The sequence below is a fragment of the Variovorax sp. GW821-FHT09D04 genome, assembly GCF_059416405.1.
On record NZ_JBWKPA010000014.1, the window covers coordinates 1 to 112218 of the forward strand.

The window sequence follows — 112218 nt, forward strand, 5'->3', positions numbered from 1 at the left end:
GCGGATCAGGGCTCGCAGCTGTTTGAGCGAAGCGAGTTCTGCGAGACCCCGCGAAACGCGAGCACCGCAGGTTGCCCCGTAGCGAAGCGCAGGGGTCGCAGACAGTGGGGTCGCCTTTTCTTTGCTTACTTTCTTTTGGCGAAGCAAAAGAAAGTAAGTCCGCCGCCGGGCGGAACTCCCGGCCTCGGGAAGGAAAAGGAAGCACCGCCCTCATTCCCCACCCCCAAGAAACAAAGCCTCAAACTGCAAATCCCGAGGAAGCCCAGTAGCCAACATCCGAACCCCGCCTTCCAAACCAGGCGTCTCCATCCAAAGCGAGGTTCCAGCCAAAGGCAGCTCGAGCGATCGGCCCTCAACAGCGGCCTCATCGGCAGCAGAAGTCACAAACAACTGACTCAGCACCGCATCAAACCGCAGCGCATCCAAATCACCCTCAAGCCCTTCAAGCACAGCCTGCGTCCCCAACGCCCACCACCGAAGCGCAGCAACAAGCGCCTCTCCATGCAGCGCACCAGGTACGCCTTCATCCAATTCAACGGCGAGCGTGAACGGAAAGTACCGCCCCACCCCATCCACCGAAGGCATCAACACCCCCATCCACCCCCGCTCCCCCACCACCTGCGCCCCCAGCGCAAAGCACCACACAGGCGCCTCCAGGTAGTGCGAAGTCCAATCCGCATGCCGATCCCGCAGCCGTGCCAGCCCGCGTTGCAACCACGGGTCCCACACCGAGCGAAACGACTCCGGCAACCGCCGATGCGCAAAGTCCCCCATCCCCGGCAGCTTGCCAAACCACCCCGGCAACTCAGAGGAAACGAAGAGAGAAGAAGAGGCCAGACTCACAACCCCTCCGGACAAGAAAACTCCCGCAACTCCTTCAACCGAATCGGATGCTGCACGCTGTTCGTCGTCACCTCGAACCGCGTCTTCCGCGCCCCCACCTGGAACGTGATGAAGAACTTCTCCGGCGCATCCCCCGCTTCGAGTTGCCCGTCATCCAGAGTACGGAACAAAGCCCAAGGCCCATCCATCGCCGACCCCGAACTCCCCGTCGTCGACGGCGGACTCACCTGAACGCGCACCTGGTTGCTCCCCTTCGGCCCCGGCCACTGCACCGCCATCGGCACCACCGGCCCGTGCGCGTACTTCACGAGTTGCCCGTCCACGTCGAGGATGAACTGCGTGATGCCCGCGTCCATCTCCACCGGCTTGAAGTCCAGCCGCATCGACGGCCCACGCCCGCCGCCGCGGAAGAAGATGTCCTTGATGCGCGCCGCGCGCTCGAACTGCGCCAGCGCCTGCGTGGTGATCGCGCCGCGCTCGGCCACGGGCTTGTAGCGCCACGGCCGGGTGCTGGTGTCGACCAGCGCGGCCAGGCGCTTCTGGAAGAAGTCGTCCATCAGGCCGCCGGCACCGAACATCTGGCCGAAGTCTTCGGGCAGCACGTCGCGCTTGCTGCTTTGCACGAACGGGTAGCGACCCGCGATGGCGCGGTTGCAGAACTCGGTCACGGGGCGCAGGTCCTGGCTCAGGTTGCCGCGCTCGGCCACCTGCGCCTGCGCGGCGCCGGTCTGGCTCAGGTTCTCGATCATGCTGCGCACCGGCTCGGGCAGGCGGCCCGCATCCGACTTGAGCTTGCCGGCCACGTCGCCGGGCGGCGGCGAGGTGCGGCCCTTCACGGCCGTGTCGACGGCGTTGAGGTACACGTACACCTCGTTGAAGAGCTTGAGCGCGTCGTCGATCGGCGCCGGCTGGTTCGGGCCGCCCGCGGTGACCAGACGGCGTAACGATTCAAAGCGGTCGTCCACGATGCTCTCGATGCGCTTGCCCGGCGCCACCTGCTTGCCGGGGTCGCTGCCGAACAGGTCTTCCAGGCCCTTGCGCGTGTTGCGCACGGTCTCGGTGGCCTTGCTCACGACGTCCTTGTTGGCATCGGCCGCGGGAATCAGCGTGGTCTGCTTGACCACCGCACGCAGGAAGTTCGCGAGCGGCGAATCGACGCCCGAGAGAATGCGCGCGGTCTCGATGTTCTTCTCCAGGCCGCTGGCGCGGATCAGCCGCACGTCGGCCAGCAGCGCCTCCCACTGCTTGACGTATTCCTCGAGGTACAGGCGGCGCACGCGGTCGGTGAGCGCGCCGAGCGCCGCGGCGTCGCGCAGGCGCTCGCTGGCGTTGCGGTCCTGCCCCAGCACCCACGGGTCTTCGGCGGCGAGCAGGCCGGTGAGCACCACGACCTCGTTCTGGAAGCGCTTGTGGTACCCGTCGTAAGTGAACATGCCCGGCACGCCCTCGCTCAGCGGCTTGCCGCTGATGCGCTCGAACACGAGCGGGCCCGAGGGGCCGGTGGCCTGCGCCACGCTGAAGCCCGGGATGTCCTTGGTGGCGCGCTGGCGCTTGAGGCGGCTGAACACGCGCTGCTCCAGCGGGTAGCTCGCGAGCACGGCGCGCACGCTGCGCACGAGGTTCTCGTCCATCTTCAGCGGCGAGCGCGGCGGGCCTTGGGCGATGAGCACGTCGAGCTGGTCTTCGAGCGCCTTGCGCTGGTCTTCGGGAATGCCGCGGTCGAGGTTGCGCGCCCAGTCGAGCGTGATCCAGGCCTTCAGCGCCTCGGGGTCGAAGCGCTCGGGCTGGTAGAGCATCAGATAGCTCTTGAGGGCTTCATAAGTGAACTCGAGGTTGTCCTTCTGCGCGGTGCGCAGCTGGTCCTCGATGCGCTTGGCGATCTGCGGCAGGAAGGCGTCGTTGAGCGCGCGCTGGTGCGTGAGCATGGCGGCGGCGTCGAGCTTGTCGCCCTGGTACAGGCCCAGCGTCATCGACAGCGGCTCGTCGCCCTGGCGGTTGTCGGGCGTCTTCCAGATGTCGCGCAGGCCCTGCAGCACGGGCGCGACCTCGACCAGGTTCTGCACGCGCGTCGGCAGTGCGGCCAGGGTCTTCTGCGCGGGCTCGACGCGCGCCTCGACCGACTTCAGGTAGTTGTTGTTCTGCCAGGTGCTGTAGCCCCAGGCCGCGAGCAGGCCGACGGTGAGCAGCGTCATCGCGGCCACGCCCGCCAGGCGCAGCGTGTTGCGGCGGCGCTCCAGCTTCACGTCGGCGCCGGCCAGGCGCTGCTCGGGGAACACCACTTCGCGCAGCAGCGCGGTGAGGAAGTAGCTGCGTCCGCTCGACTTCTGCGGCGCGAGCATGGCGCGCTCGATGCCGAAGCTGCGCGCCAGGCTGCCCATCACGCGGTCGATGGGGCTGCCCTCCTGCGTGCCGCTGGTGAAGTACACGCCGCGCACCCACGGCGGCTGCGCAAAGCGCGAGCCGGTGAACACCTGTTCGAGCAGATCGGAGAGCAGCGGGCCGACCGAGCCGAACTGCGCCGGAAAACCGAAGATCGCCGCGCGGCGCGTGCCGTCGGTCTCGCGCTGCATGCGCGCGATGAGGCCGTCGTTGACGCGGTTGTGCAGCAGGCCGAACTCGCGGTTGAAGGCGGCCGACAGGCCCTTCTCTTCACCCTGCACGTTCTCGTCCGCCGGCAGCGTGAAGCCGAAGACCTGCGCGCGCTGTTCCTTGCCGAGGTCGTCGAAGTAATCGGTGAAGCCGTAGAGCAGGTCGCTCTTGGTGACGAGCACGTACACCGGCAGGCGCGTGGTGAGCTTGCTGTCGAGCTCGAGCAGCCGCGCACGGATCGACGCCGCGAGCTGCGTGCGCGCCTCGGGGCCCTGGCTCAGCAGGTCGCCCACGCTCACGGTGAGGAACACGCCGTTCAGCGGTCGGCGCGGACGCGCCTTCTTCAGCAGGCCGAGGAAGCCTTCCCAGGCGCTCTTGTCTTCCGACTGGTGGCTGTCCTGCGTGGTGTAGCGCCCGGCGGTGTCGATGAGCACAGCTTCGTCGGTGAACCACCAGTCGCAGTTGCGCGTGCCGCCCACGCCACGGATCGCGCCGGGGCCGAACTTCTCGGCCAGCGGGAACGAGAGGCCCGAGTTGACGAGCGCCGTGGTCTTGCCCGCGCCCGGTGCGCCAATGAAGACGTACCACGGCAGGTCGTACAGGTAGCTGCCGCCCGAGATCGACAGCCAGTCGCGCCAGCCCGGCTTCTTGCCGGCGGCATGCAGGCGCATCTGCTTGAGCGTGGCGACGGCTTCGCTGAAGCGCGTGTCGAGGATCTTCTGTTCGCCGTCGACCGGTGCACCGGTCTTGGCGGCCGGCGCCTTCATGAGGCCGTCGGTCAGGTGCTGGCTCGCACGGCGCGCACGCCAGCGGCGGTACAGCGCGCGCAGCACCACGACGAGCACGATGACGCCGATGACGATGGCGCGCGTCATCTCGCCTTCGAGCGGCGCGAGCGAACCGATCTTCACCAGCGGGCCGATCCACCAGATCAGCAGCGCGACGACGATCAGCGCGAGCAGCGTCAGCAGCAGCGGGCTGAACAGGAAGCCGAAGATTTTCTTGATCATTTCGTCGCTCCTGGAACGGGAGCAGCCGGTGCAGCAGCGAGGCGCTCGGGTTCGGTCAGCAGCACGATGTCGACGCGGCGGTTGCGCGCGCGGTTGGCCGGCGTGTCGTTGGCCACCACGGGCTCGGCGTCGGCCTTGCCGTCGGAGCGCATGCGCGCGGGCTCGACCAGCGTGGAGAGCGCGCCCTTCACCGCGTCGGCGCGCGCGGCCGACAGGTGCCAGTTCGACGGATAGCGCAGCGAGCGGATCGGCTGGTTGTCGGAGTGGCCGGTGATGAGCACCTCGCCCTTCACCTCGGACAGCGCCTGGCCGATGCGGCGCAGCACCGGCAGCGAGGCCGCCATCGGCTCGGCGCTGCCCGAACCGAAGAACGAATCGCCGCGCAGCCGCACCACGCTGCGGTCGGCCTCGTCGGTCACGGTGACCAGGCCCTGCTTGATCTCGGGCTCAAGAAAACGCGCGAGCCGCGGCGACTTGGCCGGCGCGGCGGGCGGTGCGATCTGGATGTTGGGCACGCGCAGGCTCGACACGGCCGCGTAGGTGGTGTCGGAGCGGTGGTTGAGCGTGAGCCGCAGGCCGAACCACGCCAGCGCCAGCAGCAGCGCGAAGCCGGCCGCGAAGACCCACAGCGGCAGCGACTCGCGCAGCCGCACCGTGCCCGCGCCCTGCCCGCGCCAGTGCGGCGACAGCTCGGGCTCGACGGCCGGGCGGTCTTTGGCGATCAGGTCGGCCAGGCGCTGGCGCACCGAGTCGAGCTGTGCGCGGCCGTTGTCGACCACGCGGTAGCGGCCCTCGAAGCCGAGCGCGAGCACGCTGTAGATCAGCTCGAGCAGCTGGCGGTGCGTGGGCACGTCCTGCGCGAGCTTGGCCAGCAGCTGGAACACCTTTTCGCCGCCCCAGGTCTCGTTGTGGAACTGCACCAGCAGGCTCTGCTTGTTCCAGCCAGCCTGCACGCCCCAGGGCGTATTGGCCACCGCCTCGTCGAGCGCGGTGCACAGCACATAGCGCGCGGCCAGCACCGACTCGTTGCCCACGCCCGCGCGCCGCGCCGCGGCGTCGAACTGGTTCACCGCATCGGCGGTGGACGCGCGCAGCGCCGGCACGTTGGGCGGCTGCGCGAGGTTGCGCAGCTTGCCGATCAGCACCAGCAGCTTGCCCGCGGCCGACACCAGCGGATTGAGCAGGCCGATCTCGCCCACCTCGGCCACGGGCGTCGGATCGGTGCCGCCGAAGAACGGCGCAGGCGCAGCGGCCGGCGGTGTGCCGCCCGGCGTGCGCGGCTTGGGCTTGATGACCGTGCGCTCGGACTCGAAGGCGGCAAAGGGGTCGGGAGGGGTGCTCATGAGAACTCCACGCGGGTGACGTCCCTTCGGGAGACACCGCGGAACCGGCTTTGCCGGGCCGCTGGTGTCGCCCCCGGTGAGGGGGTTGGCGAAGCGACACGAAGTGCGCGAAGCCTGGGGGTGGTCATGATCTGATGGCCCAGAACGCGAGGTCGAGGCCGGGGAAATCGCCCGCGATGTGCATCGCGATGCCGCCCGATTGCTCGAGCTGGCGCCACAGGTCGCTGTTGCGCGTTTCGAGTTCGAAGTAGTTGGCGCCCGTGTGGAAAGGAATCTGACGCGGCGCCACCGGCATCGGCGTCAGCGTGACGCCCGGCAGCGCGAGGTTCACGAGGTCGCGGATGCGCTCGACCGGTCCGATCTTCACCTGCGTGGGGAAGCGCGCGCGCAGCGCCTCGCTCGGCATGTTCGCGTTCACCGCGAGCACGAAGGTCGCCTTGCGCTGCAGTTCGACGTCGGTCACCACCGCCACGCGCACGCCGTGCTTGCGGTCGTGCAGGTCGATGCGGATCGCCGACTGCTCGAACACCATCGACAAGCTGCGGCGCAGGTCGTCCATCACCGGACGGAAGCTCAGCGCGAGGTCGTCATGGATGTAGGGCCCGAAGCGCGTCACGCGGCGCGTGTCGCGGAAGCTCGCGAGATCACCGGCCAGCCCGAGCGCGTGTTCGAAGAAATGCTGCGGGTGCAGCATCGCGCTCTTGGCCAGGTGCGCAAAGATGGCTTCGTTGCGGTTCACCGCCTGCAGCAGCATGAAGTCGGCGATCTCGGCCACGCCGCCGGTGCCCCCTTGCGTCATGCGCCCTGCCAGCGCCTCGCCGCGCTGGCGCAGCAGGCCCAGCAGCTCGTCGAGCCAGGCGCGGATCACCGCATGGCCGGCCACGTCGAGCAGCGGCGGCAGCATCGCGCGGTCGAGCTGCACCTGGTTGTCGACCCGGCGCTCGACCACGCGGGCCACACCCAGGGTCGCCCAGGCATCGGTGGCTTCGCTGGCGCGCATCAGGCGCGTGTGCAGCTGACCCAGTTGAAGCATCGCGGTGCGCTCGCCGGCCGTGTTGGAGTCGGGCACGTCCGACTCCAGCACGCGGTGGCGCACCAGCTCTTCGTATTCTTCAGCGTCGGCCTCGCGCGCTCCGGCGCGGCGCAACGGCAGCGCCAGCACCACGGCCTCGTCGCGCATGGACACAGGAATGTCGATGGGCTCGGGCAGCGGATCGACCGCCGGCATGTCGAACACCGTGCCGTCGCCGAAGATGCCCACCGCCCGCACCAGCGCCAGCTTGCCCAGCGTGAGCGCCGCCGCGTCGATCTCGACTTCGGCGAAACCCCAGGCGTAGGGCGTGGTGGTGCGCAACAACACATGCCGCGCATGATCGGCATGGCGCTCGCTCTGCTGCAGGTGCTGAGGCTGCAACAGCATCCCCTCGCTCCAGACCACTTTGGTTCGCCAACTCATCCGCACTCCGTCAACGGCAAGGGTGCCGGGAAGAAAGAAACACGAAGTTTCCGGCGCGGGGGGCGGGAGGCAAATCCGCCTTAAGGCCTAGCTAATGGCCTAGGTGGCGGGTGCGAGGTACGGCGAAGGGAGTAGATGGAAATTCGGCGAAAGCCAACCGGTTGGCCTTTCCCGCAGTCTGGTCAGCCGCGAAGCTCGCGGGCCAAAGGCATTCCGGCTCCGAGACCGCGCTCGTGGATCGACAGCGCAATCTCCGCATTCGAGGCCGCAACGGTATCGACGCATGCGTATCCCTCGCTGGCCTGCCGGTCCGCGCGCAGCAGATTGCCGACGCAACCGAGGGTGACGGCGTTCAGTACCCCGAAGAGGACGATCAACCCGCCCCCTGCGCTGTCTCCCATCCCACGTGCCACGATGCCGGCCAGAACGCCAGCCACGAGAACCCCGAGCGCCAACGACCACAGGCCATGACGCAACGCCCATATCCAGCCCAGGAAGAAGGCTGGCCAACTCCAGCCTTTCTTGATCACTCGCATGTCGCCGCTAGGGTGCTTGAATATCTTGTAGTTCTTCATTCTTTTCCAAGCGATGAGGTTCTACGCTGACGCTCACCATGCGTGGGATTTGTCATGCTGCAAGCCGGTTCTCAGCGCATCCCGGGCTTCGTTGCCGCGGCCGCATGCCCCTGAATCAACGCCATCTCCACGTTGGCGGCTTGCACCACCGCAATCTCCTCATAGCCCCTGCGAATCTGTTGTCCCACGCGCAAGGCGTTCCCGCCGATGCCGAACCCCACCGAGACGATGACAGAAAGCACGTTGAGCAATCCATCCGCGGCCGCCGTTCCGATGGCGTCTTCTCCAGCGACGATGAGCGCCGCCAAGCCCAGAAGACCCAGCCCCACCCACCACATGCGATGGAAAAGGGCCCAGAACGCCCCGAAGAAAAACCCCGGCCAGCTCCAGCCGTCCTTGATGGCCTGCACACTGCCGAGGGGGTCCTTGAATATCTTGTAGGTCTTCATTGCGTGACTGCCTTCCCGATAGAGATCGTTGTTGTCGGATGCGGGCTCTCGCCCCGTCCTCTCTCCGACGCGCAACGCACACCGCACAAAGCCGTTCGCAAGAACGCCTTCGACGACAACAGCCTTCACCCGGAAAGAGGTCGCGCAGTGTGGAAGCCACCACGCGTTTGCAATGACAACAATGGTCGCCCGCCGCGACGTGTCTTCAGATACCCGCGCAAAGCGAGTGATTTGTCATGGGCGCGGCCTGCGCGGGCCGTGCCTCAGCGGGAAGCGCTCGACGCCTTCAGCGCCTCCACCTGCGCCGCATACGCCTTCTCGATCCGCTGCAGCCGCTGCTCCCGCGCCGCATCGTTGACCCACGCCGCCGACAACGCGCGCTGGCGCCCCAGCTGGTATTCCAGCTTCGCTTCCGGCAGCAGCGCGCTGTCGTCCGCCGCGACGTAGCCGTACGCCGCGCGCAGGTTCTTCAGCACCTCGCGCTCGGCGTCGGCGCGTGGACCCTTGCCCTTGCCGTAGCCGACGAGGAAGGCCTGCAGCTTCGCCTGGAACTCGGGTGGGTAGTCGCGGCGCACCACCATCGGCGCGCCGGGCGGTGGTTCGGACTCCCAGATCACCTGCAGCCGCGCGGCCTCGACCGGGAACTGCTGGCGGAAGCGCTCGAAGTCGGTGGTGTTGTTGGTGGCCACGTCGGCGTCGCCGTTGGCCACGGCCAGCGCGGTGGCCTGGTGGGTGCCGACGAACTCGCTGCGAAAGCGGGTTTCCATCTCGATCTGGTTGGGCAGAAAGAGCTGGCTCTGCGGCACGATGAAGCCGGTGACCGAGCGGCTGTCGCCGCGCGCGAGCCGCCAGCGTTCGGGCTGGGCCAGCAGGCCTTCGAGCGTGTTGAGCGGCCCGGTCTTGCGCGCCAGCAGCACGGCGCGGTGCTCGGGCATGCCGTCGCGCCGTGCGATCTGGGCCACCACCTTCATGCGCCGTTGCATGACGGCGTCGAGCGCCATCTTGGCCGAGAGAAAGGCCATGTCGATCTCGTCGCGGCCGATGGCGCGGTCGAGCTCTTCGTACGACGGCACCGAGTACGCGCTGACGGGCAGGCCCAGCGCACGGCTCATGTCGGCCATGAGCGGCGTCCACAACGCACGCGACTCGACGGTGCCGCCCAGTGGCAGCACGCCGAAGCGCACCTCCTTGATCACCAGCGGGCCTTTGGCGGAGGGCACTGGCGCAGGCTGCGCGCCCGCCGGCCATGTCGCCATCAGCGACGACGACAGGGCCAGCGCAAGCAGGGTCCGGCGGTTCAAGGGCTCACGTCCTTCAACACGGCAAGCTGCTCGGCGTAGCCGCTCTCCAGGCGCTGCAGCCGCGCCTGGCGCGCCGCGTCGTTGACCCACTGCGCGGTCTTCGCGTTCTGCATGGCAAGCTGGTAGGCCAGCTTGGCGGCGGGCAGCAGCGAGCTGTTGTCGGCCGCCACGAAGCCCGCCAAGTCGTGCAGCGACTTGAGCACCACGCGCTCGGCGTCGCCGCGCGCTCCCTTGCCGCGGCCGTAGGCGACCAGGAAGGCCTGCACGCGCAGGCGCAGCTCGGGCGGGTACTCGCGGCGCACGACGATCTGCGCGTGCGGGATCAGCTCCGACTCCCACAGCACCTGCAGCCGCTGCGCCTCGGCCGGAAAGCGCAGCTTGAAGCGCTCGAAGTCGGCCGAGTTGTTGGTCGCCACGTCGGCCTCGTTGTTGGCCACGGCCAGCGCATTGGCCTGGTGCGTGCCGACCACCTCGCTCAGGAAACGCGTCTCCATGACGATGTGGTTCGGTAAAAAAAACTGCAGCTGCGGCACGATGAAGCCCGACACCGACTGCCGCTCGCCGCGCGCCAGTCGCCAGCGCTCGGGCTGGTCGACGAGGTCTTTCAGCGTGTTGAAGGGCGGCGCCTTGCGCGTGAGCAGCAGCCCGCGGTAGCCAGGCAGGCCGTCGTGCCGCACGACCTGGGCCACGACCTTCATGCGCTTCTGGCTCACGGCGTCGAGCGCCATCTTTCCCGACAGGAACGCCATGTCGACTTCGCCGCGCTGGATGGCCTGCTCCAGCGCCTCGTACGAATTGACCGAGAGCACGCTCACCGGCCGCTGGATGGCGCGGCTGAGTTCGGCCAGCAGCGGGTCCCAGTCGCTGCGCGATTCGAAGGCCCCGCCCAGCGGCAGGATGCCGAAGCGCACCGGCGCGTCCGCGGCGGGCGCCGCAGCCTGCGCCGCCGCCAGCAGCGGCAGCAGGAGCCCCATGGCCAGCGCCAGGGCCGCACGGCGGCCGGTGCCGGGAAAACTGCCGAAACGACGCAAGAAGGCGTGCATGGAAGGAGCGGAAGACACGGGGCCCGCGGCGAGCCGGCGGGGTCTAACATGGGCGACGCGGACGCCATTACATCCCAAATGCGAGTCTTTCTCGTGATGTTTTTCCGGTCTTCCCTGTTCGGGGCCGTGGCCCTAAGCTCGCGCCCCATGCGTTCAAGGCCCTCATGAACTGGAACTTCCGCCTCCTGCGCGGGCTGGCCCGCCTCACCTTCGCCCAGCAGCTGATCCTGCTGGCGCTGGTGCCGGCCACGGCGGCCACGCTGGTGGCCATCGCGGTGCTCACGCGCCAGCACCTGGGCAACCTCACCGAGCTGATGCGCGCCAACGCGCAGACGGTGGCGCTGCAGGTGGCCACGGTGGCGCAGGCGCCGCTGGCACGCATGGACCGGCGCGCGCTGGCGCGCACCGCGCAGACCGGCACCTACCAGCCGCACGTGCAGCAGGTGCAGATCTGGACCGAGGACGGCGAGATCGTCGCCAACTCCGAGACCGTCGACCGCCGCCGCGGCGAGGGCCTGCAGGTGGTGGTGCCGATCGTCAGCGACGACGGCCGCCACAACGGCAAGGTGATGGTCGAGATCGGGCTGGACGCGGTGCAGAGCGCGCGCCGCTCGGTCTGGCTCAACGTGGCGCTGGTGCTGGCCATGAGCCTGCTGGGCGTGGGGCTGGCGGGCTGGTGGGCGGCGCGCCGCATCAGCGAGCCGATCCGTGCGCTGGGCGAGGCGGTCGACCGGCTCGGCGCGGGCGAAGCCGCCAGCGTGGCGATCGAAGGCACCTCGGAGGTGCGCCACCTGCAGCACGGCTTCAACCAGGCAGCGCGCGCGCTCGCCGAAAGCCACCGGCTGCTGCAAAGCCGCATCAACGAGGCCACGGCCGAGCTGGCGCGCAAGAACCAGCTGCTCGAAGTGGCCAGCCAGGCCAAGACGCGGCTGCTGGCCGCCGCCAGCCACGACCTGCGCCAGCCGCTGCATGCGCTCACGCTGTTCTCCGACGGGCTGGCCAATGGCGAGACCGACCCGGTGAAGCTGCAACGCATCGGCCACATCCGCGAGTGCGTGGATTCGCTCGACCGGCTGTTCTCGGAACTGCTGAACCTGTCGCAGCTCGACGCCGGCGTGCTGCAGCCGCAGTGGGCCGACTTTCCGCTCGACCGGCTGTTCGACGAGATCAGTCGCAACTTCCGCCCCGTGGCCGAGCAGCAGGGCCTGCGGCTGGTGGTGCGCAAGACCGAGCTGTGGGTGCGCTGCGACTACGTGATGCTCTCGCGCATCCTCAACAACCTGGTGTCGAACTCGCTGCGCCACACGGTCGAGGGCGGCGTGCTGATCGGCGCGCGCGCGCGCGGCAAGGGCGTGCGCATCGACGTGGTCGACACCGGCGTGGGCATTGCTGCGCACCACCAGGCGCGGGTGTTCGAGGAGTTCTACCAGGTCGAGCCGGCCAGCCGCAGCAACGCGCCCGGCGGGGCGCGCGGCATGGGCCTGGGGCTGGCCACGGTGCAGCGGCTGGCCGAGCTGCTGAACACGCGCGTCGAGCTCAGCTCGCGCCTGAACAAGGGCACCTGCGTGCGCGTGCAGGTGCGCGCCGCGCCCGCCGCGCTGCCGGCACCGGTGGCACCGGCACCCGCGGCGGCCAGCGCCGACGACGAGAGCAACGGCGACAGCCTGGCCGAGCTGCGCATCCTCGTCATCGACGACGAACGCACGATCCTCGAAGGCCTGAGCGTGGTGCTGTCCAACTGGGGCGCCACGGTGCTGGCCGCGCAGACGCGCGCCGAGGCGCTGGCGCTGGCCGATGGCTGGGACACGCCGCCCGACGTGGTGGTGAGCGACCTGCTGCTGCAGGGCGGCGACAACGGCCTGGATGTGATCGCCGCGCTCGAGCGCCACCCCAACGGCATCGGCGCCGGCACCGCGCGCCTGCTGGTCACCGGCGAGACCAAGCCCGACCGTCTGCGCGAGGTGGCCGCCGCCGGCATCGCCGTGCTCTACAAGCCGGTGTCGCCGCGCGTGCTGCGCCAGGCGATCCAGGCGCAGCGCGCGGCCGCGCTGATGGTGGCCGCGGGCCTCTGACACGGTACCTTCCCTGTAGGCGCCGGGTAGTCCGTCGGACATAGACCAAGCAGCCGCCGCGGTGTGATCTTCCTCACACGCGCAGGCCCTCGCGCATGCGGGCATAAGCCCTCCGCCTTATCGCGGGAAACAGGGCGCGTCCTTACATTGGACCATTGCCTCTCGCTGCACAAAGCAGTCCATGTCCGTCGCTGTGACCCTCCCCATTCCGCTTTTCTCCGGAAGAGTGCACCGTGCTGTCCACGCGCTGCTGGCCTTCGGCCTCGTGCTGTGCCTGGCCGCCGCGCCGCGCGTGGCATCGGCGGCCACGCTGACGGTGCTCGTCGGCGACGACCAGGCCGCATCAACCGAGTTCGTGCAGCAGCTGCGCACGGGCCAACCGGCCTCCGGCAAGTTCGAACTCGTGCGCATCGGACCGGGCGCCCCGGCCGCGGAGCCGGCCAGCGCCGACACCGAGCCCGCTGCCAACACCGGCGTACGCACGCGCAGCCTGCGCACCGCGAGCGATGCGGGCCTCACCGTGGCCGTCGGCACCACCGCCGCGCGCGCCGCCCTCGAACGCCCCGGCGCGGAGCCGCTGGTGCTCGCGATGCTGAGCCGGCTCGACTACGAGACCCTCAAGGCTGCCAGCCCCGCCGCCCTGCGGCGCGGCGACCGGCGCGTGGGCGTGCTGCTGCGCGACCCGGCCATGGCCGACCAGCTCGCGCTGGTGAACGCCGTGCTGCCGCAGAAGCGCCGCCTGGGCGTCATCGCCACGCCCGAATCCGAACCGCTGGTGCGCGAACTGCAGCGCGCCGCGCAGAACGCCAACCCGGCCTGGGACCTGCAGGTCGAGATCGCGCCCGACGCGCGCTCGCTCGCCACCGCGCTGCGCGCCCTGGTGCCACGCAGCGACGCCCTCATGGTGCTGCCCGACCTCATCGGCGACAGCCAGGCCGCCACGCTCTCGGTGCTGCATGCCGGCGCCGGCGCGGGCCTGCCGGTGTTCGGCGCCAGCGAGGGGCTGGTGCGCTCGGGCGGCCTGGCGGCGGCGGTCTCCACGCCCGGCCAGCTCGCGCAACAGGCGCGCCAGCTCGGACAGAAAGTGGCCAGCGCAGGCAGCACCGGCAACAACAGCCCGCTGGTGGAGGCGGCCACGCCGGCCACCGTGCGGATCAACGCGACCGTGGCACGCGGGCTCGGCCTGCGTCCGCCGGAGGAACGGGAGCTCACCGAACGACTCGCAGCCCCGCGATGAGCACCACGCCGGTCCCCCCAGGCCCGCTGTCCCGCCCGACGGCGGCGGGAGCGGCCACGGCGACCGAATCGCCACCGCCCCCTCCACCACCGGCCGCCACTTCGCTGGTGGTGCGCGGCAACCTGCAGCGCGACCTGTTCCGTCTGGGCGTCGTGCCCTGCGCGGCGGTGGCGCTGGCGCTCACCGGCTGGTTCACCCACAACCGGCTGCAGACGCTGGAAGCCGCCTTCGACGCCGAAGGCCAGGCCGTCGCCAAGCAGGTGGCGGCCATGTCCGACCTGAGCCTGTACGCGGGCGACCTGCCGGCGCTGCAGAACGTGGCCTCGGCGGCGTTGCGCGGCGGACAGGTGACGCGCGTGGAGATCAGCAACAGCGCGGGCGTGTACGTCACGGCCGGGCCCAAGAACGAATCGCTCGCGCAGCTGCGCATGTTCAGCGCGCCAGTCACGCTGCGCGAAGCCTCGCGCGCCAGCGCCTTCGCGCCGGCTGGCTCCACCGCGGCGGGCGACACGCCCATCGGGCTGGTGCAGACCTTCCGCGACACCACCGCCTACACGCACGAGCGCAGCCGCTCGCTCATCGCCGGCATCGGCATCGCGCTGGTCGCGCTGCTCGCGGCATGGGCCTCGGTGCGCCACATGGCGCGCACGGTGGCGCGGCCGCTGCGGCGCGTGTCGCGCACCGTGGCGGCGCTGGAGGCCGGCCACTTCGAGGTGCGCTGCGACGTGGTCGAAGGCGGCACGCGCGGCACGCACGAGCTGGCCGTGCTCGCGCACGACATCGACCGCCTCGCCGAGCGCCTGCAATACAACCGCCAGGTGAGCGAGGAGCGCGTGCGCGAGGCCACCGCCGTCGCGCTGCAGCGCATGGCCGAGGCCGAGCAGGCCGCGCTGTCGCGCGCGCGCTTCCTGGCCGCTGCGAGCCACGACCTGCGCCAGCCGCTGCACGCCATGGGCCTGTTCATCGACGGCCTGCTGCCCAGCGCCACCGAGGCGCAGCGCCCGGCCGTGCTGCGGCTGCAGGAGAGCACCGGCTTCATGGGCGTGCTGCTGGACGACCTGCTGGAAATCTCGCGCCTGGACGCGCAGGTGCTCACGCCCGCCATCACGCGCGTCTCGCTGGCCGCGCTGTTCGACCAGCTCGACGCGCAGCACGCCCCCGCCGCCAGCGCGGCGCAGGTGCGACTGCATTGGCGCGACCGCGGCCTGGCGGTGCGCAGCGACGCGGCGATGGTGCAGCGCATCGTCGGCAACCTGGTGGCCAACGCGCTGCGCCACGCACCCGAGGGCGGCACCGTGCTGGTGGCCGCGCGGCGCAGCCGGGCCGGCGTGCGCATCGAGGTGCGCGACAACGGCGTGGGCATCGCGCCCATCCACCAGGGCCGCATCTTCGAAGAGTTCTACCAGGTGGCCAACACCGAGCGCGACCGCCGCCGCGGCTTCGGCCTGGGGCTGGCGATCTGCGCGCGCATCGCCACCCTGCTGGGCACCCGCATCACCGTGCGCTCGGCGCTGCAGGCCGGCAGCACCTTCGCCTTCACGCTGCCGCCCGCGCGCAAGGCCGACGTCGCGCCGCCCGAGCCCGCACCGGTGGCACCGGCGCCGCTGGCGGGCCTGCGCTGCCTCGTGGTGGACGACGACCCCGCCATCCTCGACGGCACGCACGCGCTGCTCACGCAGTGGGGCTGCGAGGTCGAATGCGTCACCACCGGCGCCGAGGCGCTGGCGCGGCTGGGCACCGGCGACATCGTCTACGACGCCGTGCTGTGCGACCTGCAACTGGCCGGCGACGCCGACGGCGTGGAAGTGATCGATGCCGCCCGCCGCCTGCAGCCCGGCGCGCTCGCCGTGCTGGTGTCGGGCGCCACCGGACCCGAGGTGCTGCAGCGGCTGCGCCACGGCGGCGTGACGCTGTTGACCAAACCGGTGGCGCCGGCCAAGCTGCGCGCATTGCTCACCACGCGGCGCCACGCGCCCGGCGCCTGACCCCGCATGCCCACCGCCATCGACCTGAAAGACGTCCGCCCCTTCGTCGCCACGCCCTGCCACGGCGGCGCGGTCGGCACCGAGTGCGCGCGCAGCCTGCTCGGCCTGGTCAACCTCGCGTGGACCCACGGCTTCGCGATGCAGACGCGCTTTCTCGACGGCGACAGCCTCGTCACGCGCGCGCGCAACCGGCTGGCCGCCGAGTTCCTGGCCGACACGCGCTGGACGCACCTGTTCTGGATCGACGCCGACATCGGCTTCGAGCCCGAGGCCGCGCTGCGGCTGCTGGGCGCGGGCCGCGACGTGGTGGCCGGCGTGTACCCGCACAAGAGCGACGGCTGGCCCGAAGGCGGCCTGCGCGCGCCGCTGCCGGCCGGCACCACGCGCGCCGACTTCGAGGCGCTGCATGCGGCGTTCCCGGTCAACGTGAACGACGCGAGGGCGCGCGTGGGCGCCGACGGTTTTCTCGAAGTGCTGGACGCACCCACCGGCTTCATGCTGATCGCGCGCCGCGTGCTCGAGCAGATGGCGCAGGCGCTGCCCGAGCTGCGCTACACGCCCGACCGCATGGACGACCCGATCGCCGCGGCGCGGCCGCACTACCGCTTCTTCGACGTGTTCGCCGAACCGAACAACGGGCGCTACCTCAGCGAGGACTACGGCTTCTGCCGCCGCTGGCAATCGATCGGCGGGCGCGTGCACGTCGACACGCGCTCGCGGCTGTCGCACCAGGGCCTGCGCACCTACCGCGGCGACTTCGCGAGGACGCTGGGGCTGAGCGACTGAACCGCTTGCAGGTCGGGCGGCAAGGTGCGGCGGTCGTAGTCGCGGTCGGGCTCGATGCGCCTCAGTTGCAGCCCCGGACCTTCTTGCGCGAGGTAGTCGTAGCCGATGGCCTGGAACTGCCGCGCCGGATCGAGCCGCGTGTACAGGTCGCGCCGCGCCACGCGGTCCGCGTGACGGATGCTCTTCAGGTGATAGAGCCGGTAGCGGCTGTAGAACATCAGGCCGTGGCGCTGCGCATCGTCGGGCAGCCACGGGCCGTGCAGGTCGGCGCTCAGTTCGAACGAGATCTGCTGCGGCAAACGGAACAGCCGCGCGCGCGACTTGCGCCCCCACGGGCCGTCGCTGCGCCAGGCGTCGGGCGAGTTCCAAAGCTCGCAGGACACGAGCGACAGGCTGGCGAGTTGGTTGTCCGGCAGCGAATCGACGGTGGCGTGCAGGTGGCGCAGGAACAGCGCTTCGTAGCGCTCGTCGGCATCGCACACCAGCACCCAACCCGCACCGTGGCGGCGCGCGGCTTCGAGCAGGCGGCGCTTGTTCTCGTTCTCGCGCCACACGTGCGCGCCGTCATCGCGCGGCGGGTTCGACAGCAGCTCCAGCAGCATCGGTTCGCGCCGCAGGATCTCGGCGGTGCCGTCGGTCGAGCCGTCGTCGAGCGCGACGATGCCGTCCACATGGCCGCGCAGGTGGTCGAGGCAGCCCGGCAGACAGCGCACCTCGTTGCGCAGCTGCAGCACGCAGACGATGCGCAGTCGCGACGTGAGACGCGGTGCGATCGGCGGGTGCGCGCACCGCGGGCAATGAAAGGCGCTGGGCTCGTGGTGCAGCAGGCGCGCGCAGACCTCGCACTGGCGGCGCGAGCCCATCGGCACCACGGGTGCGGCGATCAGCCAGGCCGGTGCTTCGGCGGGCCATGCGCTCGCGCTGTCGTTGCGTGCGATGCGCTTGAAATCTCGGCCCCATCCGGCATCGCCCGCGCGCGCCTCGTGCGGCGTGCATTTGATCCAGTCGACGTCGCGGTCGAACTGCTCGCCGCCCGTGCGCGTTTCGGCCGACAGGTGCAGCAAGTGCGCGTCCGGACAGGCCAGCAGCTGCCAGCCCGCCATCTCCAGGCGCACGCGCAGGTTGTCGTCGTCGCCGCCCCATTCTTCGAACGATTCGTCGTAGCCATGCACGGCATCGAAGGCCTCGCGCGCGCAGCACAGCGAGCCGTAGAAGGTCTGCAGCAGCAGCTCGGGCGGCACCTGGCGCGCGAAGACGGCGTCGAGGGTGTCCGTGAGCTCGTCGAAGCGCGCGAAGCCGACGCGACCGACCGCCACGCCGCGCGCGTGTCCCATCGCCGCCTGCAGCAGCAGCGCCGGCGCATCGCCGGCGTAGGCGGACTCGGGCGAATGGACCAGCACGAAGCGCCCCGCGCTGCCGCGCACGCCGGCGTTGATGGCCTTGCAGGGCGGGCGCCATGCATGTGCGACGTCGTTGACGAGCACCTTCCAGCGGATCTGCGGAAAGCGCGCGACCAGCGCCAGCACGCCGGCTTCCTCGCCGGGCTCGTCGAGCGCGATCACCACCTCGATGCCGGGCCGCGCCCAATACCCCGCATTCATCGGCAGCACGCGCTCGAACTCGGCCAGCTTGCGGTAGAAAGGCAGCACGACGCTGAGCCACGGACGGTTCGTGTCAGCCTCTCGACCTTCCGACGTCATGATGTTCACTGCATCGCTCCTTCAGCGATGACGCACTGGAGATGCCCATGCAAGGCTGCTACATCAACCTCGAGCGAAGCACCGAGCGCCGCGGCGCGATGGACGCGCAGTTGCAGCGGCTCGGGCTGACGGATGTGCGGCGACACGCAGCCATCGATGCGCAAACGCTTGCGCCCGGCAACACGGCGATCACGACCGGCGAGCGCGCCTGTTTTCTCTCGCACACCGAAGCCCTCACCCGCGCGAACCCCGGCGAGGCACTGCTGGTGCTCGAAGACGACGCACAGCTCAGCGAGGCCCTGCCGGCTGCGCTGCGCAGCGGCGCGCTCGCGCAACTGGAAGCGGAAGGCTGCGACATCGCGTTCCTCGAATGCCAGCCCGTGACCTCGACACAGCACCTGCTCGCGCTCTGGCACAGCCTGCAACGGCGCCTGCCGCCGCAAGGCAGTGGCGCGCCGCGTCACGCGCTGTCGGGCATCGACTTCCTCGACGCACGCACGCTCTACAACTGGGGCGCGGTCGCCTACGTCGTCACGCCGAAGGGCCTGCGCGTGCTGCCCGCGCTGCTGCAGGAAGCGATCACGCACGGGCCATTGCAACCCTACGACCTGACGCTGGGCAGCTTCCTGCGCGACGGCCGCCTGCAAGGCGTGGTGCTCTCGCCCTTCCTCGCCACGCCGGCATGGGGCAGCCATGCCGACAGCACCCTCGGCAGCCCGACGGAATCGGCGGCGCACGACGTGCTCGGCGGTGCGTTGCGGCGCCTGTTCTTCGCCGGACCGCTCGACGGCCTCGAAGCCCACGTTGCACCGTGGCGCCACGCGCCGCTCACCGACGACCCGCAACTGCGCCTGCTCGCGGACCTGATGGCGCAGCTCTTCGTGCTCACGGCCCGCGATCACGCGCCGCGTTGACACCTGCTCAAAAGTCCGAACAGCCGTTGCGCCGCTCGGTGTTCACGCAGCTCAGCAGGTTGGGCCGCGAGCGCACGCGCGACCATTCGCGCGCCAGCACGTCGGCGCCCTGCTGCGCGCGGTCGCCGTCCAGCGGCCCGGTGGCCAGGCAGATCGGCGCCTGGCCGATGTTCCGGTCGTACAGGTACGAGGTCAGCGGCTCGCGCACCACGTCCACCGAGGGCAGCAACGGCAGGCCGCTCACGCGCAGCTGGCCCGGCACCACGCGCACCGCGTAGCCCTCGGCCGAGGTGAAGCTGCCGTTGATCGGGTACAGGCCCGTCGGGCTGCCCGGCAGCGCCGGCGAGAACATCGAGCCGCTGAAGCCCGCCCCGGTGTCGCCCAGGATCAGCCCCGTGATGCTGTAGATGAAGAAGGGGTTGGGCGCGCCCACGGTGCGCGACGCGTCGGCGATCACGATGGTCGCGGTCGGTTGCTGCGCGTAGATGAAGTGGTTGTCGCCCGGCGTCACGGTCACGGTGCACAGGCCCAGGTAGGCGCAGTGATAGAAGTTGGGCAGCGGGCCCGAACCGGCCAGGCCGCCGCGCGTTTCGCCAACCCAGGTGTCGGCCCACACACGCCACAGCGCGCCCGAGATGCCGTAACCGCCCGGGTTCTGGAAGCGCGCCGCCGCCACGAGGTCGGTGCCGCTGGTGCTGCTGACCGGTGCGCCGAGCGTGAGGTCGCCACTCAGCGTGCGCACGAACACGGTGTTGGCGGCCATCGAATCGGCCGACGTGACCTGCGGCAGGTTGCCCGCCGCATCGAAGCCCGTGACCGACACCGGCCCGATGGTGACCGCGTTCGCGTCCACGTAGGCAAAGCCGCCGGCCGCGCCGCCGCCGACCGTGGCCACGTCGTTGCCCGGATTGCGCAGATCGACGCTGCCGTTGCGCGAGCGTGCGAGCAGCGTGCCCGCCGTGATCGTGCCCGCGACCGACTGGCTCACGTTGCCGCCCGACAGCAGCCCCAGCGTCGCGGCCGAGACCGGCGCGTTGAGCGCGATGCCGCCCCCACCGCCTTCGTTCTGCAGGGTGAGCGCGCCCGAGGTCGTGAGCGCGCCCGCCACCGTGATGGCGCCTGCGTGCGTGGTGCTGCCCGCGACGATGGTCGGCGCCGACAGCTGCGCGAACTCCGCGCCCGACACCGAGAAGCCGTTGACCGTCGGGCCGCCCAGCACGATGGGCGTGGCCGTGTCGTCCGATGCGACCATGTTGACGTCGACCCCGCCCGGGCGCAGGTCGATGGTGCCGGCCGCGACCACCGGCGCCTCGATCACGATCGAATCGCCGCTGCCGTCGTTGCTGGCGCGCAGCAGCACATTGCCGCTGCTGCGGATGCCCGGCAGCGCACCCGGCGCGGTCGGCGCACCGCCGGCCTGCAGCACGACGCCGCGCCCGCCGTTCTGCGAACGGCCCGTGACCTCGATGTTGCCGCCGCCCGTGGTGACGAGCTGCGCGCCGTTCTCCAGCCGCACGCCGCTGTCTTCGGTCACGCCCGGCGCCGAGGGGTCGTTGTTGAAGTTGTAGCCGCGCACCGCGATGTTGCCGCTGCCGGTGGTGATGGAGCTGCCGCCGTTGATGAGCACGCCGTGCGCCGCCGCGAAAGTGGACGAGGCCTGGCGCCGCGCCACGCCCTGCACCGTGACGTTGCCGCTGGTGGTGCTGATGGTGCTCGGGCCGAGCTGGCCGCTGGTGATGACCACGCCGCTGTCCCAGGTGGTCGAGGTGCCGCGGATGTCCACGTTGCCGGTGGCGCTGGCGATGCGCGCGCCCTGCAGCAGCACGTCGCCGCCTTCGATGCGCACGTTGCCGCCCGCGCCCGCGTCGCTCTGGCCGACACGCGTGTCGACCTGCACGTCCTGAGTGAGGATCACGGTGCCGGTGGGCGCGCCGGGCTGGCCGCTGAGCAGCGACACGTTGCCGCCGTCGGTGACGACCTGCCCGCCGTTCAGGCGGATGAAGCCGCTGCCGGGCGTGCCCGTGCCCACCGCGTTCATCGTCACGCTGCCGCCCTGCGTGAGGATGTTGCCCCCGAAGTCGATGAAGCCGCTGTTGCCCGAGGGCGTGCCGTCGGGGTTGACGCCCGCGTTCATCACCACGTTCAGGTCGTCGCCGCCGGTCGCGCGGATGGTGGTGCCGGGCGTGCGCGTCTGGATGCCGCTGGCGGCGTCCAGCTGCAGCGTGAGCGGGCCCTTGGAGCCGGTGTAGTTGATGTCGACGTCGGCATCGAGCGTGATGACGCCGCCACCGCCCGTGCCGGTGCCCGTCGTGATCTTCACGCTGGTGCCGCCGTTGAGCGCGGTGTTGATGTCGCCGTCCTGGATGGTCGAGTTGGCGACCGCGTCATAGGGGTTGGTCGGCAGCGTGCCCGCGGCCGTGCCGTGGGCGATGGTGAGGTCGAAGGGGTCGATGAACCACTGCCCCGCCGCGCCCACCGGTGCCGACGCGTCGACGCGCGCGCCGCGCAGGTCGAAGCGCCCGGCCGAGGTCTCGATGCGCCCGCCGTCGCCGCCGGCCGCGCCGCCGCGCGCCGAGAGCTGGCCGTGCGCGCGCAGCGACTCGGTCGCCACCACCTTGATGCTGCCGCCGTTGCCCGCGCCCGTGCCCGCGTTGGCTTCCAGGCGCGTGTTGCCGCCGACGGCGATGGCGTTGGTGGCCGCGATGTCGATGCTGCCGCCGCCGGTCGCGCCGCTGGCGTCCAGGCGCGCCACCGCGGGCGAGCCGTCGGAATTCGTGGCGCCGTCGATGAGCACGTTGCGCCCTTGCACCGAGATGCTGCCGCCCTTGCCGCTGTCGCTGGCCACCGAGGCCAGCGTGCCGACGCTGGTGCCCACGCCGGAGATGAAGGTGACCATGCGCATCGAGATGTCGGTGCCCTGGGCGTCGATGGCGATGGTGCCGCCGTCGGTGCGCAGCGCCGTCGGATGGTCGGCGTCGGCCGTGACGGCCACGCCGTAGGTGGGCGTGGTGGACGGTGTGATGATGATGTCGGGGCTGCCGAGCGTGGCGCTGAAGCCTTCGCTGCCCGCGTGGCCGATCACGTCGATGCGCCGCCCCGCGCCGGCCGAGACCGCGCCCCGGATGGCGACGCCGTTGCCGCCGCCGGCCGACATGTTCCCCGCCGCAAAGCCCGTGTCGGTGCGCAGGCCGTCGAGGTTCGCGCCCTGGCCTTCGATGCGCACGTCGCGCTCGCCGGCGACGGTGGCGTCGTCGATGACGACCGCCGTGCTGGCGCCCACCGCGGCCCCGCCGATGTTGGACGTCCAGGTCGGGCCCTGGCCCTTGATGCCGATGTCGCCCACCGACTTCAGCACCGCGCCGCTGCTGATGGCGACGCCGCTGCGCCCGTAGCCCGCGAGGCCGTCGAGCTGCAGGCCGCCGGCGCCGGCCTCGACCGTGCCGCCCGTGATCGACACGCCGTTGCTGCCGCGGAAGATGAAGTCGCTGTTGTTCTGGTCGTCGATCCAGGTGCGGCCCTGGCCGCGCATCGCGATGCGGCCTTCGCCGCTGGTGGTGACCTGGCTGCCGGCCAGCGTCACGCCGTCGCGCCACACGAAGTCGCCGGTGTCGCCGCCGAGCGGGACGATGCCGCCGATGGCGCGGCCGTTCTGCGCATCGCCCTGGCCGAAGAAGCGCACGTCGCCGCCGTTGGCCGCGATGGTCGCGCCGGTCAGCACGATGGCGCCGGCATAGTCGGTCTCCGCAGAAGGGTTGCCGCTGCTGTTGTTGATGTTCTTCGCGTTGGTGGCGACGCGCCCGGTCGCGTCGGCGTTGAAGTCGACGTGCAGCGCGCCTTGCTGAGATGTGATGGCCGAGCCCTCGTTCATCACGATGCTGCCGGCCGAATCGACGCGCAGCCGCGCCGTGCCGCCTTCGCTCTTGACGACCTGCACGCCGGGCGCGAAGGTCACGCCCGCGCCGAGGCCGGTGCGCCCGCTCGCCAGCGTCACGTCGGTGCCGCGGCCCAGCGTGTCGCCGACACTGCCGGCGCTCACCGAGCCGCCGGTGAAGGCCGGCAGTTTGCTGTCATACGCCGGCACGTTGCCGGCCTCGACGATGCCCAGGTCCGACTGCTTCGCGCTCACGCGCCAGCTGCCGTTGGCGCCGCCTTGCGCGCCACCGCCCGCATCGACGCGCACGGCCTGCACGCGCACTGAATCGGCCTCGTTCGAGATCGCACCGCCCTTGCCGGCGCCCGCGCCGCGCGCGGTCATCTCGCCGTAGGCCTGCAGCCGCGACTCGCGCTCGGGCGCCGGATCGGCCTCGCCCACCAGGGCCTGGCCCTGGGCACTGGCCGTGGTGACGGTGCCGCCGGCGCCGCCCGTGGTGGCGTCCGCGCGCAGCACCGAGGTGGACGACAGCGCCACGTCGTAGCCATGCACCGACACGCTGCCGCCGCCGGCCTGGCCGCTGGCGTCGATCACCGCGCGCTGGTCGCCACCGCCGGTGCCTTCGATACGCACCTGCCCCGCCGCGATGCGGATGGTGCCGCCGTGCTGCCCCGCGCCCATGCCGGTGGCGTCGAGCGTGCCGCCGTTCATCTCGATGCGGTTGTTGCTGCCGGCGCCAAGCACGATCTCGCCGTTGACGTTCTCCAGCGTGCGCGCGCGCACCGTGCCCGACTGGTTCACCACCAGTTCGCCCGCCGTGGTGGAACTGCCGATGAGCATCACGCGCCCGCCATCGGCCTGCAAGGTGGCGCCTGCGGCGTTGACCACCTTGGCGCTGGTGGCCATGGCGTCGGCTGCGACCACGAGGTTGGTGAGCCCGTCGTTGCCCAGGTCGAAGCTGATCCTGCGGCCCGAGGCCAGTGCGACGGTGCCGCGGTTGGCGGTGATGCTGCCGGTGTTGGTCACCTCGGCGCCCATCAGCACCACGGGGCCACCGGTGGCGGTGAGCACGCCGGCGTTGCTCACCACCTTGGCGTTGGCGTCGTCGCGCAGGAAATCGAGCTTGGTGCTGGCAGCAGTGAGGAAGTCGTTGTCGGTGGTGTTCAGTGCCAGCGTGGAGGCCACGAGACCGCCCACGTTGACCGTCGCGCCCTGGCTGAACACCACGCCGCTCGGGTTGATGAGGAACACGCGCCCGTTGGCCGTGAGCTGGCCGGCGATGGTCGAGAGCTCGCCGCCCGTCACGCGGTTGAGCAGGATGCTGGACGCGCCCATCGACTGACTGATGTTGACCGCGTCCTTGGCACCGATGGAGAAGCTGTTCCAGTTGATGATCGCGCGCAGCGACGACTGCGAGATGCCCAGCGCCTGTCCGCCCACACTGGTGGCCGACGTGGTGGTGCCCACGGTCACGCCGCCCTGCGTGGTGTAGCCGTTCGGGCCGAAGCTCGGCAGGATGGTTTGTGCCAGCGCCGGGGCCAGGCCCATGCAGGCGATCGAAAGCGCCAGCGGACGCAGCGGATGCCGGGGTTGGAAGTTGCGTGGCTTCATGGTCAGAACGCCTTCTGCAGCTGCACGTACAGCCGCGGGTTGCGCCCGCCGCCGTCGGTCTGCGCGGGCGGTGTGCCGGCGCGCCAGGCGAGCGTGGCGTTGATCGAGAAGTTGCCCGGGCGCGACCAGCTCAGGCCGATGCCGTAGCCGCGCAGGCTGTGGGTGTTCTCGCCGTCGAAGGGCGAGGGATGGCGCGCGATCTTTCCGCGTGCCGCGTCGTAGAACAGGTAGGGCGTGATCTCGTCGGTGGCGGCCCAGCGGTATTCGAAGGTGCCGATCAGGCCCTGGTCCACCAGCAGTTCGCCCGAGGGGTAGGCGCGCACAGCGCGCGCACCGCCGAGCGCGAGCTTTTCGGAGGCGTCGAGGTTCTTGCTGGCCCACTGCCCACCGACCGAGAAGTACAGCGAGTGGCGCGGCACGATGGCCTGCAGCCGCGACACCTGGAAGCTCAGCTTGGTGAAGCCGCCTTCGGTGTGGCGCCCGCCGAACTGCTGGTCGGACTGGAAGCTCTGCGCGTCGCGGATCGACAGGTCGCCGTGGTACAGCGTGCCCGAGCTGGCCCAGTAGCCGCCGCCCAGCACCTCGTCGCGCCGCTCCCAGGCCCAGCCGATGCCGAAGCCCTGCACGCGCTTCTTCGCGGTGAAGTCGACGCCGCGCAGCTCGTCGGTGAGGTCCTTCACGTCGGCCGTGAGGCGCAGGAACAGGTTCTGCTGGCGCTGGCGGATCAGCGGGTAGTTGAGCGACACGTCGAGCACGTCGGCGCGCCCGCGCGCGTCGAGGTCGACGAACTTTCCGCCCAGGTCGTAGCTCACGCGCGAGATGCCGATGCCCGCGCGCAGGCCGCTGGTGCCCAGCGGCGCCTCGTAGGCCACGCGGCCGTACTGCAGCGCGTTGCTATTGGACAGCAGCAGGCGCGCATCGAGGTTGTCGCCGATGCCGAAGGGGCTGAGCCAGCGCGCCGTGCCGCCCACGCGGTAGCGCCCCGCCTCCTTGGTGCCGTGGTTGTCGGCCTCGGCCGAGAAGGCCCAGCGCGCGCCGGCCTCGACCTCCACCGACAGGTCGGTGGTGCCCGCCTGCGCGCCTTCCTGCAGGCTGGACGACACCTTGAGGCCAGGCTGGTCCGACAGCAGCAGCATCGCGCGCTCGTAGGCCGGCGCGTTCACCGCCTCGCCCGGCTGCAGCGCCGACAGGAAGCCGCGCACGCGCGCCTCGCTGATCGGCGCCTCGGGCGCGACCAGCACCTCGACCTTGCCGAGCCGGCCTTCGATGATGCTGATCTCGACGATGCCGTCGCGCACGGTCTGCACCGGCACCACGGCCTGCGCAAGAAAGTAGCCGCGTTCCTTGTAGCGCGTGGTGATGGCCTGCGCGAGGCCTTCGAGGTCGCCGAGCGTGACGTCGCGGCCGATGTACGGCGCGGTGATCGTCTGCAGCTCTTCGTTGCTCAGCGCCTTCACGCCGTTCAGGCGCAGGTCGGTGAGCTTGAAGCTGCCCGAACCCGCCGCGGGCCGGGGCGGCGCGGGCAGGGTTTGCGGCGCGACGGCGCCGGTGGCCTGCGCCACGGGGCGGTCGCAGCTGCCGCACGGGTCCTTGGTGGGCAACAACGTGGTGGCTTCCTGCGCATGGGCGCGGGGCATGGCGACCCACAGCGTGGCGCCGACGAGCGCAGTCGCCGCAATGGCGATCGGCGTCGGCCGTGGACGAAGGCGGATCGCAGGGGCCATGGCAGTGCTTCTTTGCAGGAGGGAGCGTGGCGAAGACATGGTCAGCTCCCCACCGTGAGGCGCCAGTTGCCGATCAGGTTGAACGGCGCCCAGAAGAAGGGGTGGGACATCTTGGGGTCCTTCAGCACGGCCAGCTGGCCGGCCTGCATGGCCTTCTGGATGTCGCGCCCTTTGGCGAGCTCGCCGTAGAGCGTGCCCATGAGCACGGCGGTGGCGTCGTCCGACACGGGCCACAGCGAGGCGATGAGGCTGGAGCTGCCGGCCGAGAGGAACGAGCGCGTGAAGCCCAGCACCTCGTCGCCCTGCGCGATGCGCCCCAGGCCCGACTCGCAGGCCGACAGCGTGACCAGCGCCGTGCCGTCCATCGGCAGCGCGAGGATCTCGTGCGCCTCGAGAAAATTCTGCTTGCCGCCTTCGTTGGCCAGCAGGATGCGCGAATACAGCGGATCGACCTCGTCGGCCTCGGCGTGCGCCGCCACGTGCATCAGCGGCGAGCGCGAGGCCACGTCGCGGAACTGCGTCTTGGTGGCCGCGGCGCCCATGTACACCGTGTTGCGCGGGAACAGCTGCGCGAGCTGCTTCACCTCGGTCTCGGCGCCGGGCAGGTCGTACTTGTCCTCGATGCGTGGATTGCCGAAGGCCGTGAGCGACGCGTTCACGCGCGGCGTGCGCTGCGCCAGCTGCACCGCGATGCTGATCGACGGCGCCACCGACACCGGGTGCGTCTCGATGAGGTAGCGCCCGTCCAGGCGCAGCGCCTGGAACGGCAGGTAGTGCAGCGGCCCGTGCGGCACCACCACCACGCGCTGGCCCGGCGCCAGGCCCAGCGGGCCGAGCAGCGCGGCGCCGAGCTTGTCGGCGTTGGTGATGGCCGCGCGGCGGCCGCGCACGATCGAGTTGCGGAAGGTCTCGACGAGTTCAGTGAGCTCCTCGCGCTTCACCGCGATGCGCTTTTCGACAATGCTGTCCGGCCCCACGACCCAGACCATCAGGCGGTCGGGCAGCGCGTGGTACTGCACCACGCGCTCGTCGGCCGCCAGCGTGCGCTGCAGCGCGGCCACGCCGACCGTGCCGGCCGACGATTCGCTGAGCTTGGCGCGCCCGCGCACCGCGTCGAGCAGCGCACGCGAGCGGCTGTGCTCGCTCACCTCGAAGGCGCGCTGCGGATCGCCCGCTTCGCTGTACACCGCCACGCCGCGTTCGAACACCGACTGCAGGTCGGAGAACAGGCCCATCTTCACTTCTTCGCTGCGAAAGCGCGCGCGCACCTGGTCGACGTCGGCGAGCGCACGGCCCGCGGCCTCGGCGGCGGCCTGCTTCTGGCCCAGCGCGAGTTCGCTGCGCGCCACGCCGTCCCAGGCCCAGAGCCGGTAGTAGGCGGTGTCGGTGCCGACCTGGCGCGTGGTGAGCGCGCGGTACTTGTCGCGTGCCTCGGCCGGTTTGTTCTCGGCCAGCAGCAGGCGGGCGCGCGTGCGTTCGAGCTGTGCGGCCAGCGGCGCCTCGCGCGGCTCGGCCATGTCGCCGAGCACCTGGCGTGCGCGCACCGCGTCACCCGATTCGATGAGCGCGTTCACCAGCGAGGCCTGCACCAGCGGCGCATAGCGCGGCGAACTGTTGGCCAGTGCCTCGTCGTAGCTGAGCACCGCGCCGGCGAAGTCGCCGCGCCGCGTGCGCACGTCGCCGATCACCTTCTGCACCGGGCCGACCACCAGCTTGGGGTCGCGCGCGGTGTGGCGCAGCGCTTCGCGCGCGAACTCCTCGGCCTTCTCGAGCTGGCCCGAGTAGCTGTAGACGATCGCCAGGTCGCGGTTGGCCACGGCACGCAGGTTCGGGTCGCTGGTGGCGTTGGCCAGGTGCAGCGCCTTGCTCGCGGCGCGCACGCTCTGGCGGAACTCGCCCGCCTCGGCCAATGCGACCGCCTGGCTGCAGTATTGATAGCCCGAGAGCTTGACCGCGTCCTGCCCGTAGAGCACCGCGCCTTCGCTGGTCAGGGCCAGCAGCGTGTCGGTGTCGGCCAGCCGCGCCTGCGCCATCCGGTCGGCCGCGGCCTCGGCATTCGGGCCGCCCGCCGCAGCGGCGGGAGTTGCAGGTGGTGGCGCGGGACGTTGTGCCTGCGCCGAAGGACCGCCGGGGCCCAGAAGCAGCACACCCACCAGGCCGACCGCACCGGCAAGACCGGCACGGCGACGCGCCGGATGCGCACATCCCCATCTCGAAAACCACGCCATTGAACCCCCTCGACCCATGCACTCGCTGCCGCGAACGCTCGACGCCGCGGGAGTGCGCGCCGTTCAGGCCTCGTGGGAAAGTCTAGGAGCGGGTGTTCACCTCGCCTATTCGCAATACGGTCTAGCGCAAATGGCGTAGAGCCTGCTCACGCTACGCGGGCACGCTGTCGATGTTGAGTCGATCCCAATGCCGGTGCTTCGCAATCGCCGCAATGAAGTCGTGCGCAATCTGCGTCGCCGCCGTGGCGTCGCCCAGGTTCGTGACAGGCGTTTCGGCCACCACCACACCGGCCGGTGCCTCGCCCTCGGGCGTGACGCCCAGCGTGGCCAGCAGTTGCACGCCCTCGCCCACCGCGCAGATCGCCTTGCAATGCTTGTACGCCTCGAGCACGAAATGCACGGCATCGCCCTGCGCCGCGAGCGCGGCGGCGCCCTCGGCACCGGCGGGCACGAGCACGGCGTCGAACAACACCGAGGCGGTGTTGGTGAAGGTCATGTCGACGTCGATCTGGCGCTTCGACGCGCTGGCCACGGTGCCGAGCTTCGGGCCCACCACCTTGCACAACACGCCCACCTGTTCGAGCGCGTCGCGGATCGGCTTGAGCGACGCCGAGTCGACGCCGTCGGCCACGAGGATCGCGACCTTGCGCGTGCGCACCACGCCGTCGGCGCTGCCGTCGCTCATGCGCAGCGCAGGCGATTCGTCGATGGGCAGTTCGATGCGATGCTCGCGAAAGCCTGAGTACCCTGCGGCCGCTTTCGCGTCGGGCTCGCCGATGCCCAGCGGCTCGGCCACGCGACGTGCGAGTTTCTCGTCCACGTGCGCGAGGTTGTCGACCATGCGCTGGCGGATCGCGGGCACTTCGAGCTTCGAGAGTTCGAAGCGGAAGGCCGCGACGATGTGCTCCTTCTCGGCCATGCTCTGGCTGTTGAAGAACAGGCGCGCCTGCGTGAAGTGGTCGTCGAACGAGGGGCTGCGGCGCCGTACCTTCGGCGACTCGACCTCTTCGGGGAACGACTGGAAGCCGTGGCTGCCGCCGTCCACGCGGAACTCGGTGCCGCTGCCCAGCGTGTTGGGCTCGTAGGCGACCTGGCCACGCGCGATGGTCTGGCGGTGCATGCCGTCGCGCTGCATGTTGTGGAACGGGCACACGGCCTTGTTGATCGGCAGCTCGTGGAAGTTGGCGCCGCCCAGCCGCGAGATCTGCGTGTCGGTGTAGCTGAACAGGCGCCCCTGCAGCAGCGGGTCGTTGCTGAAGTCGATGCCCGGCACGACGTGGCCCGGGTGGAAGGCCACCTGCTCGGTCTCGGCAAAGAAGTTGTCGGGGTTGCGGTTGAGCACCAGCTTGCCGATGCGCTGCACGGGCACCATCTCTTCGGGGATCAGCTTGGTCGGGTCGAGCAGGTCGAAGCCCAGCGACTCGGCCTTGTCGGGCGCAATGAGCTGCACGCCGAGTTCCCACTCGGGGAAGTGGCCCTGCTCGATGGCCTCCCAGAGGTCGCGGCGGTGGAAGTCGGGGTCCTTGCCGGCGATCTTCTGTGCCTCGTCCCACACGAGGCCGTGCACGCCGAGCTTGGGCTTCCAGTGGAACTTCACGAAGTGGCTCTCGCCGCGCGCATTGACGAAGCGGAAGGTGTGGACGCCAAAACCTTCCATCATGCGAAGGCTGCGCGGAATGGCGCGGTCGCTCATGGCCCACATCAGCATGTGGGTGCTCTCGGGCATGAGCGAGGCGAAGTCCCAGAAGGTGTCGTGCGCGCTCGCGGCCTGCGGCATCTCGTGGTGCGGCTCGGGCTTGACGGCGTGGATGAGGTCGGGGAACTTCATCGCGTCCTGGATGAAGAACACGGGGATGTTGTTGCCCACGAGGTCGTAGTTGCCCTCGCGCGTGTAGAACTTGACGGCGAAGCCGCGCACGTCGCGCACGGTGTCGGCCGAGCCGCGCGAGCCGGCCACGGTGGAAAAGCGCACGAACACGGGCGTCTTGGCGTCGGGGTCCTGCAGGAAATCGGCGCAGGTGTACTGCGACATCGACTGGTAGACCTGGAAGTAGCCATGCGCCGCCGAGCCGCGCGCGTGCACGGCGCGCTCGGGAATGCGCTCGTGGTCGAAGTGCGTGATCTTCTCGCGCAGGATGAAGTCTTCGAGCAGCGTCGGTCCGCGCACGCCCGCCTTGAGCGAGTTGTGGTTGTCGGGAACCTGCAGGCCCTGGTTGGTCGTCAGGTGCGTGGGGTGCTCGGTGGTGAAACCCTCGAGCTGCAACTGCTTGGCGTTGGCGCCGTCACCGGTCTTGGCGGTGCTGGCGCGGCGGCCTGCGGCGGCCTTGTTCTGGGGGGACATCGGGGTTCTGGGCATCGATGCGGGTCGGCTCAGCCGGCCTCGTTGCTGTTGCCGCTGCCGATGAAGATGTCGAGCACGTTCACCACGGCGATCAGACCGATGCAGGCGGTCACGGCAGCCACCGCCCAGATCAGGATGTCGTCGCCCCAGGTGCCCATGAGCGAATCGAACAGTGCCGAGATTTCCATGATGTTTTTCCCTCCGAGAGAAGCGGGGCCGCAAGCCGGCAAATCCGCAAAGAGGAAGCTTAGGTGGGGCCCGGTGCGCGGGCCGTAGTGGCCGCCCCTCCCCGTCTGTGGGAGAAGGTGGGCGTCACCGGTAGGAGGGCGCCGACAGGCGCGAGCCTCAGGCGCCCGGGTCGAGCACGCGCTCGCTGGGCCGCGCGAAGTAGAACCACTCGGCGCCCGGCAGCGCCATCGCGTTCGGGAACACGATGAAGCCGTCGTCGGGCGCGCTGACCAGCGTGCCGTCGTGCCGCATGCCGACGGGCTCGCCGCGCTGCACGGGGTCGAAGGTGGCCCAGTCGCGCACGAAGCTGTCGTCTTCGTGCAGGCGGTCGGTCACGCTCGCCAGGCGCAGCAGTTGGGGCGGCTGCGGGGGCGCGGCCGACAGGCCCGGCGGCAGCGCCGCCATGCCCAGCAGCGCGAGCGTGCGGCGGATGGCCGCCCACGCCACCTGCGGCGCCTGCGGGTCCTGGTGCTGGCCGCATTCGAGCGTGACGCCGTAGCCGCCGCAGCTGCGGATGTATTCGTTGGTGCCGCGGCCGAAGTCGATGGCGGCCTCGTCGACGGCGGCGCCTCGCTGCGCGAGGCCGGCGGCGTAGATGTCGAGCCAGCCCTCGACCACGATGGGCGTGCCGATGTGCAGTGCGAGCCGGCCTTCTTCCTGCGCGCGCGCAAAGGGTTCGAGGCTGCCGCTGTTGTCGCGCGGGCCGATCATGGCGAAGGCCTCGCCCTCGCTCTGGAAGGAATGCAGGTCGAGCAGCACGTCGTGGCGCGCGATGACGGGGGCCAGCCGGTTGGTGATGCGGGCCTCGTAGTCGGCCGGCGTCTCGCTCGGCCGGAACAGGCGGTTGAGGTTGCGCTGGCCCTCGCGCTGCAGGCGCCGCCGTGCGAGCGGGTTGGCCACGGGCACGAGCGTGAGTTCGCCGCGCAGCAGGCGCAAGTCGCCGGCATCGAACTCGGCCAGCACGCGCTGGATGCCCTCGGTGCCGCAGGTCTCGTCGCCATGCACCCCGCCGATCACGAGCAGGCGCGGGCCGGGGTTCAGCGACGCGAATGCGTGCAGGCGCAGGCTGTCGGTGGCGGTCGCGGCGTCGTCGAAAAGCGGGGTGGACATGCGAGCGATTATGCGGAGGCGACTGTGGCCACGCAAAAGGCAAGACCCTGTGGCATGGCGGGCGCGCAGCGCAAACCTACAGCCGCGCCCCCGCCTGTCCTACCACCCTGTGGCGGGGCGCCGCGCAAGCTGGCGCCAGACCCGCACTTTGAAGGAGCACACGATGGCCCAGCAGCCGCGCAAGGACAAGAAGGACACCACCCGCGTCGCACAGGACGGCGAATCGGCGCCGCGCCTGCCGCACGAGCGCGACCAGTCGTCGGACAGCCAGGTGATGCAGGACGGCCAGCCGCCCGAGAAGGGCCGGCGCGGCTACGAAGACGTGGAACGCGGCGTGGTCGACACCGACCGCGGGCTCACGCCCGAGCGCACGCCCGACGGCAAGGTCAGGCCTTGACGGTGGCCAGCTGCTGGCGCATGTCGCCGATCACCGCGCCGTAGTCCTTGGCGTTGAAGATCGCGCTGCCCGCCACGAAGGTGTCGGCGCCGGCCGAGGCCACGCGGGCGATGTTGTCGGCCTTGATGCCGCCGTCCACCTCGAGGCGGATGTCGCGCCCGCTCTGCTCGATGCGCTTGCGCGCCTGCTCGATCTTGCGCAGCGCCGAGTCGATGAAGCTCTGGCCGCCGAAGCCGGGGTTGACGCTCATGATGAGGATGAGGTCGATGTCGTCGATGGCCCAGTCCAGCGCCTCGAGGCCGGCGCCGGGGTTGAACACCAGGCCGGGCTTGCAGCCGGCGGCCTTGATGGCCTGGATGCTGCGGTGCACATGGGTCGAGGCGTCGGGGTGGAAGCTGATGTAGTCAGCGCCCGCTTGCGCAAAAGATGCGGCCAGCGCGTCGACCGGCTGGATCATCAGGTGCACGTCGATGGGCACGGGCGTGCCGTCGGCGGTCTTGGCGTAGGGCTTGAGGGCCTGGCAGATCATGGGGCCGAAGGTCAGGTTCGGCACGTAATGGTTGTCCATCACGTCGAAGTGGATCCAGTCGGCGCCGGCCGCGATCACGTCGGTCAGTTCCTGGCCGAGGTGCGCGAAGTCGGCGGAAAGAATGGAGGGCGCAATGCGGAACGGGGTGCTGCTCATAACCCCGGATTCTCGCAGCCGCCGGAAGTCCGAGGAAAGGCCTCCGTTACCATGCGCCCCATGTCACACAGCCCCTTCAGCGTACAGGTCGAACCGCGTTACCTGGCCGACCAGTCCTCGCCCAAGGACAACGTCTACACCTTCTCCTACACGATCACCGTCACCAACGTGGGCACGGTGGGCGCGCAATTGATCGCGCGCCACTGGCTCATCAACGACGCCTCGGGCCATGCGCAGGAGGTCAAGGGCCTCGGCGTGATCGGCCAGCAGCCGCTGCTGGCGCCCGGCGAATCGTTCCGCTACACCAGCGGCTGCCGCCTGCAGGCGGCCAGCGGCACCATGCACGGCAGCTTCTTCGTGGTGACCGAAGAAGGCGAGCGTTTCGACGTGCCGGTTCCCATGTTCGTGCTCGAAGCCGACATAGGCGGCGCCCCCGTCTCGCGCGTGCTTCACTAGGTACTCCCCCAGGCTTCGCGCACTTCGTGTCGCTTCTCCTTCCCCCTCGCCGGGGGCAACACCAGCGGCCCGGCTGAGCCGGTTCCGCGGTGTTCCCGGCACTGATCCGTTACGAATTCATCATGGCTGCTGCATCTCGCGACTTGCAGGGGCTGCTTGCCGGCCTCGACCCCACGGCCGATGTGGCGCAGCGCCACATCTGGCTCATCAACCTCTTCGACTGGCTGCGCGGCGACCGCGCCTCGCCGCAGGCCGCCATCGGCCGCGTGCAACTGCTGCTCGACGCCGTCGAGGCACGCCCCGAGCTGTGCGAGCGGCTGCGCGCCTGGTGGCGCGCGTTCACGCAGTCGGTCGACCTCACGGCGCTGCTGGCCGACTACGGCTTTGCGCCGCGCACCGCCTTCCTGAGCGAGTTCGGCGAACGCATGCGCCGCAAGATATTGCCCGGCACGCCCGAGACCACCGACGCCTCGGACCTGTTCCGGCTGGTGCTGCCCGGCGTGTTCGACGCCGGCTGGATCGCGCTGCTTGACGACACCCAGCTCGCGCGCATCGGCGCGCTGCTGGCCGACGCCGCGCCCATGCCCGACGGCTCGGCGCGCTGGCGCCACACGGTGATGGACGCCGTCACCTACTGCTGCAGCCAGGTGGTGGCGACGGGCTTTTCGCCCGAGCTGCGGCTGCGCATCAGCCCCGAAGCGGGCGAGGCGCGCCCTTTCCACGCCCTCATGGCCGACCTGGACGCGCTGCGCGAGCAGATGTTCGCCCTGCCGCGCGACGAGGAATCCCTGCAGGCCGCCTTCGTGGCCTTCCGCGACCGGCTCGACGCCTGCCGCTCGAGCGCCTCGTCGGTCTACACGCACCTGGAAGACAACGGCATCTCGGTCGGCCTGGTGTTCCGGCTGCGCCAGCTGCGCGAGCGCGTGCTGCGCATCCGCGAGCTGCTCGACTGCCTGATGTCGCCTGTGCCGGGGCCCAGCATGGCGCGGCTGGTCGGCAAGCTGGTGCTGGCGGGCGGTGAGCGCAACAGCATCCGCGCGCTGATCGCCTCCAACTCGTCGATGCTCGCGGCCAAGGTGACCGAGCGCAGCGCCGAGACCGGCGAGCACTACATCACCCGCGACCGCCGCAGCTACCTGCAGATGGTGAAGAAGGCCGCCGGCGGCGGCGCCTTCACGGCGCTGACGGTGCTGGCCAAGTTCGGCATCTACGCGCTGGCCCTGTCGGCCTTCTGGAGCGGGCTGGCCGCGGGCCTCATGTACGCGGCCAGCTTCGTGGCGATCCAGCTGCTGCACCTCACGCTGGCCACCAAGCAGCCGGCCATGACCGCGCCCGCCATGGCGGCGCGGCTGCGCGACATCAAGTCGGACGACGCCGTGGACCAGTTCGTCGACGAGGTGGCCAACCTCGTGCGCTCGCAGGTGGCGGCCGTGCTGGGCAACGTGCTGCTGGTGGTGCCGGCGGTGGGCCTGCTGGTGCTGGGCTGGCAGGCCGCGCTGGGCCGGCCGCTGCTGGACGCGGCGCATGCGGCCTCCACGCTGCATTCGCTGTCGCTGCTCGGACCGACCGTGCTTTTCGCGGCAATCACCGGCATCCTGCTGTTTTCGTCCAGCATCATCGCCGGATGGACAGAAAACGCCTTTGTCCTGCATCGCCTGGACTCCGCCATGCGTTACAACCCTCGCATCGGCGCCTTTCTCGGTGCCGCCCGGGCCCGTCGCTGGGCCGCCTTCATGCGCACACACATCTCAGGCTTCGCCTCCAACATCTCGCTGGGACTCATGCTCGGACTGCTGCCCGCGTTCGCGGGCTTCTTCGGGCTCGGGCTGGATGTGCGCCATGTCACGCTGTCGGCCGGCCAGATCGCGGCCGCGGCGGCATCCATCGGGCTGCCGGCACTGCACCAGCCGGCCCTGTGGTGGGCGGTTGCGGCGATCCCGGTGATCGGCGCGCTCAATGTGAGCGTGAGTTTCTATTTCGCTTTCCGGCTGGCGCTGCGCGCGCACAGCGTGAGCCTCGGTGACCGCGCCCGCATCCGCAGCGCGATCTGGGCCCGCTGGCGCAGCCGGCCGGTGAGCTTCTTCCTGCCTACATGAACCTGACCGCACTCCTCGCCGAACTCCAGGGCTTCTGGGCCGAATGGGCGCGCCCCTCGGCCGGCCTGCCCACCGTGCTCTGGGCCCTGCTGGTGGCCGCCGCCGCGGCCTCCGGTCACCTGGTGCAGCGCTACCTGGGGATGCCGAAGGTCATCGGCTATTCGGTGGTGGGCGCGGTGGTGGGCTTTGCGGGCTTCGAGGGCGCGATCTGGCCGCTGCGCGGCATCAGCCTCTTCCTGCTGGAGCTGGGTGCGGCCGTGGTGCTGTTCGAGGCGGGCGGGCGGCTGCCGCTGCGCTGGTTCCGCCACAACCCGATGGTGCTGGTGCAGAGCCTGCTGGAGGCGGGGCTGACCTACTTCGGCGTGTACTGGATATTGATCCTTCTGGGCCTGCCCGAGCCGGTGGCCAACCCCATCGCGCTGATGGCGATCGTCGCCTCGCCCGCCGTGCTCAGCCGCGTGATCATGGACACCCGCGCCGCCGGCCCCGTGACCGAGCGCGCCATGACGCTGGCCACGCTCAACACCTTCTACGCCCTCACGCTGGGCTACGCGCAGGCCGGCCTGATCGAGCGCGCGCCGCAGTCGCTGATGCTCAAGCTCTACCCGGTGGCGGTGGTGCTGGGCATGTCGTTCGTGGTCGGCGCGATCATGGCGCTGGCGCTGCGCTCGGCGCTGCGCGTGATGAGCCCGAACAGCGAGAACACCTCGATCCTGCTGCTGGCGATCATCGCGGCGGGCGCGGCGCTCACGGCCCACATCGGCGGCTCGGCGCCGCTGGCGGCGCTGATCGGCGGTGTGCTGCTCAAGACGCTCAACCCCAAGCCCTGGGCCTGGCAGCGCCAGCTCGGCACCGCCTCGTCGCTGCTGACCATGCTGATGTTCGTGCTGGTGTCGATGGTGGCGGCGCAGGCCGACTGGACCCTGCCCGTGGCCAGCGTGGTGCTGGCCGTGATCGGCGTGCGCCTGGTCACCAAGATCTCGGGCGTGGCCATTGCCAACCCGGGCAGCGGCGCCAGCTGGAAGCAGGCCTTCTGGGTCGGCTGCGCGATGACGCCGCTGTCGTCGATCGCCCTGCTGATCGCCTCCAATTTCGCCTCGGCCTCGCCGCTTCTGGGCACCATGATCACGCAGGTCGCCCTGCCCTCGATTTTGCTGATGGAAGTGATGGGCGCCGTGCTCGCCACCGTGGCGATCCACGCCGTGGGCGAGAGTTCGGTCCCCTGGACGCCACAGGCCTTCAGCACCACGGAAGACACGCAGCGATGAGCAGCAACAGCAACCCCACCTCCGTCCTCCCGATCGACCCGGACAGCGACGACGTCCGCTCCGCACCGCTGCCCGCCGATCCGGCGAGCCGCGCCGTCAAGCTCGAGCCCTTCAACAAGTCGGAGGCGCTGTCGCTGGGCGTGGAGCTCGAGCTGCAGCTCGTGAACACGCACGACTACGACCTCGCGCCGTATGCCGAAGACATGCTGCGCCTGATGGCGCAGACGCCGCTGCCCGGCAGCGTGGTGCCCGAGATGACCTCGAGCATGATCGAGATCTCGACCGACATCTGCCACTCGGCGCAGGACGTGATCACGCAGCTGTCGCCGATCCGCGAAGCGCTCATCAAGAACGCCGACAAGCTCAACATCGCCGTGGTCGGCGGCGGCACGCATGCCTTCCAGCAGTGGCACGAACGGCGCATCTACGACAAGCCGCGCTTTCGCGAGCTGTCGGAGCTGTACGGCTACCTGAGCAAGCAGTTCACCATCTTCGGCCAGCACGTGCACATCGGCTGCCCCGACGCCGACTCGGCGCTGCTGATGCTGCACCGCATGTCGCGCTATATCCCGCACTTCATCGCGCTGTCGGCCTCGTCGCCGTTCGTGCAGGGGCAGGACACGCAGTTCGACTCGGCACGCCTGAACTCGGTGTTCGCGTTCCCGCTCTCGGGCCGCGCGCCCTTCACCACGAGCTGGAAGGAATTCGAGGCCTACTTCGAGCGCATGACCCGCACCGGCGTCGTGCGCAGCATGAAAGACTTTTATTGGGACATCCGTCCCAAGCCCGAGTTCGGCACCATCGAGATCCGCGTGTTCGACACGCCGCTCACCATCGAGCGCGCCGCCGCGCTCGCGGGCTACGTTCAGTCGCTGGCCGCATGGTTCCTGCAGGAGCAGCCCTTCGAGCCGTGCGAGGACGACTACCTCGTCTACACCTACAACCGCTTCCAGGCCTGCCGCTTCGGCCTGGACGCCGTGTACGTCGACCCGGCCACCGGCCAGCACATGCCGCTGCGCGACCACATCCTGATGACCATGACCCAGCTCGAATGGCACAGCGAGGCGCTCAACGCCACGCAGGCGCTGGGCGAGCTGCGCACCAGCGTCGAGGCCAACCGCAACGACGCGCGCTGGCTGCGCGAGAAGCAGGGCAAGGAACGGCTGCTGGCGGAAGTGGTGCGCCAGGCCTCGCTGCGCTTTCGCGGCGCGGCCTGAGTTCGCAGGTCAGCCCGCCACGGCCTCCTGCGAGAACTGCCGGCGGTACACCGTCGGCGACACCTTGAACGCCGTGGCGAAGTGCTTGCGCAGCAGCACCGCCGAGCCGAAGCCCGCATCGGCCGCCACGCGCTCCACGGAGCGGTCGGTCGTTTCGAGCAGCCGCTGCGCCAACGCCAGGCGCTGGTTCTGCAGCCACTGGCCGACCGTCGTGCCCGTCGATTCGCGAAAGCGCCGCGTGAAGGTGCGCCGGCTCATGAGCGCGCGCCGCGCGAGTTCGTCGAGTTCATGCGGCACCTGCAGATGCCGCCCCAGCCATTCGAGCAGCGGCGTGAGCCGGTCGCGTTCGGCCGCCGCCGGCACGGGCTGCTGGATGTACTGCGCCTGACCGCCCTGCCGGTGCGGCGCGACGACCATGCGCCGCGCGGCGCGGTTCGCGGTGTCGGCGCCGTAGCGCACGCGCAGCAGGTGCAGGCAGCAGTCGATGCCGGCGGCCGTGCCCGCCGAGGTGAGCACATCACCGTCGTCCACGTACAGCACCTCGGGCTGCAGCACGACCTGCGGGTACTGCCTGGCAAAGGCCGCAGCCAGGTGCCAGTGCGTGGTGGCGGGCCGACCGTCGAGCAGGCCGGCCTCGGCCAGAACGAAAGCACCCAGGCACAGCCCGACCACGGTGGCGCCGCGCCGGTGCGCCGCCTGCAGTGCGCGGATGAGCGCGGGCGGCGCGGGCCGGCCGTCGTCGCGCCAGGACGGCACCACCACGATCTGCGCGCGGCGGATCGCCTCCAGCCCGTGCGGCACCACGAGCGTGAAGCCCGCGTTGGTGGCCAGCGGCCCGGGCTCGGGCGCGCAGACCTGCACGCGAAAGCGCGGCGCGCCGGTGTCGGTGCGGTCTTCGCCGAACACCATGCAGGGCACGGAAAGGTGGAAGGGGCTGATGCCGTCGAAGGCCACGACGGCAATGGTTTCAACGGCAGAGGGGCGCATGGCCCGATCTTATCGATGAATGGCTTTCGGGCCACTGTCGCAAAACCCACGGTGCGCGAAGAATCGAGCCATTCCACACACACAACCACCGAAGGAGATACCCATGAGCCAAACCGCACCGCGCCGCGCCCTCGTCGTCATCGACGTGCAGAACGAATACTTCGAAGGCGGCGGCCTGCCCATCGAATACCCGCCGGTCGAGCGCTCGCTGCCGAAGATCGCGCAGGCCATGGACGCGGCCCGCGCAGCCGGCGTGCCGGTGGTCGTGGTGCAGCACCACGCGCCGAAGGGCGCACCGGTCTTCCAGGCCGACAACTTCCACGGCCAGCTGCACCCCGAGATCGCGAAGCGCCCGCGCGACCACTTGGTCACCAAGGCCTTCCCGAGCGTCTTCACCGGCACCGACTTCGCCGACTGGCTCGCGCGCCACGAGATCGACACGCTGAGCGTGACCGGCTACATGACGCAGAACTGCGACGCCTCCACCGTGTTCGAAGCCATGCACCGCGGACTGAACGTGGAGTTCCTGTCGGACGCCACCGGCGCGCTGCCTTATGAAAACGCGGCCGGCCGCGTGAGCGCCGAGGAAATCCACCGCGTCTTCAGCGTCGTGTTCCACAGCAACTTCGCCGCCGTGGCGACGACCGACGTGTGGATTGCTGCGCTGAAGAGCGGCGCGGCGATCGAGAAGGACAACGTGGTCATGTCCAACCGCCGCGCGCGCGGCGTCTGAACTTCACAAGAGTTCAGGCCAGGTTCAGCGGCTGCAGCACGGGCTGCCAGCGCTGAACCGCGATCTTCTTGAAGCCGCGGCCGTTGGGATGCAGCTCGTTGGCCCAGTCGGTCGGGCCCAGCGTGCCCCGGCTGTCCACCACGTGCAGGTGCTGCGGGTCGCCCTTGGCGATGTTCTGCAGCATGCCGTGGAAGCCGTCGATGAGGTGGTCGACGCAGGGCTTGAACAGCTCGGGCGCCACGCCCGCGTCGACCAGCGCCGGGCGCAGCCAGCCTTCGCGCCCGAACAGCGCCTTGCCCGTGGGCGGCGCGTAGTCGTAGCTGTGCATGACGATGTGGCAGTCCACGCTGGTGCGGGTGTAGATGAGGCCGATGAGCGCGCGGTACTGCTCGTCCATGTCGACGAGGAACTGGTCGAAGCCGCCCTTGCCGTTGCGAAAGCACTGCGCGGCCTGGGTCTCACCCGTGCAATCGGACTTGAGCAACGGGCGCAGGTCGTTGAAGCCCGCGAAGTCGTTGCCGCCGCCGCTGATGAACACCGCCGACAGCGTCGGCCCGTACAGGCGCAACGACTCGCGCACGGCGTTGCGGTACTTGCCTTCGACGTAGTCCTGGGCTTCCGCGCCGTTCATGCCCTTGGCCAGGATCACGTGGCCGCGCGCGCCGACCACGTCGCCCAGGAAGTTCAGCAGGCTGCCGCCCGGCAGCGGGTACCAGAACCACGAATCGCCGAAGGCAAGGATGGTCGCGGTGCCGTGCGGGCCCATCTGCATCTTGGTCTCGTCCCAGTAGACAGCCATGGCGAACTCCTCGTGTAGAGGGCGCCATGGTTCTCGCAACCGCCGCGCGGCGCCATCCCCCGTTCGCAGTAGAACCTGCTCGCCTGCTCAGTCCCGCAGCGACTGCACCAGCAGCACCAGCTCCGCCTGCCGGTGGCAGTCGGTCTTGCGCATCACGTTGCGCAGGTGGCTGCGTGCCGTGTGTTCGGAGCAGTGCTGCGCGGCGGCGAAGTCCTTCACGGTCTTGCCGCTTGCGAGGAGCAGCGCGAGCCGCGCTTCGGTCGGGCTCAGGCCGAGCAGGCTTTCCAGCTGCCGCGGCTCCACGGGCGCCGCCTCGGCCGGATGGGCGAAGACCACGAGCGCGCGGTGGCGCTGGCGCAGCACGGCCAGCGGGTGCGAGGGTTTGAGCGGCAGCACCGTGATGCGGACCACGCTGCCGGCCACGGGCAGGTGCAGCACGCCGGCCCGCGCGCCGCCGGCCGGGGCGCAGGCCTCGCGCACCCGCTGCTCGAAGGCCGACTGCAGCGCGGACGACGCGAGCCGCAATCGCCCCTGTGCGCTGTCGAACAGGCCACCGCGGCCCGCGCACGCCGCCGCGCGCGCGTTCAGGTGGTCGATGCGACAGGCCTCGTCGACCACGGCGATGCCCTGCGGCAGCGCGTCGAGCGCCGACAGCCCGGTGGCCGCGTGCTCGCCCAGCTGCATCATGCGGGCGCGCAGTTCGCTGGCGCGCACCAGGTGCGGCGACAGGCGCCGGCAGAAGGCCTCGCTCTCAGGACCGTAGGGCGCTTCGGCCCGGGGGCGGATGAAGCCGAGCACTTCGCGCGTGTCGTCGTCGGCGCGCAGCCCCATGGCCAGCGTGTGGCGCAGGCCGAGCGGTGCCAGCCAGTCGACATAGATCGGGCTGTGCGAGAGCGTGCGCGCGCCGAAGTAGGCGTGGTCGGCCACCGGCGTGCCCAGCGGGGCGTTCACCGGCATCTGCATGCGGATGTCGTCGCGCGCCAGGTGCTGCTCGTACTCGCGCACCTTGTCGGGCGGGCTCTCCAGGTTGGCGAGCCCCGCGCCCACCACCGAGCAGTCGGTGCGGCGCACCGTGAGCGTGTGAAAGCAGGCGGCGCCGAGCACCTCGCGCATGGCATCGAGCGCGTCGTACCAGTCGCCGGGACAGGTGATCCCGTCGTACAGCAAGGCAACGATCCGGTCGGTGTCGGCCTCGGCGGACACGCCTCCCTGCACGATGGCTGTCATGGCGGCCTCCTCCTGTTCGGACTTTCGGTGTATCCGCGTGCATGACGGTATTACAAAATGCTTCCATTGTCAGCCCCCTTTCCCGTGGGCGCCGCGGCGGGCGGCCCCGCGCCAGGTCGTTATGCTCTCGCACCCATGGGTGAATTCGACCTGATCACACGCTATTTCAAACGTCCCGCCACGCGCTCGCCGCTGGGCGTGGGCGACGACTGCGCCTTGCTCGCGCCGGCCGCGGGCATGCAGCTCGCCGTGTCCTCCGACATGCTGGTGGAGGGGCGGCACTTTCTCTCGACCGTGGAGCCGGCCCGGCTCGGCCACAAGGCGCTGGCCGTGAACCTCAGCGACCTGGCCGCCTGCGGCGCGAAGCCGCTGGCCTTCACGCTGGCGCTGGCATTGCCCGGCGTGGACGAGCCCTGGCTCGAAGGTTTTTCGCGCGGCCTGTTCGCGCTGGCCGACGCCCACGGCTGCGAGCTGGTGGGCGGCGACACCACGCGCGGCCCGCTCAATATCTGCATCACCGTGTTCGGCGAAGTGCCGGCCGGCGCCGCGCTGCTGCGCTCGGGCGCGCGCGCGGGCGACGACCTGTGGGTGAGCGGATCGCTCGGCGATGCGCGGCTGGCGCTCGAGGTGTTCCGCGGCACGCTGAGCCTGCCCGCCGAGGCCTTCGCGCAGGCCCGCGCGCGCATGGAACAACCCACGCCGCGCGTGGCGCTGGGCCAGGCGCTGCGCGGCATCGCCACCTCGGCGGTGGACGTGAGCGACGGCCTGATCGGCGACCTGGGCCACATCCTCGCGGCCAGCGGCGTGGGCGCCACGCTCGATGCCGATGCCACCACCGCACTGATCGCGGTCGACACGGCCGGCCTGCCCTCCGAGGCGCTGCGCACCTGCGCGCTCTCGGGCGGCGACGACTACGAGCTGGTGTTCACCGCGCCGGCCTCGGCGCGCGATGCGGTGGCGCAGGCCGGACAGGCGAGCGCCACGCGCGTGACGCGCATCGGCCGCATCGAAGCGGACGCGGGGCTGCGCATCGTCGATGGGGGCGGCGCGCCGGTGTCACAGCGCTTCGGCTCGTTCGACCACTTCGTCTAGGGCCTGTTCAAGAGCCGCGCAGCATCGTGCGCATCTTGTCCTGCGCGGTGTTGATGGCGGCCGACTGGCGGCCCAGCTGCTGCACCATCTTGTCGAGCTCGGCCCTCACCGCGGGGTCGGTCACGGTGAGCGAAGCGCCGGAGACCTGCAGCTTCGACTTGTTCTTCTCCATGAAATCGCCGATGGCCAGCGCACCGTCGAACACGGCGTCGAGCGCGGGGAACACCTCCTTGAACGTGGCGGCGGGCGTCGTCACCGTCTTCTCGTAGGCCTTGCCATAGACCTGCTTCAGGTCGTCGGGCTGCTTGAGTTGCGCGCGTGCCGCATCGGCCTTGGCCAACTGCTGATCGAGCGCGGTGCGAAGGCCGCCCAGGCCCTCCTTGGCGGCCTTGAGATCGTCGCGGCGCGCCGGCAGGTCGGCCAGCGAGCGCAGCGCGCCCTTGGCCATGACCTGCGTCATAGGCTGGCTCACCGACTTGTTCATGCCTTCGTTGAAATCGGTGATCACCGCGTAGTGCTGCGCGTAGTCGCCGAACGATGCTTTTTCTTCGGCGGTGGGCGTGGGCACGCGCAAGCCGGGCTTGTCGAGCACGCGGGTCTGCAGGTAGGCGATGAAGGCGCTGCGCTGCTCGGCCTCCTTGTTGCCGCAGGCCACGAGCAGCATCGACAGCATCAGGACGAAGGCCAGGACCAGCCATGCGGAAGAGAAACGGGACCGTGTGGTTGTTGTCATGGGGCACCTGCTTTCGCGCAAAGAAAAAAGACCGGCCAGCATACGACCGCCCCGCCGCCACGGCTACTGCAGGCTCTGCTTCAACGCCTCGATGAACGCCCGCGCCGCCGCCGACAGCGAATGGCCGCGCTTGGTGACGATCGAGATGTCGCGCACCACGCGCGGTGCGCTGAGCACCTTCACCACGAGCACCGGGTTCTTCTCGGCGCGCGCGAAGGCCGACGGCATGATCGACGCGCCCATGCCGGCCGCCGTCATCCACAGCGCGGTGGACAGGAAGGACACCTCGTTCACCACGTCGAGCGTCACGCCCGCCTCCGCCGCCGTGCCGTCGATCAGCGGGCGCACGCCGTAGCCGGGGCGCACGGTGATGACCGGGTGGCGGCCCAGGTCCGACCAGCGCACCACGCGTGCCTTGGCCAGCGGGTGGTCGGTGCGGCACACCACGGCGAGGTGGTCGCGCATGAGGCGCTGCACCTCGACCTCGGGACCGGGCCGCTCGGGCGTGCCGATGCCGAAGTCGACGTGCTCGCCGAGGATGCGCGACAGGAACTGGTCGGGCGCGCAGTCGTTCACCAGCACGCGAACTTTCGGGTGCTGCTCGCCGAAGGCGCGCAGCGCATCGGGCAATAAAAACCCGGCCAGCGTGGGCGTGATCGCCAGCGTCACGCGACCGCGTTCCAGCGTGGCGAGTTCGCGGAAATCGGCCGAGAGCGAATCGACGTCGCGCAGCACGCGCTCGACGGTGGAAATCATCTGTTCGGCTGCGGCCGTGGGCTTGAGCGCGCGCGTGGTGCGGTCGAACAGGCGCGTGCCCAGGCCCTCCTCAAGCTGGCGGATCAGCATGCTCACGGCCGACTGCGTGACGAACAGCCGCGTGGCCGCGGCGCCCAGCTTGCGCAGCTGGTAGACCGCGAGGAACGCACGCAGCTGGCGGATCGTAGGACTGAAGTTCGTATTCATCAGAAAATTTGAAAAATCATTCGGAATTTCTTGATTTACGAATGAATGCTGCCATCGTTCAATCTCCGATCAAAGCACCGAATTCAAGGAGAGGCCCGAATGACAGCACCTATCGCCCGCGGCATGCACGCATTTCGTGGGCGACGCAGGCAACTGCTGTGGGCCGTGGCCGGCGCGCTGGTGGCCGGCACCGCCCTGGCGCAAGCCCCGGCGGGCGATTTCCCCACCAAGCCGATCCGCATGGTCGTGACCTTCCCGCCCGGCGGCAGCGCCGATGGCGTGGTGCGCATGCTGGTGCCGCGCCTGAACGAGAAGCTGGGCCAGCAGGTGGTGGTCGACAACCGCCCCGGCGCGGGCGGCAACGTGGGGCTGACGCTGGTGGCCAAGGCGCCGGGCGACGGCTACACGCTGGGTGTGGGCGCGGCGGGCGCGCTGGCGGCCAACGTGAGCCTGTACCCGCAGATGCCCTTCGATCCGCAGAAAGACCTCAAGCCCGTGGGCATGCTGGCGGCCATTCCCTTCGTGCTGGTGGGCCACCCCTCGGTGGCCGCGAAGACGCAGCGCGAACTCATCGCGCTGGCCAAGGCGAAGCCGGGCACGCTGTCGATCGGCCATGGCGGCAACGGCACAGCCATGCACCTGTCGGCGGCGCTGTTCAACCAGATGGCGGGCACGCGGCTGGTCGAGGTGCCCTACCGCGGCTCGGGCCCGGCGGCGCTCGACGTGCTGGGCGGGCAGATTCCGCTGGCGGTGGTCGACCTGCCCTCGTCGCTGCAGCAGATCCGCGCCGGCAAGCTGATCGCCTTCGCCGTGACCAGCCCGCAGCGCCTGCCGATGCTGCCCGAGGTGCCGACGGTGGCCGAGGCCGGCCTGCCGGGCTACGACTCGACCGGCTGGTTCGGCGTGGTCGCGCCGGCCGGCACGCCGGCGCCGGTGGTGGCGCGGCTCAATGCCGAGCTCAACGCCGCGCTCGGCGACGAGCAGGTGAAGACCGCCATGCGCGCGCTCGGCGTGGAGCCGGCGCCGGGCTCGGTCGAATCCTTCGACAGCTACATCCGAGCCGAGACGAAGAAGTGGGCCCAGGTGATCCAGGACGCCCACATCAAGCTCGATTGAACGACAAGCCGATAGAGACATGACGAAGACCGCCGACACCTCGATGCAAGCCGACGTGCTGATCGTCGGCGCCGGCCCCGTGGGCCTCACGCTGGCGATGGACCTGGCCTCGCGCGGCGTCTCGGTGATCCTGTGCGAGACGCGCCGCTTCGCCGAGCCGCCGAACGTGAAGTGCAACCACGTGGCCTCGCGCACCATGGAGCAGTTCCGCCGCCTGGGCGTGGCGCAGCAGCTGCGCGATGCCGGGCTGCCGGCCGACCACCCGAACGACGTGGTGTTTCGCACCACGGTGACGGGCACCGAGCTCACGCGCATTCCCATTCCGTGCCGGCGCGACCGCTACACCGAGACCGAGGGCCCCGACGCATGGTGGCCCACGCCGGAGCCGCCGCACCGCATCAACCAGATCTACCTCGAGCCGATTCTGCTGAAGCACACGGCCGCATTGCCGGGCGTGACGCTGCTCAACCGCACACGCTTCGAGCGCTTCACGCAGGATGCCGACGGCGTGAGCGCCGTTGCCACCGACATGGACAGCGGCGCCACGCGCAGCATCCGCTGCCGCTACATGGTCGGCTGCGACGGCGGCAGCTCGCCGGTGCGCAAGCAGATCGGCGCCAAGCTCGAAGGCACGGCCGTCATCCAGCGCGTGCAGTCGACCTTCATCCGCGCGCCGCAGCTGCGCGACATGATTCCTGGCAAGCCCGCGTGGTCGTACTACGCGATGAACCCGCGCCGCTGCGGCACGATGTTCGCCATCGACGGCCACGAGACCTGGCTGGTGCACAACCACCTGAACGCCGAAGAGCCCGAGTTCGACTCGGTCGACCGCGACACCTCGATCCGAGAGATCCTGGGCGTGGGGCCCGACTTCCACTACGACATCATCAGCAAGGAAGACTGGATCGGCCGGCGCCTCGTGGCCACGCGCTTTCGCGACGGCCGCGTGTTCCTCGCGGGCGACGCCGCGCACCTGTGGGTGCCCTACGCGGGCTACGGCATGAACGCCGGCATCGCCGACGCGCTCAACCTCTCGTGGCTGCTGGGCGCCTGCGTGCAGGGCTGGGCCGACGAGGCCATCCTCGACGCCTACGAGGCCGAGCGGCTGCCGATCACCGAGCAGGTGTCGCAGTTCGCGATGGACCATGCGCAGAAGATGATCCGCGCGCGCCGCGCCGTGCCGCCCGACATCGAGGCGCCCGGCCCCGCGGGCGAGGCCCAGCGCGCCGAGATCGGCCGCGAGGCTTACGCGCTCAACGTGCAGCAGTTCTGCTGTGGCGGGCTCAACTTCGGCTACTTCTACACCGGCTCACCGATCATCGTGCCCGACGGCGAGCACCGCGCGCCGCCGTACTCGATGGGCGAGTTCACGCCCTCCACCGTGCCCGGCTGCCGCGCACCGCACTTCTGGCTGGCCGACGGGCGCTCGCTGTACGACGCCTTCGGCCCGGGCTACACGCTGCTGCGCTTCGACCGCAGCGTGGACGTGCGGCCGCTGGAGCGCGCGGCCGCCGCCTACCGCATGCCGCTCACCGTGCTCGACATCGAGACCGCGAGCCTGCCCAAGGCCTATGCGCACCGCCTCGTGATGTGCCGCGCCGACCAGCACATCGCGTGGCGCGGCGCGCACCTGCCGGCCGATGTGTATGACCTCGTCGCCACCTTGCGCGGCGAAACGCGGCGCGAACGTGGACGCCGGCGCGCGCTGGCCTGGGAAGGCGTGCTCGCTTAACGCTGGCGCCGCGCCACCGCGCGCCACGCCAGCCAGGCGGCGATGGCAGGCGCCAGCGCGAAGACCGTGAACAGCCAGATCGCGGCCGAACGCGCACCGTCCACGCCGCCGGGCACCGTGAGCCCCGCCGCATTCGCCACCAGCCCGGCCACGGCCGCGCCGACGGCCATGCCGTAGAGCTGCACGGTCGTGATCGAGGCGGACGCCAAGCCTTCTTCGCCGCGCGGCGCGAGCGCCATCACGCGCGTCAGCAGGTGCGGCCAGCCGATGCCCACGCCGAAGCCGACGGCAGCCAGCGCCACGGCCACGAGCGAGGTCTCGACAGGGGCCCCGAGCGCCCCCGGCGTCGGCAACAGCCACGCGAGCGCCAGCAGGCCTGCGGTGCAGACCACCGGCCCGGCGCGCAGCATGCGGTCGGCGCCTGCGCCAGTGCGGCCCGACGAGGTCAGCGAGCCGATGCTCCAGCCGCCCGCCATCGCCGCCGTGAGGTAGCCCGCCGCGAGCGGCGAGTGGCCGTGCAGCAACTGCAGGAAGTAGGGCACGAAGATCTCGGTGGTGGTGCCGATCAGCAGCAGCGCCACGCTCGCATAGATCGCGCCCAGCGGCGTGCCGAGGGCATAGGCGCCGGTCGGCAGCAGGCGCACGGCGCCGGCGCGGCGGTCGATGCGGGTGGCGGCGAAGCCGATGGCCAGTCCCAGCGCCACGCCCACGGCCTGCCCCGCGAGGCCGGGCCAGAAACCGCTGGCGGCAATCACCAGCACCGACAGCGCCAGCAGCGCGATCTGCGGCGCCGGCACGCGCGGCATCTGCGCCGGGCGGTCATGCCGGATGCCGGCCGCGGGCCGCAACTGCACCGCGACCAGCAGGGCCTGCGCCGCCGCCACCGGCAGCAGCGCCCAGAAGGCCCAGCGCCAGTGGCCGGCCTGCGCGAACAGCCCGCCCACGGCCGGCCCGCACAGCGTGGCCACGCCCCACATGCCCGACACCAGCGCCACCGCGCGCGGCCACAGCCGGGGTTCGAACACGCGCTGGATCAGCCCGTAGCTCAACGCCGCCAGCAACCCACCGCCCAGGCCCTGCACCGTGCGCCCCGTGAGCAGCCACGGCATGGCCGGCGCCAGCGCGCAGCCCACCGAGCCGGCCGTGAACACGGCCAGCGCCGTGAGGCAGGCGCCGCGCGGCCCGCGCGCGGCCAGCAGCCGCACCGACAGCGTGGCACCGAGGATCGAGCCGACCACGAACAGGGTCGTGCTCCAGGCGTACCAGTCGAGCCCGCCGATCTCGCGCACCACCGAGGGCAGCACGGTGGTCACGATGTGGACGTTGACCGCGTGCAGCGCGACGCCGCCGGTCAGCGCCAGCGCGCGCCAGCCGTTGCGCCCGCTGAACAGCTCGCGCCAGGCGGCGGTGGGCGGCGGCGCGCCAACGGCGGCGGCATCGAGGGAAGAGGAGGAGGACGACATGAGAACGAAGGGGAACACCAAAGGAGCCTGGATACTAGGCGGCGCCCCTCAATTAAACAAGCTATTGCTTTGATAAATAGAAACTTCGGCGCGCAGCCGTCGCACAGGATGCGCGACACTTCGAAACCGATGCACGCCGTTTCTTCTTCCCCTTCTTCCTCGATGGATTCTTCTTCCGCCACCACCGGCGCCCTGCCCCGTCCCCCGATGCGTCGCCCCACCCTGCGTTTTCTGCTCTCGCACCCCGCGCACTTCATCGCGCTGGGCTTCGGCTCGGGGCTGTCGCCCTTCGCGCCGGGCACCGTGGGCACGCTGTGGGCCTGGGCCGCGTTCGTGGTGATGCAACTGTGGTTCACGCCCGCGACCATCGGCTGGATCATTCTGGCCGGCCTGCCGATCGGCTGGTGGGCCTGCACGGTGGCCGCGCGCAACATGAACGTGTCCGACCCCGGCGCCATCGTGTGGGACGAGGTGGTCGCCTTCTGGCTCGTGCTCTGGCTGGTGACGCCGGCCGGCCTGTGGGCGCAGGTCGTGGCCTTTGCGCTGTTCCGTTACTTCGACGCCGCCAAGCCCGGCCCGGTGGGCTGGGCCGACGCCGCCTTCAAGCCGCACGACCCCGCGCGGGTGCAGTGGTGGCGCGCCGGCTTCGGCATTCTTCTGGACGACCTGGTGGCGGCCTTCTGCACGCTGCTGGTCATTGCGCTGTGGCGCGCATGGTGAACCCGATGGAACCTTCTGCTTCCCCCGCCTTGGCCGAACAGGACGTCCCCGCGCTCGTCGCCACGCTGGCCGAGAGGCTGCAGGCCCGGGGCTGGATGATGGCCACCGCCGAAAGCTGCACCGGCGGCCTGATCGCCGGCGCCTGCACCGACCTGGCGGGCTCCAGCGTGTGGTTCGAGCGCGGCTTCGTCACCTACTCGAACGCCGCCAAGACCGAGATGCTGGGCGTGGACGCCGCGCTCATCGAGGCCCACGGCGCCGTGAGCGAGCCCGTGGCGCGCGCGATGGCCGAAGGCGCCATTGCACGCGGCGCACCGGCGCGCGCCGCCGTGGCCGTGACCGGCGTGGCCGGGCCGGCGGGCGGCTCGCCCGACAAGCCGGTGGGCACGGTGTGGTTCGGCTGGTCGGTCGACGGGCAGGTGCGCACCGAGCGCCGCCGCTTCGACGGCGACCGCGCCACGGTGCGCGCGGCGACGGTGCACTACGCGCTGCAGACACTGATCCAGCTGCTGCCGCGCTGATCGCACGCGGGCTGTTCAGGCCTGCATGAAATCGCCGACCGGCCGGCGCGGCGCGGGCGGCACCGGCGCCGTCGGAAAGCCCAGGCGGCACATCATCTGCACGGTCGGGCTGCGCGCATGGCGCGACGGCGCGGCGCCGATCAGCATGTCGTGCGCCGCCGCGTGGTGCGGCGCCATCTCCGGAAATTCCTCAAGCGGCTGGCTCATCGGCTGCATGCCCAGGCCCAGGTCGGTGGCGCGCAGCTGCTGGCGCACGTAGGCGCGGCCCGCGGCGATCTGCTCGCTGCGGCTGTTGCCGCCGGTGCTGATCCAGACGAAGCCCATCGCCGTGTGGGCCTGGTCCTCGAACATCCGCAGCGTCTGCCGGAAAGAGAGGCTGTCTTCGGCGGCCGGCACCTCGCGGTCGAAGCGGCCCAGCGCGACCGCCATGCGCAGCGCCGGGTCGTTGAGCGAGAAGCCGTCGCGATGCGCCAGGATTTCCTGCGGCCCGATGCGCAGCAGGCGCAGGTTCTCGCGCGCGGTGTGGGGCGTGACCAGCTCCACGCGCGCCGCCGCCGCGCACAGCTTGCGCAGCGGCAGCACGCGGGCCATGTCGACCGTGCCGGCCGATTGCACGCCCCCGCCCGCCCCCGAGGCCACGGCCGCGGTGAGCCCCTGCAGCATGTCGGCCGACACCCTGCGTCCGGTGTCGAAGCGCTGCTTGGGCGTGCGCCGCCGCAGCACCTGCGCGAACAGCGGATCGGGCGTGCCGCCGCGCGACAGCGTGAGGCGCGCCACCGGCAGGTCGGGCCACTGCTGCGGCGCATCGCCCACCAGCTCGCCTTGCGGCCACAGCTGCACGCGCGCCTGCACGCCCTGCTGGGCCAGCGCCATCACCAGCAGCTCGATGAACGCGCCGTGGCCGATCATGAGCTGGCGGCCGAAGGGGTCGGTGGCGGGCTGCACGCGGGCGCGGTCGGCGTGCAGCACGATGGCGTCGGGCTCGCGCAGGTCGACCCGCCACGGCTGGCCGTTGTAGGCCGTGGGCGCGGTGACGGCATAGGCGACGGCACGCTTGCGCACATCGGGCTCGTCGCCCGGGCCGTTCCAGATCTCGAAGGCGGCGGCCGGCACGTCGGCGTGCAGCCACCAGGTGGCCAGGGCCGTGGCGCCCGCCGCCACCGCGAGGCCGCCGCCCAGCAGGCGCACGAAATTTCTGCGTTCTCTCATGGGCTCGATCGGTTGAAGCATCGGGCGCGTGACACACGGCCTGCCCGTGGCCGATTGCAGCACCGAGCCGCACGGCGCCACGCAGCCCCCTGTCGTTTCCGACAGGGGTAGGTGGGCCGGCTCAGGGCGTGAGCAGGCCCAGCGCCAGGGCCCGCGCGCAGGTGGCGGTGCGGCCCTGCGTGTCGAGCTTGCGGGCGGCGCCCACGAGGTGGAAGTACACGGTGCGCTCGCTGATGTGCAGGATCTCGGAGATTTCCCAGGTCGACTTGCCCACGGCCACCCAGTGCAGCACCTCGCGCTGGCGCGCACTCAGCACCGGCACCTTCGCGTCGCCCTGCAACCGGCGCACGGTCGAATGCAGGCAGGAGGCGAAGTAGTTCATCGGCGCCAACGTCGCACGCAGTTCGCGCAGGTCGGCGGTGGCGTCGGTGGTCAGGGTCATGAAGGCCCAGTCGATGCCGGGCGTCCACAGCGGCACGGTCAGCCCCGCCTTCAGCCCGTGCTCGCCGGCGCTGCGCAGCAGGCCGCGGGCGCGCTGCCCGATGTCCGCGCGCGTGTGGCTCACCTGACCGAGCCAGCTCCACGCGGTGGCCGGCATGCCGGCGCGCACATGCTGCACGCGGGCGTCGGCCTGCTCGCCGGCGTTGCTGCGCAGCGACTCGTAGCGGGTGCGGGCCCACGCCGGGGGCAGGTCGTGGAAGAACACCAGCGCGTCCTGCGCGGGCGCGTCGGCACGGGGCGTGGGCACCGGGCGCTTGAGCACGTAGGCGCCGTGGTTGAAGCCCATCGCCCGCATCGCGCGGCGGTTGACCTGCGCGACCTCCTCGAGCGTGCGGGCGGCCATGACGGCCTCGACGAACTGCCAGTCGTTGATCACCTCGGCCATGGATGCGTCCCCTCGGGTTGTGTGCGGCGGGCGCAGCGACTGTGGTTCTGGTTTTTCTGCGCCACCGCCAGGGCGCCGGCCCTGCGAGGACCGGCATCGGGGCGCATATTAATGCCGGGCACCCGGAATCACCCATGCGCTTCCTTGCGCGCCGCATCCCGGCGATGATCCGACACCACCACCGCGAGGCCCCATGACCGCAGCCACCCACGCCCCGACCATCGAGCGCTTCTACAGCGCGTTCTCGCAACTCGACGCCGCCACCATGGCGGCCTGCTACGCGCCCGACGCGGTGTTCGACGACGAGGCCTTTTCGCTGCGCGGCTGGCGCGAGATCGGCGGCATGTGGCGCATGCTGTGCGAAGCCACGAAGGCCAAGGGCGCCGACGTGTGGCGCCTGAGCTGGCGCGACGTTCAGGCCGATGGCCGCACCGGCAGCGCGCACTGGGACGCGCACTACCGCTTCAGCGCCACCGGCCGCCTGGTCGACAACAGCATCGACGCGCGCTTCACCTTCACGCCCGAGGGCCTGATCGCCACGCACCGCGACAGCTTTCCGTTCTGGACCTGGTCGCGCCAGGCGCTGGGCACGCCGGGCCTGCTGCTGGGCTGGACGCCGATGCTGCGCAACAAGGTGCGCGCCACCGCCGCCGCCAACCTCGCCACTTTTCTTGCACGCCAACCCTCATGACCACTTCTTCCTCGACCGCCCTCACCTTCACGAACAACGAGGCGCAGCACCGCTACGAAGCCTCGCTCGACGGCAAGCTCGCGGCCTACGCCGAGTACAACCTGCTGACCGACGCGATCATGTTCACGCACACCGAGGTGCTGCCCGAGCATGAGGGCAAGGGCGTGGGCTCGGGCATTGCGAGGCACGTGCTTGACGAGGCGCGCGCCAACGGGCGGCATGTGATTCCGGTGTGCCAGTTCATCGCGGGCTACATCCGCAAGCACCGCGAGTACGCCGACCTGGTCCGGCCGGACATTCAACGCGCCTTCAAGATCTAGAACCAGGCTCGCCCCCAGGCTGCGCGCACTTCGTGTCGCTTCGCCAACCCCCTACCGGGGGCAACACCTGAGGCCCGGCAAAGCCGGTTCCTCGGTGTTCCACGATCAGGCAGCGGTAGATTTGGGAGCGGGCAGCCACGCGAAGGCCGCGATGCCGATCACCAGCAGCGCGGCAATGACCGCCAGCACGGCGGTCAGCGGATCGCCGCCGTGCGCCGCGGCCACCGAGGCCGCCACGCCCGTGCCCCACTGCATGAACGCGACGCCCAGGAACATCGCCATGGTGAAGACGGCCATCGCGCGGCCCGTGAGCGCGGCCGGGTAGGCCACGCGCACGTCGGCGTACTGCCAGACGATGAAGCCCGAGAGCACGCCGATGAGCACCATGCCCGCGATGTCCAGCCAGGCGGAATGCACCACGGCGATGAGCGCGAACAAGCCGGCGTAGAAGAGGCCGCAGGCCACGATCCAGCGGCGGCGCGCGGCGCCGTCGCGGTCGAAGCGGCCGAACAGCGGCGAGCCGAACAGCGCGATCACCGACACCACGAGCGCGACGTTGCCGCTTTGCACCAGCGAGTAGCCGTGGCGCTCCATCATCAGCGGGCCCAGCCACAGCCCGCGCAGCGAGATGAAGGCCGCGTACGTCACCGCACCCAGCACCATGATGCCCAGCGTGTGCGGCATGGCGAACAGCGCGCCGAACTGGCGCACGGCTTCGGGAATCGACTCTTTCTTCTGCGGCACAGCCGACGCGGGCTCGTGCACCCAGCGCCAGATCGCGAGCCAGGCCAATGCGGAAGCCAAGGCGAGCACCAGGAAGCCCGCGCGCCACGAATACGCCTCCACCAGCCACGCGAGCGGCGTGCCGGTGGCCAGCATGCCCAGGCCGCCGATGGCCAGCACCATGCCCGACACGGTCGCGAAACGCGCGGCCGGAAAGTGCCGCGCGATGAACACGGTGCACACGAGGAAGGCCGGCGCGCAGCCGACGCCGATCAGCGCCTGCCCGGCCACCAGCACGAGGTAGTTCGGCGACACGGCCGACAGCAGCGCGCCCGCGATCGCGACCGGGAAGGCCACGAGCACGGTGCGGCGCACGCCGTGCAGGTCGATGCCGATGCCCATGAAGAGCTGCATCGCGCCGAACGCAAAGTGAAAAGCCCCCGAGAAGATCCCGAGGGCTTGGGCCGAAAGGTGGAAGTCCGCTTGCAGCGGGCTCGCCATGATGGCGCCAACGGTGCGAAACGCCTGACTGAGCGCGACCCCGGCGCAGAGCGCGAGGACCATGACCCATGCCGCCTGCGGCGTCAGGGGTTGCGCGGCAGGGCGCTGCGTCGGCGCGACGGCACTCATGCCCCGTGGCACTTCTTGTACTTTTTTCCACTGCCGCAAGGGCACGGATCGTTGCGGCCGGGTTCGGCTTCCTTGCGGATCGTCTCGACCTTCGGGCCCAGGCTCTTCCAGAGCTGGCGCAGGTCGTACACCGCCCAGATCGCGGCGCCGAAGTCGTCCAGGCGCTGCTGGCTCACGCTGGGCGGGCCGTTCTCGTCGTACATCGACAGCGTGGGCTTGGCGGTGTCGTCCTCGGTCAGCGCGACGATGTTGTCGAGCGCGTCGTCGAGCATCTGCGCGGCTTCCTTGTCGCGCGGCGCGGCCCAGTCTTCGGGCCAGTTCTCGACCGCGTACATGAAGCCCAGCGCCCAGACCTGGGCGAACGAAGGGATCTCTTCGGCGGCCATCTCGGCGCGCTCTTCCTCGGGCAGCGAGGCGATGGCGCCGCGGGTGTCGAGCACCTCGGGTTGCCAGCTGCGCTCGTCCTCGAGCGATTCGACGGGCGCGTCGAGGCCTTCCTCGATCTCGCGCCAGCGGCGCTTCCAGTTCCAGACGAACTCCATGTGCTGGGCCGGCACGAAGTGGTCGCCCAGCAGCACGGGCCAGTATTCGGTGGGGTCGATGGGGCGGCGCGTGCAGATCAGCGCGGCCATGAAGCCTTCGCAGAACTCCCACTGGGGAATTTCCTCGTCGTGCTCGCGCATGGCGTCGAGCGCGCTGTCGAGGGCGTCAAAATCGTCGGGGCCCAGGGCTTGCGAGGAGGCGGCCAGGGCGGTGTCAGGGGTATCGGGGGTGTCGGGTGTGGTCGTCATGGCAGCAGTCATGGCAGGTTGGGGGCAGCCCTCTATGATGCAGCAGGCTCCAGCCGACATCTGATGACTATGCCCACGATTATTCCGTTTCCCGCACGCTACAGCGCGTTCGTCCTGTGTGTGCTGGGTCTGGTCGCCTGCCTGGCGCTGGTTCTGGCCTCGCCGCACCTGTGGCTCGCGTGGATCGGCGTGGCCGCTTTCGCGGTGCTCACCGGCACCGGCGTGCACGACCTGCGCCAGGCGCGCCACGCCATCCTGCGCAACTACCCGGTCATCGGGCACCTGCGCTTTCTGCTCGAATTCATCCGCCCCGAGATCCGCCAGTACTTCATCGAGAGCGACGCCGAGGCCGCGCCGTTCTCGCGCGCCCAGCGCTCGCTGGTGTACCAGCGCGCCAAGGGCGAACCCGACAACCGGCCCTTCGGCACGCAGCTGAACGTGTCGGCCGCGGGCTACGAGTGGATCAACCACTCGATGCAGCCCACGAAGCTGGCCGGGCACGATTTCCGCATCGTGATCGGCGGCACGCCGCAGCCGGCCGATGCGAACCTGGCGCAGGTCTGCACGCAGCCCTACAGCGCGAGCGTGTTCAACATCTCGGCGATGAGCTTCGGCGCGCTGTCGGCCAACGCCATCCTCGCGCTCAACCAGGGCGCCCAGATGGGCGGCTTTGCGCACGACACCGGCGAGGGCTCGATCTCGCAGCACCACCGCGTGCACGGCGGCGACCTGATCTGGGAAATCGGCTCGGGCTACTTCGGCTGCCGCAACGACGACGGCACCTTCAATGCCGAGCGCTTCACCGCCAACGCGCGCGACCCGCAGGTGAAGATGATCGAGATCAAGCTCAGCCAGGGCGCCAAGCCCGGCCACGGCGGCGTGCTGCCGGCGGCCAAGGTCACGCCCGAGATCGCGGCGGCGCGCGGCGTGCCGGTGGGCGTGGACTGCGTCTCGCCCTCGTCGCACAGCGCGTTCTCCACGCCGACCGAGATGATGCATTTCGTCGCGAAGCTGCGCGAGCTGTCGGGCGGCAAGCCGACCGGCTTCAAGTTCTGCCTGGGCCACCCGTGGGAATGGTTCGGCATCGTCAAGGCGATGCAGGCCACGGGCATCACGCCCGACTTCATCGTGGTCGACGGCGCCGAAGGCGGCACCGGCGCGGCGCCGGTCGAGTTCAGCGACCACGTCGGCGCGCCGCTGCAGGAGGGCCTGCTGCTGGTGCACAACACGCTGATCGGCGTGAACCTGCGCCACCGCATCAAGATCGGCTGCGCGGCCAAGGTGATCACCGCCTTCGACGTGGCGCGCATGATGGCGCTGGGCGCCGACTGGTGCAACGCGGCGCGCGGTTTCATGATGGCGCTGGGCTGCATCCAGGCCCAGAGCTGCCACACCGGCCACTGCCCCACCGGCGTGACCACGCAGGACCCGGTGCGCCAGCAGGCGCTGGTGGTGCCGACCAAGGCCGACCGCGTGCGCAACTTCCACCGCAGCACGCTGCATGCGCTGCAGGAGCTGGTGCAGGCCGCGGGCCTCGATCACCCGCAGCAGATCACCGCGCACCACATCGTGCGCCGCATCTCCGACACCGAGGTGCGCCTGCTGAGCAACCTGGTGATGCAGGTGCAGCCCGGCGCGCTGCTCGGGCCGCTGGACAACCAGCACACCGTTTTCCGCACCTACTGGCCGCTGGCCAGTGCACAGAGTTTCCAGCCCCTGACGCAGGGCCCGCACGGGCTGCTGGCGCCGGGCTTCGCCATGGCCGCATGAATCCACTGAGACGAGGAGGCGCCGCGACGCGCCTGTACAGCCAACGGGGCGCCGCGTCGGCGCCCGCGCCGCTCGACGACGCCCCGGGCTCGGCGCCCGGCGACTACGCCGAGTTCCTGCGCGTCACGCTGCCCAGGCAGGCCAAGAACGTGGCCAGCCACCGCTTCGGCAGCGAACGCGTCTGGCTCAAGAAGGCCGGCCCGCGCCACGGCAAGTGGGGCTACCGCGTGATGGCGCTGGCCGCGCGGCTGGCCGGCCTCGACGTGATCAAGCCCGTGCCCAACCCGGGCGGCGAGGCCGCCATCGCCACCGAGGCACGGCGCCTCAAGCAACTGGCCGCCGCGGGCCTGCGCGTGCCGATCGTGCTGGCGCAGCAGGCCGACGGCCTGCTGATTTCCGACCTCGGCGAAAGCGGCCGTGCCACCGTGGTGCTGCAGGAGCGCATCGACCAGGCCGCCGCCGCCGGCCCGGCCGCCCTGCTCGCCGTGTGGCGCGAAGGCCTGGCCGCCATCGCCGCCGTGCACCTGTGCGGCCAGCACCTGAGCCAGGCCTTCGACCGCAACCTCGTGCAGTGCCCCGATGGCGTGATCGGCTACATCGATTTCGAGGACGACCCCTCCGAGGTCATGACCCTGGCCGAATGCCAGGCCCGCGACTGGCTGAGCTACCTGCACTCCACGGCCATGATGCTCGAGGCCGCCGCGCCGCAGGCCGCGGGGCAGCACTGGCACGCGGCGCTGGCGGAGGTGGACGAGGAAGTGCGCGAGCGCATCGCGAACGCGGCGCGGCGCATGAAGTGGGCGCAGAAGCTGCCGGCCAGCCGGCGCTGGGGGCGGGACACGCAGCGCGTGCGGGCCGTCGCGCGCTTGCTGGGGCAGTGGTACGAGCTGAACAAGGCCTGAGACGGACCGGCGTGGCCTACGCCAGCGCCGACCGCACCGCCACCCCGCGCAGCGCCAGCCGCTTCTTCATCGACAGCACCGCCTTGTCCTTGCTGAACAGCTGCGCCCCGTGCGCCACGGACAGGTCGATGAACACCTGGTCGTCCGGATCGCTGCACACGCAGGGCGCGCGCGCCGGCACCTCGGTCACCAGCTGCACGCGCGCATCGAAATCCGCGAGCACCACCGGAATCGTCAGTTCGCGCTGCGCCATGCGCCGGGCGATCAACGGGTAGCCCAGCACGCGTTCCAGTTCGCTGCGCATCGCGGGCGTGGCCAGCCAGCGCAGCGCGCCGCGCGCGAGGTCGTCGACCAGCGGCGCCCAGGCCGGGTCTTCGAAGACCAGCAGGTCGAGGGCGATATTGGTGTCGATGACGACGAGGTCGGGGGCTGGCAAGGTCATGGGTCGCGTGAAATCTGTCTATCGCCGATGTTGCACCATGCGGCGCCCGGGCTTCTAGCGCCCTGACGGCATCGCCAGCACCTTCGCGTCGGCGACGAGCCGTGCGTAGGCGAAGTCGGTGAAGGCCTTGATCCGCGCCACCTCCTTCAGGTCGGGATGCGTCAGCACCCAGACCTGCGTGTCGAGCGCCTCCCTCGGCGGCTCGACCTGCACCAGCTCGTCTTCCGCGTCGGCCAGCATGCACAGGAGCATGCCCAGGCCCAGGCCACGCTTCACGAACTGCGTCATGCCGACGAGGCTGTCGACGCGCGCCGCGATCCGCGCCGGCGGCACCTGCTCGCGCAGCCACTTGGCCTGCAGGAGGTGCGACAGGCCTTCGTCGGGCGCAACCCAGTCGTGCGCAGCCAGCGGGGTCGTCGCCGGGTGCTTCGCGAGGTAGGCCTTCGACGCGTACACCGCCGTCTGCAGGCGCCCCGCCCGGCGCCCGACCAGGTGGTCCGGCGGGGCGTTGGTCGGGCGGATCGCCACGTCGGCCTCGCGCTTGGTCAGGCTCAGGAAGAGGTTGTTCATCACCACCTGCAGCTCGATGCCCGGGTGCAGCGCCCGGAAGTCCGCCAGGATCGGCCCGAGCAGCCCGGCCATGAAGGTGTCGGTGCTGGTGATGCGGATGACGCCGGTCAGCCGCAGGTCGAGCCCCATGAGGTGGCGCTGCGCGGCGTCGATCTGCTCGCCCACGCCCTGCAGGCGCTCGCGCAGCGCCTCGCCGGCCAGCGTCATCGCGTAGCCGGCGGGCAGGCGGTCGAACAGGCGCACCGCCATGCGCGCCTCGAGCGCGCCCAGGCGCCGCAGCACGGTGGAGTGGTTCACGCCCAGCTGGCGCGCGGCACCGGAGAGCGAGCCGGCCTGGCCGACGGCCAGGAACACGCGAAAGTCGTCCCAGTCTGTGTCCTGCATTTATGCATATCCCGGATGCGATTTTTTCGAATGGCCTTGCAAACGTGCCGATCCTACAGTCGTCCGCAAGGGGGCGCGATTCGCCCGCCCCGCATCCACACCACACGGAGGTCGAACCACCATGGACGCGTTTTTCATTCCCGCCTCGCTCGTCGCCGGGGGCCTGCTCGCGGTGCAGGCCGGCGCCAACGCACAGCTCTCCAAGGCCACGGGCAGCCCTTTCACCGCCACGACCTTGCAGCTGTCGGTCGGCACGCTGGCCCTGCTGGCGGTGGCGCTCGCCACGGGCACGCTGACGGCGCTGGCCGACCTGCCGGGCGTGCCGTGGTGGCACGTGATCGGCGGCACGGCCAGCGCCTTCTACGTGGTCTCGACCATCCTGCTGTTTCCGCGCCTGGGCGCGGTGGTGGCGATCGGCCTGTTCATCGCGGGGCAGATGCTGGCCTCGTTCGCGCTCGACACCTTCGGCCTGCTCGGCGTGGCCCCCAAGGCGCTGACACCGGCCATGGCCGGCGGCACGCTGGCGGTGCTGCTCGGGGCCGGGGCCATCGTCGCCGGGCAGGCCGGCAGCCTGCGCCAGGCGCTCGCGGGCAAGGCCGGCTGGATCGTGCTGGCGCTGCTGGCCGGCGCAGTGCTGCCGGTGCAGGGCGTGGTCAACGGCCTGTTGCGGCAGGACCTGGGCGCGCCCTTCGCGGTGGGGGCGGTGAGCTTCTTCGTGGCGACGCTGGCGATGGCCCTGGCGCTGCTGCTGGTCACGCTGTTCCGGCGTGCGCCCTCGGCCACGGCACCGCAAGGCACCGCGTTGCGCGGCATGCCGTGGTGGGGCTGGCTCGGCGGTTTTGCGGGCGCGGCCTATGTGACGACGGTGTTCACGGCGATCCCGGCCATCGGCGCCGCGGCCGCGGTCGGGCTGACGGTGGCGGGGCAGCAGGTGGCGTCGGTGTTCGTGGACCGCTACGGCTGGTTCCGGCTGCCGCAGCGCCCGGTGTCGGGCCTGCGCATGGCGGGCGTGGCCGTGCTGCTGCTCGGCGTGGCCATCATCAAGCTGCTGTGAAGGGAGCGAACGCCATGGCCTGGTTTCTTCTGCTTGCCGCCGGACTGGTGGAGATCGTGATGGCCCTCGCGCTGAAGGCCGCGGCGGGCTGGGAGCGCCCCGGCGCCGGCGCGCTGGGCCTGGGCGCCGCGCTGGCGAGCATCGTGCTGCTCACCGCCGCAATGAAGACGCTGCCGGTCGGGACGGCCTACGCGATCTGGACCGGCATCGGCGCCATCGGCGTCACGCTGATCGGCATCTTCTTTTTCCAGGAGAGCGCCGCGCCGCTGCGGCTGGTGTGCATCGCGCTGATCTTCCTGGGCATTGCAGGCCTGAAGCTGCAGTCCTAGGCGTCTGGCGGCGCCGCCCGGTTCGAGCCCCGCACCATGTCGAAACGGAACAGCCGGCATTCGATGGGGCCGTTCCACATCGGCACGCGGCGCGACTCCTTCAGGCGCATCTGCTTGGGCAGCTTCAGGTCGGGCGTGAGCACCCAGGCGGTCCAGCCCGCGTAGTTCTTCTTCCAGTGGGTGGCGAGCTGCGGAAAGAAGTCGCCGCCGTCGCCGCCTTCGCCATCGCCCGGGGTCTGGGCGGCCTCGCGGGCACCGAAGCGCGCCACGCCACCGACCTCGATGCGCTCGCCGTACGGCGGGTTGAGCATGATCACGCCGCCCTCGGCCGGCGGCATGCGCTGCAGGGCGTCGCCGCCGCGGAACTCGATGGCGCCGGCCACGCCCGCGCGTTCGGCGTTGCGCTCGGCAAAGTCGACCATGCGGTGCGACACGTCGGAGCCGAAGACGGCGATGGCACTCGCATGCTGCGCGTTGGCCGCTTCATTCTTGATGGCGGCCCAGACGTGCGCCTGGAACGGCAGCAGCTTCTCGAAGCCGAAGCGCCGCAGCGAGCCCGCCGCGATGCCGCTGGCGATCTGCGCGGCCTCGATGGCGATGGTGCCGCTGCCGCAGCAGGGGTCGTACAGCGGAGCCTTGGCGACCTCGCCGGTCTCGGGGTTCCACCAGCCGCTGGCGGCCAGCATGGCGGCGGCCAGGGTTTCCTTCAGCGGGGCGTCGCCCTTGTCCTGGCGCCAGCCGCGCTTGAACAGCGGCTCGCCCGAGGTGTCGATGTACAGCGTGCAGCTGTCGGTGGTCAGGTGCGCAAAGATGCGGCAGTCGGGCCACTGGGTCTCGATGCTCGGGCGCACGCCGTTGGCCTTGGCGCGGAAGCGGTCGGCCACGGCGTCCTTGATGCGCAGGGTGGCGAAGTTCAGGCTCTGCAGCGGGCTGTGCTGGGCCGTGGTCTCGATCTTGAAGGTCTGCTTGGGCGTGAACCAGATCTCCCAGGCCACGCCGTTGGCGATGGCGTACAGGTCGTTCTCGTTGCGGTAGGGCCCGTGGGCCAGTTCGACCAGCACGCGCTGCGCGAGCCGGCTGTGCAGGTTGAGCTTGAGGCCGTCGCGCCAGTCGGCGCGCACGCGCACGCCACCGCGCAGGGTGAGCAGGTCCTGCCCGGCACGGCCGGTCAGGGCATGCACCTCCTGGGCAAGGAATTCCTCGACGCCGGCGGCGCAAGGCAGGAAAAATGAGAGATCGTTCACGGAAAGTCGGCCATCGGGAAGCCCGCTAAGGGCCCCCATTGTCGCCGGGGCTGGGGCCTTCTCTATATAGTCGATTTGCCCATGACGCCCACCCCCGCCTCCGCGGCCCCCCCGGCAGACGCCCGCGACGGCGACCACCGCTTCGCGATCCAGTGCGAAGTGCTGCGGTTGTCGATCCGCCCGCTCGGGCCGGTGCTGCTGGTGCAGTACCTGCTCAACTGCGGCGTGGCGGCGCTCTTCGCCTGGCAGTTCTCGCCGGCGCGCGCGCTGGTGTGGCTGGCGCTGGTCACCGGCGTCACGGTGATGCGCGGCTTCTTTGCGCAGCGCCTGCCCGAGCCCTTCACGCCCGCCACCCTGCGCGCCGCGCAGCGCCAGCACACGCTGCGCACGGCCATCTGGGAGCTGGCGCACGGCCTGGCGGGCGTGCTGCTGTTCAACCCCGAGCGGCCCGACCTGCAACTGCTGCTAGGCCTCATCCTCATGGGCATGACGCTGTCGTCGGCGTTCTCGGTGTCGTTCTACACGCCGGCCACGCAGCTTGCCATCACGCTGCTGCTGGCGCCGGTGATCGTCACGGGCCTGTGGCTCGGGGCGCCGGTGATGATGGCGGTCGCGGTGATCGGCATCGGCCTGACCGCGATGATGTGGAAGCTGGTGGCCGACCATTCGCGCCAGCTCGAGGAGAACATCGGCCTGCGCCTGAACGAGCGCACGCTGCGCGAACAGGCGCTGGCCGGCCTGCGCGCCTCCGAGCAGGCCCAGGCCGAGCGGCTGCGTTTCTTCTCGGCGGCCAACCACGACCTGCGCCAGCCGGTGATGGCCATCGGGCTGCAGGCCGAGGTGCTGCGCCAGCAGCTGCAGCACGGCACCGACAGCGCGGCGGTGCAGCACACGGTGGCCTCGCTCTCGCGCGCGCAGCAGGCGCTCGAGGGCCTGACCAACCAGCTGCTCGAGATCGGCCGCATCGAGGCCGCGGTCGATCCGCTGCGCCCGGCGGCGGTGGCGCTGGCGCCGCTGCTGAACGAGCTGGCGCGCCAGGCCGGCGAAGGCCGCGTCGCGGTGCGCTGCCCGGCCGAGGCGGTGGCCTGGACCGACACCGTGGCGCTGCGCCGCGTGCTCTCCAACCTGCTGGACAACGCGCTCAAGTTCACGCCGCGCGGGCGCGTGCTGCTGGCCGTGCGGGCGCGCCGCCGGCCCGGCACCGACACCGGACGCGCATGGCGCGTCGAGGTGCGCGACAGCGGCATCGGCATCGCGGCCGAATCGCAGACGCGCGTGTTCGACGACTTCGAACAGGTCGGCAACGTGGAGCGCAACCTGCAGCACGGCCACGGCCTGGGGCTGGCGATCGTGCGACGGCTGGCGGGGCAGCTGGGCATCGAGGTCGCGCTGCGCTCGGCACCGGGCAAGGGCTCGGTCTTCAGCTTCGAGCTGCCGGCGGCCCGCCCCGGTGCCGCGGCCGTGCCGGCGCCCGCGCCCTCCGTGGCGCTGGACGAGCCCGACGCCGACGCCGAGCTGCGCCCCGGCCTCGCCGTGCTGGTGGTCGAGGACAACATCGTGGTGGCCGACAGCCTCTCGGCGCTGCTGCGGCACTGGCACGTGGCGCCGCGCATCTACGCCAGCGCCGCCGAGGCGCTCGCGCTGGCCGACCTGGACGCGCTCGACGCGGCGCTGTGCGACATCCGCCTGCCCGGCGCGTTCAACGGCATCGCGCTGGCCGAGCGGCTGGCGCAGCGCAAGCCCGCGCTGACGATCGCACTGATCTCGGCCGACATCACCGAAGCCACGCAGCAGCTGGCCGCCGCGCGCGGCTGGCACGCGCTGCGCAAGCCGGTGCAGCCGGACGCGCTGCGGCGCGTGCTGCTGCGGGCCCAGCAGCAACAGCAACAACCGCCGTCATCGCCGTAGCGCGCGGTGCTTCCCGGCGGGGGCCGGCCCCGCTGCGGTGTCATCGCTTCCGAGCTATGCTCCGCGCACAGGCCGCCGCCGCCCCTGCCCCGATGCCCGTCGAACCACTTCCCGCCCCTGCCGTTGGCGCCGCCGCCCTGCGCGAGCCCCGCTACGGGCGGGTCGCAATGGCCTTGCACTGGCTGCTCGCGGCGATGATCGTCGGCTCGCTCGGCGTCGGGCTCTACATGACGGGCCTGCCCTTCTCGCCGCAGCGCCTGAAGCTCTACAGCTGGCACAAGTGGGCCGGCATCACCATCCTCCTGCTGTCGGCGCTGCGGCTGCTGTGGCGCCTCACGCACCGCCCGCCGCCGCTGTCGGCGCGGGTGCTGGCGGCCATGCCGGCCTGGCAGCGGGCCGCGCACCGCACCAGCCATGCGCTGATGTACCTGCTGTTCTTCGCGGTCCCGCTGTTCGGCTGGGCCTACAGCTCGGGCATGGGCGTGCCGGTCGTGTGGTTCGGCCTGCTGCCGCTGCCCGACCTGGTGGCGGTCGACAAGGACTTCGCCGAGGCCGTGCTCAAGCCGCTGCACCAACGCAGCGCCTTCCTGCTGGCCGGCGTCACGCTGCTGCACGTGGCGGCGGCGCTCAAGCACCACTGGATCGACCACGACGGTCTGTTGCAACGCATGTGGCCCGCGCCACGCAAGGAATCCGCCGGATGACGACCCGTCTTTCGTGGGGCACCGCCGCCCTCCTCGGCCTCACGCTGCACGCCGCGGCCGAGCCCCTGCCGGCCACCACCGCGAAGCTGGTGCCCGAGAAGAGCCAGATCGCCTTCGTCAGCAAGCAGATGGGCGTGCCGGTGGAAGGCAGCTTCAAGCGCTTCGACGCGCAGGTCGCCTTCGATCCGAAGAAGCCCGAGGGCGGCTCGGTCGTGCTGCAGATCGACACCGCCAGCGCCGGCTTCGGCGTGCCCATGAGCGATGCCGAGCTGCCCAAGCCGACCTGGTTCGACACCGCGCATTTCCCGCAGGCCAGCTTCCGCTCGAGCGCCATCAAGGCGCTGGGCGAGGGCCGCTTCGAGATGGCCGGCAAGCTCACCATCAAGGGCGTCAGCAAGTACGTGACGGTGCCCGTGAGCATCGTGTCGTCGGGCGGCGCGTATTCGGTCGCCACGGGCACCCTCACGATCCAGCGGCTCGACTACAAGGTGGGCGACGGCGAATGGACCGACACCTCGGTGGTCGGCAACGAGGTGCAGGTGCGCTTCAAGCTGACGCTCGCGGGCCTCGGGCCGCTGTGACGACGATTTCATTTCCCATGCATCCTTTTCTTCCTTTGCCATGAACAAGCTCTTCTTCGCCGCGGCCCTTTGCGCGGGCGTGGCCCTGCCCCTGGCCACCACGGCCCAGGAATACACCGCGCCGCCGCTGGCCGCCAAGCCCGCGGGCGGGCCGGTCAAGAACGCCAGCTACGTGATCGACCCGACCCACACCTTCGTCATGTACGAGATGGGCCACTACGGCACCACCACCAACCGCGGCCGCTTCAGCACCAAGGACGGCTCGGTGAAGATCGACGGCACCGGCGCCAGCGGCAAGGTCGACATCACGATGGACATCAGCTCCATCAACACCGGCGTCGACCTGCTCAACCGCCACGTGCAGAGCAAGGACTTCTTCAACGTGGCCGAATTCCCCACCGGCCGCTTCGTGGCCGAGCGCATCGACTTCAGCGGCGACAAGGTGACCGACGTGCCCGGCACGCTCACGCTCATGGGCCAGACCAAGCCGGTGACGCTGAAGGCGGTGCGCTTCAACTGCTACCTGAACCCGCTGATCAACCGCCAGGTCTGCGGCGGCGACTTCGAGGCCACCGTGCAGCGCAGCGACTGGGGCATCACCTGGGGCCTGAACTTCGGCTTCGAGAACAAGGTGAAGCTGCTGGTGCAGGTCGAAGCCGTGAACGTGCAATGAACCCATCCCCCACCGGAGCCCACTCATGACCGACGCCCACCTCCTGTCCCTGCTCGGCATTGCCGGCGCCATGGCCGTGGGCGCGATGAGCCCCGGCCCGAGCTTCGTGATGGTGGCGCGCACCGCCGTGGCCTCGCGCAGCGACGGGCTCGCTGCCGCCCTGGGCATGGGCGCCGGCGGGCTGGCGTTCTCGATCGCGGCGCTGGCCGGGCTGCAGGCGGCGTTCCTCGCGGTGCCGGGGCTGTACCTGGCGATCAAGGCCTTCGGCGGCGCCTATTTGATCTACCTGGGCTTTCGCATCTGGCGCGGCGCGCGCCAGCCGCTCGCGATCACGCCCGACACGGACGCCTCGCCCCGCAGCCAGGGCCGCAGCGGACGCACCTTCCTGCTCGGCCTGGCCACGCAGATCAGCAACCCGAAGACGGCGGTGGTGTACGCGAGCATCTTCGCGGCCTTCCTGCCGCGCGAGGTGCCGCTGGTGCTGGCGCTCGCGGTGCCGGCCGTGATCTTCTGCATCGAGACGGGCTGGTACGCGATCGTCGCGCTGGCGCTGTCCTCGGCCGCGCCGCGCGCGGCCTACCTGCGCTACAAGACCTGGATCGACCGCGCGGCCGGCGGTGTGATGGGACTGCTGGGCCTGCGGCTGGTGTGGTCGGCGGTGCGCGGCACCTGAGCCGCTACAACAGGCTCTCGGGCGTGAGCGGCGACAGCAGCTCGAGCATGGTGCGGTCCCAGAAGCCCGAGTCGGGCTCTTCGTGCAGCACGGTGGTCTTGCCGCCTTCCTCGCTGACCCATTCGATGCGCCGCGAGCCGACTGCGCCCGCATCGGCGCCTTCAGCAAAGCGCAGCCGGTAGGCGCCCTGCTGCTTGAGCACGTCGAGCAGCTTCAGGGTCTGCTGCGCCATCTCGGGGCTGCGGATGAACAGGCCGATTTCGGTGTTGTGGATTTCGGAGCGCGGATCGAAATTCATCGAACCGACGAAGAGGATGCGCTGGTCGATCACCGCCGACTTGGCGTGCAGTCGCCCCACGGACGTGCCGAACAAGCCGAGGCGCACGCTGCGCCGCGTGCGCGCGGAACTCAGCTCGTGCAGCTCGGCGCCCAGCGCCAGCATGTCGGCGCGGTAGCGGCGGTAGGCGGTGTGGACCAGCGGCTCGTCGGTGGCGGCGAGCGAGTTGGTGACCACGCTGATCTTCACGTTGCGCCCGCGGATCTCGCGCATCACCTCCAGCCCCGACGCGCCCGGGATCAGGTAGGGCGAGACCAGCGTCACCTCGCTGCGCGCGCGGCGCATCTGCTCGACCACGTTGTAGCGCACGCTGTCCACGTCGAGCAGCGGCACGCCGCCGTACGACGCGGTCTTGCCGATCACGCGGTCGGGCGAATCGGCATACGCCTCGGCGGTGCTCCAGATCAGGCCCAGCTTGCCGGCGTCGAGGTCGTCGGCCACCGGGCTGTAGCCGAGCAGGTCGTTGGGCGCAGGTTTGGGCGGCGGCGGCGTGGTGTCGGGGCCGGTGGCGGCGTCGAAGCGGCGCTGCAGCTCTTCGCGCGGCAGGTCGGTGTGCACGACCGCGCCGATCGGGCGCACATGCGGGCTGTTCCAGTACTGGTCGAACAGCACGCCCAGTCGCGGGATCAGCGCGCCCGTGACGAAGGTGTCGAGGTCGATGAAGTTCGGGCCGGTGGTGCGGCGGAAGTACTGGTTGCCGATGTTGCGCCCGCCCGCCACCGCCATCGCACCGTCGGCGATGAAGAGCTTGTTGTGCATGCGCCGATTGACGCGGCTGAAGTCGAACAGCGACGCGGTGAAGCGCTTGAGCAGGCTGCCGCGCCCGGCCGGGAACGGGTTGAACAGGCGCAGCTCCACGTTCGGCGTGGCGGCCAGGCCGAGCAGCAGCTCGTCTTCGCCGGACGTGTACAGGTCGTCCATCAAGAGACGCACGCGCACGCCGCGCTGGGCCGCATCGCGCAGGGTGCGCAGCAGGTAGCGACCGGTCTCGTCGTTCTCGATCTGGTAGTACTGCACGTCGAGCGTGCGCTGGGCGCGGCGCGCCAGCTGCAGCCGCGTGTCGAAGGCGAAGTCGCCGCCGGGCATCAGGCGAAAGCCGCTGAGGTCGGGGTCGGGCTGCGAGGCCAGCGCGATCTTGCCGAGCGCGGTGTCGGCCGAGACGGCGATGGCCTTGGTGGGCGGGCGCGGTGCCTCGTCGGGCAAGGTGGCACAGCCGGCGAACAGCGATGCAGCCACGAGGGCGAAGACCCAATGCCCCCAGCGCGACAGCAGGCGACGGGTCATCGTGGGCTTTCTACAGAGCCTTGCGCAGGTTGGCCGGTGCGATGCGCAAGGCTTCGCGGTACTTGGCGACGGTGCGGCGCGCGCACTCGATGCCCTGCTCTTTCAGCATCTCGGAAATCTGGCTGTCGGACAGCGGCTTCTTGATGCTCTCGGAACTCACGAACTGCTTGATCAGCGCGCGCACTGCCGTGCTCGACGCGTTGCCGCCGGTCTCGGTGCCCAGCGCCGAGCCGAAGAAGTACTTGAGCTCGACCGTGCCGAAGGGCGTTGCCATGTACTTGGCGGTGGTCACGCGCGAGATGGTCGACTCGTGCAGGCCCAGTTCGTCGGCGATCTCGCGCAGCACCAGCGGGCGCATGGCCAGCTCGCCGTGCACGAAGTAGCTCTTCTGCCGCTCGACGATGGCGTTGCTCACGCGCAGGATGGTGTCGAAGCGCTGCTGGATGTTCTTGATGAACCAGCGCGCCTCCTGCAGCCGCTGCGACAGCGCCTGGCTGCCCTCGCCCTTGTGCGACTTGAGCGCACCGGCGTAGATGTCGTGCACGCGCAGGCGCGGCATGACTTCGGGGTTGAGCATGACGCGGAACTTCACGTTCGTGCCGCGCCCGGTCTTGGTGACGATCACGTCGGGGATGACGATGTTGCGTTCGACGTCGACGAAGCGGCGCCCCGGCTTGGGTTCGAGCCGCGCAATGATCTGCAGCGCCGAGCGCACCAGCTCTTCGTTGGTGCGCGTGAGCGTGGCCAGGCGCTTGAAGTCGCGCCGCGCGAGCAGCTCCATCGGCTGCTTGCAGATCGCGATGGCGGTCTTGCGGATGAGCGCTTCGGCCTCGGTCTCGTCTTCGCTGGCGAGCGCCTTCAGCTGGATGCTCAGGCATTCGCCGAGGTCGCGCGCACCGACGCCGACCGGCTCCAGGCTCTGCAGCAGGCCCAGCGCCACCTGGAAGTGGTGCACGAGGTCGTCGAACTGGTCGTTGTCGTCGCCCGCCAGGCCCGAGGCCAGCGCGGGCAGCGAGTCTTCGAGGTAGCCGTCGTCGTTGAGCGACTCGATCAAAAAGCGCAGCGCGGCGCAGTCGTTTTCATTGAGCCGCAGGCTCAGCGCCTGGCGGTGCAGGAACGACTGCAGCGACTCCTGGCTGCGCGCGAGTTCGGTGGCGTCGGCACGCTCGTCGTCGCCCAGGTTGTTCTGGCGCGCGGGCGCGTCGCTGCCCCACTCGCTGTCGTCGGGCGCCATGTCGACGGTGCCGTCGCCTTCCCAGTCGGGCTCGCGCTCGGCGATCTCGGCGGCGGGGCCGTCGGTGTCGGGGGTCGAGGTGGTGGTGTCGCTGGAGGTGGAGGACGTGCTGGCGGCGGACGGCGTGAACTCGGCCTCACCCTCGCCCGCGTCGTCGCGCGGCACCGGCGCGTCGGCCGTGTCCAGCCCGAACTCCTCGCGCGCCGCTTCTTCCGCGGTGCGCTCGAGGAACGGGTTCTCGTCCAGCATCTGCTCCACCTCCTGGCTCAGTTCGAGCGTGGAGAGCTGGAGCAGGCGAATGGACTGCTGCAGCTGTGGCGTCAAGGCCAGATGCTGCGAGACGCGAAGGGACAGCCCTTGCTTCATGAGGAAATGGCTCCCCCCCAGGCTGCGCGCTTCGCGCTACGCCAACCCCCTACCGGGGGCGGGCCGGCCGCTTCGGGCGGCCGTGCGCGGCGGCCCCCGCGAGGAAGCTCCGCGCGGACGGCGGCCACGATGATCCTTGACCCTCGCCGCACGGTCACATCCGGAAGTGCTCGCCCAGGTACACCCTGCGTACCTCGGCGTTGTCGACGATCTCCGAGGGTGTGCCTTGTGCCAGCACGTGCCCGTCGCTGATGATGAACGCGTGATCGCAGATGCCCAGCGTCTCACGCACGTTGTGGTCGGTGATGAGCACGCCGATGCCGCGCTCTTTCAGGAAACTGATGATCCGCTGGATCTCGATCACGGCGATCGGGTCGATGCCGGCGAAGGGCTCGTCCAGCAGGATGAAGCGCGGCTGCGTGGCCAGCGCGCGCGCGATCTCGACGCGGCGGCGCTCGCCGCCCGACAGCGCGAGCGCGGGCGAATCGCGCAGGTGGTCTACGCGCAGGTCGGCCAGCAGGTCGGCCAGGCGCTCTTCGGTGTGCTGCTTGGTCAGCGGCATCATGCGGCCGTTGGCGTCGGGTTCGCGCTGCAGCTCGAGCACGGCGCGCACGTTTTCCTCGACCGTGAGCTTGCGGAAGATCGAGGCCTCCTGCGGCAGGTAGCTCAGGCCCATGCGCGCGCGGCGGTGGATGGGCATGTGGGCGATGGGCTCGCCGTCGATGGTGATCTCGCCGGCGTCGGCGCGCACCAGCCCGACGATCATGTAGAACGAGGTGGTCTTGCCCGCGCCGTTGGGGCCGAGCAGTCCGACGACCTCGCCCTTTTGCACATCGAGCGAGACGTCTTTCACGACCGTGCGGCTGCCGTAGCTCTTCTTGAGGCCGCGCGCCACGAGGCGGCTGCCCGGAATGCCGTCGGCGGCCTGGGTTCCTGCGGTTTCGATCACTTGCGCCCTTCCCCTTCGGTGCCGCCCAGCGTGGTGCTCGGGCGCAGCCCGGCGCCGGGCGCGGGGGTGGGCGCCGGAGCCGCGGGCTTCTTGCCGCCGGCCGCGGGTGCGGAGCCGGGCGCCGCCGGGGCCGGCGTGGCCTTCGGCGTGAGGATGGCCTTGACGCGACCGCCGCCGCCCGCCGAGACGCCGGCGTTCGGCGGCACGAGGGAACCGTTGACGGTGTAGGTGTCGTTGCTCTGGTCGTAGACGATCAGCGCGCCGCTGCTTTCGTCGTTGGCCGTGGCGCCGATCAGCCGGCGCATGACGGCACGGCGGATGAACTTGACGTTGTCGGCGCGGCTGTCGTACTCGATGACTTCCGACTCGCCCTCGATCCACTCGTCGCCGGCGTTGCGCTTCTGCTTGTAATAGGCCAGCTTGCCGGGCGCCGCCGTGACCACGCCGTACTGGTAGCCCTCGGCGTCCTGGCGCACGTCCAGCCGCGCGCCGCGGATGATGATCGTGCCCTTCGTGACCAGCACGTTGCCGGTGAACACGCTGGTCTGTTTCAGGTCGTCGTAGCGCATCGAGTCGGACTCGATGTTCATCGGCTTGGTGCGGTCGGCGGTTTCAGCCAGGGCGCCGGAGGCGGCTCCGGCCAGCAACAGCGCGCCGAAGGCCAGGCGGCCGAGGCGACGAAGGGTGGGGAATGTGGGGATGGAGGGCAATGTCATAAAGGCACGAAACTTGCTCTGAAACATTGTATGCGTGGGATGGCAATTGCCCACCGCCGCCAATGAAAAAGCCCGCCGAAGCGGGCCTTGCATTCGACCAAGAAAGCAGGTCGCCGGGTCGGTCAGCCCTTCTTGGCTTCGCCGATGAGGAAGGTCGCGACCTGCAGCACCTTGGACATGCTGCCGGCGGTTTCGCCGTCGACATACCAGCGGCCCGCCACGGCCAGGGCCGGCACGCCGGCGACCTTGTAGGCCTCGGTCTGCTGCGCCGCGCGGCGGGCCTTGCTGGCCACGCCGAAGGACGCAAAGGTTTCCTTGAACTTGGCGCCGTCGAGGCCGGCACGCTCGGCCCAGGCCTGGATGTTGGCATCGCCGTTCAGGTTCTGGCGCTGCGCGTGGATGGCGGCGAACACCTTCGGGTGGTATTCCTCCAGCTTGCCCATGGCTTCGAGCGTGAAGTACAGGCGCTGCTTGGCCTCGACGTCGTTGCCCACGAAGGGCACCGGGATGCGGCGGAAGGCCACTTCCTTCGGGGCTGCCTTGACCCAGGCTTCGAGCGAGGGCTCGAAGTCGTTGCAATGCGGGCAGTTGTACGAGAAGAACTCGACCACCTCAACCTTGCCGGCGGGTGCATCGACGGGCACGCGCTTGTCGAGCACGAGGAAATCGGTGCCGGCCTTGGGGGCGCGCTGGGCGTGTGCCGGAACGGCAGCCAGCGAAAGCAGCCCGATCGAAGTGGCGGCCAGCGAAAAGTCACGACGTTTCATGGAAAAGGTTCTCCTGTGGGTACCGCAGTACAGAGCCGGCGCGCCGCCGGGAGTTCCCCGTGGACGGCGCGACCGAGGCGCTGGAATTGACAAACGAGTGCGGCAGATGCCGCGCGGGCGAGAGCTTAAAGGCTGTTCAAGAAAGGCGCTGACGGGTCAGCGTTGCACGCGCACCAGCGCCGATTCGAGACCGCCGCCGTCGAGCCGTTCCTTGAGCCGGTCGGCGTCGTCCTTCTTGTTGAACGGACCCGCGCGCACGCGGTAGACCGTGCGACCGGCCTGCTCGCGCTCGGTGACCTTGGCCTCGACGCCCATGAGCGACAGCTTGGCGCGCTGCGCCTCGGCGTCGTCGGTGGTGCGGAAGGCGCCAGCCTGCACGAAGTACATGAAGGGATCGGCACCCGACGACGACGGTGCGGCGGCCGTGTGGCTCGGCGCGGCGGACGCGGTGGTCGTGCTGCCGCCTGCGCGGGCCCGGGCGAGGTCGCCCAGCGGATCGTTCGACGGCGGCAGGGCGTTGGCTTCGGCCGGCACCGGCGCGGGACGCGCCGGCTTGGGCGCCACCACCACGGGGGCCGGGGCGGTGACCGGCGCGGTGGCGACGGGCGGCGTGCCGGGGGCCACGGTGGCGGGCGCGCCGGTGATCGGGTTCACCGGGCCGGTGGCCGTGGCGGCCGGGGGCGTGGCGGCGGGCTTGGGCGCGCCGGCCTTGCCGGCCAGCGGCGCGTTCGGGTCCCAGTCGCGGTTCTTGCGGGCTTCGGCTTCGTCCTGCTCGGCACCGCCGCGTTGCGTCTTGTTGACGAACGGGATCGGCACCTTGGTGACGTAGACCGCGATGCCCAGGGCGACGCCCAGACCGAGCACCAGGCCGATGATCAGCCCGATGACGATGTTGCCGCGTTGTCTGCTTGTCTTCTTCATGTTCAGAGGGTGATTCACATCTTGCTCGGCGCACTGACGCCGAGGATCGCGAGGCCATTGTGCAGCACCTGCGCGGCCGCTGCGACGAGTGCGAGACGCGCCAGCTTGACCGGCTCGTCGTCCACCAGGATGCGCTCGGCATCGTAGTAGCTGTGGTAGCTGGCCGCGAGTTCGCGCAGGTAGAAAGTCACGTCGTGCGGCGCGAAATCCTTCGCCGCGGCCGTCAGCATGGCCGGGTACTTGGCCAGCAGCAGCATCAGCGCCTGGGCCGCCGGGCTGTCCAGCGGCGACAGGTCGACCGCCTTGAGCGCGGCCACGTCGCCGCCCCAGGCCGCGAGCACCGAGCAGATGCGCGCGTGGGCGTACTGCACGTAGTACACGGGGTTGTCGTTGTTCTTGGTGACCGCTAGGTCGACGTCGAAGGTGTATTCGGTGTCGGGCTTGCGGCTGAGCAGGAAGAAGCGCACGGCATCGGTGCTGGTCCACTCGATCAGGTCGCGCAGCGTGACGTAGCTGCCGGCGCGCTTGCTGATCTTGACCTCTTCGCCGCCCTTCATGACGCGCACCATGGTGTGCAGCACGTAGTCGGGGTAGCCCTCGGGAATGCCTTCGCCCGCGGCCTGCAGGCCGGCGCGCACGCGCGCGATGGTGCCGTGGTGGTCGGTGCCCTGGATGTTCACGACCTTGTGAAAGCCCCGTTCCCACTTGGCGATGTGATACGCGACGTCGGGCACGAAGTAGGTGTACGTGCCGTCCTGCTTCTTCATCACGCGGTCTTTGTCGTCGCCGTAGTCGGTCGACTTCAGCCACAGCGCGCCATCTTGTTCGTAGGTCTTGCCGGCGGCCACGAGCTTGGCCACGGCCGCCTCGACGCGGCCGCTGGTGTAGAGGCTGGACTCGAGGTAGTAGTTGTCGAAGCGCACGCGGAAGGCCTGCAGATCGAGGTCCTGCTCGCGGCGCAGGTAGGCCACGGCGAATTCGCGGATGCTGTCCAGGTCGTCGATGTCGCCGCTGGCGGTGTACTCGCGGTCGTCGGACTTGACGGTCTTCTTCGCCTTGAAGTCCTCGGCGATGTCGGCGATGTAGTCGCCGTTGTAGGCCGGTGCCTTTTCACCGCTGGGCCACTCGGGGTCGCCGGGCTTGAAGCCTTTGGCGCGCAGCTGCGTGCTGTTGGCCAGCGTCTGGATCTGCACGCCGGCGTCGTTGTAATAGAACTCGCGCCACACGCTCTGGCCCTGCGAGGCCTGCAGATTGCAGATGGCGTCGCCCAGCGCGGCCTGGCGGCCGTGGCCGACGTGCAGCGGACCGGTCGGGTTGGCCGAGACGAACTCGACCAGCACCTTTTCGCCGGTGGCGGGCTGCTGGCCGAAGGCTTCGCCGGCGGCCAGCACCTCGCGCACGATCTGCTGCTTGGCGGCAGCCTTCAGGCGGATGTTGAGGAAGCCGGGGCCGGCGATCTCGATGGCCTCGACCCATTGGCTGAAAGCGGGGGTGGCGAGCAGCGCAGCGCTCAGTTCCTCGGCCAGTTCGCGGGGCTTGCGCCCCAGCGGCTTGGCGAGCTGCATGGCAGCGGTGCTGGCGAAATCGCCGTGCGCCGCCACCTTGGGCGACTCGAACGCGGCTTTGGCACCGGCGCCGGGAGAGAGGGTTTCGAGCGTGTTCGCGAGCGCCGCGAGCAGCTCCTGTTTGACCAATAGCATCTGTGAATTTTACCGGGGGCAAACCCGGACCCAGTTAACGATCGTCATCCGATGGGCGATGTCGCCCGTTAGGATGGTCGGCCCCGAGGCGGGGCGTCTGTCACAACCCAACCTTGCAAGGACATATCCACCATGAAGAAGCTCCTTTCCCTGGTCGCCTCCACCGTCGCGCTCGGCGCCTGCCTGTCGTTCAGCGCCTACGCGCAGGACAAGGCACCCGCCCCGGTCGTGGCCCCCGCTGCCGCCGCCGCACCTGCGGCAGCCCCTGCCGCCGCGGCCGCACCCGCCGGTGGCGCCAGCTGCGATGCCAAGGCCATCGACAAGAACGGCAAGCCCCTGGCCGGCGCTGCCAAGAACAGCTTCATGAAGAAGTGCACCAAGGCCGCCGCCGGACCCGCCTGCGCCGCCAAGGCGGTCGACAAGAACGGCAAGGCCCTGGCCGGTGCCGCCAAGAACAGCTTCATGAAGAAGTGCGAAGCCGACGCGGCCAAGGCCTGATCCGGCGCGGCGCCGTGTGGCGCTGACATTTGTTACTCCCGAAGGGCCCGCTCATGCGGGCCTTTTCTTTTGTCTTTTGTGTTGATTACTTGCCGAAGCCGCGCGCCAGGAACACCGCCACCAGCGGGATCAGCGCGATCAGGTGCGCCTGGATCATCACCAGCTTGCGCGTCTTCAGGATGTCGGCCTCCGCGGGCAGCTTGCCCGTGGCGCGCAGCGTCTTGCGCCAGCGGAAGTAGGTCAGCGTCGGGAAGATCGACAGCACGCCCACGATGATGAACAGCGTGAGCTTCACGTGCAGCAGCGGGTTGGTCCAGTACCAGGCCGTGCCCTTCACGCCCCACCAGGTGCGCGCGATGCCGGTGGCCAGCACCGCGATGGCGGCGATGCCGTAGACCATGTCGACCTTGGCCAGCCGCTCGACCACGGCGGCATTGAGCCATTGCACGCGGCACAGCGCGGCTTCACTGGAGATGAACACGACCATCGTCAGGATGGCCAACAGATGCAGGTAGGCGAGGATGGCTTCGAGGGTCATCGGAAACTTTCTTCATCGGGGGTTGCAAGCAAATGCAAAAAGCATTGTGCCGCCCGGTCACGATTTCAGGACCGCCCGCCCCAGAATTCCGGCTGCCCGTACTGCGCTTTGAGGAAATCAAGCCACAGTCGCACGCGCAGCGGCAGGTGCTTGGTGCCTGTGAACACCGCATAGATGCCGTTGGGCGGCGCGGCGAAGTCGTCGAGCAGGGGCACGAGCAGGCCCGCATCGATCTCGGCCTCGACCTCCCAGGTGCTGCGCCAGGCGATGCCGTGGCCCGCCAGGCACCAGTCGTGCAGCACCTGGCCGTCGGAACAATCGAGCGGACCGCTGGGGCGCAGGTGAATGAGCTCCTGCACGCCCTCCTCACTGGTAATGCGAAAGGCCCAGCCGCGCGTCTGCGAGGCATCGCTCGACAGCGTGAGGCAGGCAAAGCGCGACAGTTCGCTCGGGTGTTTGGGCGCGCCGTGGCGGCGCAGAAACTCGGGCGTGGCGACGCAGCGGCGGCGGTTGTCGGCCAGGCGCACGCTCACGAGCGACGAGTCGGGCAGGTCGCCCACGCGCACGGCGCAGTCGAAGCTCTCGCCCGTGACGTCGACCACGCGGTCGCTGAGGTTCAGCGAGATCGTCACCTCGGGGTGCAGCGCATGAAAGCGCGGCACCAGCGGCGCGACGTGGCGGCGGCCGAAGCCGGCCGGCGCGGTCACGCGCAGGTGGCCGCTGGCCTTCACGCCGCCGGCGCTCACGCTGGCCTCGGCGTTCGCGAACTCGGTCAACAGGCGCTGGCAGTCTTCGAGAAAGGCGCTGCCTTCGTGCGTGAGTGCGATGCGCCGCGTGGTGCGCACCAGCAGCTTGACGCCCAGGCGTTCTTCGAGCGCGTCGATGCGACGGCCCATGATCGCGGGCGCCACGCCTTCCGCCTTGGCCGCCGCGGTGAGGCTGCCGCGGGTCGCGACCGAGACAAAGGATTCGAGCTGCTTGAGGCGGTCCATGGCGCGGGAACTATATCGCCCGCCGCGCATGGAGCAGGGACTCAGTCGCCGGCCGTGACGCCCTGCGCCCGCAGCGCGGCGATGTCGCCGTCGCTGTAGCCCACTTCCTTCAGCAGCGCCGCGCTGTGCTCGCCGATGTGCGGCGGCTGCAGGCGGATGCCGGGGCGCTCGCCGCCCAGCGTGAACGGCGCGAGCGGCACCTTGGCCATGTGGCCGTCGTTCATGCGCACCGGCGCGAGGCCGCCGGTGGCGTTGAGGTGCGGGTCGTCGAACAGCTCCTGCGGCTTGGTGATGGGCGCGAAGGGCAGCTCGTTCTGCTCGAACACCGCACTGAGTTCGGCCGCGCTGTGGTTGGCGAGGTGCGAGCGCAGGATCGGCATCATCCAGTCGCGTGCGCGCACGCGGTCGTTGTTGGTCTTCAGGCGCGGGTCGGCCAGCATCTCCTCGAGGCCGAAGGCCTTGCAGAAGATGGCCCACTGCTTGTCGCTCACGGCCGCCAGGAAGATCTGCTCGCCGTCCTTCACCGTGAACACGTCGTACACGGCCCAGGCCGAGATGCGGCTGGGCATCGGGTCGGCGGCCTTGCCCGTGGCGGCGAACTGCATCATGTGCTGCGCGACGAGGAACACGTTGTTCTCGAACAGCGCCGACTGCACCTCGCAGCCCTTGCCCGTGAGCTCGCGCTGGCGCAGCGCGGCCATCGCGCCGATGGCGCCGAACATGCCGCCCATGATGTCGTTCACGCTGGTGCCCGCGCGCAGCGGATCGCCGGCGCGGCCGGTCATGTAGGCCAGGCCGCCCATCATCTGCACCACCTCGTCGAGGGCGGTGCGGTGGTCGTACGGGCCGGGCAGGAAGCCCTTGTGGCTCACGTAGATGAGGCGCGGGTTGAGCTTGGCGAGCGTGTCGTAGTCGAGCCCCAGCTTCTTCATCGTGCCGGGCTTGAAGTTCTCGCTCACGATGTCGGCGGTGGCGATGAGGCGCAGCGCCGCTTCCACGCCCTCGGGCTTCTTCAGGTCGAGCGCGATGCTCTTCTTGTTGCGGTTGAAGGTCGGGAAGAAGCCCGCGCCCGAGCCCAGCAGGCGGCGCGTGTTGTCGCCCTCGATGGGCTCGACCTTGATGACCTCGGCGCCCAGGTCGGCCAGCAGCAGGCCGCAGGTCGGGCCCATGACCATGTGGGTGAACTCGACGACGCGCACGCCCGCGTAGGGCAAGGGATTGGCTTCAGACATGAGAGAGGGTTTCCTGGACAAAGCCCTTGGGCAGGCCGGCTTCGGGCGTCATGCCGTAAACCGGCTCGCCGGGCAGGCCGGCCTTGAGCGGCGCACGCGCCGCGATGAGTTTGTCGATGTCGATGCCGGTGCGCACGCCCATGGCCTCGAACATGAAGACGAGGTCTTCGGTGACCGCATTGCCCGACGCGCCCGGCGCATACGGGCAGCCGCCGAGGCCGCCGAGCGAGGCGTCGAAGGTGCGCACGCCCTCGTCCCACGCGGCCAGGCAGTTGGCGATGCCCAGGCCGCGCGTGTTGTGCATGTGGGCCGCGCCCGCGTGCACGCCGAGTTCGGCGCGCAGCCGCTTGAAGAGGCGGCGCACCTGCGCGGGGTTGGCGTAGCCCACGGTGTCCGACAGGCCGACCTCTTGCGCGCCGGCCTCGACGCACTGCACCGCCAGGCGGATCACGTCGTCTTCCGGCACCAGCCCCTGCAGCGTGCAGCCGAAGGCGGTGGAGATGCCGGCTTCGAGCTTCACCTGCGGCGCGAGGGCGCCGCGCAGTTCGGCGATGGCGCGCACCTCCTCGACCATCTCCGTGGGCGTCTTGCGCACGTTGGCCAGTGAATGCGCGACGCTGGCCGACACCGGCATCGTGAGCTTGTGCACGCCGGCCTCGAGCGCGGCCTGCGCGCCCTTGCGGTTGGGCACCAGCGCCATCACCACGAGGCCGGGCAGCGTGACGGCATGGCGCACCACCTCGGCGGCATCGGCCATCTGCGGCAGCAGCTTCGCGGGCACGAACGAGGCGACCTCGATCTCGCGCAGGCCGGCGGCATGCAGCGCATCGATCCAGCGCAGCTTGTCGGCCGTGGGCATGGTGGCCTTCACGGACTGCAGGCCGTCGCGCGGACCGACCTCGCTGATGAGAACGTCGGGGGAGGTCATCGGGTGTTTTCTTGACTGTTCTATCTTGCAGAACTATATTCTGTTAAACAGAATTAAATCGGCAAGCTCGCCGACTGTCAAGCCACGCCATGCCCCGCAAAGCCCAGACCGAATCGGTGTCCGACCTCAACGCCGCCCCCGGCGGCGCCGCCGCGGTCGACCGCGCGCTGAGCCTGCTGTCGGCCTTCCGGCCCGGCGACGAGGCGCTGTCGCTCGCGCAGTTCGCCGAGCGCACGCAGCTCTACAAGAGCACGGTGCTGCGCCTGCTGGCCTCGCTCGAACACGCGCGGCTCATCCGCCGGCAGGACGACGGGCGCTATGCGCTGGGGCTGGAGATCGCGCGGCTGCACGGGCTGTACGCCGCGTCGCAGTCGCTCGACCGCCTCGTGCTGCCGGTGCTTCGCACGCTCGCCGCCGCCACCGGCGAGAGCGCGGCGTACCACGTGCGGCAGGACCAGGGCGACAGCTGGGTGCGGCTGTGCCAGTTCCGCGTCGATTCCTCGCATGTGGTGCGCGACCACGTGCGCGCGGGCGACCTGCTGCCCAATGACCGGGGCGCGGGCGCGCGCGTGCTGATCGCTTTCGGGCCCGAGGCCGAACGGCCGCGCGGGGCGAAGGAGCGCAAGCTGTACGACGCGATCCGCGCGCAAGGCTATTGCGCGCTGGTGGGCGACCGCACGGCCGAACTGGCGGGCATCTCGGCGCCGGTGTTCCATGCGGATGGCGGCCTGGCCGCGGCGGTCACGCTGACGATGCCGACGCACCGCTATGACGAGGGCTATCTCGAGCCCGTGCGCGCGGCGGCGAAGGCGCTCAGCGGGCAGGTCTGAGCATCAGGATTCAGCCTTGAAGCCCGAATTCTTGATCGGCAGTTCCCACCGCTTCAGGTGCGTCGCCTGGATCGTCGCCAGCTCCGCCGGCCCCGCATGCGCCGGCACGAGGCCCAGCGCGTAGATCTTTTCCTGCACATCGGGCATGCGCAGCGCGTCGGCCACGGCCTTGTCGATGCGCGCGACCAGCTCGGGCGACATGCCAGGCGGGCCATACAGCCCGAAGAAGGCATCGGCCGTCACGTTGATGCCCGCTTCTTTCAGCGTCGGCACGTCGGGCAGCGCGCGGCTGCGCTTTTCGCCCGTCACCGCGAGGATGCGGACCTTGCCCGCGCGGTGGTGCTCGATGGTTTCCGAGGCGGTGTCGACCATCAGCGGCACCTGTCCGCCGATGAGGTCCTGCGCGGCCGGCGCGCCGCCGCGGTAGGCGACGTGCGTCATCGGCACGCCCGAGGCCTGCGCCAGCAGCTGGCCCGCGAAGTGCGGCACCGTGCCGGCGCCCGAGGTCGCGTAGTTGGCCTTGCCCGGGTTGGCCTTCATCCAGGCCAGCACCGCCTTCAGGTCGCCCGCCGGCGCGCCCGGCCCGGCCGTCACGGCGAAGTCGAAGGTGCTGCCGAGCGAGATCGGCGTGAAGTCCTTCACCGTGTCGTAACCGAGGTTCGAATACAGCCACGGGTGGATCACCATCGCGCCGCTGGGCGAGAAGATGAGCACGCTGCCGTCCGGCGGCGAGCGCTTGAGCTCGGCCAGCGCCAGCCGGCCGGCCGCGCCGGGCTTGTTGTCGACGATGACGTTCTGTCCGAGCGACACGCGCATCTTGTCGGCCAGGATCCGCGCGACCACGTCCGCCGACCCGCCCGGCGGAAAGCCGATCAGGATGCGCACCGTGCGCTCCTGCGCGAACGCCATCGGCGCGAAGGCCGTGGCGGTGATGACGGCAGCGGCCTGCGCTGCGAACTGGCGGCGTTGCATGGGGCGGTCTCCTCGGGGTGGTTGTTCTTCGGTGTGCTCTGTGCGTGTAGCCGTCAGCGCAGCGCGGCCAGCAGCGCCTCGTTCTGCGCCGGCAGGCCGACGCTCACGCGCAGCCATTGCGGCAGGCCGTAGGGGCCGAGCAGCGAGACCTCGATGCCGGCGGCCAGCAGGCGCGCGTGCACGGCCGGCGCATCGCCGACCTGCACCATCAGGAAGTTGCCCGACGACGGGACGTACGGCAGGCCCAGCGCGGTGAAGCCCGCGGCGAGCTGTTCGCGCCCGGCGGTGTTGAGCTCGTAGGTGCGCGCCAGGAAGTCGGTGTCGCCCAGCGCCGCCACGGCCGCGGCCTGGGCCGGCGTCGTCACGTTGAAGCGCGGGCGGTGCGCGTTCATGCGCGCCGTGAGCGCCGGCTGCGACACGCCGTAGCCGATGCGCAGCCCCGCCAGGCCGAAGGCCTTGGAGAAGGTGCGCGCCACGATCAGGTTGGGCAGGCGGCGCACCCATTCGATGCTGTCGTAGCGCTGCGCGGGCGACAGGTACTCGGTGTAGGCCTCGTCGAGCAGCACCGTCACGTGCGCGGGCACCGATTGCAGAAACTCGCGCAGCGGCGCAGCATCGATGAAGGTGCCGGTCGGGTTGTTCGGGTTGGCGACGAAGACCAGCTTCGTGTCGTCGCCGATGGCGGCGCGCATCGCGTCGAGGTCGTGGCCGAAGTCGCGCGAGGGCACGACGGTGGCGCGCGCGTGGGCGTGCGCCGTGGCCGCCGCATAGACGATGAAGCCGTACTGCGAATAGACGACGTTCTCGCCCGGCTTGAGGCTGACCTGCGCCGCGAGCTCGAGGATTTCGCTCGACCCGCTGCCCAGCGTGAGCCACTCGGGCGGCACGTCGAGCCGCGCGGCCAGCGCCTGCTTGAGCGCGGTGCCGTTGCTGTCGGGGTAGTTGCCCGCACCTTCGAGGGCGGCAGCGGCGGCGCGGCGGGCCGACTCGGGCATGCCGAGCGGGTTTTCGTTGGAAGCCAGGAGGATCATTGCGGCGGGAGCTGATTATTTAAGAAGTTAAATATATACAGCTGCCACCGGCCCGGCCTCAGGGCCTACCCTTTGAAGTGGGGCCTGGGTCCTGGTCGATTACCTTCATTTTTGTCACAGATAAATCTCACTTTCGGCTCTTACTCGCCCGCAAAGTATCGAATACAGTTCTCCCATGGCTTCACCTGGGGCAAGTGCGCCCCACTGCTGCGCCGCCCCCCGATTTCCTGTTTTTTGCATTGCGTTCCCCAAGGAGAAACACATGACCGACCGCACCACCGCCCACCGACTCCAGGTCGCGACCGAACTGCACCGCTTCGTCGAAGAGAAGGTCCTGCCCGCCAGCGGCGTGGCCAGCGACGTGTTCTGGAAGGGCTTCGATGCCATCGTCCATGACCTGGCGCCCAAGAACGTCGCCCTGCTCGCCGAGCGCGACCGCCTGCAGAGCGAACTCGACGCCTGGCACAAGAAGAACCCCGGCCCGATCGCCGACATGCCGGCCTACCGCGCCTTCCTGGAAAAGATCGGCTACCTGCTGCCGCAACCCAAGGGCGTGAAGGCCACCACGGCCAACGTCGACTCCGAACTCGCGCTGCAGGCCGGCCCGCAGCTGGTGGTGCCGATCCTGAACGCGCGCTACGCCCTGAACGCCGCCAACGCGCGCTGGGGTTCGCTGTACGACGCGCTGTACGGCACCGACGCCATTCCCGAAACCGGCGGCGCCGAAAAGGGCAAGGGCTACAACCCCGTGCGCGGCGCCAAGGTCATCGAGTTCGCGCGCAACGTGCTCGACCAGGCCGCCCCGCTGGCCAACGGCTCGCACAAGAACGCCACCGGCTACAGCGTGAAGGACGGCCAGCTGGTCGTCGCGCTGCAAGGCAGCACCACCGGCCTGGCCGATGCGTCGCAGTTCGTCGGCTACCAGGGCGATGCCGCCGCGCCGTCGTCGGTGCTGCTCAAGCACAACGGCATCCACCTGGACATCCGCATCGATCGCAGCACCGCCATCGGCAAGAGCGATGCGGCCGGCGTGAGCGACCTGGTGCTCGAAGCCGCGCTCTCGACCATCCTCGACCTGGAAGACTCGGTGGCCGTGGTCGACGCGGCCGACAAGGTCGTCGCGTACGCCAACTGGCTGGGCATCGTGCAGGGCACGCTCACCGAAGAAGTCGCCAAGGGCGGCAAGACCTTCACGCGCGGCCTGAATGCCGACCGCGAGTACACCGGCGCCAACGGCCAGCCGCTGAAGCTGCACGGCCGCTCGCTCATGTTCCTGCGCAACGTGGGCCACCTGATGACCAACCCGGCCATCCTGTATGAAGGCGGCAAGGAAATCCCCGAAGGCATCCTGGACGCCGTGGTCACCACCACCATCGCGATGATCGACGTCAAGCGCAAGGGCAACTCGCGCACCGGCAGCATCTACATCGTCAAGCCCAAGATGCACGGCCCGGCCGAAGTCGCTTTTGCCAGCGAGCTGTTCGGCCGCGTCGAGCAGCTGCTCGGCCTGCCCGCCAACACCGTCAAGCTCGGCATCATGGACGAGGAGCGCCGCACCAGCGTGAACCTGCAGGCCTGCATCGCCGAAGCTGCCGCGCGCGTGGCCTTCATCAACACCGGCTTCCTGGACCGCACTGGTGACGAGATGCACACCGCCATGCAGGGCGGCCCGATGATCCGCAAGGGCGACATGAAGTCCAGCGCCTGGATCGGCGCCTACGAAAAGAACAACGTGCTCGTCGGCCTGAACTGCGGCCTGCGCGGCAAGGCGCAGATCGGCAAGGGCATGTGGGCCATGCCCGACCTGATGGCTGCCATGCTCGAGCAGAAGATCGCCCACCCCAAGGCCGGCGCCAACACCGCCTGGGTGCCCTCGCCCACCGCCGCCACGCTGCACGCGCTGCACTACCACCAGGTCAGCGTGACCGCCGTGCAGCAGGAACTGGAAAAGATCGACGCCGACGGCGAGCGCGAGAACATCCTGAACGCACTCCTGCAGGTGCCGATCGCTGCGCAGGCGAAGTGGACCGACGCCGAGAAGCAGCAGGAAATCGACAACAACGTGCAAGGCATCCTGGGCTACGTGGTGCGCTGGGTCGACCAGGGCGTGGGCTGCTCGAAGGTGCCCGACATCCACAACGTCGGCCTCATGGAAGACCGCGCCACGCTGCGCATCTCCAGCCAGCACATCGCCAACTGGCTGCTGCACGGCGTGGTCACGAAGGCGCAGGTCGACGAGGCCTCCCAGCGCATGGCCAAGGTGGTCGACGAGCAGAACGCCGGCGACGCGCTGTACCAGCCGATGGCCGGCCACTTCGACACCTCGGCCGCCTACAAGGCCGCGCAAGACCTCGTGTTCAAGGGCATCGAGCAGCCCAGCGGCTACACCGAGCCGCTGCTGCACGCCTGGCGCCTGAAGGTCAAGGCCGCGGCCTGACGCGCGCCTTGTGCAGTGCCGGCCACCGCCGGCACTGACGCCTCGGAGACACGCAACGAACGGCGCCCTCGGGCGCCGTTCTGCATGGGGCGCGACATGCCGGTAGCATCGACGCCGCCCTCTTCTCCCTCTCTCCGGTCTCCGTCTCTTTCGATGAACAAGCACGCGGCTTCGCCGCCCCCGACCCGCGGGTCGACCTCGGCCGCTGCCATGCTGGTCGCACTGGCCACCGCCTTCGCGCTGAGCCAGGCCTTTCGCACCGTCGGCGCCATGATGGCCACGCCGCTCACGCAGCACTTCGGCCTCACGCCACAGGCGCTGGGCACCTGGGCCGGCACCTTCCATTTCACCTTCGGCATCATGCAGCTCGCGATGGGCGTGTCGATCGACCACTTCGGCGTGCGCCGCACCGTGCTCACCGCCTTTCCGCTCGCCATCGCGGGCGCCGCGCTGTGCACCGTGGCGCCGGGCTTCGGCGCGCTGCTGCTGGGGCAGGCGCTGATCGGCGTGGGCTGCGCGCCGGCCTTCCTGGCCTGCACCGTGTTCATCGCGCGGCACTTCGACGCCGCGCGCTTCACCGCCATGTCGGGGCTGGTGATGAGCCTCGCGGGCATGGGCATCCTGTTCACCGGCACGCCGCTGGCACTGCTGATCGAGGCCGCCTCGTGGCGCGCCGGCTATGCCGCGCTGACCGCCTTCGCCGTGCTCTCGTGGATCGTCATCTTCTGGCGCGTGCACGAGCCCGCACGCACGACGACAACAACGATCGCATCGGACGACCCCGCGCCCGAACGCCAGTCGCTGCGCCAGGCCGTGCGCGACCTGCTGCCGCTGTTCGCCATGCCGCACACACTCGGCCTTCTGTGCTTCGCCTGCGTGTCGTATGCGGCCTTCATCACGCTGCGCGGCCTGTGGCTGGGCCCCGTGCTGCACGACCGCCACGGCCTCTCGCTCGTGGCCAGCGGCAACGTGGCGCTGGTGATGACCGTCGCCGGCATGGCCAGCCCCATGCTGTTCGGCCGCCTCGACCCCGGCGGCGCACGCCGCACGCGCTGGATGATGCGCTGCGCCTTCGCCGGCGCGGCGATGTTCGCGGCCATGGCCCTCACGCAATCGCGCGCCATCGACATCGGCCTGCCGATCGTCTACGGCATGCTGTCGGGCTACAGCGTGCTGCTGTACGCGTACACCAAGAACGCCTACCCGGCGGCCGTGACGGGCCGCGCGATGGCGCTGCTCAACATGGCGATGTTCCTCGGCGTCTCGCTGATGCAATGGACCACCGGCGTGGCCGCCTCCTGGGCCGTGGCCCAGGGCAGCGAGCCGTTCCGCGCGGTGTTCCTCACGGTGAGCGGGATGCTGGCGGCGGGGACGCTGGCGTTTTGGCTGCTGCCGCGGGCGAAGGTGCCAGTGCGTCCCACGCCCTGATCACCGACACGCCGCCTCACGCCGCATCCCCCAACCGCGCCCGCACCTCGCGCCGGCTCAGCTGTCGCTTGGCGACGGCATAGACATCGTGACGCCCATACATGTCGAAGTGCGTGGGCAGGCCCGGCGCGGAACGTCGCGCCGCACCGCAGCGCGTGACCATGCAGCGGCGCAGCACGTCGTAGCACCTGGGCTCCGGCTGCGCCGTACCTGCGCGCTCGGGAAACTTCGCGAGCATGACCTCGAACCAGCAGCCGTCGACGCAGTGCCACTGCGTGGTCTCGTCGATCACGTGGTAGACCGCGTACGGCGTGTCGCCGCGCCGCGCGGCCCGGTCCACACGGCGCGCCGCGCGCGCCTCGCGCAGGCGCCGGTTCGGCAGCAGGATGCCGGTGACCGGGTGCACGAACAGCTCGACGCCCGGCGCTTCGTGCAGCGGCACGCCGTCGCGGGTTCCCCAGCGGTGGGGCCGCACCCGCACCTCGCCGTCGCACAGCACCGCGTCGCGCGCCACGAAGTCGTCGACGTGCAGAAAGATGTGCGCCTGCACCGTGCTGCGGCGATCGATGCCGCTGCACAGTTCGGCGTACACCTTGTCCCACGGCCGGTGCACCTGCTTGTGCAGCCAGCGCCTGAGCGGCTGGAGGTTTTCGCTCAGCCACTTCGGATGCTGCAGGCCGCGCTTCATGCCCAGGTGCGAACCGCGCTCGGGGCTGTTGCGCCACGGGCGGCCATCGCCCTGCACGCGCCAGCCGCCGCGCGGACGCTCGACGATCACCTTGTCCATGTCGTCACGCATCATCGGCCCTCCGCCCGAAGTCGCGCGCGGCTTTCTGCAGCGCCACCTTCTGCGCGCGCCGCTCGGCGCGGTGGGTGCGCAGGTGGCGGCCCGCGCCCTGGCTGGATTCGCGGCGCGCCATCGCGGCCACCACGGGATTGCGCGGTGCCGACGCGGGCACCGCAAAGTAGAACCGGCCCAGACGCTTGTCGTCGTCACGGGCCTTTCGTTGAGCACTCATGTGCACACACTCCGAAAGAAACAAAAAGGCCCCGGCGAATGCAGTTGCGCGCGGGGCCCTTGTCGATTCGGCCGCGGCGGATGCGAAGGTGCACATCCGGCCGGGGCGGTCGGTGTGCGTCAGGTGTTCAGTGAACGGTTCATTGAATGGTGTTCTCGCCCGGGAGGTTGATCGTCGCCGTGCGCGGTGTCTGGAAAAACGGTCGCTGAAAAAGGAAGGGCGGATTCTGGCGAGGGCCTTCGCCGTGCGCAAGCCCGGCGCGGCGCGCTGTGGCGCAAAGCTGACAGGGCACATCGGTTGAATCCGCTTCACGCATCGCGCCGTATGGCATCTCAAGCGCATCGCGCCCCCGAGCTGTTGGCGGTTTCCACAGAGCCTTTCCTTCCAGGAGACATCCATGAAAAAACTCGTGATCGCCCTCGGCGTGTCGGTCCTGCTCGGCGCGTGCGCCGGCAGTGGCATGAGCAACGCCAGCAGCAGTGCCGCCACCCCCATGGTCGGCGGCGCGCCGATGTACCCGACGAAGGACATCGTCGACAACGCGGTGAATTCGAAGGACCACACGACGCTGGTCGCCGCGGTGAAGGCGGCCGACCTGGTGGCCACGCTCAAGAGCCCGGGCCCGTTCACGGTGTTCGCGCCCACCAACGCCTCGTTCGCGGCGCTGCCGGCCGGCACGGTCGACACGCTGCTCAAGCCCGAGAACAAGGCCACGCTCACCAAGGTGCTGACCTACCACGTGGTGCCCGGTCGCATGGACAGCGCGGCGCTGACGAGCGCGATCAACGCAGGCGGCGGCAAGGCGATGCTCAAGACCGCCAGCGGCGGCACGCTCACAGCGACGATGAGCGGCGGCACGGTGTGGGTGACCGACGCCAAGGGCGGCACGGCGGCGGTGACGATCGCCAATGTCTACCAGTCGAACGGCGTGATCCACGTCGTCAACAAGGTGCTGCTGCCAGGTTGAGTCAGCTCCGCTGCGCGGCCTCCGCTTCGACGCGCAGCCATTGCGCGAAGTCCTGCGCGTCGCGGTTGCCCGCGGCGCGCCGCGACATCTCGATGAAGTAGCCGCGGTGCGATGCCACGCCCTGGCCGAGCGGCGCCACGAGCCGGCCGTCGCGCACCAGTTCGCGCAGCAGCGGCAGGCGCCCGATCACCACGCCCTGCCCCGCCACCGCGGCGGCCACCGCATCGGCGTACTGCGAGAAGCGCAGCGTGCTCTTCATGCGCAGGTCTTCCAGCACCATCACCTTGAGCCACGGCTCCCAGTCGGCGGTCGGGGCTTCGCTGTGGTCCGGGTACTCGATGGTCAGCAGCGTGAGCTTGGAAAAATCGGACAGCTCGCGCAGCGACGCGGCCACCTGCGGCGCGCACAGCGGGATCACCGACTCCTCGAACAGCGCCGGGCCCACGCCGCGGCCGATGGGAACGAAGCGCACCGCAAGGTCCAGCCGGCTCACGTCCAGGTCGAGCACGTCGAGCGTGGCCGACACACGCACGTCGACCTGCGGATGCGTGCTGGTGAAGCGCGCCAGTTTCGGAATGAGCCACAGCGACGCGAAGCCCGGTGTGGTGGTGATCGACACCTGCCGCGGCGCGGCGCTGGCGCGCACGCGCGCGGTGGCGTCGCGCAGGCGCTCCAGGCTGTCGGTGACGGCGCGCTGCAGCACGCCGCCGGCCTCGGTGAGCGCGAGCGCACGGTGGCGGCGCTCGAACAGCAGCACGCCCAGGCTGGCTTCGAGCTGCTGGATCTGCCGGCTCACGGCCGACTGCGTGAGGTGCAGCTCGCCCGCCGCCAGCGTGAAGCTGAGCCGGCGCGCGGCGGCCTCGAAGCTGCGCAGCAGCTCGAGCGGCGGGAGCTCGCCGGCAGGGGTTTTCACATTCTCTGGAGGCATGCAACGAGTTCCGAATGACCGCGTGTAAGAGAGGGCTCGGCTCACTATATTCATTCGTATCACGAATGCAATGGAGGTTCCCATGAGCACCACCGACCGGTCCCCTTCCACCTTTTTCTCCTCGTCGAGCTCGCGCTTCCACGTGAGCTTGCCCAGCCGCGCCGTCTTCGCCGTGCCCGACGGCGCGGGCGTGGGCATCGAATGCCGCAGCGGCGCCGTGTGGATCACGCTCGACCGCGACCCGCGCGACATCGTGCTCGGGCCGGGCGAGCGCTTCGAGAGCAGCGAGCACCGGCGCGTGCTGGTGTCGGCGCTGGAGTCGTCGTGCATCTCGGTGTCGGACGCGCAGCCCGCCGCGCTGCCGAACCCGGCCTCGCGCGCACAGGCTCGCGTGCGGTCGCCTTGGCGACTGGCGCTGCACGGGTTGTCCCCGGCTTGACCGCGGGCGCCGTGGCATCGAACCTCGATGCCATGGACCGCCCCGCAGGGAGCAGCACCGCACGCCGCCGTGACGACAGGCGGCTTTTTGCTTTGGGCGTCCGTTTTCCTTCTTGGCCTTGAAAGGGACACGCCCATGACCACCACTTCTGGCGCAGCGCTCGCATGACCGCGCCGCAACCCACACCTCAACCCTGCGTGCTGTGCGAGCAGGCCGACGGCATCGCCACGCTCACGCTGAACCTGCCGCACAAGCTGAACCCGATCGCGAAAGACCTGCAGGTCGAGTTGCGCGACGCGCTCGAGCGCATCCGCGACGACCGCACGGTGCGCGCCGTGATCCTCACCGGCGCCGGCAAGGCTTTCTGCGTGGGCGCCGACCTGAGCGCGATGGCGCCGCCCGGCGAGTCCGGCCAGACGCTCGGCGACCAGACCGCCGAGTGGATGCAGAAGCTCAGCAACCCGCTCATCGAGACACTGCGCACGCTGCCGGTGCCGGTGGTGGCCGCCGTCAACGGCCCGGCGGCCGGTGCGGGCGTGGGCCTGGCGCTCGCGGCCGACGTGACCATCGCGGCGCGCAGCGCCTACTTCTACCTGCCCTTCCTGCCCAAGCTCGGCATCGTGCCGGACCTGGGCTGCACCTGGGCCATTCCGCGCCGCGCCGGCCGTGCGCGCGCGATGGGCATGGCGCTGCTCGACGAGCGCCTGAGCGCCGGGCGCGCCGTGCAGTGGGGCCTGATCTGGGCCTGCGCCGACGACGAGCAACTGATGGACGAGGCCCGCGCCATCGCGCAGCGCCTGGCGCGCCTGCCGGCGCACGCGGTGCTCGAAGCGCGCGAGGCCTTCGAGGCCTCGGAGCACCACACGCTGAAGGAACAACTCCACTACGAGAGCGAGCGCCAGCGCGCGCTCATCGACCGCCCCAGCTTCCGTGAAGGCGTGAGCGCCTTCCTGCAGAAGCGCCCCCCTGTCTTCGAAACCCGCTGACGTCCCCATGACCATCGAACGCACCCTCTTCACCGCCGACCACGAGGCCTTCCGCGACAGCTTCCGCCGCTTCATGGACAAGGAGATCGCGCCCTTCCACGACGCATGGGAAGAGCAGGGCTATGTGGACCGCGCCGTCTGGTCCAAGGCCGGCGAGAACGGCTTCCTGTGCATGGCGCTGCCCGACACCTACGGCGGCGCGGGCGCCGACCTGCTGTATTCGGTGATCCAGTTCGAGGAGCTGTGGGCGCGCGGCTTCACGGGCATCGGGTTCGGCCTGCACAACGAGATCGTGGCGCCGTACATCCTGCGCTACGGCACCGAGGCGCAGAAGCTGCATTACCTGCCGAAGCTCGCGAGCGGCGAGATGGTCGGCGCCATCGCCATGAGCGAGCCCGGCGCGGGCAGCGACCTGCAGGCCGTGAAGACCAGCGCCATCCGCCAGGCCGACGGCAGCTACCTGCTCAACGGCAGCAAGACCTTCATCACCAACGGCTGGCATGCCGACCTGGTGATCGTGGTCGCCAAGACCGACCCGGCCGCGGGCGCGAAGGGCACGAGCCTGTTCCTCGTCGAGCGCGGCATGCCGGGCTTCGAGAAGGGCAAGCGCCTGAAGAAGCTGGGCCTGAAGGCGCAGGACACGTCCGAGCTGTTCTTCAACGACGTGCGCCTGCCCGCCGAGGCGCTGCTGGGCGAGGTCAACCGCGGCTTCGTCTGCCTGATGGAGCAGCTGCCTTGGGAGCGGCTGCAGATCGCGATCAGCGCGGTGGCCGCGTCGCAGGCGGCCATCGACCACACCGTGGCCTACGTGAAAGAGCGCAAGGTGTTCGGCCAGCCCGTGGGCAACTACCAGAACACACGCTACACGCTGGCCGAGCTGCAGACCGAGGTGCAGGTGGCGCAGGTGTTCGTCGACAAGTGCATCGAGCTGCTCATGGCCGAGAAGCTCGACACCGCCACCGCGAGCATGGCCAAGTACTGGACCAGCGACCTGCAGTGCAAGGTGATGGACGAGTGCGTGCAGCTGCACGGCGGCTACGGCTTCATGTGGGAGTACCCGATCACCCGCGCGTACGCCGACGCGCGCGTGCAGCGCATCTACGGCGGCACCAACGAGATCATGAAAGAGGTGATCACGCGCTCGATGGGCCTCGGCGGGCGCTGAAGCGCTCCGCATTTGGCACCACTGGCGCCATGGAAAGGGCTGCGGGAGAATGCCGCGCATGCCCCTCCTCAACGCCTTCTACGCCCAGTCGGGCGGCGTCACCTCGGTCATCAACGCCTCGGCCTGCGGCGTGATCGAGACGGCGCGCCAGCACCCGGACCGCATCGGCACGCTCTATGCCGGACGCAACGGCATCCTCGGCGCGCTCACCGAGGACCTGATCGACACCAGTGCCGAGCCGGCCGAAGCGATTGCGGCGCTGCGCAGCACGCCCTCGGGCGCGTTCGGCTCGTGCCGCTACAAGCTCAAGTCGCTCGAAAAGAACCGCCGTGAGTACGAGCGCCTGATCGAGGTGTTCAAGGCGCACGGCATCGGCTACTTCTTCTACAACGGCGGCGGCGACTCGGCCGACACCTGCTTCAAGGTGAGCCAGCTGTCGCAGTCGATGGGCTACCCGCTGCAGGCCATCCACGTGCCCAAGACCATCGACAACGACCTGCCGCTGACCGACTGCTGCCCGGGCTTCGGCTCGGTGGCGAAGTACGTGGCGGTGTCCACGCTCGAAGCCTCGTTCGACGTGCGCTCGATGGCCGCCACCTCCACCAAGGTGTTCGTGCTCGAGGTGATGGGCCGCCACGCAGGCTGGATCGCCGCAGCCGGCGGGCTGGTGGCCGACCATGGCATTCCGGTGGTGGTGCTGTTCCCCGAGATCGAGTTCGATGCGGCCCGCTTCCTGGCGCGCGTCGATGCCATGGTGCAGCAGCACGGCTACTGCTCGGTGGTGGTGTCCGAGGGCTGCCACCACCCCGACGGCACCTTCCTGGCCGAACAGGGCGCGCGCGATGCCTTCGGCCATGCGCAGCTCGGCGGCGCGGCGCCGGTGGTGGCGCAGATGGTGAAGGAGGCGCTGGGCCACAAGTTCCACTGGGCGGTGGCCGACTACCTGCAGCGCGCGGCACGCCACATCGCCTCGGCCACCGACGTGAAGCAGGCCTACGAGCTGGGCCAGCGCGCGGTCGAGCTGGCGCTCGAAGGCCGCAACGCGGTGATGCCGACCATCGAGCGCACGAGCGACGTGCCCTATGCCTACACGCTGGGCGCGGCGCCGCTCGAATCGGTGGCCAATGTCGAGAAGCCGATGCCGCGCGATTTCATTTCGGACGACGGCTACGGCATCACCGAGAAGTGCCGCCGCTACCTGCTGCCGCTGATCGCCGGCGAGGACTACCCCGCCTACCGCGACGGCCTGCCGGTGTACGCGACGCTGCGCAACGTGGCAGTGCCGAAGAAGCTGCCGGCCTTCGCGCTCGCATGACGGTGGTCATCGACACCGCGCGCTGTCCGCTGTGCGGCGAGGCGAACCGCTGCGCGATGGAGGTCGAGCGCGAGACCGGGCAGGCGCAGCCGCCCTGCTGGTGCATGGCCGCCGATTTTTCGCTGGCGCCGCTCGACGCGCTGCCGCCCGCGCTGCGCGGCCAGGCCTGCATCTGTGCGCGCTGCGCCGCAGGAAAGCCGCCGCCTCAGGACTGAGCGACGTCGCCCTGCGACGGCGATTGGGACTGGGACTGCGACTGCCCCTGTGCAGGCTCGGCAGCTTCCGTCGCGGCTTCCGCCACATCCCCCGCCGTCACCATCGTCGGCGCCGTGCCGCTGCGCTGCGCGGTGACCACGCCGTGGATGAACTGCAGCTTGCCCACCGCCGCGCGCGGCAGCACGAAGGGGTAGTAGTCGGGCTGGCCCATGCTGCGCGACAGCTCGTTGAGCATGCTGGTCAGCAGCACCCAGCCGTTGATGAAGTCGAGGAATTTCGCGGCGTCGGGATGCTCGGGCTGCCACAGGTCGGCGGCGGTGAACAAATCGCTCTGCAGCTCCACATTGCTCGCATCGATGCCGAAGCTCATCGCCGTGTCGGCCGTGTCCGCCATGTGCAGGTAGTGGGCCCAAGTCTCGGCCCAGTCTTCCCACGGGTGCATGCTCGCGTAGCTGCTGACGAAGCGCTGCGCCCAGTCGGGCGGCGGGCCCTGCTCGTAGTGCTGCTGCAGCGCGGCGCCGTAGTCGGCGCGCTCGTCGCCGAAGAGCACGCGGTAGTCGTCGATCCAGCGCGTGGGCAGCACCAGCAGGTCCCAGTAGTAGTGGCCGATCTCATGGCGGAAGTGGCCCAGCAGCGTGCGGTAGGGCTCGTGCATCTCGGCGCGGATGCGCTCGCGCACGGCGTCTTCGGCCTCCTCGGCGTTGAGGGTGATCAGGCCGTGCTCGTGGCCCGTCATCACGTGCGGGGCGCCCGGCATGTTGCTGAGGAAATCGAAGGCCAGTCCGTGCACCGGGTCGGCATGGCGACTCACCACCGGCAGGCCGAGCGCGAGCAGCTGCGAGATCAGGCGGCGCTTGGGCATCTCGAGCTTGCGCCAGAGTTCGCCGTTGGCCTCCACCGACAGGTCGGGGATGGTGCGCGTGACGCTGCAGGCCAGGCAGTAGCCGGGCGCCAGGCCCTGCGTGTCGGCGGGAATCGTCTCGCCCTCGCGCGGCTGCGCCACCATCCAGTTGCAGGCGGCCGGCGTCATGAGGTTGGCGCAGCGACGGTAGGTGGCGCCGTGCGGATCGCCGAAGACGGTGAAGGTGTCGGGCAGCGCGCCCTCGCCTTCGGCCGGCGCCAGCGGCACCACGCCGAGCCGGTCGATCACGTAGCCCAGCGGCGTGTGGCAGGCCAGGCACTCGCTGTTGCGCAGGAACACGGGGCGCCCGCACTGGCAGCGGTAGGCGCGGCTGACGGTGGGCGCGGCGAGTTCGGCCGCGAGCGTGGGTGTGGCGTCGGGCACGGCGGGATCGGCCGGTTCATTGACGGGTTCTTGGATCGACGGGTTCATGGCTTGTTTGTTCTTTTGATGACGACTTGACGCACAGGGGACAGCCGCCGCATTGTGCGACCGGCCCGCGCACGGTCGACGCCGCAAACACCGATATGCTTGTAGGACGACGGACCCGCGACCGTCCCTGCGCCGCCCCATGACCTCCCCCCCAACACCCGACACGCCGCCCTCCATGGGCGCCCTGCGCGCCCGCTACGGCGAGCGCTACCGCTGGTACCTGCTGCTGTCGGTCATGGTGGGGACGATGGCGTCCATCATGTCCTCGACCATCGTCAACGTAGCGATCCCCGACATGAGCCACCACTTCGCGCTGGGCCAGGAGCGCGCGCAGTGGGTGAGCTCGGGCTTCATGGTGGCGATGACGGTGTCGATGCTCACCACGCCCTGGCTGCTGTCGCGCTACGGCTACCGCCGCACCTACGTCGGCACCATGCTCCTGCTGCTGGCCGGCGGCATCGTCGGCGGGCTGGCCAACCACTACCCGCTGGTGCTGCTGGCGCGCGTGGCCGAGGGGCTGGCGGCGGGCGTGGTGCAGCCCATTCCGGCCATCATCATCCTGCGCGCCTTCGAGCCGCACGAGCAGGGGCGCGCCAGCGGCATCTTCGGCATGGGCGTGGTGCTGGCGCCGGCCATCGGCCCGAGCATCGGCGGCGTGCTGGTCGACCTGTTCGGCTGGCGCTCGATCTTCTTCATGGTGGTGCCCTTCTGCCTGGCCTCGATCTGGCTGGCCTACAAGTTCGTGCCCAAGACCGCGCCCGGCGGCGTGGCCGCGACGCGCGGCAGCGGGCTCGATGCGCGCGGCCTGGCGCTGGGCACCGTGGGCACGCTGTGCCTGCTGAACGGGCTGGTCGAGCTGCGCGGCGATTCGCCGCTGCAGGCCGCGCTGCTGCTGGCCGGCGCGCTCGTCGCCTTTGCCGCCTTCGTGTGGTGGCAGCACCGGCTCATGGCCTCGGGCGGCGCGCCGCTCATGAACCTCGCGCTCTTTCGCTACCGCCAGTTCGCCATGGGCAGCCTGGTCGCCTTCATCTACGGCACCGCGCTGTTCGGCTCGACCTACCTGCTGCCCGTGTACATGCAGGTGGGGCTACACCTGTCGGCCTCGCACGTGGGCACCACCCTGCTGCCGGCCGGCATCGTGCTGGCCTTCACCATCGCGGGCGTGGGCCGGCTGGCCGACAAGCAACCGACCTGGCTCCTGGTGAGCATCGGCCTGGCGCTGCTGGCGGTGTCGTTCGCGCTCATGGCCGTGCTGCGGCTGGACAGCCCGCTGTGGCTGCTGGTGGTGTTCGCGATCGTCGGGCGCATCGGGCTGGGCTTCATCCTGCCCTCGCTCAACCTCGGGTCGATGCGCCCGCTGGCCAAGCCGCTCATTCCGCAAGGCGCCAGCGCGATCAGCTTCGTGCGCATGCTCGGCGGCGCCGTGGGCGTGAGCCTGTGCGCCATCATTCTCGAATGGCGCCTGGCGGCGCACGGCGACTCGCTCGCCAACCCGGTGAGCACCGCGGCACGGCTGGCCGCCTTCGACGAGGTGTTCCTGATGCTGGCCGGCCTGTGCGCGCTGGCCGTCTGCGCGGCCTGGCAGCTGCGCGAGCCGCCCGGCGAGGACACGGCGCAACACAGGGGGTAAACCCCGGCGGCGCGGGGACTCGCTTTCGCTTTCAATTGTTATCAGTTGTATCTAAAAGCGGAATCGGTTCCATGCATCGCAGACGTTTTCTCGCCGCCTCGGCCGCGGCGACGGCCGGACTCGGCCCCCTCCTTTCCTTGCCTTCCACCGCCCTGGCCGCCGAGAACGGCGTCAGCGACGGCGAGATCGTCCTCGGCCACACCGGCATCCTGAGCGGGCCGCTGGGCGTGCCGATCAAGGTCGTGATGGCCGGCGCCGGGCTGGCCTTCGACGCAGTCAATGCGCAGGGCGGGCTCGCGGGCCGCAAGCTCAAGCTGGTCTCGCTCGACGACGAGCTCAAGCCCGAGAAGGCCGTCGCCAACTACGAGAAGCTGCTCGCCGAGCACCGCGCCTTCGCCTTCTTCGGCTGCGTGGGCTCGGGCACCACGGCCGCCGCGGCCAAGGTGCTGGGGCAGAGCGGCGCGCCGATGGTGGGCGGCTACGCGGTGTCGGACTCGGCGCGCGAGAAGGTCGCCGGCGCAGGCTACTTCGTGCGCGCCACCTTCGCGCGCGAGGCGCAGGCGCTGGTGCAGCACCTGACGACCATCGGCGTCTCGCGCATTGCCGTGGCCTACCTGGACAACCCCGGCGGCGCCGAAGTGGCGCGGCTGGTCGAGGCGGCGCTCGACACGCTCAAGCTCAAGCCCGTGGCCGCGGTGCCCGTGAAGGGCGACGGCACGACCAACGAGGCCGCAGGCAAGGCGCTGGCCGACAGCCAGGCCCAGGCCGTGCTCATGTACCTGGGCGGCGGCATCGGCGGCGAGGTCATGAAGAGCGCCTGGACTGCCGGCGGGCGCCAGATGTTCTACGGCATGTCGATCGTGCCGGGCGACGTCACCGCCAAGCTCGTCGGCGACAAGACCAGCGGCCTGGCCATCTCGCAGATCGTGCCCTACCCCTGGAGCGAGGTCGACGCCACCGCGCGCGAGTTCCGCCAGCTGGCCGAGCGTGCGAAGGTCGACATCGGCTACCTCAGCTACGAAGGCTATGTGAACGCGCTCGTGATGATCGAGGCCCTGCGCCGCACCGGCCGCGACCTCACGCGCGCAAAGCTGCACGCCACGCTGAAGGCGATGAAGCTGCGCATCGGCAACATGGAGATCGACTTCACCGGCGCCAGCAACACGGGCTCGCGCTTCATCGAGATGGTGCGGGTGACGAAGGAAGGGCGGTTCCTGCGTTAGAGACAGAGGCCGGGTCTGCTCACAGCCCCAGCTGCGTGAGCGCCCAGGCCACCGTGCCCAGCTGCATCACGTTGAGCACCATGCCCGCGATGTGGAGCTTGCGGAACTGCACGATCGACGTGTCCGTGGCCGGGATCGTGTGGCGCAGCAGGTCCATGCGCGGAATGATGAGCCAGCGGCGCAGCGCGAAGGCCAGTCCGGCAATGAAGGCCATGCCGACCGCGAAGAAGGGCTTGCCGCACCACGCGTAGCTGAGCGCCGCCGCGCTCGCGGTCAGCACCACGGCCACGTAGTAGACGTTGAACAGGCCGCGGATGAAGCGCGAATCCAGCGGGGTGTCGTGCGAGAGCACGAGCAAGGGCAGCGAGCCCATCATGAAGAACCCCATCCAGACCAGCAGGATGACGGTCGCCATGAGCGCAACGACGATGGGAAGCATCTTTGAAAACCCTCCGCGGCGCGCAAGCATACGCCCGGGCGGGCGACGCGTCTCCTACACCGCGCGTGCGGCCGCAGGCACCCGCGCCCCGCCATCGGCCACCAGCGCCACGCCGGTCACGAACGAGGCCTCGTCGCTGGCCAGGAACAGGCAGGCGGCGGCCATTTCCTCGGGCGTGGCCATGCGGCCCAGCGCGATGCGCGCCACCGTCTGCGCGCGCGCGGCGTCCTCGTCGATACCGCGTTCGGCGGCCAGGTCGCGCATCTCCTGGCGGCTCATGGGCGTGTCGACCCAGCCGGGGCACAGGGCGTTCACGCGCACGCCGTGCGAGCCGTAGGCCTGCGCGGCCGAGCGCGTGAGCGCGACCACGCCAGCCTTGCTGGACGCATAGCTGGCCATGCCCGCGCCGGCGTTGAAGGCCGCGACCGAGGCGATGTTGACAATGGCGCCACCGCCCCGCGCAACCATGCCGGGCAGCACCGCGCGCTGGCAGCGCATGGTGCCGCCGAGGTTGACCTCGTGCAGCCGCTGCCAGTCGCCGTCGTCGATGTCGGCCGCGTCGTCATTGCGCACGATGCCGGCGCAGTTCACCAGCACGTCGATGCGCCCGAACGCGGCCTGCACCGCGGCCACGGTGGCGCGCACCGCCGCGTCGTCGGTCACGTCGCACTCGAAGGCCGGGCCCTCGCCCACGGGCTGCGGACGCGGCCAGCCGGCCACCGCGACGCGCGCGCCCTCGGCCGCGAAACGCGCGGCCACGGCGGCGCCGATGCCGGTCGCTGCACCGACGACGAGGCAGGCCTTGCCGTGCAGGCGCGCGGTCATTCCGATGCCTCCGCGAAGAACGGACTCTCAGGCAGCGTCGAGCCGCCATCGACCACGATCGTCTGCCCCGTGATGTAGCGCGCCGCCGGGCTCGCCAGGAAGCGCATCGCGTAGGCGATGTCCTCGGGCCGCCCCAGTTCGCCGGCCGGGATGTGGCGCGCGATGCGCGCGGCCTTGGCCGGGTCGGACAGCAGTGAGCCGCCCTGCTTGGCGATGTAGCCCGGCTCCACGCCGTTCACGGTGATGCCCTCGCGCGCGTACTCCAGCGCCGCGGTGCGGATGAAGCCGTTCACGCCGGCCTTGCTGGCCGCGTAGTGCGCGCTGCCCGGCATGGCCACGCGCGGCCCGGTCACCGACGAGGTGACGAGCAGCCGCCCGCCGCCGCGCGCACGCAGGTGCGGCACAGCGGCCTGCGTGAGCCAGAAGCAGGCCTTGAGGTTGACGGCCAGCGTGTGCTCGAGCTGCTCGTCGGTCATCGCGTCGATGGCGGCCCAGGGATTCACGGCCGCGTTGTGGACCACGATGTCGAGCGCGCCGAACACGCGCACCGCCTCGGCCACCGCGCGCTCGGCCTCGTCGCGCCGGCCGATGTCGCAGGCCATCGCCTGCGCCGCGAAGCCGCGCGCGCGCAGCTCCGCCGCCACGGCCTCGCCCGCACTGCCGGTGCGGTTGGCGATGAGCACCGAGGCCCCGGCTTCGGCGAACACCTGCGCGATGGCCGCGCCGATGCCGCGCCCGCCGCCGGTGACCAGCGCCACCTTGCCCTGCAGGCCGAAGAGGTCGGCCGTGCTCATCCCTTGCACTCCCGCACGAACTCGGCGAAGGCCGCGTTGTGCTCGTCGACCTCGCGCTCGGTGGTGCCGGGGCAGCACAGCATCATGTTGTGGAAGGGCGTGATGAGCACGCCGCGGTTCATCATGTACAGGTGCAGCAGCGCTTCGAGCTCGCCGTCGCGCGTGCGGCGCACGTCGCTCGCGTTGCGCGGTGCGTCGGCACAGAACAGCGTCTCCACGCGCGCGCCGACCTGCGTCGCATGCCACGGCAATCCCGCAGCCGCGATGCTGGCGTTGACACCTTCGGCCAGGCGCTGCGCGAGCACCAGCATGCGATCGAAGGCTTCGGGCGTGAGCACCTGCGAGAGCACCGCGCGCATCACGGCCACGGTGAGCGCGTTGCCCGCCAGCGTGCCGCCGAAGCCGGCGTGCGCCGACTGGCGCTTCGTCGGGTGCAGCTTGGGCAGCACCTGCCAGACGCGCTCGGCGGTTTCGGCGCTGAGCCCGAAGGCGGCGGCGGGAATGCCGCCGGCGATGGCCTTGCCGATCACGAACATGTCGGGGTCGAGCCCGTGCTGGCGCGTGTAGCCACCGGGGCCGCTGGAGATGGTGTGCGTCTCGTCGATGACGAGCAACGTGCCGGTCTCGCGCGTGAGGCGGCGCAGCGCGTCGTGGAAGCCGGGCGCGGGCGCGATCATTCCGTAGTTGGTCATGGCCGGCTCGGCCAGCACGCAGGCCACGTCGCCGGCGCGCAGCGCGCGCTCCAGCGCGGGCACGTCGTTGAACTCGACCACGGCCGACAGCTGCTCGTGCGGAAAGCCGTTGGGGTGGATGTCGTTGCGCATCGCGACGGCGCCGTCGCGCAGCTCCACGTGCGCCTCTTCCACCGAGCCGTGGTAGCAGCCCGAGAACACCAGCACGCGCGGCCGGCCCGTGACCATGCGCGCCAGCCGGATACAGGCGCGGTTGGCGTCCGAGGCCGATGTCGTGAGGTTCCAGTACGGCAGGCCGAAGCGGCGCGACAGCTCTTCGCCGACCCAGGCCGCGTCGTCGGTGGGCAGCATCAGCGAGCTGCCCACGCGCGCCTGCCGTGTCAGCGCCTCGACCACCGCCGGGTGGCCGTGGCCGCACATGCCGCCGGTGTCGCCGAGGCAGAAGTCGGCGTAGCCGTTGCCGTCCACGTCGACAAAGCGCGCGCCGTAGGGCAGCTGTGCGTCCTGCACGTACAGGGGCCAGCCGCCGATCCAGCGGCGCATCCAGTGCGAGGGCGCGCCGTAGAGCCAGGCCTGTTGGCCCTGCGCAAAGCGTTCGCCGCTGCGCGCGTGGGTGCGCGCATAGCGGTCTTGTTCGGCCTGCATCAGGGCCTGCACGCGCTCGCGCGGCACGGTGGGTTCGAAGGTCGGGGTCATCGCAAACTCGGTCAAAGGGAAGAAGAAGGAGAAACGCCCAGCATCGAGAGGGCCTGCGCGTAGCTCGCGCCCGGATGCATCACGTCGAAGTGCACGGTGCGCAGGCCCACGCGCTGCGCGCCGGCGATGTTGCGCAGCTGGTCGTCGACGAACACGCAGGCGTCGGCGGGCAGGCCGAGCTGGTCCAGGCACTGCTGGTAGGCGCGCGCATCGGGCTTGAGGATGCCGGTGTGCGTGGCATCGACCACCACGTCGAAGGCGCTCATGAAGGGCAGGCATTGGCGGAAGCCCGCGCCGTAGAACAGGTCGAGCTCGTTCGACAAAATCGCGAGCCGACAACCGGCGCGCCGCGCCGCCTCGATGGCCGCGAGCGCCTCGGGGCGGATCGCGGCCTCGGGGTCGGCGCCGCGTGCGCGCTGCACGAAGGTCTCCATGCGGTCCCAGCGTTCGCCGACCAGCGCGCCCACTTCGCGCGTGCGCGCCATCCAGTAGTCGCGCTCCGAAAGCTTGTCGGCCTGCATGTCGCGCCACAGCGGATCGCTCGCGAGGTCGAAGGGGCCGCGCCAGGTCAGCGCGCCGCGCGGCAGCGACAGCGCCTCTTCGGTGAGGGCGTGGGTCTCGAACAGCGTGCGGCTGATGACGCCGCCGAAGTCGAGCACGAGGGCTTGCGCGGCGGGGCTCATGCGCGGCTCCCTGCGGGCACGGTGCCGTCGGCCACCCAGGCATCGAACACCTGCAATGCGGCGTCGCAGAAGGCGCTGTCGTTGATGTGCGCATCGAGTTCGACGAGCCGCGCCGGGTCGACGCTGCCACGCAGCGCTTCGGTGAAGGCCGCGAGGCCTTCGGGGTCGTGCAACGGCTCGCCGGGGCGGTCCCAGCCTTCGATGCCCTGCAGCGGCATCAGCAGGCAGGTGGCGCCCTCGGCGCGCGCGAGGCGGCGCGCGATCTCGCTCGCCACATCGCGGCGGAACGCGGGCACGCTGAGCGCCGAGGCCAGCAGCCGGTTGTGGATGTGCGTGGGCCGCCCTTCCAGGCCTTCGGGCGTGGACTGCCAGGCCGGGTAGTCGAGCATGTCGATGGCGCCGGGCGCGACGATCTGCGGCGTGCCCGCGCGGCCGGCGCCGAGCAGGCGGTCGGGCCCGGCCGTCACGCACGAGCCGCCGAGCTGGTTGGCCAGCTCCTGCAGGCTGAAATCCATCACCGCGCAGAAGCGGCCCTCGGCGGCCAGCGCCTCGAAGGCGCGCCCGCCCATGCCGGTGGTGTGGAACACGGCGACCTCGTAGCCGCGCGCTTCGAGCGCGGGCTTGAGCGTCTTCATGTAGGTGAGCGCGCTGGAGCCCAGCGAGGTCATGCCCACCAGCGGCTTCTCGAAGGCCGGCACGCAGGCCTGGCGGCAGGCGCCGAGCACCGCGCCTGCGGCCTGGCTCAGGGCCGAGCGGCACAGGCTGTTGAGGCCGTAGAGCCCGCCGGCCCACAGCACCATGATGAGGTCGGGCGGGATGCGCTCGGGCGGCAGCAGGTGCGAGTAGGCGATGGTCGACACCAGCACCTTCGGCACGCCCAGCGGCAGCGCCTGCGCCACGTCGAGCGCGAGGTCGGTGCCCATGGTGCCGCCCAGCGCGAGCAGGCCGTCGATGCGGCCCTCGGCCTGCCAGCGCGCGGCGAGCTTCGCGGCACCGCGCGCCATCAATGTCATGGCGCTGTTCTCGTCGCCGCTTTGCGCCACCTCGGCGACGGTCTTGCCGGCAGCGGCGGCCACCTCGGTGTTGGGAATGTCCGGCGTGAAGGGCGCGCCGTCGAGCACGCCCACGTCCATCACGACGACGCGGCCGCCGCCGGCCTCGATGCACTCGCGCATGAACAGCAGCTCGGCGCTCTTGGTGTCGGCGGTGCCGATCAGCAGGATCGTGGGCGATGCACTCACAGCGTCGCTTCCACGTCGGCCTGTACGTCGGAAAATGCGCCTTCGAGCGCATCGACCATGAAGTCCACCTCCTCGCGCGTGATGACCAGCGGCGGCGAGAGGATGAGGTTCGGCCCCGAGATGCGCACCATCAACCCGCGCTGGTAGGCCGCCTGCGCCACCTTCGCGGCGATCGGGTTGCCGCGCGGCAGCGTGGTGCGCGTGGCCTTGTCGGCCACCATCTCGATGCCCAGCATGAGGCCCATGCCGCGCACGTCGCCGACGAAGCTGAACTTGTCGACGAAGGGCCGCACGCGCGCCTGGAAATGCGCGCCCACGCGCGCCGCGTTGCCGGGCACGTCGAGTGCCTCGATCTGGTCCAGCGTGGCGAGTGCGGCGGCTGCCGCCACAGGGTGCGCGCTGTAGGTGTAGCCGTGGCCCACCGCGGCCTGGCCCGTGGGGTCGTTGAGGAAGACCTCGGCCACCTTGTTGCCGATGGCGGTGGCGCCCAGCGGCACGTAGCCCGACGAGATGCCCTTGGCCAGGCACCACAGGTCGGCCTTCACGTTCCACAGCCGCGTGCCGAACATGGCGCCGCCACGGCCGAAGCCGGTGACGACCTCGTCGGCGATGAGCAGCACGCCGTACTTGTCGCAGATCTCGCGCACGCGCGGCCAGTAGTTGGACGGCGGCACGATCACGCCGCCCGCGCCCTGGATCGGCTCGGCAATGAAGGCGGCCACGGTGTCGGGGCCCTGGAACTGGATCTCGCGTTCCAACTGCGTGGCGCAGATCTCGCCGAGTTCTTCCGGGTCCTGCGTGTAGGGGTTGCGGTAGAGCCAGGGCGTGTCGACATGGAAGCAGCCGGGCAGCAGCGGCTCGTAGGCGCGGCGGAAGTTCAGGTTGCCGTTCACGCTCATGCCGCCGAAGTGCACGCCGTGGTAGCCCTGGCGCAGCGCGATGAACTTGAAACGGTCGGCCTGGCCCTTGAGCTTCCAGTACTGGCGCGCGAGCTTGAGCGCGCCCTCCACTGCATCGGAGCCGCCGTTGCTGAAGAACACGGCGGCCACGCCGTCGGGCTCCATGGTCTTGACCAGGCGCGCCGACAGCTCGATGGCGCGCGGGTGCGTGGTGCCGCGGAACACGTTGTAGAAGGGCAGCTCGTCCAGCTGCGCCACGATGGCGTCGCGCACGGGCTTGTTGCTGTGGCCCAGGTTCGCGGCCCACAGTCCGCCGACGCCGTCGAGCATCTTGTGGCCATCGACGTCCCAGATCCAGCAGCCCTGGCCGCGCGCAATGATGTCGGGCTTGGTCTTCTGCATCGCCTGCGGATGCGCCATGGGGTGCCACAGGTACTGGGCGTTGTCTTGCTTGAGCGCCGCCACGGCGGCGGCTTCGGTCGTTGTCATGCAGGTCTCCGGAAGTATGGGGTGTGTGCTCAGGACGGCACGCCGACGGTGAGGGTCTTGACCTCGGTGTAGTGCAGCAGGCCTTCGGCGCCCATCTCCTGGCCGATGCCGCTTTCCTTCCAGCCGCCGAAGGGCATCTCGGGCTGCGAGACGCCGAAGTGGTTGATGCCGACCATGCCGGCCTCGAGCGCGTCGCCCAGGCGGTGCGCGGTGTGCAGGTCGCGCGTGAAGGCGTAGGCGCCCAGGCCGTAGGGCAAGGCGTTGGCCTGCGCGATGGCTTCGTCGAGCGTGTCGTAGGGCTGCAGCACGGCGATGGGGCCGAAGGGCTCCTGGCGCATCACGCGGCTGTCGGCCGGTGCGTTCGCGATCACGGTGGGCTCGAAGAAGAAGCCGGGGCGCTGCACGCGGTGGCCGCCGCACAGCAGCTGCGCGCCGCGCTCCACGGCGTCGTCGACGAAGCGCTGCATGTCCTCGATGCGGCGCGCGTGCGCGAGCGGGCCCATCTGCGTGGCGGGGTCGGTGCCCTCGCCCAGGCGCAGCGCGCGCGCGGCCTGCACGAAGGCGTCGCTCCATTCGCCGAAGCGGGCGCGCGGCACGTAGAAGCGGATCGGCGACGCGCACACCTGGCCCGCGTTGCGGAACTTGGCGGCCAGCGACTGCTTGAGCGCGAACGGAAAGTCGGCGTCGTCGCAGACGATCACCGGCGCGTGGCCGCCCAGTTCGCCGGTGAAGCGCTTCACATGCCGCGCCGCCTGCTCGCCCAGCAGCTTGCCCACGGCCACCGAACCGGTGAACGACACCTTGGCGATGGCCGGATGGTCGATGAGGAAGGACGACACCTCGGCCGGGTCGCCGCACACCATGTTCAGTGCGTCGGGCGGCACGCCCGCGTCGAGAAAGGCGCGCACCAGCAGCATGCAGGTGCCCGGCGTTTCTTCCGCCGGCTTGATGACCACGCTGCAGCCCGCGGCCAGTGCGCTCGCGAGCTTGCGCGCCGGCAGGTTGGCCGGAAAGTTCCACGGCGTGAAGGCCGCCACCGGCCCCACCGGCTGGCGCATCACCGACTGCGAGAGGATGCCCTCGACGCGCGGTGGCACGAGGCGCCCGTACAGGCGCTTGGCCTCCTCGGCCTGGAAGTCGATGATGTCGGCCGAGAGCGTGACCTCGCGCAGCGACTCGGCCAGCGGCTTGCCTTGCTCGAGCGTGAGCACGTGCGCAATCGTCTTCGCCTGTTCGCGGATGTTCTGCGCGGCGGCGCGCATGATGTTGCAGCGTTCGAGGGCGCTCTTGCCGCGCCACTGCACGAAGCCGCGGCGCGCGGACGCGGCTGCTTCGGCGAGTTCGTCGCGGCCAGCCAGCGGCAGCTGCGCGATGACTTCTTCAGTGGCAGGGTTGACGACCGCGCGGCGGCCGCCGGCGGTCTGCGTGCGCCATTGGCCGGCGATGTGCAGTGCGAGTTCAGGGTAGTCCATGCCCTGCACGATAGGGAGCGAGCCCCTTGCCGCGTTATCGAAAACTGGCAAACCTCGCGCGGCCTCGTGCGTGATGCGCAAAGGCCTTCCTATACTGTCCGCGCCGATCTTCTTTCACGACGCCTCCACGCCACGACCTCACCGTGCCCCGTTCACGCACCCCTTCCCGACCGAGCGCCAAGGCCCTTCCCAAGGCACGCAGCAATGCCGCGAGCGCCCCGGCCTTCGACCTCGAGACCTTCCTGCCCTTTCAACTCTCGGTGGTCGCCAACCGCGTGAGCCAGACGGTGGGCCAGTCGATCGCCAGCCGCTTCTCGCTGCAGATTCCGGAGTGGCGCATCGTCGTGGTGCTGGGCAAGTACGGTGCGCTGTCGGCGCTCGAAATTGCACAGAAGACGAGCATGGACAAGGCCCGCGTGAGCCGCGCGCAGCACCGGCTGGTGGACCTGGGGCTGGCCAACATGCACCCCTCGGCCGACGACCGCCGCAAGGTCATCGTGTCGCTCGAGGAAGAAGGCCTGGCGCTGTACCGCGACATGGTGCCGCTGGCGCACGACACGGCGCAGCGCCTGTTCTCGCAGCTCACGGCCGACGAGCGCCAGGTGCTGCAGACCATCGTGCAGAAGCTGTTCGACAGCACCACCGGCTTCGAGCCCAGCGGCGAGCTCGAATAGGCCACGGTCGGGTGGCTTAGGGGTTTGCCCTGTCACTTTAAGATCGTTGTCAACGAAACAATCTGGTCTGGAGATTGCTTCCGGCACGGGTCTTCGCACCCCTGCCACCGCTTCGCCGGACCGCCATGACCAGCCAGACCGCCTCCGTTCTTCCTGCCCCCGCCCCCACCGTCGCGACGCGCTGGACCCTGTCCACGCACGACATCGACGCCTACGCCAGCGGCCAGAACGGCTGGCACCTGGCGTGCGACATGCTCTCGGGCGGCAGCTTCGCCGGCTTTCTCGACCACGTGCAACTGCCCGGCCTGCGGCTGGTGCGCGAGACCACCAACCGCGCGCTGCGCCAGCATGGCGAGATGAACCCCGACTGCTGCGGCTTCGCCCTCACCTGCCGGCAGGACGGCGAGGCGCGCTTCTCGGGCCAGCGGCTGGACACCGAGTCGGTGATGGTCGGGCGCTGCGACGAGCTCGACCTGTGCAGCCCGCCGGGCTTCGAGCTGACGGGCATCGTGGTCGACAACGCGCTGCTGCAGTCGCTCACCGAACGCCTGAACGACCGCGCGCCGCCGGCCTGGCTCGAGCGGCGCGTGGTGCTGCACTTCGACGACCCCACCATGCAGTCGCTGCGCGGCACCTTGCGCGGCGCCTTCTCTGCGCTCGACGCGATGCCCGGCCTGCTCGACGACCCCGTCGCCACGGTGCAGCTGCGCGACGACGTGCTGCTGGCCTGGCTCAACGCCTTGCCCGAAGACGTCGACCTGCGCGAGCTGCGTTCCACCGAGGCGCACCGCCGCGTGGTGCGCCGCGCCTGCGAGCTGATGATGTCGCGGCCCGACGAACCGCTGTCGATGCTGCAGGTGTGCAGCCGCATCGGCGCGAGCCAGCGCAAGCTGAACTACTGCTTCCAGGAAACGCTGGGCCTGAGCCCCGCGCGCTACCTGCGGGCACTGCGCCTGAACGGCGTGCGCCGCGCACTGAAGCGGCCCGAGTCGCGCTCGGTGCAGGACATCGCGGCGCATTGGGGCTTCTGGCACCTGAGCCAGTTCGCGACGGACTACCGGCGCCAGTTCGGCGAGCTGCCCTCGCAGACGCTGCGCGGCGCGGCGCTCACGAGGCACTGATCCGGTGCACGGGCCGAGGGGAATCCCTCGGTTTTCGGAGCGCCAGTTTTGCCGTTTTTTGATACCTGCTTGCGGAGGCGGTCGCTATCGTTGACCGCCATATGTCCGCCACGCTGCCACCCCTTCCCAGCGCCCGTTCGCTCGCCGCCGCCCTGCAACGCCGTGAGCTCTCGTGCCGCGAACTGATGCAGACCTGCCTCGCGCGCATCGAGCGCCTCAACCCGCAGGTCAACGCACTGGTGTCGCTGCAACCGCCCGAGGAGATGCTGCGCCAGGCCGATGCCTGCGATGCGCAGTTGGCGCGCGGCGACGCGGTGGGCCGGCTGCACGGCTTCCCGATGGCGCCGAAGGATTTCGTCGCCACCGCCGGCCTGCCGACCACCATGGGCAGCCCGGTGTTCGCCAGGCAGGTCACGCCGCACGACGCGATCATGGTCGAGCGCCTGCGCCGCGCCGGCGCGCTCTTCGTGGGCCGCAGCAACACACCCGAGTTCGGCCTGGGATCGAACACCTACAACACGGTATTCGGCACCACGCGCAACGCATGGAACCTCGACCACGCAGCCGGCGGCAGCAGCGGCGGCGCCGCGGTGGCGCTCGCGCTGCACATGCTGCCGGTGGCCGACGGCAGCGACATGATGGGCTCGCTGCGCAACCCCGCGGCCTGGAACCACGTCTACGGCCTGCGTCCCTCGCTGGGCCGCGTGCCCACCGGGCCGGGACCGGAGCTGTTCTTCCAGCAGCTGGGCTGCGAAGGGCCGATGGGCCGCACGCCCGAGGACGTGGCCTGGCTGCTGTCGGTGCAGGCCGGCTACGACGCGCGCTCGCCGCTGAGCCTGGCGGGCGACGGCGAGGCCTTCGCGCAACCGCTCGATGCGGAACTGCGCGGCCAGCGCATCGCGTGGCTCGGCGACCTCGGCGGCCACCTGCCGATGGACCCGGGCGTGATGGCGCTGTGCGAATCGGCGCTGCGGCATTTCGACACGCTGGGCTGCAGCGTCGCACCCGCCGTGCCCGCCTTCGACTTCAACGCCCTGTGGACCGCCTGGCTGCGTCTGCGCGGCTTCATCGTGGCTGGCGCGCTGCGCGGGCTGCATGCCGACCCGGCCACGCGCGCGCAGCTCAAGCCCGAGGCCTGCTGGGAGATCGAGCAGGGCGAGCGTCTGAGCGCCGCCGCGCTGCATGAGGCCGCGGTCACGCGCACGCAGTGGCATGCCGCGCTGCTGCAGCTCTTCGAACGTTTCGACTTCCTGGTGCTGCCGGCCGCGCAGGTGTTCCCGCTGCCGGCCGACGTGCACTGGCCGCGCGAGGTCGGCAGTCGCGCCATGGACACCTACCACCGCTGGATGGAAGTGACCATCGGCCCCTCGCTCGCCGGCCTGCCCGCGATGGCGATCCCGGCCGGCTTCTCGCAGGCCGAGGGCACGCGCGGCCTGCCGATGGGCCTGCAGCTCATCGGCCGCCCCGGCGCCGACCTCGACGTGCTGCGCATGGCGCACGGCTGGCACCAGGCCGTGCCCTTCGCGAACGTGCAGCCGCCGCTGCTGCAGCCGTAGCGGCAACAACAAGCCCCCCGTTTTCCGTACTCCGACACATCTCACACAACCCGAGGAGAGAACCCATGCGCAGACGTTCGCTGATTGCTGCCGGCCTGGCCGCCGGCCTGTCCCCCTTCGCCCTGCCCGCCCTGGCGCAGGGCCTGGGGGGCAAGACCCTGAACCTGATCGTGCCCTACCCCGCGGGCGGCGGCTCCGACATCAACGCGCGCCTGGCCGCGCCCGAGCTGTCGCGGCTGCTGGGCCAGCCGGCGATCGTCGACAACGTGCCCGGCGCCAGCGGCTCGCTCGGCGTGCTGAAGGCGGCCAACGCACCGGCCGACGGCACGGCACTGCTGCTGGGTTCGCCGATGGAGCTGATGCTCACGCCGCTCACGCTCAGCAGCGCGCGCTACAAGGCCGAAGACTTCCGCCCCATCGGCGTGATGGCCGTCACCTCGATGGTGCTGCTGGCGCGCAAGGACCTGGGCGCGGGCAGCGTCGACGAACTCATCGCGCTCTTGCGCCGCCCCGACACGAAAGAGCTGAGCTACGGCAGCATCGGCCCCGGCTCGCTCTACCACCTGCTGGGCGAGCGCTTCATGCAGCAGACGGGCACCAAGATGCTGCACGTGCCCTACAAGGGCTTCGCGCCGCTGGTGAACGACCTGCTGGGCGGGCAGATCGACCTGGTGTTTGCGCCGCTGGCCGGCAACGTGCCCGACCTGCTGGACGCCGGCAAGGTCAAGGCGCTGGGCATCGCGGCCTCGGCGCCGCACGAGCGCTTCACCGCCATTCCGCTGATCCGCAACAGCAAGGGGCTGGACGACTTCGTCTACAGCCTGTGGGCGGGCATCCAGGTGTCGCACCGTGTGCCCGAGGAAGCGCAGCAGCGGCTGCACACGGCCTTCAACCAGATGATGCTCAAGCCCGAACTGCGCCGCGCGCTGGAACTCGGCGGCAGCAAGGTGGCGCCCGAACAGACGCTGGCCGAGCTGCGCCGCGGCTACCAGGCCGACATGGAGCGCTACCGCGCCATCGCCAAGTCGGTCAACCTGCGGCCTGAATGACATCCGCGGGCACGGGCCCGCGTTTTGCCAGTTTTCGATAACGCCGCGGCGGCGCGCAGAGAGAGGATGCGGACCTGTCCATCCTTCATCCGCCAAGGAGAACCTCCATGTCCGCCGACCTTTTCCCCGCAGCCTCCGGCGCCCTCACGCGCCGCCAACTCGTCATCGGCGGCGGCGCGGCCGCGCTGGCCGGCGTGCCTGCGCTGGCGCATGCGCAATCGAAGACCATCAAGATCGGCTACCTCACCACGCTGTCGGGCGTTCGCGCCAACTTCGGCGAGGCCGACCCGTGGAGCCTGGAGCGCGTGCGCGCCACGCTGAAAGACGGCCTGACCATCGGCGGCACGACCTACAAGGTGGAGATCGTGGTGCGCGACACGCAGTCCGACGCCAACCGCGGCGCCACCATGTCCAGCGAACTGCTGCTGCGCGAGAAGGTCGACCTGCTGCTGGTGCAGGACAGCGACGCCGCGCTGGCCGCCGGCCAGCTGTGCGACGTCAACGGCGTGCCGATGGTGTCGACCATGGGGCCGTGGCAGGCCATCACCTTCGGGCGCGGCTCCACGCCGCAAAAAGGTTTTCCGTTCTCCTTCCATTTCTTCTGGGGCGCCGACGACGTGCTGAAGAACTTCTTCGGCATGTGGGAGCCGCTGAAGGTGGAGCGCACGCTGGGCACGCTGTACATCGACAACGGCCCGGGCCACGCCTTCGCCGATCCGGCCACGGGCATCCCGGGCGGCGCGAAACAGCGCGGCTACAAGGAGACCAACGGCGGCTTCTTCAAGATCGCGACCGACGACTTCAGCAACCAGGTGTCCAGCTTCAAGGCGGCGCGCGCGAACATCGTCTCGGGCTTTGCCTACGCCAACCACTTCGCCACCTTCTGGAAGCAGGCGCAGCAGGCGGGCTACCGGCCCGAGGTGGTGACGATGGCCGCGTCGTTCCTGTTCCCGAGCGCGGTGGAGTCGCTGGGCGCGGCGGGCAACGGCATGTCGACCGAGGTCTGGTGGACGCCCAACTTCCCGTTCAAATCGTCGCTCACGGGCCAGAGCGCCAAGGCGCTCGCGGCCGACTGGGAGGCCACCACCGGCAAGCAATGGACGCAGCCCATCGGCTACGGCCACGCGCTGTTCGAGGTCGGCATCGCCGCGCTGAAGAACGCCACCAACCCGAAGGACAAGAAGGCCGTGCGCGACGCGCTGGCCAACCTGCAGCTCGATTCGGTGGTGGGGCGCATCGACTTCAAGGGCAGCCCGATCAAGAGCGTGGCCGTCACGCCGATGGTGGCGGGCCAGTGGCGCAAGACCAAGGCGGGCAGCAAGTTTCCGTACGAGCTGGTCATCACGCACAACAGCACGGCCAAGCAGATTCCGGTGGAAGACGAGCTCAAGCTGCTGTCGCAGCTCAAGGCTGCATGAGCGATTGCCTCGTCATCGACGGCCTGTGCAAGCGCTACGGCGAGATCGTCGTGGCCGACCAGGTGGCGCTCTCGCTCGCGCGCGGCGAGTGCCTGGGCGTGGTCGGGCCGAACGGCGCGGGCAAGAGCTCGCTGTTCAACCTGATCACCGGCGTGGCCGTGCCCGATGCCGGCAGCATCCGCCTCGAAGGCCGCGAGCTGGTCGGTCTGCGCGCCGATGCGCGGGCGCGGCTGGGCGTGGCGCGCGCCTTCCAGATCCCGCAGCCCTTCGCACACCTGAGTGCCTACGAGAACGCACTGGCCGCCGCCACATTCGCCGCGCGGCTGCCGCGCGCGCAGGCCGCGCGCCAGGCCTGGGCCGTGCTGGAACGCACCGGGCTGGCCGACCGCGCCGACGTGCCGGCCGGCCGCCTGCCGCTGCTGGACCGCAAGCGGCTCGAACTGGCCAAGGGCCTGGCGGCGCGGCCGCACCTGCTGCTGCTCGACGAGATCGCCGGCGGCCTCACCGAGGCCGAAGTGCAGGTGCTGGTGGCGCTGGTGCTCGAGCTGAAGCAGGACGTGGCGATGATCTGGATCGAACACATCGCGCAGGCCTTGATGGCCGTGGCCGATCGCATCATGGTGCTGAACTTCGGCCGCAAGCTGCTGGAAGACACACCCGCCGCCGCCATGGCCAGCCGCGAGG

General features: G+C 70.3%; 98 protein-coding genes and 1 pseudogene (1 of these 99 only partly in view). 45 read left to right on the forward strand and 54 right to left on the reverse strand.

Features of this window, described 5'->3' with window-relative positions; genetic code table 11:
• Positions 1-210: 210 nt before the first annotated feature.
• The 8 genes from tagF to phnD (AC07O4_RS28795) form a co-directional block, all read right to left on the reverse strand.
• Positions 211-843 carry a type VI secretion system-associated protein TagF gene (gene tagF, locus AC07O4_RS28760; RefSeq protein WP_495306289.1) on the reverse strand — a complete coding sequence of 211 codons (633 nt, stop codon included), beginning with the start codon at positions 841-843 and terminating at the stop codon, positions 211-213.
• Positions 840-4442, reverse strand: a complete 3603-nt coding sequence (gene tssM / locus AC07O4_RS28765; RefSeq protein WP_495306290.1) for a type VI secretion system membrane subunit TssM — start codon at positions 4440-4442, stop codon at positions 840-842. The genes tagF and tssM overlap by 4 nt, the downstream gene beginning before the upstream one ends.
• Positions 4439-5785, reverse strand: a complete 1347-nt coding sequence (locus tag AC07O4_RS28770) for a DotU family type VI secretion system protein (protein ID WP_495306291.1) — start codon at positions 5783-5785, stop codon at positions 4439-4441. The genes tssM and AC07O4_RS28770 overlap by 4 nt, the downstream gene beginning before the upstream one ends.
• A gap of 124 nt (positions 5786-5909) precedes the next feature.
• On the reverse strand, positions 5910-7241 hold the full coding sequence (gene tssK, locus AC07O4_RS28775) for a type VI secretion system baseplate subunit TssK (RefSeq protein ID WP_495306292.1): 1332 nt from the start codon (positions 7239-7241) through the stop codon (positions 5910-5912).
• Positions 7242-7423: 182 nt separating this feature from the next.
• On the reverse strand, positions 7424-7816 hold the full coding sequence (locus tag AC07O4_RS28780; protein ID WP_495266041.1) for a DUF2628 domain-containing protein: 393 nt from the start codon (positions 7814-7816) through the stop codon (positions 7424-7426).
• Between the two features lie 71 nt (positions 7817-7887).
• Entirely contained in the window at positions 7888-8265 is a 378-nt protein-coding gene (locus AC07O4_RS28785; RefSeq protein ID WP_495306293.1) for a DUF2628 domain-containing protein, read from the reverse strand.
• A 263-nt stretch (positions 8266-8528) separates the two neighbouring features.
• The gene (gene phnD / locus AC07O4_RS28790; protein ID WP_495306353.1) at positions 8529-9551 is read right to left on the reverse strand and encodes a phosphate/phosphite/phosphonate ABC transporter substrate-binding protein; all 1023 of its coding nucleotides are present in this window, start codon (positions 9549-9551) and stop codon (positions 8529-8531) included.
• Positions 9552-9562: 11 nt separating this feature from the next.
• Complete coding sequence (phnD, locus tag AC07O4_RS28795; protein ID WP_495306294.1) at positions 9563-10609, reverse strand: phosphate/phosphite/phosphonate ABC transporter substrate-binding protein; 1047 nt, start codon at positions 10607-10609, stop codon at positions 9563-9565.
• A 164-nt stretch (positions 10610-10773) separates the two neighbouring features.
• Here phnD (AC07O4_RS28795) and AC07O4_RS28800 point away from each other — a divergent pair, with 164 nt between their 5' ends.
• The 4 genes from AC07O4_RS28800 (at position 10774) to AC07O4_RS28815 (ending at position 16689) form a co-directional block, all read left to right on the forward strand.
• Positions 10774-12681 (forward strand): ATP-binding response regulator, encoded by a 1908-nt coding sequence (locus AC07O4_RS28800; protein WP_159278714.1) that lies wholly within the window; start codon positions 10774-10776, stop codon positions 12679-12681.
• A 226-nt stretch (positions 12682-12907) separates the two neighbouring features.
• On the forward strand, positions 12908-13918 hold the full coding sequence (locus AC07O4_RS28805; protein WP_495306295.1) for an ABC transporter substrate-binding protein: 1011 nt from the start codon (positions 12908-12910) through the stop codon (positions 13916-13918).
• Entirely contained in the window at positions 13915-15903 is a 1989-nt protein-coding gene (locus tag AC07O4_RS28810; RefSeq protein ID WP_495306296.1) for a hybrid sensor histidine kinase/response regulator, read from the forward strand. The genes AC07O4_RS28805 and AC07O4_RS28810 overlap by 4 nt, the downstream gene beginning before the upstream one ends.
• A gap of 6 nt (positions 15904-15909) precedes the next feature.
• Positions 15910-16689, forward strand: a complete 780-nt coding sequence (locus AC07O4_RS28815) for a hypothetical protein (RefSeq protein ID WP_495306297.1) — start codon at positions 15910-15912, stop codon at positions 16687-16689.
• Here AC07O4_RS28815 and AC07O4_RS28820 read toward each other — a convergent pair.
• Positions 16647-18389: a galactosyltransferase-related protein gene (locus tag AC07O4_RS28820; protein WP_495306354.1), complete on the reverse strand. Its 1743-nt coding sequence runs from the start codon at positions 18387-18389 to the stop codon at positions 16647-16649. The genes AC07O4_RS28815 and AC07O4_RS28820 overlap by 43 nt on opposite strands.
• A gap of 47 nt (positions 18390-18436) precedes the next feature.
• Between AC07O4_RS28820 and AC07O4_RS28825 the strand changes: the two genes are divergently transcribed.
• Positions 18437-19303 carry a glycosyltransferase family 25 protein gene (locus AC07O4_RS28825; protein WP_495306298.1) on the forward strand — a complete coding sequence of 289 codons (867 nt, stop codon included), beginning with the start codon at positions 18437-18439 and terminating at the stop codon, positions 19301-19303.
• A 7-nt stretch (positions 19304-19310) separates the two neighbouring features.
• On the opposite strand, the gene AC07O4_RS28830 is transcribed toward AC07O4_RS28825, so the two are convergent.
• The 6 genes from AC07O4_RS28830 to AC07O4_RS28855 form a co-directional block, all read right to left on the reverse strand.
• Positions 19311-24785 carry a two-partner secretion domain-containing protein gene (locus tag AC07O4_RS28830; RefSeq protein WP_495306299.1) on the reverse strand — a complete coding sequence of 1825 codons (5475 nt, stop codon included), beginning with the start codon at positions 24783-24785 and terminating at the stop codon, positions 19311-19313.
• Positions 24786-24787: 2 nt separating this feature from the next.
• Positions 24788-26509, reverse strand: coding sequence for a ShlB/FhaC/HecB family hemolysin secretion/activation protein (locus AC07O4_RS28835; protein WP_495306300.1), 1722 nt, complete (start codon positions 26507-26509; stop codon positions 24788-24790).
• Between the two features lie 41 nt (positions 26510-26550).
• Positions 26551-28737 (reverse strand): CHAT domain-containing protein, encoded by a 2187-nt coding sequence (locus AC07O4_RS28840; protein WP_495306301.1) that lies wholly within the window; start codon positions 28735-28737, stop codon positions 26551-26553.
• Positions 28738-28888: 151 nt separating this feature from the next.
• Entirely contained in the window at positions 28889-31078 is a 2190-nt protein-coding gene (locus AC07O4_RS28845) for a catalase (protein ID WP_495306302.1), read from the reverse strand.
• Positions 31079-31107: 29 nt separating this feature from the next.
• Positions 31108-31266, reverse strand: coding sequence for a hypothetical protein (locus AC07O4_RS28850; protein ID WP_167394958.1), 159 nt, complete (start codon positions 31264-31266; stop codon positions 31108-31110).
• Positions 31267-31423: 157 nt separating this feature from the next.
• Positions 31424-32416, reverse strand: a complete 993-nt coding sequence (locus AC07O4_RS28855) for a succinylglutamate desuccinylase/aspartoacylase family protein (RefSeq protein ID WP_495306303.1) — start codon at positions 32414-32416, stop codon at positions 31424-31426.
• A 163-nt stretch (positions 32417-32579) separates the two neighbouring features.
• On the opposite strand from AC07O4_RS28855, the gene AC07O4_RS28860 reads away from it, so the two are divergent.
• On the forward strand, positions 32580-32813 hold the full coding sequence (locus AC07O4_RS28860; RefSeq protein ID WP_369631050.1) for a hypothetical protein: 234 nt from the start codon (positions 32580-32582) through the stop codon (positions 32811-32813).
• On the opposite strand, the gene rpe is transcribed toward AC07O4_RS28860, so the two are convergent.
• Complete coding sequence (gene rpe, locus AC07O4_RS28865) at positions 32803-33498, reverse strand: ribulose-phosphate 3-epimerase (RefSeq protein WP_062480999.1); 696 nt, start codon at positions 33496-33498, stop codon at positions 32803-32805. The two genes, AC07O4_RS28860 and rpe, sit on opposite strands and share 11 nt — an antisense overlap.
• Positions 33499-33558: 60 nt before the next feature.
• Here rpe and apaG point away from each other — a divergent pair, with 60 nt between their 5' ends.
• From apaG to AC07O4_RS28885, 4 genes are all read left to right on the forward strand, one after another.
• Complete coding sequence (gene apaG, locus AC07O4_RS28870) at positions 33559-33954, forward strand: Co2+/Mg2+ efflux facilitator ApaG/CorD (protein WP_062481013.1); 396 nt, start codon at positions 33559-33561, stop codon at positions 33952-33954.
• 122 nt (positions 33955-34076) lie between these two features.
• The gene (gene tlpB / locus AC07O4_RS28875) at positions 34077-36050 is read left to right on the forward strand and encodes a transporter-like protein TlpB (RefSeq protein WP_354347960.1); all 1974 of its coding nucleotides are present in this window, start codon (positions 34077-34079) and stop codon (positions 36048-36050) included.
• A complete protein-coding gene (locus AC07O4_RS28880; RefSeq protein WP_062480997.1) occupies positions 36047-37318 on the forward strand; it encodes a cation:proton antiporter in 1272 nt (423 codons plus the stop codon). The genes tlpB and AC07O4_RS28880 overlap by 4 nt, the downstream gene beginning before the upstream one ends.
• Positions 37315-38535: a YbdK family carboxylate-amine ligase gene (locus AC07O4_RS28885; protein ID WP_139702150.1), complete on the forward strand. Its 1221-nt coding sequence runs from the start codon at positions 37315-37317 to the stop codon at positions 38533-38535. Before AC07O4_RS28880 ends, AC07O4_RS28885 begins: the two co-directional genes overlap by 4 nt.
• Before the next feature lie 9 nt (positions 38536-38544).
• On the opposite strand, the gene AC07O4_RS28890 is transcribed toward AC07O4_RS28885, so the two are convergent.
• Positions 38545-39522, reverse strand: coding sequence for a GlxA family transcriptional regulator (locus AC07O4_RS28890; protein WP_495306304.1), 978 nt, complete (start codon positions 39520-39522; stop codon positions 38545-38547).
• A 103-nt stretch (positions 39523-39625) separates the two neighbouring features.
• On the opposite strand from AC07O4_RS28890, the gene AC07O4_RS28895 reads away from it, so the two are divergent.
• A complete protein-coding gene (locus tag AC07O4_RS28895) occupies positions 39626-40255 on the forward strand; it encodes an isochorismatase family protein (protein WP_495306305.1) in 630 nt (209 codons plus the stop codon).
• Positions 40256-40268: 13 nt separating this feature from the next.
• Here the strand turns inward: AC07O4_RS28895 and AC07O4_RS28900 are convergent, their stop codons facing one another.
• Together AC07O4_RS28900 and AC07O4_RS28905 are read right to left on the reverse strand one after the other, a co-directional pair.
• A complete protein-coding gene (locus AC07O4_RS28900) occupies positions 40269-41054 on the reverse strand; it encodes an SGNH/GDSL hydrolase family protein (protein WP_307587666.1) in 786 nt (261 codons plus the stop codon).
• A gap of 87 nt (positions 41055-41141) precedes the next feature.
• A complete protein-coding gene (locus tag AC07O4_RS28905) occupies positions 41142-42281 on the reverse strand; it encodes a helix-turn-helix transcriptional regulator (protein ID WP_492744128.1) in 1140 nt (379 codons plus the stop codon).
• A 135-nt stretch (positions 42282-42416) separates the two neighbouring features.
• On the opposite strand from AC07O4_RS28905, the gene thiL reads away from it, so the two are divergent.
• A complete protein-coding gene (gene thiL / locus AC07O4_RS28910; RefSeq protein WP_492744130.1) occupies positions 42417-43373 on the forward strand; it encodes a thiamine-phosphate kinase in 957 nt (318 codons plus the stop codon).
• A gap of 7 nt (positions 43374-43380) precedes the next feature.
• Here the strand turns inward: thiL and AC07O4_RS28915 are convergent, their stop codons facing one another.
• Together AC07O4_RS28915 and AC07O4_RS28920 are read right to left on the reverse strand one after the other, a co-directional pair.
• Positions 43381-44106 carry a DUF3053 domain-containing protein gene (locus AC07O4_RS28915; protein WP_492744132.1) on the reverse strand — a complete coding sequence of 242 codons (726 nt, stop codon included), beginning with the start codon at positions 44104-44106 and terminating at the stop codon, positions 43381-43383.
• A 63-nt stretch (positions 44107-44169) separates the two neighbouring features.
• Positions 44170-45069 carry a LysR family transcriptional regulator gene (locus tag AC07O4_RS28920; RefSeq protein ID WP_095743373.1) on the reverse strand — a complete coding sequence of 300 codons (900 nt, stop codon included), beginning with the start codon at positions 45067-45069 and terminating at the stop codon, positions 44170-44172.
• A gap of 99 nt (positions 45070-45168) precedes the next feature.
• On the opposite strand from AC07O4_RS28920, the gene AC07O4_RS28925 reads away from it, so the two are divergent.
• On the forward strand, positions 45169-46185 hold the full coding sequence (locus AC07O4_RS28925; protein WP_095949682.1) for a Bug family tripartite tricarboxylate transporter substrate binding protein: 1017 nt from the start codon (positions 45169-45171) through the stop codon (positions 46183-46185).
• Between the two features lie 19 nt (positions 46186-46204).
• Complete coding sequence (locus tag AC07O4_RS28930) at positions 46205-47917, forward strand: FAD-dependent oxidoreductase (RefSeq protein WP_495306306.1); 1713 nt, start codon at positions 46205-46207, stop codon at positions 47915-47917.
• Here AC07O4_RS28930 and AC07O4_RS28935 read toward each other — a convergent pair.
• Complete coding sequence (locus AC07O4_RS28935) at positions 47914-49380, reverse strand: MFS transporter (RefSeq protein ID WP_495306307.1); 1467 nt, start codon at positions 49378-49380, stop codon at positions 47914-47916. The two genes, AC07O4_RS28930 and AC07O4_RS28935, sit on opposite strands and share 4 nt — an antisense overlap.
• Positions 49381-49542: 162 nt before the next feature.
• Between AC07O4_RS28935 and AC07O4_RS28940 the strand changes: the two genes are divergently transcribed.
• Both AC07O4_RS28940 and AC07O4_RS28945 read left to right on the forward strand, forming a co-directional pair.
• Entirely contained in the window at positions 49543-50100 is a 558-nt protein-coding gene (locus AC07O4_RS28940) for a phosphatidylglycerophosphatase A family protein (RefSeq protein ID WP_235926901.1), read from the forward strand.
• On the forward strand, positions 50094-50621 hold the full coding sequence (locus AC07O4_RS28945) for a CinA family protein (RefSeq protein ID WP_495306308.1): 528 nt from the start codon (positions 50094-50096) through the stop codon (positions 50619-50621). Before AC07O4_RS28940 ends, AC07O4_RS28945 begins: the two co-directional genes overlap by 7 nt.
• 15 nt (positions 50622-50636) lie before the next feature.
• Here the strand turns inward: AC07O4_RS28945 and AC07O4_RS28950 are convergent, their stop codons facing one another.
• On the reverse strand, positions 50637-51830 hold the full coding sequence (locus AC07O4_RS28950; RefSeq protein WP_235944209.1) for an Acg family FMN-binding oxidoreductase: 1194 nt from the start codon (positions 51828-51830) through the stop codon (positions 50637-50639).
• A 121-nt stretch (positions 51831-51951) separates the two neighbouring features.
• Entirely contained in the window at positions 51952-52716 is a 765-nt protein-coding gene (locus AC07O4_RS28955; protein ID WP_495306309.1) for a helix-turn-helix transcriptional regulator, read from the reverse strand.
• Positions 52717-52909: 193 nt separating this feature from the next.
• Here AC07O4_RS28955 and AC07O4_RS28960 point away from each other — a divergent pair, with 193 nt between their 5' ends.
• A complete protein-coding gene (locus AC07O4_RS28960) occupies positions 52910-53407 on the forward strand; it encodes a nuclear transport factor 2 family protein (RefSeq protein ID WP_495306310.1) in 498 nt (165 codons plus the stop codon).
• Positions 53404-53727, forward strand: coding sequence for a GNAT family N-acetyltransferase (locus AC07O4_RS28965; RefSeq protein ID WP_307587648.1), 324 nt, complete (start codon positions 53404-53406; stop codon positions 53725-53727). Before AC07O4_RS28960 ends, AC07O4_RS28965 begins: the two co-directional genes overlap by 4 nt.
• 105 nt (positions 53728-53832) lie before the next feature.
• On the opposite strand, the gene AC07O4_RS28970 is transcribed toward AC07O4_RS28965, so the two are convergent.
• The gene (locus tag AC07O4_RS28970) at positions 53833-55014 is read right to left on the reverse strand and encodes an MFS transporter (protein ID WP_495306355.1); all 1182 of its coding nucleotides are present in this window, start codon (positions 55012-55014) and stop codon (positions 53833-53835) included.
• A gap of 62 nt (positions 55015-55076) precedes the next feature.
• Positions 55077-55871: a YecA/YgfB family protein gene (locus AC07O4_RS28975; protein ID WP_139702165.1), complete on the reverse strand. Its 795-nt coding sequence runs from the start codon at positions 55869-55871 to the stop codon at positions 55077-55079.
• 69 nt (positions 55872-55940) lie between these two features.
• Between AC07O4_RS28975 and AC07O4_RS28980 the strand changes: the two genes are divergently transcribed.
• Both AC07O4_RS28980 and AC07O4_RS28985 read left to right on the forward strand, forming a co-directional pair.
• The gene (locus tag AC07O4_RS28980; protein WP_495306356.1) at positions 55941-57641 is read left to right on the forward strand and encodes an FMN-binding glutamate synthase family protein; all 1701 of its coding nucleotides are present in this window, start codon (positions 55941-55943) and stop codon (positions 57639-57641) included.
• Positions 57638-58543, forward strand: coding sequence for a BUD32 family EKC/KEOPS complex subunit (locus tag AC07O4_RS28985; protein WP_070063745.1), 906 nt, complete (start codon positions 57638-57640; stop codon positions 58541-58543). The genes AC07O4_RS28980 and AC07O4_RS28985 overlap by 4 nt, the downstream gene beginning before the upstream one ends.
• 16 nt (positions 58544-58559) lie before the next feature.
• Here AC07O4_RS28985 and AC07O4_RS28990 read toward each other — a convergent pair whose 3' ends face one another.
• Both AC07O4_RS28990 and AC07O4_RS28995 read right to left on the reverse strand, forming a co-directional pair.
• The gene (locus AC07O4_RS28990; protein ID WP_062480304.1) at positions 58560-58985 is read right to left on the reverse strand and encodes a PIN domain-containing protein; all 426 of its coding nucleotides are present in this window, start codon (positions 58983-58985) and stop codon (positions 58560-58562) included.
• Positions 58986-59039: 54 nt separating this feature from the next.
• Positions 59040-59939, reverse strand: coding sequence for a LysR family transcriptional regulator (locus AC07O4_RS28995; RefSeq protein WP_495306311.1), 900 nt, complete (start codon positions 59937-59939; stop codon positions 59040-59042).
• A 121-nt stretch (positions 59940-60060) separates the two neighbouring features.
• Between AC07O4_RS28995 and AC07O4_RS29000 the strand changes: the two genes are divergently transcribed.
• Both AC07O4_RS29000 and AC07O4_RS29005 read left to right on the forward strand, forming a co-directional pair.
• Positions 60061-60993: a DMT family transporter gene (locus tag AC07O4_RS29000; RefSeq protein WP_495306312.1), complete on the forward strand. Its 933-nt coding sequence runs from the start codon at positions 60061-60063 to the stop codon at positions 60991-60993.
• Positions 60994-61007: 14 nt separating this feature from the next.
• Positions 61008-61322, forward strand: a complete 315-nt coding sequence (locus tag AC07O4_RS29005) for a DMT family transporter (protein ID WP_062480310.1) — start codon at positions 61008-61010, stop codon at positions 61320-61322.
• Here AC07O4_RS29005 and AC07O4_RS29010 read toward each other — a convergent pair.
• Positions 61319-62566 carry a THUMP domain-containing class I SAM-dependent RNA methyltransferase gene (locus AC07O4_RS29010; RefSeq protein WP_095743360.1) on the reverse strand — a complete coding sequence of 416 codons (1248 nt, stop codon included), beginning with the start codon at positions 62564-62566 and terminating at the stop codon, positions 61319-61321. The two genes, AC07O4_RS29005 and AC07O4_RS29010, sit on opposite strands and share 4 nt — an antisense overlap.
• An 81-nt stretch (positions 62567-62647) precedes the next feature.
• On the opposite strand from AC07O4_RS29010, the gene AC07O4_RS29015 reads away from it, so the two are divergent.
• The 5 genes from AC07O4_RS29015 (at position 62648) to AC07O4_RS29035 (ending at position 67105) form a co-directional block, all read left to right on the forward strand.
• Positions 62648-64474: a sensor histidine kinase gene (locus tag AC07O4_RS29015; RefSeq protein WP_495306313.1), complete on the forward strand. Its 1827-nt coding sequence runs from the start codon at positions 62648-62650 to the stop codon at positions 64472-64474.
• A gap of 92 nt (positions 64475-64566) precedes the next feature.
• Positions 64567-65178, forward strand: a complete 612-nt coding sequence (locus AC07O4_RS29020; RefSeq protein ID WP_495306314.1) for a cytochrome b — start codon at positions 64567-64569, stop codon at positions 65176-65178.
• Positions 65175-65759: a YceI family protein gene (locus AC07O4_RS29025; protein WP_495306315.1), complete on the forward strand. Its 585-nt coding sequence runs from the start codon at positions 65175-65177 to the stop codon at positions 65757-65759. Before AC07O4_RS29020 ends, AC07O4_RS29025 begins: the two co-directional genes overlap by 4 nt.
• 40 nt (positions 65760-65799) lie before the next feature.
• Positions 65800-66432 (forward strand): YceI family protein, encoded by a 633-nt coding sequence (locus tag AC07O4_RS29030; RefSeq protein WP_495306316.1) that lies wholly within the window; start codon positions 65800-65802, stop codon positions 66430-66432.
• Positions 66433-66457: 25 nt separating this feature from the next.
• A complete protein-coding gene (locus AC07O4_RS29035; protein WP_307587626.1) occupies positions 66458-67105 on the forward strand; it encodes a LysE family translocator in 648 nt (215 codons plus the stop codon).
• Between the two features lie 4 nt (positions 67106-67109).
• Here the strand turns inward: AC07O4_RS29035 and AC07O4_RS29040 are convergent, their stop codons facing one another.
• The 7 genes from AC07O4_RS29040 to argS form a co-directional block, all read right to left on the reverse strand.
• Positions 67110-68726, reverse strand: a complete 1617-nt coding sequence (locus tag AC07O4_RS29040) for a phospholipase D family protein (RefSeq protein WP_495306317.1) — start codon at positions 68724-68726, stop codon at positions 67110-67112.
• A gap of 10 nt (positions 68727-68736) precedes the next feature.
• Positions 68737-70326 (reverse strand): RNA polymerase factor sigma-54, encoded by a 1590-nt coding sequence (gene rpoN, locus AC07O4_RS29045; RefSeq protein WP_307636062.1) that lies wholly within the window; start codon positions 70324-70326, stop codon positions 68737-68739.
• Between the two features lie 154 nt (positions 70327-70480).
• Positions 70481-71275: an LPS export ABC transporter ATP-binding protein gene (lptB, locus tag AC07O4_RS29050; protein ID WP_062480328.1), complete on the reverse strand. Its 795-nt coding sequence runs from the start codon at positions 71273-71275 to the stop codon at positions 70481-70483.
• A complete protein-coding gene (gene lptA, locus AC07O4_RS29055; RefSeq protein WP_070063776.1) occupies positions 71272-71991 on the reverse strand; it encodes a lipopolysaccharide transport periplasmic protein LptA in 720 nt (239 codons plus the stop codon). Before lptA ends, lptB begins: the two co-directional genes overlap by 4 nt.
• A gap of 122 nt (positions 71992-72113) precedes the next feature.
• A complete protein-coding gene (locus tag AC07O4_RS29060) occupies positions 72114-72758 on the reverse strand; it encodes a thiol:disulfide interchange protein DsbA/DsbL (protein ID WP_070063733.1) in 645 nt (214 codons plus the stop codon).
• Positions 72759-72914: 156 nt separating this feature from the next.
• Positions 72915-73679 carry an SPOR domain-containing protein gene (locus AC07O4_RS29065; protein WP_095949698.1) on the reverse strand — a complete coding sequence of 255 codons (765 nt, stop codon included), beginning with the start codon at positions 73677-73679 and terminating at the stop codon, positions 72915-72917.
• A gap of 14 nt (positions 73680-73693) precedes the next feature.
• Positions 73694-75379 carry an arginine--tRNA ligase gene (gene argS, locus AC07O4_RS29070; protein ID WP_495306318.1) on the reverse strand — a complete coding sequence of 562 codons (1686 nt, stop codon included), beginning with the start codon at positions 75377-75379 and terminating at the stop codon, positions 73694-73696.
• Between the two features lie 132 nt (positions 75380-75511).
• Between argS and AC07O4_RS29075 the strand changes: the two genes are divergently transcribed.
• On the forward strand, positions 75512-75877 hold the full coding sequence (locus AC07O4_RS29075) for a hypothetical protein (RefSeq protein ID WP_369631027.1): 366 nt from the start codon (positions 75512-75514) through the stop codon (positions 75875-75877).
• Positions 75878-75962: 85 nt separating this feature from the next.
• On the opposite strand, the gene AC07O4_RS29080 is transcribed toward AC07O4_RS29075, so the two are convergent.
• From AC07O4_RS29080 to AC07O4_RS29095, 4 genes are all read right to left on the reverse strand, one after another.
• Entirely contained in the window at positions 75963-76415 is a 453-nt protein-coding gene (locus AC07O4_RS29080) for a DUF2214 family protein (protein WP_056584391.1), read from the reverse strand.
• A 65-nt stretch (positions 76416-76480) separates the two neighbouring features.
• Positions 76481-77407 (reverse strand): LysR family transcriptional regulator, encoded by a 927-nt coding sequence (locus AC07O4_RS29085; RefSeq protein WP_070063730.1) that lies wholly within the window; start codon positions 77405-77407, stop codon positions 76481-76483.
• Between the two features lie 41 nt (positions 77408-77448).
• On the reverse strand, positions 77449-78639 hold the full coding sequence (locus AC07O4_RS29090) for a CaiB/BaiF CoA transferase family protein (protein WP_495306319.1): 1191 nt from the start codon (positions 78637-78639) through the stop codon (positions 77449-77451).
• Entirely contained in the window at positions 78632-79567 is a 936-nt protein-coding gene (locus AC07O4_RS29095) for a hydroxymethylglutaryl-CoA lyase (protein ID WP_139702179.1), read from the reverse strand. The genes AC07O4_RS29090 and AC07O4_RS29095 overlap by 8 nt, the downstream gene beginning before the upstream one ends.
• A gap of 89 nt (positions 79568-79656) precedes the next feature.
• Here AC07O4_RS29095 and AC07O4_RS29100 point away from each other — a divergent pair, with 89 nt between their 5' ends.
• A complete protein-coding gene (locus AC07O4_RS29100) occupies positions 79657-80397 on the forward strand; it encodes an IclR family transcriptional regulator (RefSeq protein WP_495306320.1) in 741 nt (246 codons plus the stop codon).
• 3 nt (positions 80398-80400) lie between these two features.
• On the opposite strand, the gene AC07O4_RS29105 is transcribed toward AC07O4_RS29100, so the two are convergent.
• Both AC07O4_RS29105 and hisC read right to left on the reverse strand, forming a co-directional pair.
• On the reverse strand, positions 80401-81369 hold the full coding sequence (locus AC07O4_RS29105; protein ID WP_495306321.1) for a Bug family tripartite tricarboxylate transporter substrate binding protein: 969 nt from the start codon (positions 81367-81369) through the stop codon (positions 80401-80403).
• Between the two features lie 53 nt (positions 81370-81422).
• Positions 81423-82406 (reverse strand): annotated as a pseudogene (gene hisC, locus AC07O4_RS29110) (histidinol-phosphate transaminase); the annotation flags it as partial.
• 256 nt (positions 82407-82662) lie between these two features.
• Between hisC and AC07O4_RS29115 the strand changes: the two are divergent.
• Positions 82663-84837, forward strand: coding sequence for a malate synthase G (locus AC07O4_RS29115; protein WP_495306322.1), 2175 nt, complete (start codon positions 82663-82665; stop codon positions 84835-84837).
• Between the two features lie 153 nt (positions 84838-84990).
• Positions 84991-86265 carry an MFS transporter gene (locus tag AC07O4_RS29120; protein WP_495306323.1) on the forward strand — a complete coding sequence of 425 codons (1275 nt, stop codon included), beginning with the start codon at positions 84991-84993 and terminating at the stop codon, positions 86263-86265.
• A gap of 16 nt (positions 86266-86281) precedes the next feature.
• Here AC07O4_RS29120 and AC07O4_RS29125 read toward each other — a convergent pair whose 3' ends face one another.
• The gene (locus AC07O4_RS29125; RefSeq protein ID WP_495306324.1) at positions 86282-87067 is read right to left on the reverse strand and encodes a hypothetical protein; all 786 of its coding nucleotides are present in this window, start codon (positions 87065-87067) and stop codon (positions 86282-86284) included.
• Positions 87057-87284 carry a hypothetical protein gene (locus tag AC07O4_RS29130; protein ID WP_062479749.1) on the reverse strand — a complete coding sequence of 76 codons (228 nt, stop codon included), beginning with the start codon at positions 87282-87284 and terminating at the stop codon, positions 87057-87059. Before AC07O4_RS29130 ends, AC07O4_RS29125 begins: the two co-directional genes overlap by 11 nt.
• A 397-nt stretch (positions 87285-87681) precedes the next feature.
• Between AC07O4_RS29130 and AC07O4_RS29135 the strand changes: the two genes are divergently transcribed.
• Positions 87682-88251, forward strand: a complete 570-nt coding sequence (locus AC07O4_RS29135) for a fasciclin domain-containing protein (protein WP_139702187.1) — start codon at positions 87682-87684, stop codon at positions 88249-88251.
• 1 nt (position 88252) lies between these two features.
• Here the strand turns inward: AC07O4_RS29135 and AC07O4_RS29140 are convergent, their stop codons facing one another.
• Positions 88253-89179, reverse strand: coding sequence for a LysR family transcriptional regulator (locus tag AC07O4_RS29140; RefSeq protein WP_495306325.1), 927 nt, complete (start codon positions 89177-89179; stop codon positions 88253-88255).
• 82 nt (positions 89180-89261) lie between these two features.
• Between AC07O4_RS29140 and AC07O4_RS29145 the strand changes: the two genes are divergently transcribed.
• From AC07O4_RS29145 to AC07O4_RS29165, 5 genes are all read left to right on the forward strand, one after another.
• A complete protein-coding gene (locus tag AC07O4_RS29145; RefSeq protein ID WP_495268907.1) occupies positions 89262-89618 on the forward strand; it encodes a DUF2917 domain-containing protein in 357 nt (118 codons plus the stop codon).
• Positions 89619-89782: 164 nt separating this feature from the next.
• Complete coding sequence (locus tag AC07O4_RS29150) at positions 89783-90604, forward strand: enoyl-CoA hydratase-related protein (RefSeq protein ID WP_495306326.1); 822 nt, start codon at positions 89783-89785, stop codon at positions 90602-90604.
• Positions 90605-90611: 7 nt separating this feature from the next.
• A complete protein-coding gene (locus AC07O4_RS29155; protein WP_495306327.1) occupies positions 90612-91769 on the forward strand; it encodes an acyl-CoA dehydrogenase family protein in 1158 nt (385 codons plus the stop codon).
• 58 nt (positions 91770-91827) lie between these two features.
• On the forward strand, positions 91828-93084 hold the full coding sequence (locus AC07O4_RS29160) for a 6-phosphofructokinase (RefSeq protein WP_495306328.1): 1257 nt from the start codon (positions 91828-91830) through the stop codon (positions 93082-93084).
• Positions 93081-93299: a cysteine-rich CWC family protein gene (locus AC07O4_RS29165; protein WP_495306329.1), complete on the forward strand. Its 219-nt coding sequence runs from the start codon at positions 93081-93083 to the stop codon at positions 93297-93299. Before AC07O4_RS29160 ends, AC07O4_RS29165 begins: the two co-directional genes overlap by 4 nt.
• Here the strand turns inward: AC07O4_RS29165 and AC07O4_RS29170 are convergent.
• Complete coding sequence (locus AC07O4_RS29170) at positions 93290-94633, reverse strand: zinc-binding metallopeptidase family protein (protein WP_495306330.1); 1344 nt, start codon at positions 94631-94633, stop codon at positions 93290-93292. The genes AC07O4_RS29165 and AC07O4_RS29170 overlap by 10 nt on opposite strands.
• 139 nt (positions 94634-94772) lie before the next feature.
• Between AC07O4_RS29170 and AC07O4_RS29175 the strand changes: the two genes are divergently transcribed.
• Positions 94773-96263 (forward strand): DHA2 family efflux MFS transporter permease subunit, encoded by a 1491-nt coding sequence (locus AC07O4_RS29175; RefSeq protein WP_495306331.1) that lies wholly within the window; start codon positions 94773-94775, stop codon positions 96261-96263.
• Between the two features lie 137 nt (positions 96264-96400).
• The gene (locus tag AC07O4_RS29180) at positions 96401-97486 is read left to right on the forward strand and encodes an ABC transporter substrate-binding protein (RefSeq protein ID WP_495306332.1); all 1086 of its coding nucleotides are present in this window, start codon (positions 96401-96403) and stop codon (positions 97484-97486) included.
• A 19-nt stretch (positions 97487-97505) separates the two neighbouring features.
• Here AC07O4_RS29180 and AC07O4_RS29185 read toward each other — a convergent pair whose 3' ends face one another.
• Genes AC07O4_RS29185 through AC07O4_RS29220 form a run of 8 tightly spaced genes read right to left on the reverse strand, consistent with a single transcriptional unit; the run spans position 97506 to position 105716 of the window.
• On the reverse strand, positions 97506-97925 hold the full coding sequence (locus AC07O4_RS29185) for a hypothetical protein (protein ID WP_062479768.1): 420 nt from the start codon (positions 97923-97925) through the stop codon (positions 97506-97508).
• 54 nt (positions 97926-97979) lie between these two features.
• Positions 97980-98750: an SDR family NAD(P)-dependent oxidoreductase gene (locus AC07O4_RS29190; protein WP_495306333.1), complete on the reverse strand. Its 771-nt coding sequence runs from the start codon at positions 98748-98750 to the stop codon at positions 97980-97982.
• The gene (locus tag AC07O4_RS29195) at positions 98747-99544 is read right to left on the reverse strand and encodes an SDR family oxidoreductase (RefSeq protein ID WP_495306334.1); all 798 of its coding nucleotides are present in this window, start codon (positions 99542-99544) and stop codon (positions 98747-98749) included. The genes AC07O4_RS29190 and AC07O4_RS29195 overlap by 4 nt, the downstream gene beginning before the upstream one ends.
• On the reverse strand, positions 99541-100932 hold the full coding sequence (locus AC07O4_RS29200; protein ID WP_495306335.1) for a transaminase: 1392 nt from the start codon (positions 100930-100932) through the stop codon (positions 99541-99543). The genes AC07O4_RS29195 and AC07O4_RS29200 overlap by 4 nt, the downstream gene beginning before the upstream one ends.
• A gap of 11 nt (positions 100933-100943) precedes the next feature.
• Positions 100944-101615: an HAD-IA family hydrolase gene (locus AC07O4_RS29205; protein WP_495306336.1), complete on the reverse strand. Its 672-nt coding sequence runs from the start codon at positions 101613-101615 to the stop codon at positions 100944-100946.
• Positions 101612-102856: a Tm-1-like ATP-binding domain-containing protein gene (locus AC07O4_RS29210; protein WP_495306337.1), complete on the reverse strand. Its 1245-nt coding sequence runs from the start codon at positions 102854-102856 to the stop codon at positions 101612-101614. Before AC07O4_RS29210 ends, AC07O4_RS29205 begins: the two co-directional genes overlap by 4 nt.
• Positions 102853-104244 carry an aminotransferase class III-fold pyridoxal phosphate-dependent enzyme gene (locus AC07O4_RS29215; RefSeq protein WP_495306338.1) on the reverse strand — a complete coding sequence of 464 codons (1392 nt, stop codon included), beginning with the start codon at positions 104242-104244 and terminating at the stop codon, positions 102853-102855. Before AC07O4_RS29215 ends, AC07O4_RS29210 begins: the two co-directional genes overlap by 4 nt.
• 29 nt (positions 104245-104273) lie before the next feature.
• Positions 104274-105716 (reverse strand): NAD-dependent succinate-semialdehyde dehydrogenase, encoded by a 1443-nt coding sequence (locus AC07O4_RS29220; protein WP_495306339.1) that lies wholly within the window; start codon positions 105714-105716, stop codon positions 104274-104276.
• Between the two features lie 143 nt (positions 105717-105859).
• Here AC07O4_RS29220 and AC07O4_RS29225 point away from each other — a divergent pair, with 143 nt between their 5' ends.
• The 6 genes from AC07O4_RS29225 to AC07O4_RS29250 form a co-directional block, all read left to right on the forward strand.
• Positions 105860-106390 carry a MarR family winged helix-turn-helix transcriptional regulator gene (locus tag AC07O4_RS29225; protein WP_495273105.1) on the forward strand — a complete coding sequence of 177 codons (531 nt, stop codon included), beginning with the start codon at positions 105860-105862 and terminating at the stop codon, positions 106388-106390.
• Between the two features lie 125 nt (positions 106391-106515).
• Positions 106516-107511 (forward strand): helix-turn-helix domain-containing protein, encoded by a 996-nt coding sequence (locus tag AC07O4_RS29230; RefSeq protein ID WP_159273608.1) that lies wholly within the window; start codon positions 106516-106518, stop codon positions 107509-107511.
• Between the two features lie 101 nt (positions 107512-107612).
• Complete coding sequence (locus AC07O4_RS29235) at positions 107613-109067, forward strand: amidase (RefSeq protein ID WP_495306340.1); 1455 nt, start codon at positions 107613-107615, stop codon at positions 109065-109067.
• 65 nt (positions 109068-109132) lie between these two features.
• Positions 109133-110116 (forward strand): Bug family tripartite tricarboxylate transporter substrate binding protein, encoded by a 984-nt coding sequence (locus tag AC07O4_RS29240; RefSeq protein WP_495306341.1) that lies wholly within the window; start codon positions 109133-109135, stop codon positions 110114-110116.
• A 107-nt stretch (positions 110117-110223) separates the two neighbouring features.
• Positions 110224-111534, forward strand: a complete 1311-nt coding sequence (locus tag AC07O4_RS29245) for an ABC transporter substrate-binding protein (protein WP_159273605.1) — start codon at positions 110224-110226, stop codon at positions 111532-111534.
• A protein-coding gene (locus tag AC07O4_RS29250) for an ABC transporter ATP-binding protein (RefSeq protein ID WP_495273101.1) crosses the window boundary here: on the forward strand, positions 111531-112218 show its 5' portion. Its footprint extends 68 nt past the window's final position; the window shows 688 of its 756 coding nt (coding positions 1-688); the start codon lies at positions 111531-111533; its stop codon lies beyond the right edge, outside the window. The genes AC07O4_RS29245 and AC07O4_RS29250 overlap by 4 nt, the downstream gene beginning before the upstream one ends.

Coding starts and splice junctions, on each gene's coding strand:
- AC07O4_RS28995 (WP_495306311.1), bottom strand. CDS start 59,939: ATGCAGGACACAGACTGGGACGACTTTCGCGTGTTCCTGGCCGTCGGC.
- AC07O4_RS28840 (WP_495306301.1), bottom strand. CDS start 28,737: ATGGCGTGGTTTTCGAGATGGGGATGTGCGCATCCGGCGCGTCGCCGT.
- rpoN (WP_307636062.1), bottom strand. CDS start 70,326: ATGAAGCAAGGGCTGTCCCTTCGCGTCTCGCAGCATCTGGCCTTGACG.
- AC07O4_RS29105 (WP_495306321.1), bottom strand. CDS start 81,369: ATGCAACGCCGCCAGTTCGCAGCGCAGGCCGCTGCCGTCATCACCGCC.
- AC07O4_RS28855 (WP_495306303.1), bottom strand. CDS start 32,416: ATGTCCACCCCGCTTTTCGACGACGCCGCGACCGCCACCGACAGCCTG.
- AC07O4_RS29150 (WP_495306326.1), top strand. CDS start 89,783: ATGACCGCGCCGCAACCCACACCTCAACCCTGCGTGCTGTGCGAGCAG.
- AC07O4_RS29090 (WP_495306319.1), bottom strand. CDS start 78,639: ATGTCTGAAGCCAATCCCTTGCCCTACGCGGGCGTGCGCGTCGTCGAG.
- AC07O4_RS28925 (WP_095949682.1), top strand. CDS start 45,169: ATGACAGCACCTATCGCCCGCGGCATGCACGCATTTCGTGGGCGACGC.
- AC07O4_RS28770 (WP_495306291.1), bottom strand. CDS start 5,785: ATGAGCACCCCTCCCGACCCCTTTGCCGCCTTCGAGTCCGAGCGCACG.
- AC07O4_RS28905 (WP_492744128.1), bottom strand. CDS start 42,281: ATGACAGCCATCGTGCAGGGAGGCGTGTCCGCCGAGGCCGACACCGAC.
- AC07O4_RS28965 (WP_307587648.1), top strand. CDS start 53,404: ATGACCACTTCTTCCTCGACCGCCCTCACCTTCACGAACAACGAGGCG.
- AC07O4_RS28980 (WP_495306356.1), top strand. CDS start 55,941: ATGCCCACGATTATTCCGTTTCCCGCACGCTACAGCGCGTTCGTCCTG.
- AC07O4_RS29005 (WP_062480310.1), top strand. CDS start 61,008: ATGGCCTGGTTTCTTCTGCTTGCCGCCGGACTGGTGGAGATCGTGATG.
- AC07O4_RS29170 (WP_495306330.1), bottom strand. CDS start 94,633: ATGAACCCGTCGATCCAAGAACCCGTCAATGAACCGGCCGATCCCGCC.
- phnD (WP_495306294.1), bottom strand. CDS start 10,609: ATGCACGCCTTCTTGCGTCGTTTCGGCAGTTTTCCCGGCACCGGCCGC.
- tssK (WP_495306292.1), bottom strand. CDS start 7,241: ATGAGTTGGCGAACCAAAGTGGTCTGGAGCGAGGGGATGCTGTTGCAG.
- AC07O4_RS28920 (WP_095743373.1), bottom strand. CDS start 45,069: ATGAATACGAACTTCAGTCCTACGATCCGCCAGCTGCGTGCGTTCCTC.
- AC07O4_RS28960 (WP_495306310.1), top strand. CDS start 52,910: ATGACCGCAGCCACCCACGCCCCGACCATCGAGCGCTTCTACAGCGCG.
- AC07O4_RS29220 (WP_495306339.1), bottom strand. CDS start 105,716: ATGGACTACCCTGAACTCGCACTGCACATCGCCGGCCAATGGCGCACG.
- AC07O4_RS28810 (WP_495306296.1), top strand. CDS start 13,915: ATGAGCACCACGCCGGTCCCCCCAGGCCCGCTGTCCCGCCCGACGGCG.
- AC07O4_RS28820 (WP_495306354.1), bottom strand. CDS start 18,389: ATGACGTCGGAAGGTCGAGAGGCTGACACGAACCGTCCGTGGCTCAGC.
- AC07O4_RS29160 (WP_495306328.1), top strand. CDS start 91,828: ATGCCCCTCCTCAACGCCTTCTACGCCCAGTCGGGCGGCGTCACCTCG.
- AC07O4_RS28890 (WP_495306304.1), bottom strand. CDS start 39,522: ATGCGCCCCTCTGCCGTTGAAACCATTGCCGTCGTGGCCTTCGACGGC.
- AC07O4_RS29015 (WP_495306313.1), top strand. CDS start 62,648: ATGACGCCCACCCCCGCCTCCGCGGCCCCCCCGGCAGACGCCCGCGAC.
- AC07O4_RS28945 (WP_495306308.1), top strand. CDS start 50,094: ATGGTGAACCCGATGGAACCTTCTGCTTCCCCCGCCTTGGCCGAACAG.
- AC07O4_RS29200 (WP_495306335.1), bottom strand. CDS start 100,932: ATGACCCCGACCTTCGAACCCACCGTGCCGCGCGAGCGCGTGCAGGCC.
- thiL (WP_492744130.1), top strand. CDS start 42,417: ATGGGTGAATTCGACCTGATCACACGCTATTTCAAACGTCCCGCCACG.
- AC07O4_RS29140 (WP_495306325.1), bottom strand. CDS start 89,179: ATGCCTCCAGAGAATGTGAAAACCCCTGCCGGCGAGCTCCCGCCGCTC.
- AC07O4_RS28880 (WP_062480997.1), top strand. CDS start 36,047: ATGAACCTGACCGCACTCCTCGCCGAACTCCAGGGCTTCTGGGCCGAA.
- AC07O4_RS29000 (WP_495306312.1), top strand. CDS start 60,061: ATGGACGCGTTTTTCATTCCCGCCTCGCTCGTCGCCGGGGGCCTGCTC.
- lptA (WP_070063776.1), bottom strand. CDS start 71,991: ATGACATTGCCCTCCATCCCCACATTCCCCACCCTTCGTCGCCTCGGC.
- AC07O4_RS29235 (WP_495306340.1), top strand. CDS start 107,613: ATGTCCGCCACGCTGCCACCCCTTCCCAGCGCCCGTTCGCTCGCCGCC.
- AC07O4_RS29115 (WP_495306322.1), top strand. CDS start 82,663: ATGACCGACCGCACCACCGCCCACCGACTCCAGGTCGCGACCGAACTG.
- AC07O4_RS29080 (WP_056584391.1), bottom strand. CDS start 76,415: ATGACCCTCGAAGCCATCCTCGCCTACCTGCATCTGTTGGCCATCCTG.
- AC07O4_RS28895 (WP_495306305.1), top strand. CDS start 39,626: ATGAGCCAAACCGCACCGCGCCGCGCCCTCGTCGTCATCGACGTGCAG.
- AC07O4_RS28915 (WP_492744132.1), bottom strand. CDS start 44,106: ATGACAACAACCACACGGTCCCGTTTCTCTTCCGCATGGCTGGTCCTG.
- AC07O4_RS28930 (WP_495306306.1), top strand. CDS start 46,205: ATGACGAAGACCGCCGACACCTCGATGCAAGCCGACGTGCTGATCGTC.
- AC07O4_RS29120 (WP_495306323.1), top strand. CDS start 84,991: ATGAACAAGCACGCGGCTTCGCCGCCCCCGACCCGCGGGTCGACCTCG.
- AC07O4_RS29065 (WP_095949698.1), bottom strand. CDS start 73,679: ATGAAGAAGACAAGCAGACAACGCGGCAACATCGTCATCGGGCTGATC.
- AC07O4_RS28845 (WP_495306302.1), bottom strand. CDS start 31,078: ATGTCCCCCCAGAACAAGGCCGCCGCAGGCCGCCGCGCCAGCACCGCC.
- AC07O4_RS29060 (WP_070063733.1), bottom strand. CDS start 72,758: ATGAAACGTCGTGACTTTTCGCTGGCCGCCACTTCGATCGGGCTGCTT.
- AC07O4_RS29230 (WP_159273608.1), top strand. CDS start 106,516: ATGACCAGCCAGACCGCCTCCGTTCTTCCTGCCCCCGCCCCCACCGTC.
- AC07O4_RS28990 (WP_062480304.1), bottom strand. CDS start 58,985: ATGACCTTGCCAGCCCCCGACCTCGTCGTCATCGACACCAATATCGCC.
- AC07O4_RS29175 (WP_495306331.1), top strand. CDS start 94,773: ATGACCTCCCCCCCAACACCCGACACGCCGCCCTCCATGGGCGCCCTG.
- AC07O4_RS28860 (WP_369631050.1), top strand. CDS start 32,580: ATGGCCCAGCAGCCGCGCAAGGACAAGAAGGACACCACCCGCGTCGCA.
- argS (WP_495306318.1), bottom strand. CDS start 75,379: ATGCTATTGGTCAAACAGGAGCTGCTCGCGGCGCTCGCGAACACGCTC.
- AC07O4_RS29030 (WP_495306316.1), top strand. CDS start 65,800: ATGAACAAGCTCTTCTTCGCCGCGGCCCTTTGCGCGGGCGTGGCCCTG.
- AC07O4_RS29125 (WP_495306324.1), bottom strand. CDS start 87,067: ATGATGCGTGACGACATGGACAAGGTGATCGTCGAGCGTCCGCGCGGC.
- AC07O4_RS28950 (WP_235944209.1), bottom strand. CDS start 51,830: ATGAGAGAACGCAGAAATTTCGTGCGCCTGCTGGGCGGCGGCCTCGCG.
- AC07O4_RS28815 (WP_495306297.1), top strand. CDS start 15,910: ATGCCCACCGCCATCGACCTGAAAGACGTCCGCCCCTTCGTCGCCACG.
- tlpB (WP_354347960.1), top strand. CDS start 34,077: ATGGCTGCTGCATCTCGCGACTTGCAGGGGCTGCTTGCCGGCCTCGAC.
- AC07O4_RS28785 (WP_495306293.1), bottom strand. CDS start 8,265: ATGAAGACCTACAAGATATTCAAGGACCCCCTCGGCAGTGTGCAGGCC.
- AC07O4_RS28885 (WP_139702150.1), top strand. CDS start 37,315: ATGAGCAGCAACAGCAACCCCACCTCCGTCCTCCCGATCGACCCGGAC.
- AC07O4_RS29095 (WP_139702179.1), bottom strand. CDS start 79,567: ATGACCTCCCCCGACGTTCTCATCAGCGAGGTCGGTCCGCGCGACGGC.
- AC07O4_RS28975 (WP_139702165.1), bottom strand. CDS start 55,871: ATGACGACCACACCCGACACCCCCGATACCCCTGACACCGCCCTGGCC.
- AC07O4_RS28835 (WP_495306300.1), bottom strand. CDS start 26,509: ATGGCCCCTGCGATCCGCCTTCGTCCACGGCCGACGCCGATCGCCATT.
- AC07O4_RS28970 (WP_495306355.1), bottom strand. CDS start 55,014: ATGGTCCTCGCGCTCTGCGCCGGGGTCGCGCTCAGTCAGGCGTTTCGC.
- AC07O4_RS29190 (WP_495306333.1), bottom strand. CDS start 98,750: ATGACCGCGCGCCTGCACGGCAAGGCCTGCCTCGTCGTCGGTGCAGCG.
- AC07O4_RS28780 (WP_495266041.1), bottom strand. CDS start 7,816: ATGAAGAACTACAAGATATTCAAGCACCCTAGCGGCGACATGCGAGTG.
- AC07O4_RS29205 (WP_495306336.1), bottom strand. CDS start 101,615: ATGAGCCCCGCCGCGCAAGCCCTCGTGCTCGACTTCGGCGGCGTCATC.
- AC07O4_RS29025 (WP_495306315.1), top strand. CDS start 65,175: ATGACGACCCGTCTTTCGTGGGGCACCGCCGCCCTCCTCGGCCTCACG.
- AC07O4_RS28825 (WP_495306298.1), top strand. CDS start 18,437: ATGCAAGGCTGCTACATCAACCTCGAGCGAAGCACCGAGCGCCGCGGC.
- apaG (WP_062481013.1), top strand. CDS start 33,559: ATGTCACACAGCCCCTTCAGCGTACAGGTCGAACCGCGTTACCTGGCC.
- AC07O4_RS29155 (WP_495306327.1), top strand. CDS start 90,612: ATGACCATCGAACGCACCCTCTTCACCGCCGACCACGAGGCCTTCCGC.
- AC07O4_RS29185 (WP_062479768.1), bottom strand. CDS start 97,925: ATGCTTCCCATCGTCGTTGCGCTCATGGCGACCGTCATCCTGCTGGTC.
- AC07O4_RS28935 (WP_495306307.1), bottom strand. CDS start 49,380: ATGTCGTCCTCCTCCTCTTCCCTCGATGCCGCCGCCGTTGGCGCGCCG.
- AC07O4_RS28900 (WP_307587666.1), bottom strand. CDS start 41,054: ATGGCTGTCTACTGGGACGAGACCAAGATGCAGATGGGCCCGCACGGC.
- AC07O4_RS28800 (WP_159278714.1), top strand. CDS start 10,774: ATGAACTGGAACTTCCGCCTCCTGCGCGGGCTGGCCCGCCTCACCTTC.
- AC07O4_RS29240 (WP_495306341.1), top strand. CDS start 109,133: ATGCGCAGACGTTCGCTGATTGCTGCCGGCCTGGCCGCCGGCCTGTCC.
- rpe (WP_062480999.1), bottom strand. CDS start 33,498: ATGAGCAGCACCCCGTTCCGCATTGCGCCCTCCATTCTTTCCGCCGAC.
- AC07O4_RS29075 (WP_369631027.1), top strand. CDS start 75,512: ATGAAGAAGCTCCTTTCCCTGGTCGCCTCCACCGTCGCGCTCGGCGCC.
- AC07O4_RS29165 (WP_495306329.1), top strand. CDS start 93,081: ATGACGGTGGTCATCGACACCGCGCGCTGTCCGCTGTGCGGCGAGGCG.
- AC07O4_RS29195 (WP_495306334.1), bottom strand. CDS start 99,544: ATGAGCACGGCCGACCTCTTCGGCCTGCAGGGCAAGGTGGCGCTGGTC.
- AC07O4_RS29245 (WP_159273605.1), top strand. CDS start 110,224: ATGTCCGCCGACCTTTTCCCCGCAGCCTCCGGCGCCCTCACGCGCCGC.
- AC07O4_RS28985 (WP_070063745.1), top strand. CDS start 57,638: ATGAATCCACTGAGACGAGGAGGCGCCGCGACGCGCCTGTACAGCCAA.
- AC07O4_RS28940 (WP_235926901.1), top strand. CDS start 49,543: ATGGATTCTTCTTCCGCCACCACCGGCGCCCTGCCCCGTCCCCCGATG.
- AC07O4_RS29215 (WP_495306338.1), bottom strand. CDS start 104,244: ATGACAACGACCGAAGCCGCCGCCGTGGCGGCGCTCAAGCAAGACAAC.
- AC07O4_RS28850 (WP_167394958.1), bottom strand. CDS start 31,266: ATGGAAATCTCGGCACTGTTCGATTCGCTCATGGGCACCTGGGGCGAC.
- AC07O4_RS29145 (WP_495268907.1), top strand. CDS start 89,262: ATGAGCACCACCGACCGGTCCCCTTCCACCTTTTTCTCCTCGTCGAGC.
- tssM (WP_495306290.1), bottom strand. CDS start 4,442: ATGATCAAGAAAATCTTCGGCTTCCTGTTCAGCCCGCTGCTGCTGACG.
- AC07O4_RS29040 (WP_495306317.1), bottom strand. CDS start 68,726: ATGACCCGTCGCCTGCTGTCGCGCTGGGGGCATTGGGTCTTCGCCCTC.
- AC07O4_RS29100 (WP_495306320.1), top strand. CDS start 79,657: ATGCCCCGCAAAGCCCAGACCGAATCGGTGTCCGACCTCAACGCCGCC.
- AC07O4_RS29035 (WP_307587626.1), top strand. CDS start 66,458: ATGACCGACGCCCACCTCCTGTCCCTGCTCGGCATTGCCGGCGCCATG.
- AC07O4_RS29135 (WP_139702187.1), top strand. CDS start 87,682: ATGAAAAAACTCGTGATCGCCCTCGGCGTGTCGGTCCTGCTCGGCGCG.
- AC07O4_RS28955 (WP_495306309.1), bottom strand. CDS start 52,716: ATGGCCGAGGTGATCAACGACTGGCAGTTCGTCGAGGCCGTCATGGCC.
- AC07O4_RS28830 (WP_495306299.1), bottom strand. CDS start 24,785: ATGAAGCCACGCAACTTCCAACCCCGGCATCCGCTGCGTCCGCTGGCG.
- AC07O4_RS29085 (WP_070063730.1), bottom strand. CDS start 77,407: ATGGACCGCCTCAAGCAGCTCGAATCCTTTGTCTCGGTCGCGACCCGC.
- AC07O4_RS29130 (WP_062479749.1), bottom strand. CDS start 87,284: ATGAGTGCTCAACGAAAGGCCCGTGACGACGACAAGCGTCTGGGCCGG.
- AC07O4_RS29020 (WP_495306314.1), top strand. CDS start 64,567: ATGCCCGTCGAACCACTTCCCGCCCCTGCCGTTGGCGCCGCCGCCCTG.